This window comes from Paenibacillus sp. FSL K6-1558 (assembly GCF_038002565.1).
Classification (GTDB): Bacteria; Bacillota; Bacilli; order Paenibacillales; family Paenibacillaceae; genus Paenibacillus; species Paenibacillus polysaccharolyticus.
Genome location: NZ_JBBOCV010000001.1, coordinates 2,364,533 through 2,479,875, shown reverse-complemented (window position 1 = coordinate 2,479,875; position 115,343 = coordinate 2,364,533). Strand labels below are relative to the sequence as shown.

107 protein-coding genes (2 of these 107 running past the window's edge) are annotated in these 115,343 nt (G+C 47.8%); 87 read left to right on the top strand and 20 right to left on the bottom strand.

The genetic code is table 11. The features are described 5' to 3' along the window. From sdhA to MHI38_RS10645, 6 genes are all read left to right on the top strand, one after another. Nucleotides 1-1,467, top strand: the 3' portion of a protein-coding gene (gene sdhA / locus MHI38_RS10670) for a succinate dehydrogenase flavoprotein subunit (RefSeq protein WP_154891050.1). Its footprint begins 276 nt before the window's first position; the window shows 1,467 of its 1,743 coding nt (coding positions 277-1,743); its start codon lies beyond the left edge, outside the window; its stop codon occupies nt 1,465-1,467. Between the two features lie 206 nt (nt 1,468-1,673). Then, nucleotides 1,674-2,438, top strand: coding sequence for a succinate dehydrogenase iron-sulfur subunit (gene sdhB / locus MHI38_RS10665; RefSeq protein WP_090919432.1), 765 nt, complete (start codon nt 1,674-1,676; stop codon nt 2,436-2,438). A 190-nt stretch (nt 2,439-2,628) separates the two neighbouring features. Next, a complete protein-coding gene (locus tag MHI38_RS10660; RefSeq protein WP_341181248.1) occupies nt 2,629-3,216 on the top strand; it encodes a metallophosphoesterase in 588 nt (195 codons plus the stop codon). Nucleotides 3,217-3,251: 35 nt separating this feature from the next. Further along, complete coding sequence (locus tag MHI38_RS10655; protein ID WP_341181247.1) at nt 3,252-3,584, top strand: metallophosphoesterase; 333 nt, start codon at nt 3,252-3,254, stop codon at nt 3,582-3,584. Nucleotides 3,585-3,615: 31 nt separating this feature from the next. Continuing rightward, complete coding sequence (locus tag MHI38_RS10650; RefSeq protein ID WP_154985051.1) at nt 3,616-4,347, top strand: metallophosphoesterase family protein; 732 nt, start codon at nt 3,616-3,618, stop codon at nt 4,345-4,347. 144 nt (nt 4,348-4,491) lie between these two features. After that, complete coding sequence (locus MHI38_RS10645; protein ID WP_154891047.1) at nt 4,492-5,130, top strand: GNAT family N-acetyltransferase; 639 nt, start codon at nt 4,492-4,494, stop codon at nt 5,128-5,130. 264 nt (nt 5,131-5,394) lie between these two features. Here MHI38_RS10645 and MHI38_RS10640 read toward each other — a convergent pair whose 3' ends face one another. Both MHI38_RS10640 and MHI38_RS10635 read right to left on the bottom strand, forming a co-directional pair. Further along, entirely contained in the window at nt 5,395-6,204 is an 810-nt protein-coding gene (locus MHI38_RS10640; protein WP_090919423.1) for a histidinol-phosphatase, read from the bottom strand. Nucleotides 6,205-6,236: 32 nt separating this feature from the next. Continuing rightward, complete coding sequence (locus MHI38_RS10635) at nt 6,237-7,139, bottom strand: LysR family transcriptional regulator (protein ID WP_090919420.1); 903 nt, start codon at nt 7,137-7,139, stop codon at nt 6,237-6,239. A gap of 450 nt (nt 7,140-7,589) precedes the next feature. Here MHI38_RS10635 and MHI38_RS10630 point away from each other — a divergent pair, with 450 nt between their 5' ends. From MHI38_RS10630 to MHI38_RS10610, 5 genes are all read left to right on the top strand, one after another. Next, complete coding sequence (locus MHI38_RS10630) at nt 7,590-8,048, top strand: chemotaxis protein CheX (RefSeq protein ID WP_090919417.1); 459 nt, start codon at nt 7,590-7,592, stop codon at nt 8,046-8,048. Nucleotides 8,049-8,106: 58 nt separating this feature from the next. After that, a complete protein-coding gene (locus tag MHI38_RS10625) occupies nt 8,107-8,880 on the top strand; it encodes an SDR family NAD(P)-dependent oxidoreductase (protein ID WP_090919414.1) in 774 nt (257 codons plus the stop codon). A gap of 181 nt (nt 8,881-9,061) precedes the next feature. Further along, a complete protein-coding gene (locus MHI38_RS10620; protein WP_221789941.1) occupies nt 9,062-10,441 on the top strand; it encodes a DEAD/DEAH box helicase in 1,380 nt (459 codons plus the stop codon). 25 nt (nt 10,442-10,466) lie between these two features. Further along, nucleotides 10,467-11,219 carry an ABC transporter ATP-binding protein gene (locus MHI38_RS10615; protein WP_090919407.1) on the top strand — a complete coding sequence of 251 codons (753 nt, stop codon included), beginning with the start codon at nt 10,467-10,469 and terminating at the stop codon, nt 11,217-11,219. A gap of 1 nt (nt 11,220) precedes the next feature. Further along, nucleotides 11,221-12,438: an ABC transporter permease gene (locus tag MHI38_RS10610; RefSeq protein WP_221789940.1), complete on the top strand. Its 1,218-nt coding sequence runs from the start codon at nt 11,221-11,223 to the stop codon at nt 12,436-12,438. A 172-nt stretch (nt 12,439-12,610) separates the two neighbouring features. Here the strand turns inward: MHI38_RS10610 and MHI38_RS10605 are convergent, their stop codons facing one another. The 3 genes from MHI38_RS10605 to MHI38_RS10595 all read right to left on the bottom strand — a co-directional run bounded on the left by MHI38_RS10605 (nt 12,611) and on the right by MHI38_RS10595 (nt 15,041). After that, nucleotides 12,611-12,736 (bottom strand): YjcZ family sporulation protein, encoded by a 126-nt coding sequence (locus tag MHI38_RS10605; protein WP_208606778.1) that lies wholly within the window; start codon nt 12,734-12,736, stop codon nt 12,611-12,613. Nucleotides 12,737-12,959: 223 nt separating this feature from the next. Then, nucleotides 12,960-14,258: an aminotransferase class I/II-fold pyridoxal phosphate-dependent enzyme gene (locus MHI38_RS10600; protein ID WP_090919398.1), complete on the bottom strand. Its 1,299-nt coding sequence runs from the start codon at nt 14,256-14,258 to the stop codon at nt 12,960-12,962. A gap of 165 nt (nt 14,259-14,423) precedes the next feature. Then, nucleotides 14,424-15,041, bottom strand: a complete 618-nt coding sequence (locus MHI38_RS10595) for a pyridoxamine 5'-phosphate oxidase family protein (RefSeq protein ID WP_090919393.1) — start codon at nt 15,039-15,041, stop codon at nt 14,424-14,426. Nucleotides 15,042-15,277: 236 nt separating this feature from the next. Between MHI38_RS10595 and pdxR the strand changes: the two genes are divergently transcribed. Continuing rightward, a complete protein-coding gene (pdxR, locus tag MHI38_RS10590; protein WP_221789939.1) occupies nt 15,278-16,735 on the top strand; it encodes a MocR-like pyridoxine biosynthesis transcription factor PdxR in 1,458 nt (485 codons plus the stop codon). A gap of 60 nt (nt 16,736-16,795) precedes the next feature. After that, a complete protein-coding gene (locus tag MHI38_RS10585; RefSeq protein ID WP_090919385.1) occupies nt 16,796-17,581 on the top strand; it encodes an AraC family transcriptional regulator in 786 nt (261 codons plus the stop codon). A gap of 437 nt (nt 17,582-18,018) precedes the next feature. On the opposite strand, the gene asd is transcribed toward MHI38_RS10585, so the two are convergent. Further along, nucleotides 18,019-18,813 (bottom strand): archaetidylserine decarboxylase, encoded by a 795-nt coding sequence (gene asd, locus MHI38_RS10580; protein WP_221789938.1) that lies wholly within the window; start codon nt 18,811-18,813, stop codon nt 18,019-18,021. An 84-nt stretch (nt 18,814-18,897) separates the two neighbouring features. Then, on the bottom strand, nt 18,898-20,028 hold the full coding sequence (locus MHI38_RS10575) for a YheC/YheD family endospore coat-associated protein (protein WP_221789937.1): 1,131 nt from the start codon (nt 20,026-20,028) through the stop codon (nt 18,898-18,900). Nucleotides 20,029-20,376: 348 nt separating this feature from the next. On the opposite strand from MHI38_RS10575, the gene MHI38_RS10570 reads away from it, so the two are divergent. After that, nucleotides 20,377-24,495: a WIAG-tail domain gene (locus tag MHI38_RS10570; RefSeq protein ID WP_341181246.1), complete on the top strand. Its 4,119-nt coding sequence runs from the start codon at nt 20,377-20,379 to the stop codon at nt 24,493-24,495. A 183-nt stretch (nt 24,496-24,678) separates the two neighbouring features. On the opposite strand, the gene MHI38_RS10565 is transcribed toward MHI38_RS10570, so the two are convergent. Next, on the bottom strand, nt 24,679-26,241 hold the full coding sequence (locus MHI38_RS10565) for a M4 family metallopeptidase (RefSeq protein WP_221790831.1): 1,563 nt from the start codon (nt 26,239-26,241) through the stop codon (nt 24,679-24,681). 812 nt (nt 26,242-27,053) lie between these two features. On the opposite strand from MHI38_RS10565, the gene MHI38_RS10560 reads away from it, so the two are divergent. From MHI38_RS10560 to MHI38_RS10420, 29 genes are all read left to right on the top strand, one after another. After that, nucleotides 27,054-27,827: a glycosyltransferase family 2 protein gene (locus MHI38_RS10560; protein WP_341181245.1), complete on the top strand. Its 774-nt coding sequence runs from the start codon at nt 27,054-27,056 to the stop codon at nt 27,825-27,827. Between the two features lie 25 nt (nt 27,828-27,852). Further along, nucleotides 27,853-27,975, top strand: coding sequence for a hypothetical protein (locus MHI38_RS10555; protein ID WP_261769390.1), 123 nt, complete (start codon nt 27,853-27,855; stop codon nt 27,973-27,975). Nucleotides 27,976-28,036: 61 nt separating this feature from the next. Continuing rightward, a complete protein-coding gene (locus MHI38_RS10550; protein ID WP_154891109.1) occupies nt 28,037-29,008 on the top strand; it encodes a glycosyltransferase in 972 nt (323 codons plus the stop codon). Then, nucleotides 29,005-29,778: a glycosyltransferase family 2 protein gene (locus MHI38_RS10545; protein WP_154959667.1), complete on the top strand. Its 774-nt coding sequence runs from the start codon at nt 29,005-29,007 to the stop codon at nt 29,776-29,778. Before MHI38_RS10550 ends, MHI38_RS10545 begins: the two co-directional genes overlap by 4 nt. Continuing rightward, complete coding sequence (locus tag MHI38_RS10540; protein ID WP_154891038.1) at nt 29,775-30,506, top strand: sugar phosphate nucleotidyltransferase; 732 nt, start codon at nt 29,775-29,777, stop codon at nt 30,504-30,506. Before MHI38_RS10545 ends, MHI38_RS10540 begins: the two co-directional genes overlap by 4 nt. A gap of 1,080 nt (nt 30,507-31,586) precedes the next feature. Continuing rightward, nucleotides 31,587-32,351, top strand: coding sequence for a GT-D fold domain-containing protein (locus MHI38_RS10535; RefSeq protein ID WP_341181244.1), 765 nt, complete (start codon nt 31,587-31,589; stop codon nt 32,349-32,351). 64 nt (nt 32,352-32,415) lie between these two features. After that, complete coding sequence (locus MHI38_RS10530; protein WP_341181243.1) at nt 32,416-34,062, top strand: glycosyltransferase family 2 protein; 1,647 nt, start codon at nt 32,416-32,418, stop codon at nt 34,060-34,062. A 485-nt stretch (nt 34,063-34,547) separates the two neighbouring features. Next, nucleotides 34,548-35,411 (top strand): hypothetical protein, encoded by an 864-nt coding sequence (locus tag MHI38_RS10525; RefSeq protein ID WP_154891036.1) that lies wholly within the window; start codon nt 34,548-34,550, stop codon nt 35,409-35,411. 53 nt (nt 35,412-35,464) lie between these two features. After that, nucleotides 35,465-35,914, top strand: coding sequence for a hypothetical protein (locus tag MHI38_RS10520; protein ID WP_154891035.1), 450 nt, complete (start codon nt 35,465-35,467; stop codon nt 35,912-35,914). A 537-nt stretch (nt 35,915-36,451) separates the two neighbouring features. Next, a complete protein-coding gene (locus tag MHI38_RS10515) occupies nt 36,452-37,795 on the top strand; it encodes an LLM class flavin-dependent oxidoreductase (RefSeq protein ID WP_341181242.1) in 1,344 nt (447 codons plus the stop codon). Between the two features lie 287 nt (nt 37,796-38,082). Then, the gene (locus tag MHI38_RS10510; protein ID WP_308723089.1) at nt 38,083-39,732 is read left to right on the top strand and encodes an ABC transporter substrate-binding protein; all 1,650 of its coding nucleotides are present in this window, start codon (nt 38,083-38,085) and stop codon (nt 39,730-39,732) included. Nucleotides 39,733-39,810: 78 nt separating this feature from the next. Further along, complete coding sequence (locus tag MHI38_RS10505) at nt 39,811-40,743, top strand: ABC transporter permease (protein WP_154985039.1); 933 nt, start codon at nt 39,811-39,813, stop codon at nt 40,741-40,743. A gap of 70 nt (nt 40,744-40,813) precedes the next feature. Further along, the gene (locus MHI38_RS10500; protein ID WP_308723090.1) at nt 40,814-41,764 is read left to right on the top strand and encodes an ABC transporter permease; all 951 of its coding nucleotides are present in this window, start codon (nt 40,814-40,816) and stop codon (nt 41,762-41,764) included. 25 nt (nt 41,765-41,789) lie between these two features. Next, nucleotides 41,790-42,338 carry an NADPH-dependent FMN reductase gene (gene ssuE, locus MHI38_RS10495; protein WP_090919343.1) on the top strand — a complete coding sequence of 183 codons (549 nt, stop codon included), beginning with the start codon at nt 41,790-41,792 and terminating at the stop codon, nt 42,336-42,338. Between the two features lie 45 nt (nt 42,339-42,383). Beyond that, a complete protein-coding gene (locus MHI38_RS10490; RefSeq protein ID WP_123064643.1) occupies nt 42,384-43,256 on the top strand; it encodes a LysR family transcriptional regulator in 873 nt (290 codons plus the stop codon). A gap of 71 nt (nt 43,257-43,327) precedes the next feature. Beyond that, entirely contained in the window at nt 43,328-44,545 is a 1,218-nt protein-coding gene (locus tag MHI38_RS10485; RefSeq protein WP_154985037.1) for an amidohydrolase, read from the top strand. 343 nt (nt 44,546-44,888) lie between these two features. Next, entirely contained in the window at nt 44,889-45,755 is an 867-nt protein-coding gene (locus tag MHI38_RS10480) for a diaminopimelate epimerase (RefSeq protein ID WP_253491593.1), read from the top strand. Nucleotides 45,756-45,815: 60 nt separating this feature from the next. Beyond that, entirely contained in the window at nt 45,816-46,610 is a 795-nt protein-coding gene (locus MHI38_RS10475) for a methyltransferase domain-containing protein (protein WP_253491595.1), read from the top strand. Nucleotides 46,611-46,661: 51 nt separating this feature from the next. Continuing rightward, the gene (locus MHI38_RS10470; RefSeq protein ID WP_341181241.1) at nt 46,662-47,963 is read left to right on the top strand and encodes an opine metallophore biosynthesis dehydrogenase; all 1,302 of its coding nucleotides are present in this window, start codon (nt 46,662-46,664) and stop codon (nt 47,961-47,963) included. A gap of 133 nt (nt 47,964-48,096) precedes the next feature. Next, nucleotides 48,097-49,749: a staphylopine-dependent metal ABC transporter substrate-binding lipoprotein gene (gene cntA / locus MHI38_RS10465; protein WP_445667208.1), complete on the top strand. Its 1,653-nt coding sequence runs from the start codon at nt 48,097-48,099 to the stop codon at nt 49,747-49,749. 12 nt (nt 49,750-49,761) lie between these two features. Further along, nucleotides 49,762-50,694: a nickel/cobalt ABC transporter permease gene (gene opp1B, locus MHI38_RS10460; protein ID WP_154891025.1), complete on the top strand. Its 933-nt coding sequence runs from the start codon at nt 49,762-49,764 to the stop codon at nt 50,692-50,694. Beyond that, nucleotides 50,694-51,590 carry a staphylopine uptake ABC transporter permease subunit CntC gene (gene cntC / locus MHI38_RS10455; RefSeq protein WP_154891024.1) on the top strand — a complete coding sequence of 299 codons (897 nt, stop codon included), beginning with the start codon at nt 50,694-50,696 and terminating at the stop codon, nt 51,588-51,590. The genes opp1B and cntC overlap by 1 nt, the downstream gene beginning before the upstream one ends. Then, on the top strand, nt 51,571-52,380 hold the full coding sequence (cntD, locus tag MHI38_RS10450; RefSeq protein WP_154891023.1) for a staphylopine uptake ABC transporter ATP-binding protein CntD: 810 nt from the start codon (nt 51,571-51,573) through the stop codon (nt 52,378-52,380). Before cntC ends, cntD begins: the two co-directional genes overlap by 20 nt. Beyond that, on the top strand, nt 52,381-53,133 hold the full coding sequence (locus tag MHI38_RS10445; RefSeq protein WP_154891022.1) for an ABC transporter ATP-binding protein: 753 nt from the start codon (nt 52,381-52,383) through the stop codon (nt 53,131-53,133). A gap of 50 nt (nt 53,134-53,183) precedes the next feature. Next, nucleotides 53,184-54,377, top strand: a complete 1,194-nt coding sequence (gene cntE / locus MHI38_RS10440) for a staphylopine family metallophore export MFS transporter CntE (protein ID WP_341181240.1) — start codon at nt 53,184-53,186, stop codon at nt 54,375-54,377. Nucleotides 54,378-54,428: 51 nt separating this feature from the next. Further along, nucleotides 54,429-55,661 (top strand): staphylopine family metallophore export MFS transporter CntE, encoded by a 1,233-nt coding sequence (cntE, locus tag MHI38_RS10435; RefSeq protein WP_253491628.1) that lies wholly within the window; start codon nt 54,429-54,431, stop codon nt 55,659-55,661. A 285-nt stretch (nt 55,662-55,946) separates the two neighbouring features. After that, nucleotides 55,947-57,143 (top strand): GTP-binding protein, encoded by a 1,197-nt coding sequence (locus MHI38_RS10430; RefSeq protein ID WP_341181239.1) that lies wholly within the window; start codon nt 55,947-55,949, stop codon nt 57,141-57,143. A 48-nt stretch (nt 57,144-57,191) separates the two neighbouring features. After that, complete coding sequence (rpsN, locus tag MHI38_RS10425; RefSeq protein ID WP_090919307.1) at nt 57,192-57,461, top strand: 30S ribosomal protein S14; 270 nt, start codon at nt 57,192-57,194, stop codon at nt 57,459-57,461. Nucleotides 57,462-57,499: 38 nt separating this feature from the next. After that, complete coding sequence (locus tag MHI38_RS10420; RefSeq protein ID WP_186809760.1) at nt 57,500-57,841, top strand: DUF3024 domain-containing protein; 342 nt, start codon at nt 57,500-57,502, stop codon at nt 57,839-57,841. A 647-nt stretch (nt 57,842-58,488) separates the two neighbouring features. Here the strand turns inward: MHI38_RS10420 and MHI38_RS10415 are convergent. After that, on the bottom strand, nt 58,489-59,607 hold the full coding sequence (locus MHI38_RS10415) for a substrate-binding domain-containing protein (RefSeq protein ID WP_154891017.1): 1,119 nt from the start codon (nt 59,605-59,607) through the stop codon (nt 58,489-58,491). A 304-nt stretch (nt 59,608-59,911) separates the two neighbouring features. Here MHI38_RS10415 and modA point away from each other — a divergent pair, with 304 nt between their 5' ends. From modA to MHI38_RS10330, 17 genes are all read left to right on the top strand, one after another. Beyond that, nucleotides 59,912-60,793, top strand: a complete 882-nt coding sequence (gene modA, locus MHI38_RS10410) for a molybdate ABC transporter substrate-binding protein (RefSeq protein WP_154891016.1) — start codon at nt 59,912-59,914, stop codon at nt 60,791-60,793. Continuing rightward, complete coding sequence (gene modB / locus MHI38_RS10405; RefSeq protein WP_186809759.1) at nt 60,790-61,479, top strand: molybdate ABC transporter permease subunit; 690 nt, start codon at nt 60,790-60,792, stop codon at nt 61,477-61,479. The genes modA and modB overlap by 4 nt, the downstream gene beginning before the upstream one ends. A 289-nt stretch (nt 61,480-61,768) precedes the next feature. After that, entirely contained in the window at nt 61,769-62,101 is a 333-nt protein-coding gene (locus MHI38_RS10400) for a hypothetical protein (protein WP_090919294.1), read from the top strand. A gap of 345 nt (nt 62,102-62,446) precedes the next feature. After that, nucleotides 62,447-62,734, top strand: a complete 288-nt coding sequence (locus MHI38_RS10395; RefSeq protein WP_090919291.1) for a nucleoside-diphosphate sugar epimerase — start codon at nt 62,447-62,449, stop codon at nt 62,732-62,734. A gap of 23 nt (nt 62,735-62,757) precedes the next feature. Next, the gene (locus tag MHI38_RS10390) at nt 62,758-63,099 is read left to right on the top strand and encodes a restriction endonuclease subunit S (RefSeq protein WP_145335438.1); all 342 of its coding nucleotides are present in this window, start codon (nt 62,758-62,760) and stop codon (nt 63,097-63,099) included. Then, the gene (locus tag MHI38_RS10385; RefSeq protein ID WP_154891015.1) at nt 63,096-63,395 is read left to right on the top strand and encodes a hypothetical protein; all 300 of its coding nucleotides are present in this window, start codon (nt 63,096-63,098) and stop codon (nt 63,393-63,395) included. The genes MHI38_RS10390 and MHI38_RS10385 overlap by 4 nt, the downstream gene beginning before the upstream one ends. A gap of 1 nt (nt 63,396) precedes the next feature. Continuing rightward, nucleotides 63,397-63,735, top strand: coding sequence for a hypothetical protein (locus MHI38_RS10380; protein WP_154891014.1), 339 nt, complete (start codon nt 63,397-63,399; stop codon nt 63,733-63,735). Between the two features lie 344 nt (nt 63,736-64,079). After that, the gene (locus tag MHI38_RS10375; RefSeq protein ID WP_154891013.1) at nt 64,080-65,174 is read left to right on the top strand and encodes a CgeB family protein; all 1,095 of its coding nucleotides are present in this window, start codon (nt 64,080-64,082) and stop codon (nt 65,172-65,174) included. Nucleotides 65,175-65,238: 64 nt separating this feature from the next. After that, a complete protein-coding gene (locus MHI38_RS10370; RefSeq protein ID WP_244159292.1) occupies nt 65,239-66,381 on the top strand; it encodes a CgeB family protein in 1,143 nt (380 codons plus the stop codon). A 159-nt stretch (nt 66,382-66,540) separates the two neighbouring features. Continuing rightward, nucleotides 66,541-68,082, top strand: coding sequence for a glycosyltransferase family 4 protein (locus tag MHI38_RS10365; RefSeq protein WP_341181238.1), 1,542 nt, complete (start codon nt 66,541-66,543; stop codon nt 68,080-68,082). 88 nt (nt 68,083-68,170) lie between these two features. Further along, nucleotides 68,171-69,262: a non-hydrolyzing UDP-N-acetylglucosamine 2-epimerase gene (gene wecB / locus MHI38_RS10360; RefSeq protein ID WP_090919756.1), complete on the top strand. Its 1,092-nt coding sequence runs from the start codon at nt 68,171-68,173 to the stop codon at nt 69,260-69,262. Continuing rightward, a complete protein-coding gene (locus tag MHI38_RS10355; protein WP_090919276.1) occupies nt 69,255-70,241 on the top strand; it encodes a polysaccharide biosynthesis protein in 987 nt (328 codons plus the stop codon). Before wecB ends, MHI38_RS10355 begins: the two co-directional genes overlap by 8 nt. After that, on the top strand, nt 70,238-71,065 hold the full coding sequence (locus tag MHI38_RS10350) for a dTDP-4-dehydrorhamnose reductase family protein (protein WP_154891011.1): 828 nt from the start codon (nt 70,238-70,240) through the stop codon (nt 71,063-71,065). Before MHI38_RS10355 ends, MHI38_RS10350 begins: the two co-directional genes overlap by 4 nt. Then, a complete protein-coding gene (locus tag MHI38_RS10345; protein ID WP_154891010.1) occupies nt 71,047-71,988 on the top strand; it encodes an NAD-dependent epimerase/dehydratase family protein in 942 nt (313 codons plus the stop codon). Before MHI38_RS10350 ends, MHI38_RS10345 begins: the two co-directional genes overlap by 19 nt. After that, complete coding sequence (locus tag MHI38_RS10340) at nt 71,985-72,701, top strand: glycosyltransferase (RefSeq protein ID WP_154891009.1); 717 nt, start codon at nt 71,985-71,987, stop codon at nt 72,699-72,701. The genes MHI38_RS10345 and MHI38_RS10340 overlap by 4 nt, the downstream gene beginning before the upstream one ends. Before the next feature lie 273 nt (nt 72,702-72,974). Next, nucleotides 72,975-73,691 (top strand): glycosyltransferase, encoded by a 717-nt coding sequence (locus MHI38_RS10335; protein ID WP_154891008.1) that lies wholly within the window; start codon nt 72,975-72,977, stop codon nt 73,689-73,691. A gap of 260 nt (nt 73,692-73,951) precedes the next feature. Further along, a complete protein-coding gene (locus MHI38_RS10330; RefSeq protein ID WP_154891007.1) occupies nt 73,952-74,506 on the top strand; it encodes a GNAT family N-acetyltransferase in 555 nt (184 codons plus the stop codon). 120 nt (nt 74,507-74,626) lie between these two features. On the opposite strand, the gene MHI38_RS10325 is transcribed toward MHI38_RS10330, so the two are convergent. After that, on the bottom strand, nt 74,627-74,797 hold the full coding sequence (locus MHI38_RS10325; RefSeq protein ID WP_167375712.1) for a hypothetical protein: 171 nt from the start codon (nt 74,795-74,797) through the stop codon (nt 74,627-74,629). Next, the gene (locus tag MHI38_RS10320) at nt 74,794-76,032 is read right to left on the bottom strand and encodes a glycosyltransferase family 4 protein (RefSeq protein WP_308723097.1); all 1,239 of its coding nucleotides are present in this window, start codon (nt 76,030-76,032) and stop codon (nt 74,794-74,796) included. The genes MHI38_RS10325 and MHI38_RS10320 overlap by 4 nt, the downstream gene beginning before the upstream one ends. A 193-nt stretch (nt 76,033-76,225) precedes the next feature. Here MHI38_RS10320 and MHI38_RS10315 point away from each other — a divergent pair, with 193 nt between their 5' ends. Together MHI38_RS10315 and MHI38_RS10310 are read left to right on the top strand one after the other, a co-directional pair. Continuing rightward, nucleotides 76,226-76,585 (top strand): hypothetical protein, encoded by a 360-nt coding sequence (locus tag MHI38_RS10315; RefSeq protein ID WP_253491655.1) that lies wholly within the window; start codon nt 76,226-76,228, stop codon nt 76,583-76,585. Between the two features lie 241 nt (nt 76,586-76,826). Beyond that, on the top strand, nt 76,827-78,317 hold the full coding sequence (locus tag MHI38_RS10310; protein ID WP_308723098.1) for a DHA2 family efflux MFS transporter permease subunit: 1,491 nt from the start codon (nt 76,827-76,829) through the stop codon (nt 78,315-78,317). 316 nt (nt 78,318-78,633) lie between these two features. On the opposite strand, the gene MHI38_RS10305 is transcribed toward MHI38_RS10310, so the two are convergent. Beyond that, on the bottom strand, nt 78,634-79,707 hold the full coding sequence (locus tag MHI38_RS10305) for a glycosyltransferase family 4 protein (protein ID WP_186811753.1): 1,074 nt from the start codon (nt 79,705-79,707) through the stop codon (nt 78,634-78,636). A 238-nt stretch (nt 79,708-79,945) separates the two neighbouring features. On the opposite strand from MHI38_RS10305, the gene MHI38_RS10300 reads away from it, so the two are divergent. The 6 genes from MHI38_RS10300 to MHI38_RS10275 all read left to right on the top strand — a co-directional run bounded on the left by MHI38_RS10300 (nt 79,946) and on the right by MHI38_RS10275 (nt 85,863). Then, nucleotides 79,946-81,094, top strand: a complete 1,149-nt coding sequence (locus tag MHI38_RS10300; protein ID WP_341181237.1) for an ABC transporter ATP-binding protein — start codon at nt 79,946-79,948, stop codon at nt 81,092-81,094. Then, nucleotides 81,091-81,807: an ABC transporter permease subunit gene (locus MHI38_RS10295; protein ID WP_341181236.1), complete on the top strand. Its 717-nt coding sequence runs from the start codon at nt 81,091-81,093 to the stop codon at nt 81,805-81,807. Before MHI38_RS10300 ends, MHI38_RS10295 begins: the two co-directional genes overlap by 4 nt. Before the next feature lie 4 nt (nt 81,808-81,811). Then, nucleotides 81,812-83,206, top strand: a complete 1,395-nt coding sequence (locus tag MHI38_RS10290) for a GldG family protein (RefSeq protein ID WP_341181235.1) — start codon at nt 81,812-81,814, stop codon at nt 83,204-83,206. Further along, entirely contained in the window at nt 83,203-84,210 is a 1,008-nt protein-coding gene (locus MHI38_RS10285) for a DUF4340 domain-containing protein (protein WP_341181234.1), read from the top strand. Before MHI38_RS10290 ends, MHI38_RS10285 begins: the two co-directional genes overlap by 4 nt. A 209-nt stretch (nt 84,211-84,419) precedes the next feature. Next, nucleotides 84,420-85,412: a YhcN/YlaJ family sporulation lipoprotein gene (locus MHI38_RS10280; RefSeq protein WP_341181233.1), complete on the top strand. Its 993-nt coding sequence runs from the start codon at nt 84,420-84,422 to the stop codon at nt 85,410-85,412. Between the two features lie 223 nt (nt 85,413-85,635). Beyond that, nucleotides 85,636-85,863: a helix-turn-helix domain-containing protein gene (locus tag MHI38_RS10275; protein WP_090919235.1), complete on the top strand. Its 228-nt coding sequence runs from the start codon at nt 85,636-85,638 to the stop codon at nt 85,861-85,863. Nucleotides 85,864-86,089: 226 nt separating this feature from the next. Here the strand turns inward: MHI38_RS10275 and MHI38_RS10270 are convergent, their stop codons facing one another. Together MHI38_RS10270 and MHI38_RS10265 are read right to left on the bottom strand one after the other, a co-directional pair. Continuing rightward, the gene (locus MHI38_RS10270) at nt 86,090-86,437 is read right to left on the bottom strand and encodes a hypothetical protein (protein WP_154890997.1); all 348 of its coding nucleotides are present in this window, start codon (nt 86,435-86,437) and stop codon (nt 86,090-86,092) included. A gap of 159 nt (nt 86,438-86,596) precedes the next feature. After that, nucleotides 86,597-87,001, bottom strand: a complete 405-nt coding sequence (locus MHI38_RS10265) for a hypothetical protein (RefSeq protein ID WP_154890996.1) — start codon at nt 86,999-87,001, stop codon at nt 86,597-86,599. 286 nt (nt 87,002-87,287) lie between these two features. Between MHI38_RS10265 and MHI38_RS10260 the strand changes: the two genes are divergently transcribed. The 4 genes from MHI38_RS10260 (at nt 87,288) to MHI38_RS10245 (ending at nt 90,542) form a co-directional block, all read left to right on the top strand. After that, entirely contained in the window at nt 87,288-88,151 is an 864-nt protein-coding gene (locus MHI38_RS10260; protein WP_154959632.1) for a MurR/RpiR family transcriptional regulator, read from the top strand. Nucleotides 88,152-88,154: 3 nt separating this feature from the next. Beyond that, entirely contained in the window at nt 88,155-88,883 is a 729-nt protein-coding gene (gene nagB, locus MHI38_RS10255; RefSeq protein WP_090919223.1) for a glucosamine-6-phosphate deaminase, read from the top strand. Next, nucleotides 88,880-90,094 carry an N-acetylglucosamine-6-phosphate deacetylase gene (nagA, locus tag MHI38_RS10250; RefSeq protein ID WP_154890994.1) on the top strand — a complete coding sequence of 405 codons (1,215 nt, stop codon included), beginning with the start codon at nt 88,880-88,882 and terminating at the stop codon, nt 90,092-90,094. The genes nagB and nagA overlap by 4 nt, the downstream gene beginning before the upstream one ends. A 76-nt stretch (nt 90,095-90,170) precedes the next feature. Then, the gene (locus MHI38_RS10245; protein ID WP_090919216.1) at nt 90,171-90,542 is read left to right on the top strand and encodes a hypothetical protein; all 372 of its coding nucleotides are present in this window, start codon (nt 90,171-90,173) and stop codon (nt 90,540-90,542) included. Between the two features lie 786 nt (nt 90,543-91,328). Here the strand turns inward: MHI38_RS10245 and MHI38_RS10240 are convergent. The 3 genes from MHI38_RS10240 to MHI38_RS10230 all read right to left on the bottom strand — a co-directional run bounded on the left by MHI38_RS10240 (nt 91,329) and on the right by MHI38_RS10230 (nt 96,009). Then, a complete protein-coding gene (locus tag MHI38_RS10240; RefSeq protein ID WP_341181232.1) occupies nt 91,329-92,909 on the bottom strand; it encodes an oleate hydratase in 1,581 nt (526 codons plus the stop codon). Nucleotides 92,910-93,163: 254 nt separating this feature from the next. Beyond that, nucleotides 93,164-93,736, bottom strand: coding sequence for a TetR-like C-terminal domain-containing protein (locus MHI38_RS10235; protein ID WP_090919210.1), 573 nt, complete (start codon nt 93,734-93,736; stop codon nt 93,164-93,166). Nucleotides 93,737-94,650: 914 nt separating this feature from the next. Then, nucleotides 94,651-96,009: a dipeptidase gene (locus MHI38_RS10230; protein ID WP_154890992.1), complete on the bottom strand. Its 1,359-nt coding sequence runs from the start codon at nt 96,007-96,009 to the stop codon at nt 94,651-94,653. A gap of 172 nt (nt 96,010-96,181) precedes the next feature. Here MHI38_RS10230 and MHI38_RS10225 point away from each other — a divergent pair, with 172 nt between their 5' ends. Then, the gene (locus MHI38_RS10225; RefSeq protein WP_186809757.1) at nt 96,182-97,807 is read left to right on the top strand and encodes a WG repeat-containing protein; all 1,626 of its coding nucleotides are present in this window, start codon (nt 96,182-96,184) and stop codon (nt 97,805-97,807) included. A gap of 210 nt (nt 97,808-98,017) precedes the next feature. On the opposite strand, the gene MHI38_RS10220 is transcribed toward MHI38_RS10225, so the two are convergent. Further along, nucleotides 98,018-98,893: a DUF72 domain-containing protein gene (locus MHI38_RS10220; protein WP_341181231.1), complete on the bottom strand. Its 876-nt coding sequence runs from the start codon at nt 98,891-98,893 to the stop codon at nt 98,018-98,020. 256 nt (nt 98,894-99,149) lie between these two features. Between MHI38_RS10220 and MHI38_RS10215 the strand changes: the two genes are divergently transcribed. From MHI38_RS10215 to MHI38_RS10195, 5 genes are all read left to right on the top strand, one after another. Continuing rightward, complete coding sequence (locus MHI38_RS10215; RefSeq protein ID WP_154890989.1) at nt 99,150-99,893, top strand: class I SAM-dependent methyltransferase; 744 nt, start codon at nt 99,150-99,152, stop codon at nt 99,891-99,893. A 24-nt stretch (nt 99,894-99,917) separates the two neighbouring features. Then, on the top strand, nt 99,918-100,916 hold the full coding sequence (locus MHI38_RS10210; protein WP_154890988.1) for an MBL fold metallo-hydrolase: 999 nt from the start codon (nt 99,918-99,920) through the stop codon (nt 100,914-100,916). A 220-nt stretch (nt 100,917-101,136) separates the two neighbouring features. Then, nucleotides 101,137-101,469: a hypothetical protein gene (locus MHI38_RS10205; RefSeq protein ID WP_154890987.1), complete on the top strand. Its 333-nt coding sequence runs from the start codon at nt 101,137-101,139 to the stop codon at nt 101,467-101,469. 47 nt (nt 101,470-101,516) lie between these two features. Continuing rightward, nucleotides 101,517-102,512 carry an FAD:protein FMN transferase gene (locus MHI38_RS10200; RefSeq protein ID WP_308723106.1) on the top strand — a complete coding sequence of 332 codons (996 nt, stop codon included), beginning with the start codon at nt 101,517-101,519 and terminating at the stop codon, nt 102,510-102,512. A gap of 38 nt (nt 102,513-102,550) precedes the next feature. Next, entirely contained in the window at nt 102,551-103,204 is a 654-nt protein-coding gene (locus MHI38_RS10195) for a ferric reductase-like transmembrane domain-containing protein (RefSeq protein WP_154890985.1), read from the top strand. 91 nt (nt 103,205-103,295) lie between these two features. On the opposite strand, the gene MHI38_RS10190 is transcribed toward MHI38_RS10195, so the two are convergent. Continuing rightward, on the bottom strand, nt 103,296-103,862 hold the full coding sequence (locus MHI38_RS10190) for a phosphatidylglycerophosphatase A family protein (protein WP_090919184.1): 567 nt from the start codon (nt 103,860-103,862) through the stop codon (nt 103,296-103,298). 395 nt (nt 103,863-104,257) lie between these two features. On the opposite strand from MHI38_RS10190, the gene MHI38_RS10185 reads away from it, so the two are divergent. The 9 genes from MHI38_RS10185 (at nt 104,258) to MHI38_RS10145 (ending at nt 114,412) form a co-directional block, all read left to right on the top strand. Next, nucleotides 104,258-105,313: a GerMN domain-containing protein gene (locus MHI38_RS10185; protein ID WP_154890984.1), complete on the top strand. Its 1,056-nt coding sequence runs from the start codon at nt 104,258-104,260 to the stop codon at nt 105,311-105,313. A 118-nt stretch (nt 105,314-105,431) separates the two neighbouring features. Continuing rightward, nucleotides 105,432-106,187, top strand: coding sequence for a ribonuclease PH (gene rph, locus MHI38_RS10180; RefSeq protein ID WP_090919178.1), 756 nt, complete (start codon nt 105,432-105,434; stop codon nt 106,185-106,187). A 1-nt stretch (nt 106,188) separates the two neighbouring features. Beyond that, nucleotides 106,189-106,812, top strand: coding sequence for an XTP/dITP diphosphatase (locus MHI38_RS10175; RefSeq protein WP_154890983.1), 624 nt, complete (start codon nt 106,189-106,191; stop codon nt 106,810-106,812). Between the two features lie 398 nt (nt 106,813-107,210). Beyond that, the gene (locus tag MHI38_RS10170; RefSeq protein ID WP_154890982.1) at nt 107,211-108,053 is read left to right on the top strand and encodes an STM4015 family protein; all 843 of its coding nucleotides are present in this window, start codon (nt 107,211-107,213) and stop codon (nt 108,051-108,053) included. Then, complete coding sequence (locus MHI38_RS10165; protein ID WP_341181230.1) at nt 108,054-109,340, top strand: STM4014 family protein; 1,287 nt, start codon at nt 108,054-108,056, stop codon at nt 109,338-109,340. Further along, the gene (locus MHI38_RS10160) at nt 109,333-110,118 is read left to right on the top strand and encodes an STM4013/SEN3800 family hydrolase (RefSeq protein ID WP_341181229.1); all 786 of its coding nucleotides are present in this window, start codon (nt 109,333-109,335) and stop codon (nt 110,116-110,118) included. Before MHI38_RS10165 ends, MHI38_RS10160 begins: the two co-directional genes overlap by 8 nt. Nucleotides 110,119-110,131: 13 nt before the next feature. Then, on the top strand, nt 110,132-111,517 hold the full coding sequence (locus tag MHI38_RS10155) for an STM4012 family radical SAM protein (protein WP_253491720.1): 1,386 nt from the start codon (nt 110,132-110,134) through the stop codon (nt 111,515-111,517). Further along, nucleotides 111,514-112,377: an STM4011 family radical SAM protein gene (locus tag MHI38_RS10150; protein WP_090919162.1), complete on the top strand. Its 864-nt coding sequence runs from the start codon at nt 111,514-111,516 to the stop codon at nt 112,375-112,377. Before MHI38_RS10155 ends, MHI38_RS10150 begins: the two co-directional genes overlap by 4 nt. Before the next feature lie 337 nt (nt 112,378-112,714). Beyond that, on the top strand, nt 112,715-114,412 hold the full coding sequence (locus tag MHI38_RS10145; protein WP_341181228.1) for a methyl-accepting chemotaxis protein: 1,698 nt from the start codon (nt 112,715-112,717) through the stop codon (nt 114,410-114,412). Nucleotides 114,413-114,566: 154 nt separating this feature from the next. Here the strand turns inward: MHI38_RS10145 and asnB are convergent, their stop codons facing one another. Then, nucleotides 114,567-115,343, bottom strand: partial view of an asparagine synthase (glutamine-hydrolyzing) gene (gene asnB / locus MHI38_RS10140; RefSeq protein WP_308723108.1) — the final stretch only. 1,068 nt of this gene lie beyond the right edge of the window; the window shows 777 of its 1,845 coding nt (coding positions 1,069-1,845); its start codon lies off the right edge, out of view — the gene reads right to left on this strand; its stop codon occupies nt 114,567-114,569.

Here is a 115,343-nt window from a genome sequence, read left to right as displayed (position 1 = left end):
ATCCACCTGATGGACCGGATGGGCGTTATGTTCAACCGTACACCGGAAGGCTTGCTTGATTTCCGCCGTTTCGGAGGAACGAAGCATCACCGTACGGCATTTGCCGGCGCAACAACGGGTCAACAGCTGTTGTACGCACTCGATGAGCAAGTACGCCGCTGGGAAGCAGCGGGTCTCGTAACCAAGTATGAGAACTGGGAGTTCCTGCAAGCCGTTGTGGACGATGAAGGGGTATGCCGCGGTATCGTAGCCCAGGATCTGAAAACGATGAAGGTCCAAACGTTCCCGGCCGAAGCCGTTATTCTGGCAAGCGGTGGTCCGGGTATCATTTTCGGTAAAACAACAAACTCCGTAATCAATACAGGTACGGCTGCAAGCGCGGTATATCAGCAAGGTGTGAATTATGCCAACGGTGAGTTCATTCAGATTCACCCGACTGCGATTCCAGGAGACGACAAGCTGCGTCTGATGTCCGAATCTGCGCGTGGTGAAGGTGGACGAATCTGGACGTACAAAGACGGCAAACCTTGGTACTTCCTTGAGGAGAAATATCCATCCTACGGTAACCTTGTTCCGCGTGATATCGCAACACGTGAAATCTTCAGCGTTTGCGTAGACATGGGACTTGGTGTTAACGGCGAGAACATGGTATATCTCGATCTCTCTCACAAGGATCCGAAGGAACTGGATGTCAAACTGGGCGGAATCATTGAAATCTATGAGAAATTCATGGGTGACGATCCGCGTAAAATCCCGATGAAAATTTTCCCGGCCGTTCACTATTCCATGGGTGGCATGTGGGTAGATTATAATCAAATGACAAACATTCCAGGGCTGTTTGCAGCTGGCGAATGTGAATATCAATATCATGGTGCAAACCGTTTGGGTGCAAACTCACTCGTATCCGCAATCTATGGCGGTATGGTGGCAGGACCTAAGGCAGCTGAATATATCAAAGGTCTTAAGAAATCATCCGCTGATATCTCTTCTTCTGTATTCGATGGTTATACCAAGCGCCAAACCGACAAATACGAAGGCATCATGAAAATGCAAGGTACGGAAAATGCCTATGTGATTCATAAAGAGCTGGGCGAGTGGATGACAGCCAACATGACGGTGGTTCGCTACAATGACAAACTTGAAGCAACCATTGGCAAAATCAAGGAACTGAAAGAACGTTATAGCAAAATCAACATGTACGACAACTCCGGCTGGAACAATCCGGGTGCGGCATTTACTCGCCAGTTGTGGAACATGCTTGAGCTTTCTGAAGCGATGACACTTGGCGCATTGCTGCGTAACGAGAGCCGCGGAGCGCACTACAAACCGGAATTCACAGAGCGTAACGATGAAGAGTTCCTGAAAACGACTATCGCGAGCTGGTCGAAAGAAGGCCCGCAAATCTCGTACGAGCCAGTCGACGTATCCCTGATTCCACCACGTATCCGGGACTACTCAAAAGACTAATAGCGAAGAGAGCGGAAATGCCCGAAAGAAGCGAAGCGTTCGCCTTTATCACCGAATTTCAACCCTGTGAAGGGTTGGTCAAAGAAATTCGGGGATAACAGCGATCCAAAGGGCATTCCGCGACCGGAGCGTCTACCCGAGCACCCAAACATCCAGCTTTGCGCACCAGCAATACAATCATCGTCACCAGAGGAGGGGACAAAGATATGGCGGAACAAGCAACAGTGAGTAAAACCGTCAAGTTTATTATCACCCGTCAAGACAGCCCGGAGTCATCTTCCTATACCGAGGAGTTTGAACTTCCGTACCGTCCAAATATGAACGTCATCAGCGCCCTGATGGAAATTCAGCGGAACCCGGTAAATAAGGATGGTAAATCCATTGCGCCGGTTTGTTGGGAATCCAACTGTCTTGAAGAAGTGTGTGGCGCCTGCTCCATGGTTATTAACGGCAAACCGCGTCAAGCGTGTGCAGCTTTGATCGACAAGCTTGAACAACCCGTTCGCATTGAACCCATGAAAACTTTCCCGGTGGTACGTGACCTTGTCATTGACCGTACGCGGATGTTTAACGCTCTGAAGCGCGTTAAAGCATGGATTCCAATCGATGGTACCTATGACCTTGGTCCAGGGCCTCGGATGCCTGAGAAGAAACGTCAGTGGGCTTATGAGTTATCCAAGTGTATGACTTGTGGCGTATGTCTCGAAGCTTGTCCGAACGTTAACGAAAAAACTGATTTTATTGGTCCAGCTGCGCTGTCCCAGGTACGTCTGTTTAACGCTCACCCTACAGGTGAGATGAACGCAGAAGAACGTCTGGAAGCGTTGATGGACGATGGCGGTATTGAAGGTTGCGGAAACTCGCAGAACTGTGTGCGTTCATGTCCAAAAGGCATCCCGCTCACAACGTCCATCGCTGAGATGAATAAACAAACCACCAAGCATATGTTCAAACGTTGGCTGGGTGTATAATGCTGTAAACGAGAGGCAGAGGTTACGTCTGCTTCTCCGAGAAGTCGTGATCCCGCGCAGAATTTGGCGGGTCACGGCTTCTTTTGTCATCAACCGAAGGAAGCGGGCATCCTAGGCAGAATATGGTATACTACAGGGATGGATATTACCTATAACAACTTTTAAGAAAACTGACCCGAGGAGGGGAATGATGGGAAAGACACCACGGTTGAACAGCGGAAACTCGCCGTCCCGACACTCGAACGGGCCAAACGGTTCGAATGCACCTCTTTTTCCTGGAAAAGAAAAGGATCATGACCCTTCTCGTCGAATGTTCCAACTACGAAAACACGTGATGACTGTGGTAGCTAGTGTGCTGACACTGGGATACGCGCTTTGGGAGCCTCGGCGTCTACAAGTCAATCATATTGATCTTAAGTTCCCTTCATTTCCTGAAGCGTTTAATGGACTGCGTGTCGTTCATTTCAGTGATGTACACCTTGGTTTCCATACAGGACGAAAAGAGTTGAGCAAGCTGGCAGAACAGATCAAGGATCAGCAACCGGACCTCATTTGTTTTACCGGAGATATCGTTGAGAGACAATCCGAGCCGATGCGTGAGTGTGTACCGATTCTAGCCTCTATGACAGCAAGGTATGGGAAGTTTGCGGTACTCGGGAATCATGATTATCGAGGACGGCAACAGCAGGACGTCATAGATATGTTCCGTGAAGCGGGCTTACCCTTTTACTCAACCAGCATATCGTTATCGAACGTGGAAATGAAAAGTTTGCAGTAGTAGGTCTGGATGATGCGTTAACAGGAGAGCCCGACTTGGACGAGGCCGTTACAGGGTTAAGTGAGAGTGTATGGAAACTGCTACTTATGCATGAACCGGATTATGCCGATTATGCTGCTCCGCATGGATTTGGTTTGCAACTCTCCGGTCACAGTCATGGTGGTCAAGTTCGATTTCCCTGGTTCGGTGCAATGACAACTCCGCGGGGTTCACGTAAATATGTTCAGGGATTGCATTATACATCTAAACCCCAGATGCCCGTTTACGTGAATCGGGGATTTGGTATGACGCAGCTTCCCATTCGTTTTCTATGCAGACCTGAATTAACCGTGCTTCATTTAAGCCGGGATGATGTAAGTGAAAGATGAGGCTTAACAAACATGAATGGGGGGTAACCAGATGGAACGTATAGCAATTGTATCCGACATTCATGGCAACATGACTGCCTGGGAAGCTGTGATGAAAGATATTCAGCATCGTGGTTTGAACAGGATATTTTGTCTGGGTGATCTTGTGGGCAAAGGACCGCAACCAGCTGAAGTGGTGGATCAGGTCAGAGCGGCATGTGAAGTGGTCATTCGTGGCAACTGGGATGAACTGATCGCAGTCAATCAGGATGTCCGTGATTTCACATGGCAAGCTGAGCGACTGGGAGCAGACAGAGTATCTTATTTGGCGAGCCTTCCCTTCAGTTATGAATTCAAATTAAGCGGACGCACTGTTCGATTAGTTCATGCTTCACCGCAAAGTGTATATCACCGTGTACAGCCATGGGATGAGATGGAGAAGCGACTGGCGATGTTTGATCCTCCGACGGACGAATCAGAGGCTGGAGCGGCTGACGTGGTGGGTTATGGTGACGTGCATAATGCGTTTCTGCAATATTTGGATGGAAAAATGCTATTTAATACAGGCAGCGTAGGAAATCCACTCGATTTTCCGCAGGCTTCATATTGCATTCTTGAAGGGGAATACGGCGATGATAGTCAAAAACCGTTTAATCTTCAGTTTGTTCGGGTTCCTTACGACATTGAACATGAAGTACGTATCGCACAAAAAGCAGAAATACCGGCGCTTGAGGCATATATTCGTGAAATACGCTCAGGCATTTATCGTGGATTACAAGAGTAAATGGAGTGTCATGACCGAATAAAGCTGAACAATGACAGGACATACTACAATTTATGTCATTCAATCAGTAGTATCATGCCGGATCATCCTTAGAGCTTGCTTGTCTTACCGGACTAAAGCCCGTTAGGCAAAGGAGTGATTGTCATGCTTAATCGAAATATGCTAATCCAAGGGCTACCAGCCTTATGGACAGAGCGTCTTGTACTTCGGTCATTACGTCAAAGTGATTACATCACTTTATCGGAACTCTTATCTGATCCTCAAGTGATTCGGTACGTCAATCGTGGGAGCCAGCCTCCACCCATTCGGGCGAGAAAATTGTTAAACCAGATTCGGAGCAGCAGTGCCAAGCTGGATTCACTGCATTATGGCATCTGTTGGAAAGGCAGAGAGCAAGTGATCGGTATTACCTCTTTTCAGCATTGGAATGATCAAAAAGGGACTGCACAGATCGGTTACATCGTGGACAAGACGTGCTGGGGGAAAGGCGTGGCAACAGAAGCGGTGCATCGCCTGCTGACATTCGGATTTGATGAGCTTCATCTGTGGAGAGTTGAAGCACGCTGTTATGAGGCCAACGCTTCTTCTGAACGGGTACTGCTTAAGATGGGCATGACTTATGAGCGGATTCTTCCGTCATATGGACTGAACGATGGAGAAGACAACGCATTCGAAAGTTCAATGGATGTTAAGGTGTATGGTATGTACCGGGAACAGTTCCAGCATGATCTGTACCTCGAACAGCTTCATAAGTTGGCATCGAACAAGCCGGGAATATCATAACGTAATAGAGGATAAGGTAACTGAAACGAACTTCAATCATTTGTTACACAATTGAAATATAGTTGCAATTGAACTCTAACAGACAAGGGGTAAACTTATCTCATGACCCCCTTTTTGATAATAGATAATGCTGTTGGAACCCGCGATGAGCGGGTTCATTTTTTTTTGTTCAGAATGAATGGACAGATTATTAGATAAAACAAGAAAAGAAAAGATCCTCACGCGTATTCTTGCTGCGTGGGGATCTTTGTGTTTCGCCATCTTTTATAGAGGAACAACTTGCATTTGCTTTTGTTTGAAATACACCCAATCGGTGAAACCGATCTCCCGCAGACGTGTGCGCACAAGGTCAAGCTCGTCTGCTACCCGGCCCGGGATATGAGCGTCTGAACCAAATGTCACTTTTACACCGTAATGATTGGCACGTTCCAGAATAGCATCGGAAGGGTACCAACCGCCACTAAGCTTGGTTTTGCCCGAGGTGTTGATCTCAATCGCAACGTTGGCACCGGCTATCACCTGGAGAGCTTCGTCAATCGCATGGTCTGCAATAATTTCGGAGAACGGTGGATAATTGCCTTTCATCGCATCGATATGCCCAAGAATCTGGAACATGCCGCTACGGGCCGATTCTGCGATTAAAGCATAGTAGCCTTCTTTCACTTCAATTTTGCGAGCATTGCTTAGTCCGTTCCAGCGAGTTTTGTTGAAAATACTGATATCCTCCGTGTGATGCACGGAACCGATAATATAGTCGAACGGGTACTGTCCCAGCGTTGTCCGGTACAATTCAGCATGTGTTGGAAAGTAGTCGGATTCGATTCCAAGCAAAACGTCAATTTTTCCGGCATATTCTTCTTTTAACGCGAGCACTTCAGCTACATAATGTTGTAATTCGGATTTACCCATCGCAATTCGTGGATGCGCCTGCTCCAGTTCACTGCCAAAGTAAGGGGTGTGATCCGAGATTCCAATAGCCTGAAGTCCTGCCTCAATGCCTGCTTCAATGTAATCTCTGATGTTGCCGTCCGCATGACCGCAGCGGAAATGGTGTGTATGAAGATCAAATTTCATATGGAATCCCTACCCTTTCTTTGCCTATGTTTTTATTCCGAGCTAATAAATTGAGTCTCCGGCATGCCTTTGAGATCACTCAGAAACTGATGCATCGCCGAATTCAGATAACGACTGGATTTATAGATGACACCTACAGGATGGCTGACCTCAAGCTCACTTAAAGGAATCATTCGGAGCGTACCTTGCCGCAGCTCCTGTGCAACGGATTGTTTGGAGATAATGGCTGCACCGAGATCAATCTCCACCATTCGTTTCACTTCTTCACTACTCGACAACTCCATGACAACATTGGGTTCGATGTTATATTTTTTGAAAACGGCTTCCGTAAACCGACGCCCAACCGTATCCGGGGACAGGAGAATCAGAGGTGTGCTCCGCAGTACATCAACCGCGGCATGTTTTTTCTTCGCCAGCGGGTGGGAAGGGGATACAACAAGTTCAAATGTATCGTAGTATAGCACGGATGTACTAAGGTTAGGGTTCCGTTCTGTCAGATATCCAATTCCGATGTCCACCAGACCATTCTCGACCTGTGTATAAATCTGCGCGGAAGGCAGAGATTGTATGCTTGTTTTAATGAGTGGAAATTGATCCTGAAAGTAAGAGAGCACCCTGGGCAATATTTGAATCGCAATGGACGTTGTTGTTCCGAGTACAATACGTCCTTGTGGTGTTTCATCAAGATCGGACAGCTTTTGTTTCAACTCGTCTACAATATCGAGCATCCGTTCAGCATGTTCCAGAAAAACCTGTCCGCGATCTGTGAGGGTTACTGGCTGGTTCCGATCGACAAGCACGGTGTTGAATTCATCTTCCAGACTTTTGATCTGAGCGGAGACAGCCGGCTGTGTCAAGTTAAGAAGTTCTCCCGCTTTACGGAAACTCATCGTTTTGGAAATAGTAATCAGCGTTTCGAGTTGGCTGATGTTCATATACGGCCTCCTTGCAACAAAATATCCTCTGTATGTCATGTGTCATGCAGTGAATTCCGTGACGGGTTATGTTTCTTTTATCTTAAATTATAGGGGATTACGGAGATCAGAGCAATGAAGGGCAGATGCCTATTTGAAAGTAGACTAATGGACTAAATATATGGAATAAATGTGAAGCAAGCCAAAATTTAAAATTTTAACTATATACATAACCGGTATAAAAGTCCTAGTGTCTTTTTACAGAGTCAATGAGGGAATAATATTTCCTTCCAAAAGTGTAAAGCGACAAAAACAGCTATAAACATTTGCTATTCTAATGACGATAAATTATAGTACACAAGGTTTCCTGAATTCTTAATGAATTCTCGTACGTGATAAAGTATAATAAATTTAATGAATATGGGACTTTTGGTGTGTGACCAATAACCCAGTGTGAGGAGGACATATACAGTGAAAGCGGAAGTAATTAACCCATTCCTGGAATCTGCACGCAACGTTTTTGAACAGCTCATCCAGGTTTCGCCTTCCACCGGGAATCTTGGCGTCAAGAATGTAGAGTACATTGCTGACCATGTCTGGATCGTGATTGGAATGACGGGGCAGTTGAGCGGAAATATTGTTTTTGGTATACAAGAAACGGTGGCTTTGAAAATTGTTTCAGCTATGATGGGTGGTTTTGTCATCACCGAGATGGACGATATGAGTAAAAGTGCGATCTCGGAGCTCGGTAACATGATCAGTGGTAATGCAAGTACAATCCTGTCCAACCAAGGCGTTGTCGTGGATATTACGCCTCCTCAGGTTATGCAATCTGAAATTTTAGCCACATTTACTGCAACGAAGGCGCTTAGTATTCCTTTGTTGATGGATGGGATTGGACAGATGGATATTCAGGTGATGATCTCGTAAAATAGAAGCATAGGCCTTCATGAGGCCCAATGTGTTTTATTACGGGAGGACATCAACCATGCTGAAAGATCAGGTTGTTTTTATAACAGGAGCATCGAGTGGAATCGGTGCGCTCTGCGCGCAAATGCTGATCGAGGAAGGAGCCATCCCGATTTTGGCTGCCCGTTCGCGGGACAAGCTGGATCAGATTGGTGCTTCACTACAGGGGCGGCATGAACTGCTTACGCTGGATGTTACAGACAGTGAGCAGGTTCAGACGGCTGTAGATGCGATGTTACATAAATACGGACGAATCGATATTTTGCTGAATAACGCCGGATACGGAAAATTTGCTGCCATGACAGACATGTCTGTACAAGAATTCGATGAGATGATGGACGTGAATTATATGGGCATTGTCCGCTGTACCAAAGCAGTGCTTCCACATATGTTGGAACGGGGCAAAGGTCAGATTGTAAACGTTGCTTCGATGGCTGGCAAAATTGGTACTGCCAAATCAGCCTCTTATACAGCTACAAAGCATGCTGTACTTGGATTCAGTAATGCCTTACGTCAGGAACTGCGCAAGACGGGCATCACTGTGACGACGATTAATCCAGGTCCCATTGATACACCGTTTTTTGATCGTGCCGATCCTTCAGGGAATTACGTAAACAATGTGCGCTGGCTGATGCTGACACCACAGAATGTAGCAGGTCACATGATTCGCGCCATGAAGAAACGTAAGGAAGAAGTGAATCTGCCACGGCTGGCATCAGCTGGCATTTGGTTGTATCAGTTGTTTCCTAGACTGGCCGACCGCTTGTCACACGGTGTAATGAATCAGAAGTAGAATGTAACGAGTGCACTATATATCGGATGAAGAAGGGCTCCGCCGAGGGGCTTTTCTTTTTTTTGCGCAGACTTGAACATTTCGGCAATAAGATTTGGTAAGCGGGCTTTTTTCGCATATAATGAAAGGTAATGTGATGACAGGCTTTGTTTTTTACGAATAAATTTAAAGGATGGAATACATGACGAATCAAACTTTTGCATCAATTGGCGTAGCAGAGGATCTGGGAGCATTGCTAGCTGAGCACGGCATTAACGAACCTTCCCCGGTACAGGCACAGACCATTCCAGTTATATTGGAAGGCAAGGATGTCGTATCCAAGTCGCAGACGGGAACAGGCAAAACGCTGGCATACCTGCTACCACTACTACAATCCATTAAAAGTGATATTAAAGGAACCCAAAAACTGATTATTGCACCAACGCAGGAACTTGCAATGCAAATCGTACGTGAGGCTCAGCGTTACGGTACGGGTCGTGGCATCGGTGTGCAAGGTCTGATTGGCGGCGCTGCCGTGAAACGTCAGATTGAGAAATTGCGTGAACATCCAGAATTGGTTGTTGGTACACCTGGACGGTTGAAGGAACTGATCACACTTAAAAAGCTAAAAATGCACAATGTATCGACGATTGTTATCGATGAAGCGGATCAGGTGTTCCAGCTCGGCGGTGTAAGTGACGTGGAATTTGTGCTGAAAAGCGCGCTGCGCGACCGTCAATTAATCTTCCTGTCAGCTACAATTGACGAACATACGGCTACACTTGCTAAGCGCGAGATGAAAGAGCCTGTTCATATCGGTATTGAACCGGATCGTGCGACGGCTGCCGGACTTGAACATTATTATTTTGTGGAAGAGAGCCGCAACAAGATCGATATGTTGCGTCGTCTTGTTAGACAGTATAACCCGGATCGCGCTATCGTCTTTGTGAATGCAACGGAGGACATCGGTGAGGTTGAGGCAAAAATGAATCACCTCGGGTTGTCCGCAGCTGCGCTGTACGGAGATGCCGACAAAGTGACTCGCAGCAACGTACTCGCCGCCTTCCGTAACGGCAAAATTCAATTGCTGATCGCCTCCGAGGTGGCGGCAAGAGGACTGGACATTGAAGGTTTGCCAATGGTCATCAACTATGACCCTGCTTTTGACTCAGAGCACTATGTTCATCGTGCAGGCCGGACAGGCCGAATGGGACGTTCAGGAATTGTATTGTCCATCGTCGATGAAACGCAAATTTTCATCATGCGTAAATTCGCTCGTGAACTCGGCATTGAATTGCAGGAGCGTACGTTGTTCGGCGGTAAAGTGTTGGTGGCTGATCCGCGGCCAGATACGCGTCCTGAAGGACATTCGTTCTCGCGGAAACCAGGACAGTCCCGTGATCGTAAGCCAGCTCAGGGGAACCGGAAGCCAGGGACGAGAGCAACCATTTCGAATTCGGGTCAGCGTCCCGCAAGCGGCAAGCCTAGTGCTAATGGAGGCCGCACAGATAGCGACCAGAACCGCAAAAACAAGGGAGCACCCAAGTGGAGCAAAGACAGAGCGCCGCGCTCTGAGGAATAATCGGATGAAAGGGGTGCAGGGATAGATGGAAAATGTTCAATCGCCTGTGCTGCAAATCAGCGGGCTTAGTGGTGGTTACAGTGCCAAACGGCCAGTGCTTCATGACGTGAATCTGGAAGTAGGCCGCGGAGAAATGGTCGGATTGATTGGATTAAACGGTGCTGGCAAGAGTACAACGATGAAACATATTCTCGGTCTGATGACTCCGCAACAGGGAGAAGTTCGGGTAATGGGCAAAAAACGGGATGAGGATGCACAGATCTACCAATCTGCGATGGCCTTTGTACCGGAATCTCCCGAATTGTATGATGAAATGACCGTCATGGAGCATCTGGAATTTACGGCGAGGGCGTACAATGTGTCCGAGGCGGATTTCAAACAACGGACAGAGAAACTGCTGAACTTGTTCCGCATGAATGAGAAAAGCACAAGTCTATCCACACATCTGTCCAAAGGGATGCGCCAAAAGGTCATGATTATGTGTGCTTTTGTGGCAGGACCGCCACTCTACATTATTGATGAACCGTTTCTGGGGCTCGACCCGCTGGGGATTCGTTCACTGCTTGATTTTATGCTGGAGATGAAAGCAGCCGGGTCTTCTATTCTGCTGAGTTCACACATTTTGTCCACGATTGAAAATTATTGTGATCGCTTCATTGTATTGCATCGTGGACATGTCATTGCTCAAGGAACACTGAACGAATTGCGTACGGAGTTCGGAGAGCCTGACACACCGCTGGAGCACATGTTCTATTCCCTCGTGCAAGGCAGGGATTAGTATGGATCTCAAGCTGTTATGGAAGCAACGTCGGACAGGTTTTTGGAATGGAATTTTACCTTATGTGGGCTATGTCATCCAGAGCGGTGTAGCGATGGTATTTCTGTTTCTCGTCATCGCTTTCTCCGCTTGGTATACATCCTTTGTACAGAATATTCCTGCGGGATTTCCGATTCGCTGGATTGCTTTATTGTTGCTGGCTCCGCTTGCACTGTTTAGCAGTTATCGTACATATCTGCTTCCGGCAGATATTGTCTTCTTGCGGCCGCAGGAGTACCGGATGCAGGATTATTTGAAAAACAGCTTTGTGCGTGGCGTAATTTATAAAATGCTGTTGTTACTTTTTGTATTTCTTACCTTGTGGCCACTCTATGTAAGGTCAGATGTAGATGCCAAACCACTGGGCTGGTCCATGTTGTTTCTCGTGTTATGGAAAGTGTTGTCCAGTTACGGTGCATGGCAAGAACTGAGGATGGTTCAAGCTGGGGCGTCCAAAGGATATCGGATACTCCGCTGGGCCATAGCTATCCTTGCCGTTGCAGCCTGGTTATGGCAACCGCCGCTACGCAGCCTTTGGTTTCTGTTACTACTGGCCGCTGTTTATATCGTTGCACTGCGTGTACCTGTCAAACACCGAGTCGCTTGGGAACGTCTGATTCAGGTGGAGCAGACACAAGCAGGCAGAGTGATGCGTACATTAGGCTGGTTTGTCGATGTGCCATCGTCCGGGCAAAAGGTGAACTCTCGCCGATGGCTCAGTAAATGGGGCAATGGTCTTCCATGGAATGCGGGACAGGCTTATCGATATCTCATGACCAAAACATTTATTCGAACGGAAGTATTCACCATTGTTCTGCGTCTGATCATCCTGGGTATGTTGCTTTCCTGGTGGACGGCAGGCAGTTACTTCGGAATCGGGGTATATCTGTTCTTCCTGCTACTTACAGGCATTCAACTGGGGGTACTGCGCCGCAGTCACGGTGAATCCTTCTGGATCATGATTTATCCGATCTCAGGAGAGAGCCGCCGTTCACAGGTGCTCGGTTTCATCTTCCAACTGCATGCCATAGCCGCATTGCTCATGTGGTTGCCGATGCTGGCAGCAGGAATGGAAGGACTGAGTATCACAGGCATTGCACTCATACTTGGTGTACTTGTCATCGTGCTGATGCGTCGTTCGCAGGGTAGCAAATGGCTCAAAGAGGAAGAGGACGAGTAGAAGAACCAAGTTAGCTTAAACCTTCGTTGAGCTATTTGATTTATCCAACACAAGTGAATTATGCGAAGGAGTAAGAAAAGAAGGGTATTTCGGGCTGTATCCCGAAATACCCTTCTTTTTGATGTGTGATGTAAACTCATGATGTCTTGCGCGTATACATAGCGAAGGCGTATTAGTACAGGAAGGATTTTGTGATGATGACGAGCAGGATGAACAGTACGAGAATGGCACCAATGTTTGTGAATCCTCCAACGCCACAGTATCCGTATCCGCCTCTTGTATCTTCAACTTGGGACATGGGTCATACCCCTTTCGAGTGATGGTTTGGCACGCCCTTGCGTACATCGTATATTATGTGCCATAGCGTTAGGCTGATTGGGCCTCTGCCCGTGTATATGTGTTTTGGGCTTCTGTCCAGAAAACAAAAGAACCCTTCGCGATGACATTAGCTTTCGCAATGTGCCGCAAAGGATTCTATTTTTGAAACCGTCTAAAGTTAGAAGGTTATATTTACTTATATGCTAAGTCGTCTGTAGATCCTGCACGCCGCGGTAGATCGTATCGAACAGTTCTTGCAGACCTGCTTCCTCGATACAAGAGAAGGCAATCCGCAGATCGGATTCACCGAGTGCAATCGTGCCTACACCATATTGGTGCAACAGATGGCTACGGAGTGCTTCAGCACCGACTTGTTTCAGCTTCAGACACATGAAGTAACCGGAGTTGAATGGATAATAATCCCATACGTCTCCATACTTACCGCTGTCCAGGATTGCTTTAACTTTGTTGGCGCGGCCTTTCATAATCTCGAACTTTTCTTGTTTCTGTGCTTCAAACTCCGGTGCTTTCAGCGCATCCAGAACAAAAGTCTGTGAGGGATGTGGCCCGCTGGAAATCGTTGCACGGATGATGCCAAGTGTTTTTTGCTCCAATGCATGCAAAACAGCAGCATCTTCATGAGCAAATGTAATGAATCCTACACGGAAGCCCCATACGAATTCTTCTTTCGTTGCTCCGTCGATCTTCACCGTTAATACACGTGGATGAATATTGGCCAGTTTACCAAAAAGAGACTCATGAATGGAATCTTCAAAAAACAGACCGAAGTATGCATCATCTGTAACCACAACAACATTTACACCGGCTTCTGCAGCTTGACGAATGGCATCTACGATGGCATCTGCTTCTGCGCCGCCTGGCGTGTAACCTGTCGGATTGTTCGGGAAGTTCAGTAGAACAATGGCTTTTCCTTTGTCCTTCTGTGCAAGCAACGCCTGAAGCAGTCCGTTGCTGTTAAAGTTCAATTGATCATCAAACAATGGATAATGAATCAACTGGCCGTGTCGACGAATTCCGAAAGTCAGCTCGTAATTCTCCCAGTTTTTATCCGGATATATAACAGCGTCCCCTTCTTCAGTGAACAGGTCGGCTACGATGCTGAGTCCATGAGTCAGTGCGTTCGTTACAATCGGGTTTCCGAAAGATTTGCCTTCCAGTGAAGGGGTTTCTCTCAGCATCTTTTCTCTCCAAACGGTTCTTAATTCAGGTTTGCCTGCAGGCGGTGCGTAAGGATACAGATCCTTCGGCTGGAATGCGGACAACTTTTCCTGAATCACCGGAAGATGCATAGGCACTCCACCCTCCAGAGCGATACCGATCGTTGCATTATAGGTCTTGGCCAAGCTTGCTGCTTCCGCAGATTGACTTAAGATACCTTCTTTTGGAAAATAAATTTCTTTGCCGAGTTGTGACAGCATGGAGTAGACGTGACTGCTGCCGGCCTGAATACTTTCGTTCAACTGTTCAGCCAGTGGATTCATTTTTTTCATCCTTCCAAGTCTTTGTGATTCACTGCCTAACATTATAACACCTTGACATGGCCCCGTCACGGAAATTACGCAATATGACAGTTATATCACTTCACCGCGTTGTTGCGCGGGGTCAGAATGCAATATTAGCATAAATTTAAGGCTGGATCTGGCGTGTTACTCCTGATGGTACGGACAATATTTTCGCATCATTTCAGCCGTTTCATGATCCCGGCCTTCGTTTCGTTTATGCAATTCACCGCTGATATGATCAAATCGTTCAGGCGTCAGATTCTGCCCGAATTTAAACTTGGCGCTGAGTCGATCCGGTACGATTCGAACTACAGCAACAGCTTTGAGTCGCCCGGTGTAGCGGGAGTCTTGTGCATCAATCGGTACATAACCGCCTTGCGGCTGGAGTTTCTCCATAAACCGCTGCAGTACCTTGCCTTTAATATCAAGATCTTCTACACGCTCTGCCAGACCGGAGGCCATGACACTTTTGAAAAACGAGGTTGCAGGACAAGCCAGTTCAGGATCACTGAAAAAAGAAGGAATCAGCGAGAATTCCTCCGCCACGGTAAAGCTGACGGACGAGTGCTGTTTGATCTGTTTCATTTTTTCCCCGGCTAAACTTCCATGAAAATAAAAGCAACCATCCATATATACAAAATTCAGCGGTGTAACTCTCGGTTCTCCATCCGGGCTGACGGTACCCAGAAACCCAAAAGAGCACTGGTCCAAAAATGTAATGATTTCCTGTTCCTCTTCTACCGAAAATTCTTTGCGTCTCATGTGATTTCCCCCATTATTTTAGTAAGTATTAGAACATGTCAGAAATAGGATTGCAGTATTGTTTTTCATGAAGATAACCATAAAACGAATATTGACAGTAAAATAGATCCAATTTACATTGATTTTTATAGGCCAATTGGGATGGAAGATGATCTTAAGCAGGAAGTAAGACTAGGAAAAGATAGAAGTGAACATAGAAGTAAAGATCAAGAAGACATGTTAAGGGGGAGAACCACATGGAATTATGGCTGCCACTTGATTCATACGAACTCCAATATCGATATAAATATCAAGCGTTATATCACGCACTGCGGGATGCGATCCATTCAGGTACACTGGAAGCAGGAGCACGGTTGCCTTCTACGCGTTTACTGGCGAAACAGTACGACATGTCACGCGGGTCGGTAGCCCAGGTATACGATATGTTGCTTGCGGATGGATATGTCCATGCTTATCCGGGAAAAGGAACCTATGTTACGGAATCCTTGTCCGTGCATCACAACGATCATAGCGAAGCGGTGTTGTCTTTATCTCCATGGGGAGAGCGTCTTCGCGAATTAACCGCAGAACACAAACGTTCACGTGAAGAGATTCAACTGGAACAGGAATCCGTCATCAATTTTCGGATGCAGCGATTGCTTCCAGAACATTTTCCAAAAGCCGAGTGGAAAAGTGCGCTCGCTGCGGTTCATCGCAGTGGCTGGCGAGATGTAGGTGGTGCAGCGGGTGATCCAGAGCTACGAGAAGCGATTGCCGCACATCTTCGCTGGACACGTGGTATTCAAACGGATGCCTCCCAGATCGTACTGTTCAGTGGATCGATACAAGGCATTACGCTGTTGTCCCAATTACTCATTCACGAGGGAAGCCCGGTGGTGCTGGAAAGTCCGGGTTATCAAGGCGTTCTGCATGCGGTCAGATCCTGCGGTGGTGAGGTGATACCAGCTGAGGTTGATGAAGGAGGTATTATCCCGCAAGATTGGCAGGCACAAACGTTATTTGTCACTCCGACTCGCCAGTTCCCGACCGGAGCGGTACTAGGGCTGGAACGAAGGCGAGCCTTACTGAACTGGGCATCAAAACAAAACGCCGTTATTGTTGAAGATGATTATGACAGTGAATTCCGCTGGGGCGGACGACCGATTGAACCACTTAAGGTGCTTGATCGTGAGCAACGCGTGATATACATCGGTTCCTTCTCCCAAACGATGCCTGCTTCGTTCCGGCTCGGTTATGCGGTATTGCCAAGCAGTCTGGTCGAGCCACTTCTGGCTGCCAAAGCTCTGTATGAACCGGTGTCACCCGCGCTGCTGGAACAGCGTGCACTAGCCAGATTTATGACACGAGGTGGATATATGCGGCATTTACGTCGATTAACCCGGCTATATGGAGATCGGCATGACTTTTTTGTGGAGGAAATGAATCGGTGGTTGCCACAAGCCTTCACCATGCAACCAGGTGATGCCGGTTTGACCATTTATGCGATCTGGAACGGGGACAAAGCAAGTTATGAACGGTTTACCAGAGAGGTTCATAAAGAGGGCGTTTTGTTCCGGGATGTGGAGCAGTACCGCTTAACTCCGGGGCATGCTGCAATATGTTTCGGGTTTGCTCATCTGGAAAAAGCGGAGATTCGCGAAGGGATACGGCGGATGCAAGCCGCGTGGGAGAAGTGTACATTTTCGTTTCAGTGAATTCCGCTGTATAATGGGATAAGTGTTTAAAGAGATTAACTGTCAAGGGGGAGTGGCGACATGCTGCAGGCATCGCCGTCATCATTTGTAATTTTGCCCGCTGTCGCCAAAATAGTCTGTGAACCGGGCTGGAAGTGGCAGAAGCGAGAAAAACCGATGCAAAATTATGATTTATTTTACGTGTGGAGCGGTGAAGGCACGGTTATTCTGAATGATCAGCCTTACGAGGTTGGCAAAGGAAGCTGTTTCCTGTTTCGTCCGGGAGACCATACAAGCGCAACGCATAACAGGCAGAAACCACTGGTGCTTACATATATTCATTTCGATGTGGACGAGCCTGTTGTGGATGTGCCTCAGTCTTACCGTGAAGTGCAGGAGACTGTGGAGTTTGAGCATTTACTTGCACGTTACGTAAGGCTGTTTTTGTCCGATGTGTATGGACGTGATGAAGAGAGCAGGCTGATTCTGAAGCAGTTGATGATCCATTTACTGCGTGCGGATACGGAAGAACCTGTGGAGAAAAAGGTAAGTAATCAGTTGTCCGATGTGATTCAGGAGGTAGCGAATTATGTTCGCCAGCATCCCGGAATTACACATCGTGTAGAGGATCTGGCCGCGCGAGCCGGTCTGTCGCCGCGTTATTTCTCAATCAAGTTCAAGGAACTTGTCGGATCATCGGTACAGTCCTATATTATTCGTATGCGTATTGAACGGGCAGAACATCTTCTGGTGCATACCGGTATGAACGTGACCGAAGTTGCGGATGCACTGGGTTATCGGGATATCTTTTTCTTCAGTCGTCAGTTCAAGCAATATACGGGCAAAAGCCCGTCAGAGATTCGTTAAAACCATGTCAGCGTCTCGTATGCAAACATCACAACGTTTCAATGCTGGATGGCTAGGGTAAGTAACTAGCATTCCAGATGACCTTACAAGGAGGAACACGTGATGATGAACGGAAAAAGACGGGTTCGTAGCCGTAGAAATTCCATTAAGGGATGCAGTATTTTTCGGAAACGCCTGCGCCGGCTGAAACCCGTTGAAGAACTGCAGGACGTATGGTTTTAACGTTTGGAGAGATGGCTACACCTTATAATGAACTGGCGTTCCAACCGGAGAGAGGCAGCGCCATGCATGTATACATGAAATGATATTTAGTTAGGCAATTTAGAATGGTAACATTTCATATCATGAATTATAGGCAAATGAAGGATAGAGAATAAAGAGGATGGCATAACACCTGATTGCAGGTGCTGAGCCATCCTCTTTATTTACGTATGAAATTAGGGTTGTTTGGGTTTCAGACGACCAAGTAAAGCTCCCATTTTAACGGAATCTCCAGGTTTCAAATCAGGGAGCGGTTCGAAGGTATCGGTCTGCATAAGCAGTACAACGGTAGAACCGAACTCGAAATAGGCCAGATCATCTCCCTGAGCCCAAGTCTGGGTGTCAATATCGGCATATTGAATACTGCTGACATTCATTGCACCCACTTTGACGACAGCTACTTCACCATAATCATGCTGAATATACGTAATAAGCCGTTCATTGCGGCTGAGCACGGATTTCATATGGGTGAGTCCGAAATCATTCACAGGATAAACTTTGCCTTTGATATGTTCGCTCTCCATCTTACGACCGCTGACAGGTGCATGAATGCGGTGGTAGTCGCGCGGACTGAGATAGAGCACAAATACATAACCATGCTTGTACTTCTCCAGATGTGGAGAGTGGTTTAACAATTCAGCAAGTGTATAATCTTGTCCCTTTACATTCAGAATGGTTCCTGCAGAAATCGGGCCTGCTGCCGTAATTTTAGCGTCGACAGGGCTGATCAATGCATGTTCCGAAAGGTCTAGCGGGCGCATCCCGGGTTTTAATTTGCGAGTGAAGAAATCATTCAGGGAACGATATTCTTTCCAATCCTTCTCGGCTTCCTGTACAGGGATGTTGTAGGTCCGGACAAAATAAGGGATAAATGCTTTGCTTCCCCGGCTTTTGGAGAAAGCTCCCACGGTCCGGGAGATCCATTTGCGCGAAGAAAGCTCAGTCATTAATCGCAACAGCGTTTTTGCCATGAATATCCCCCTTAGGGTTAATACAAACTTCAAGGCCGCAAAAGCGGCCATTCTGCATAATATTGACACAAATCACGAATGAAATCAATACAATCCACGATCATAGGTTTGTGGCTGTCTTGGAATGCTGGAGTTGTGATTGACGAGCAGACGTCCGTACGCCATTGGTTTGTTATATGTCATCTGCCAATGTTCCTGCATGCCAGCCTTACGAAACCCATATCGCTGATCCCTGCCATTGCATTCAATAAAGTAAATGCCTCCATTTTGGGTTACGCCGAGGTCGAGGCCCAGATCAGCCAGATGAGGCAAGTTGGAAGCCAGCGTGTGAGCAATACGAAGGGCGACTATAGTTATTCGGGCTTGCAGCTGGAATAGCTCCGTACTCGGTTCAGCCAGACCAAGTGCTCCAGCCACAGTCATGACTTTGCCGCCTTGCGCAATGTTGGTGACAAACGTATGCGCCGGAGCTGCCTTGGCAAACATGCCAGTGACACTCCATACCCCATCTCCCCCGCGTTGCACGGATACTCTCAGATCAACGGGCCTTCCCTCATACCGGATAAGCGGAATCCGTTCTTCAATCAGATAAGCATGACGGAATATCCGCCTTAGTGTAGCGGAAGGCAACTGTCCCCGGTTCAGCTTGAAGGTGGCCCAGCCTTTACGCGATGCCCTCGTTTCACAGGTTAGTCTCCAATGTCCCTCCTGCTGGAAGAGACGCATAATGCCATGACCAATGCTGCCGCTACACGGTTTAATGACGAGATCCTTATGATGTTCCATCATGTAAGTGAGCGATTCGGGCGTTGCTTTGACTGCGTGTGGCAGATGATCTTTTAAAAAAAAGTCTTGCCGCAGCATATCATGCACATGGTCCTTCCGATAACGATTACGCACGTTATACACCTGGATGCCTTGCAGGAGCAAACGTGTAATCAGTCGCTGTTCCGCACGGCGAAGCTGGAGCGCACGGTTATGGATTACGGAAGGAAACGGTATACGCTCACGGACGTAACGACCTTCTTTTTTCACATAAGCCAGACATGTTTTACGATCCAGATCGATATCCTCCAGCCTTAAAAAGCAAGGCGTTAATCCGTAACAGGCTGCAGCCTGTTCATAATTGGCGAGTGATTCCTGACCGGTCCTTCCGGCCGGTATCCCCCGGTACATGCGTGAATCGAACATAATGCCGATCGTTTCTTGGAGCATGACCGTTCCTCCTTCATTGTTATCGCGCAACCATGAATTTTTTCAGTATGCCGGCCTGTCAATGCATGGTTTTAACATCGCGATAACGCAGACCGGTGTGCAGAGGCACTTTTATACATCCGTTGATGTCCAGACATCTTATCTTATGAAACGAGCGGATGCGGGGCGTGGACAGCCGCCTTCTCTCTTCACTTCGTACAGCCTAATTACGCCAGGGTAGATGTAACGTTAACCTGAGTAGACAGGAATCTGATCACGGATGTGCAAAAGTAGGGCCAGAAAAGTGGCAGATGCCCAGCTCAAAGCATATGATGCCGGAGATGAACGTTAGGGGAAGGAGCTGGCCTCATGAGTAAAAAAGGCAAAAAAAAGGTTGTGACGCCTAAACTGCGTCATATCAGTCCCAAATTCAGGGAGCTGGATCTGATGGATCGGCGACTGGAATTCAGCAAGCCGGAAAAAACAGTGAAAAAAGAGGAGGTTTCGACTTCGGATAGAGTTGCCTCCAAGGAAGTTATTGCTGATACCGTAACGACATCTGATCAGACGACGCCAGATGCATCGGTCAATAAATCTGAAGTTGTGGTGGAAGCGCAAGACATAGTGCAGGAGCAACAGCCCCGGCAGCCGCAACAAATTGCCCCATTAAATGCAGAAAAAAATAATGTGGAAAAGGAAAGCGCAGAAAAGGAACTTCAGATCAGAAGCATTGCGCACCTTCCATTGAAAGAACAGGATAACCCAAGCCGTTCAACAGGCAAGCAGCGTCTTGAACAATTAAACCAGAACCAGATGCCAGGCTATGAAGGACAGTATATTTATACAGATGACCTCAGTGAGTTTGCCGTCACGGAAAGTAAGCTGGCTCCTTTTTCGGTGGACGCCTCCAAGCTGAAATCAGGAGCTGTAGGAAGCGAGGCGCTTCAGGATTATGCAGTAACAAGTATTCATATTGCGGATGGTGCGATTGTTTCTGCTAAGCTGGCTGAGGCTTCGATTGCGGAGGAACATCTAATTGATGGCTCTGTATCAGGTCACAAAATCAGAAATGCATCCATCGCTGGAGACAAAATCCGGGATGGGAGCATTACCTCACAGAAGCTGGGCAATCAGGTCATTGATGCAGCCAAAATAGCGGATGGCTCCATCGGCACAAGGCATCTGAGTCGCCTGCTCGTCACAGAGGAATTAATCCAGAATCAAGCTGTTACTGGTGAAAAAATCGCGATTAGCGGGATCGAGACCCGTCATTTAGCTGGTGGGGCTGTCCATACCTCGAAACTGGCGGATGATGCGGTCACCAGTGCCAAGATTCGTGATGGAGCGGTGACAGGTAGCAAAATTGAAGAGCAATCTATTGATACACGCCACATTCAGGCCGGTTCGGTGAAACAGTCTCATTTGGCTGAAGGTTCTGTTGGACGTAATCAATTGCTGGCAAGCAGCATCGGCAGCGAACAGATTGAGGATGGCTCGATTCATACACGGCATATTGCCGAACATGCCTTGAATGGACGACATCTGGTGGATGGTTCGATCGGATCAGTACAGATTCGAGCTGCTGCTGTAGGGAGCGAACAGATCGGCAATGCCGAAATCGGTAGTGAGCATCTGGTCGATGGAGCGATCATTAGCAGCAAGCTGGCAGATCAATCGGTGGGAACAGCGAAATTGCTGGAGCAGGCAGTGACGGCTTCGAAACTGGCAGATCAAAGCGTTGTCGCTTCCAAAATATCCGATGAAGCTGTGCTCGGGAAACATCTGGCTAAAGGCTCGATTCGCGGGGAACATATTGCCAATCGAGGCATTACACCGGTTCATGTTGATAATGGTGCCATTCATTCCATACATTTGGCGAGTGGAAGCATCGAGACGACACATCTATCCGAGGGAAGTGTGTCTGCGGATGCACTGGCTTCAGGTGTTGTGCTGGAAAAACATCTGGCAGAATCTTCTGTAGGATCATTCCAATTGCAGGATGAAGCAGTCACAACCGCAAAGCTGGCATCAGAGAGTGTCACGGCTGATAAACTCGCTCCAAGTGCGGTTACAAGCAAAGCTATAGCCTCAGGTACGGTCAATTCGTCCCACTTGGCCAAAGCAGCCGTATCAACGGCTCATCTGGCTCCCGGCAGTGTGGATTCCGAAGCACTGAGGCCGTATGCAGTGAGAGCCGAGCACCTGACAGAGCATGCCGTAGGTGCCCCTCACCTGCAGCCGGGCAGCGTTCAGACCGATGCCATATCACGTGCGGCAATTACGACGGACAAAATAGCTCCGGGCAGCGTGACTTCAGCACAGATGGCAGGCGGTTCCATCTTTCCACCACATCTTACAGATCATGCTGTGACATCACCTAAACTCTCACCGGAAAGTGTCTCTACAGATAAGCTGGCTGATCTATCGGTCACCTCGGCCAAACTGGCTGACGGCAGTATCACTTCCGCCAAGATTATGGCTGAAAGCATCGTTGCCAAACATATCCCTGCTGAAACGATTCGTGGATATCACCTGAAGCAGCATACGATCTCGCTGGAGCATCTGTCCGATGAGGTGCGTACGCCAGAATTATTTGCAAACGGCAGCATCCCCGGTAGCAAGCTTCGTCAAAGAACAGTGACAACAGAACATCTGGCCACCGACTCGGTATCTGGCGAGGAATTACAGTACGGGGCAGTGGGAAGCGAACATCTGCAACGAGCATCCGTTGATTCCATGCATCTCGCTGAAGGCAGTATAAAATCAGATCATTTGACTGCTCAGTCTGTCCATAGCGCTCATCTGAGAGAAGAGGTCATTCGCAGTGAGCATATTACCGAGCAGGCGATATCTTCCAATCATTTGATGGCCGGAGCGGTGCATACAGAACATTTGGCTCCGCTCTCTGTAACAGAAGCACATTTACAGCCAGGGCTGATCAGTGGTTTGCATCTGCAGTTGGAATCTCTGGGTGCTACACACCTGCAGCAAGGTGCAGTTCAATCTCGTCATATCCAGGATGGGGCTGTTTACTCCCACCACATTCAGGAGCGGAGTATTGGAACTGAACATCTGGAAGAAGAGTCTGTCCGCTCCGTCATCTTACAAGATGGTGCAGTTACTACATCTAAATTGGCGGATGGCAGTGTAGACGGCAGTAAACTGACAGAGGGCACGGTATCCAGCATTCATTTGACCGATGAGAGTGTGCAGTCTGCACATATCGCAGAAGGTGCAATCCGTGCGGATCATATCGAGGATGGAAGCATCACGGCAAGCCATTTGACCGAAGAAGCTGTAAGCAAAGCTCACCTGCAAGATGGTGCAGTTACTAAGTCTAAACTGGCGGATAGCAGTGTAGACGGCAGCAAACTGACAGAGGGTGCGGTATCCAGCATTCATTTGACCAATGAGAGTGTGCAGTCTGCACATATCGCAGAAGGTGCAATCCGTGCGGATCATATCGAGGATGGAAGCATCACGGCAAGCCATTTGAACGAAGAAGCTGTAAACACATCTCACCTGCAAGATGGTGCAGTCACGGCATCTAAACTGGCGGATGGCAGTGTGGACGGCAGTAAACTGACAGAGGGCACGATATCGTCTGTGCATCTCGCTGATCGTGCTATTGATGGCAGCAAGTTAAGTGAGCAAAGTATCACGTCCAGTCACTTAAATGATGGAATCGTGGGCACATCACATCTAAGTGAAGAGATCTGGAATGCGATCCGTCAGGTCAGTGCAGAAACGCTGGAACAGCTTGCCGAGTTCAAAAGGCAAGAAGCCATGCAGGAAGTACAACAGTTTATACAGTCGGTTGGCCTGCCTAACGAAGGTCTGTTTACCTGGGGAGATGATGCGGGGTCGTCGCCGGATGCGCCTGCTGAGTTCCAAGCCGGAAATTTGAATCTTCAAGAGCTGCTTGGGCTACACAATGATTCGGAAGTAGATGCCGTATTAACGGAAGGCGAGTCTGCTACGGGAATCACTGAAGCTGAAGATGCATCGGATGGAGAAAATGCATTATCGCCGGATGTAGCTGACACAGACTTATCCAACTCTATCACCCCTCAAGGGGCTGATACAGAGGTGCCAGTCTCCTATACCCTTAAGCCTCAGTCGGTAACACAAGAGCATTTGTGTGATGGTTCTGTAGGCAGTGAACAGTTGCAGACTGGTGCTGTTCAAGCCGAACATCTGGCATTCCAGCCGGTACGTAGCGTGAGTAAACAGCCTGCTGTGCAGCAGTTTGGCATGGAAGCTTTTGTTCTGCCGGAGAATGAAACGTGTACCGAAGTGACGATCGTTTTCGAAGAGGCGTTTGATTCGGAGCATTATGTCATTGTAGCCATGAGCAATGACCGTGGATTTCAGGTGTCGCTGTTATCCCAGAGTGAGGATGAAGCTGTGCTGGAAGTAACGCGGACAGCGGATTGCAAGCATACGTATGGTTTGTTGTCCTGGATCGCAGCGGGGCCATCGGCATAAAAATATACAAAAGCGGTGTCCAGAGTATGTCCCGGACACCGCTTTTATTTGATAAGCCTGACCGTTCGGACATGAGGGGTGCCGGAACGAGGCTACTTTTTAACACAAGAATAGAAGGGGAAATAATAAGTTCGGTATCGCTTTTTGTGAAGGTCGCAGATGCTACACACGATCAGTTAACGATTATAGTCCTACAGCCTGATAGGCTTTGGTGATGGCAGTTGCCTCGGCGGAATTCGCACCGTAGAGGTCTTTGGCGGCCTGAATCGTTGCTGTTTTGGCAGCTGCAAATTTCGATGTTGGTGTCAGGTAATTCACCAGCGTGCTATAGAAAACACGTACGGCCTTATCCCGGCCGATGCCGCTAACCGTTACACCGTTATGTGTACCGCCTTGGGCTGCAAGGTAGAACGCTTTGTTGATAATACCGCTGTTGGTGTGCACACCGCCGTTATCTGCACTGCCCGTGTAACGGTCACTATATTTGTCAGGCTGGTTGTACAGGGTAGGGTCGGCCAAAGAGCGCAATGCATCTCCTGGAATGTTAGGAGTATAGATGCCGTCACCCAGCAGCCAGTTTTTACTCTCAATGGTGTTACCCATAATATCAGCAAACGCTTCGTTTAATGCTCCTGATTCATTGCGGTATTCCAGATTGGCGGTGTACTCGATCACTCCATGTGTCAACTCATGACCCACAACATCGAGATCCCCGGAGAAGATACCGAACAGTGAGCCGTCCCCGTCACCAAATACAATCTGTGCCCCGTTCCAGAAGGCATTGTTATACTTGGAGCCATAATGTACGGTAGAGCGGATCAAAAGACCGTTGCCATCGAGGCTGTTGCGGTTAAATTTATTTTTGTAAAAATCATAAGTGGCAGCAGCATAAGCATGTGCATCAACAGCTGCACGGTCCGTCCACACGTTGTTAGAGCTGGTAGACAATGTTCCTGGTAACGAGGAGCGATTGTTTGCTGTATACGTTTGAATGCCTTTTCCACGAGTGGTATCTTTCAGCTGGTAGGTGCTGCCCGATTGCGTTGTGGTCAGCGTTTTGGTGTCACCAAACACCCCGGTACCTGTTCCTGTAGCAAAATTGATAATATCAAACTGGGATACGATGCTTCCGTCCACGGCGTTAATAAAATATTTGGTTCGCAGCGGGGCAGGTTCAAGCACGTTCACTTCGGTAATATAAACCAGATAGGTCTGACCGTCATCTTCATGATGATAAATTTGGAGTTCAGCCTTTGGCTCAAGCTCCGGTGCACCTAACTCGCCGATCCGGGATGTCGCTTCTTCCGAGGCCACTTTAATCGCGTCCTCTGCACTGATACCAGGGATTCCGTCATTAGGAATCGCTTGTTCTTCAACAGGCGGAAGTTCACCAAGAGCAGAAGTCACAGCTCCCGTTTTGTCCAGATGGAGGGTCTGCTCGGCACCGTAGACCGGAATACCTTTGATGTACTGTTGCAGACGGAAGTGCCTTACACCGGAAGTATCCGTGTTACGTTTAATGATTTTGAGCTGGCCTTTGACGTCAGAGTTCAGGAACTGTTCCTGTTGACCAAGATAATTATAGATCGTTTCGTCAGGATTGTTGTTCAAAAGGATACTCTCCTCGGAGGCATAAGGAGCCTCAAGCGGAATGGATAGATCAGATGGCGCTGCAGCAGCAGAGGATACGGAAGCGAGCAAAAGAGCTCCTCCAAGAATTGTTGGCATAACTTTGGCAAATTTCATTGTTAACTCTCCCATTCTCATCATATTTTTTGGAAAAAAAGGGTTTATGCCTAACTCGGATGGATTTCCGTCTGCATCTGGCAGGGCGGAGTGAGGGGCTCAAACAGAAGTATGTTTAAGAAGCAGGGGTTGTCCCCCTAGTGATCGTGGCAAACCGAAGGTTCTACGGAGAACCGGGATGTTCAATCCGTGTGTGGAATGCGGGAAGAAGAAGCCGGGTTGGGAACGGCATCACTCCTTTCAAGTTCAAGGTCTGTTTGTGTACAAAACGGAGGAGATCAAACGTCTGAACTAACCGAAGGTCAATAAAAGGACAGAAAGAGGTTTTGGGAACGTGAGTTCTCGACAAGGTTAAAAATGTAAATTGTGTGGCTTGAATCGTATAGTATCACAGTGTAAAAGATTGGAAAAGATACAATTTTAAATTTTTTCGAAAATTGTGTCTAAGGACAGGGAAGAGATGTCATTTTTAAAAATATTGACGAATCTTGTCGGTTCACAGGATGGGTGTACTTACACTCCTGCCCAGAACCTAAGTAAGATAAGGACATACGCCGTTTCCACTGCTCCACGAATACATAGAATAACGTGTACTCCCTTGGCATGATCAGGATGGATTGTGGGAGGTGAATTTGTTGCGGAAACAACGTAATAGAGCCAGTTTTGCAACAAAAACAAGAAAAAAGCGTACCAGACGGGTATCTGAAAAAAGACGAATCCAATCGAGAAGGAAAAAGGGTACAAAGACCTATGTTTTCTCCTTACCACCTAACCACTCATTTCATGCGAACAATCGAAGAGAAGCACATGAGATGATTGGAGAAGTTACTGAGCAAGACAGAGAAGTTCTCCGACAACCTATGCTATCGGTGATTATTCCAGCGATGAACGAGGAACGCACCATTGCTGCTGTAGTCCGTGAAGCGACACGTATATGCCGTGATGCGGAAGTACTGGTTATCGTAAACGGGTCAACCGATGGCACAGCCAATGAAGCTGAACGGGCTGGGGCACGGGTACTCCACTATACTGAAGCGCTGGGACATGATGCAGGACGAAGAGTAGGGGCAGCATCAGCCCGAGGGCAGATTTTGCTGTTCACGGATGCAGACATTCTGATCCCGGCCGAACACCTGGCACCTTTCGTTCAGGCTGTGCTAAATGGAGTCGATGTTGCACTGAACAATTACAACGGTCCGGTGACACGTAGCCCTGTTCATCCGGTCGTTGAAGCAAAACATATGTTGAACAGTCTACTCTCCAGATCCGATCTTGGTGGTGCTTCTATGACAGCCATTCCTCATGCGCTTAGTAGGCAGGCACTTGAGATCATTGGCATATCTTCACTGGAAATTCCGCCACTTGCTCATGCCAAAGCGATATTTGGCGGCCTTCGGGTGCAAGCTGTTCATCATGTGCCTGTAGGAAAATGGAATGCTGTTCGTTCGACGAAACGAGGCGGTGCTGATCTACTTAGCCAAGTCGTACTGAACGATCATCTGGAGGCGATCCGCTGGATGACAGATACACGGGGGCCACGGGGGGGTTACCCTGATCTGCAGCGTGTTCGCAGTCTGGCTCAATAAGAAGTTTTAAGAAATGAGGGATTATGTGATAGAAACGGCAACATGCGGAGGTGACAGCGATAAAAACACGATCAGGAGTAAGGGCAAAGAGACGGACGCGAGCCAAGCGAATGGCGGCGGGCAGACCCCGGAGCAGAAAGCAAGCTGAGGGGAAACGCGCGCCACGTACCCAGCATCTTGGGTGGAGCCGGCGGAATGTCCGGAAGGTGATGCCGGATCTACGTCCATTTTGGAGAGCAGGCCAGCTTGCAGGCAAACAATTCAGGGCAGACTCCGACAACCTGAATAAACATGCTTCTGATACGTGGCAAGTACACGCGGCGAATCTGCCGGAACAGACTAGCTACGAAGCTGCATTGCAGGCAGGCAGGGTGTTTATTCAAGGCTATGCGAATTCCTCAGGCCATGTACCAGAGATTGTACCGCTTCCCCTCCGACATGTTGCTGCTGCCGTAGTCTGTGCCTGTAATGAGGAACGCACACTTGGGCAAGTGCTGGTACAACTAAGACGTCTACCCCTCCGCGATATTGTAGTTGTATTAAACGGTACGACGGATAACAGTCTGGAACACGTGCTTCAACATTCAGGCATTACACTTGTGTATGAACCGGAACGAGCCGGGCATGATGTGGGTCGGGCGCTTGGAGCCAAAATGACAGATGCGGAGACCGTTTTGTTTGTGGATGGAGACATGGTTATACCTGCGGAGCAGCTGGCGCCGTTCCTGTATGCGATTGACCGGGGGCAGGATGTAGCGTTAAACGATTTGACTTCTTTACTTCCTCCTTTTTCCAAGCAGGACGAAGTCAGCCGAATCAAAGCTTATTTGAACCATACATTAGGTCGGCGGGACCTTGGTTCGAATTCGATGACCGCTGTGCCCCATGCCCTATCTAGGCGAATGATTCAGGCTGTAAAATCTGCTTCGCTGGCCGTTCCGCCGAAGGCACAGATGCTTGCAATCCAGCAGGGATTTAAGGTATCCGCTCCATGCCAAGTGGATGTCATTCGCTCAAACCGACTGCGTGCCGGGAACACGGGTAGTGGTAATGGTGTTGCCAGATTGATTCTTGGGGATCACCTGGAAGCACTGGCAACATGGATGGGTACGAGTGAATATGCCCTTCGGACCAACCTTCCTTCCCGTGCAGAGGTAGCGTACAGGAGGAATGTGAGATGACGCTGACCAGCATCATTATACCCACTTATAACGGACTCTCGTTGCTGAGGCCATGTGTCGAGGCTATCCGAACATACACAGGAGAAGCAACATCGTATGAGATCATCGTTGTAGATAATGGGTCGACGGATGGTACTGCCGAATATTGTGCCAAGGAACGCATCCGGTTTGTTCGTTTACCCGAAAATCGGGGATTTCCTGCCGCTTGTAATGCTGGACTTCGGGCTGCGTGCGGGGATGAATTACTCTTGCTGAACAACGATGTTACCGTTACATCATGCTGGCTCGAAAATATGCGCACAGCACTGTACAGTGAAGATGATGTTGGCATCATCGGGCCAGTCACGAACTATGCCAGTGGTATTCAGCAGGTGCATATGACGTTTCGGGATGTGCCACATTTTCAGGAGCTAGCGGCTGCCAATAATGTTTCGGATGTGTCCAGGTGGAAGGAAGTACGCCGAATCGTAGGGCTGTGTATGCTGATGAAACGAAGCGTACTGGAGGCCGTAGGCTGGCTTGACGAAGCGTATTCCCCTGGCCACTATGAAGATGACGACTATTGTTATCGAGCTAGGTTGCAGGGCTTCCGTTTGTTAGTATGCGGTGATGTCCTTGTACATCATCAAGGCAGTGCGAGTTTTCAAAAGACAGATCATACGGAATGGAAACAGTTGCTGGAGCGTAACCGTTCCATTTTCATCAATAAATGGCAAGTCGATCCGCGTGAATTTATGGACATATCCGATGAAGGAGGGAACAAGGAATGAAAGGTGTAATTCTTGCTGGTGGCACAGGAACCAGGCTGTACCCTCTGACCCGGCTTATCAATAAACATCTGCTTCCCGTCGGTAAACATCCGATGATTATGTATGGTATCGACAGGCTTCGTCAGGCAGGGATTGAGGATATTCTGATTGTTATGAACAAACATTCCGCTGGTTTGTATACGGAGTATCTTGGTGGCGGAGCGGATCATGGGGTCAGGCTGACGTATCGTATTCAGGAAAAGGCTGGCGGTATTGCCGAAGCGCTTGATCTGGCCTCATCGTTTGTTCTTCCGGGCGAAAAATTTGTGGTGCTTCTTGGTGATAATCTGTTCAGCGATGATTTGAAACCGTATGTAGAGCGATATATGCAGCAACCTGCGGGTACGGCGCGAGTGTTGCTTAAAGGAGTGGACGATGCGCGTCGCTACGGGGTGCCTGTCTTTGATGAACACCATCCGGAACGTATCGCGTACATTGAAGAAAAGCCAAGTCAGCCGAAGACCTCTTACTGTGTAACGGGCATATACATGTATGATGACCATGTGTTTAGCCTGATTCATAACATTGTACCATCCGCACGTGGAGAGCTGGAGATCACCGATGTAAACAACCATTATGCCTCCGGCGGCGGATTGGAGTATGACATTTTGCAAAAATATTGGAGCGATGCCGGCACATTTGAATCGCTTCAGGAGGCAGCTGTACGCATGAAAGGGCAGCTACCTTAACCGGAAATAACATGATACAGCCGCGGTGCGTTGCGTGGATCGAAACCGATGATTGAATCAGATGATGGAAACAGAATCCTCGCCGGAGCCTAGAAGTAAGCTCCGGCATTTTGTGCAACGACCGCGGTCTTTCTCTAATATGCTCAGGGGAAATCGTGTGAGAGCAGTGGTATTGCCGGGGCGAAGTAAGACTACGCAGGCAGGAGAATAACGTGTGAGGTGTTTTAGGGCGCACAGGCAAAAAGGGGCAGATTACAGGGAAGTGATGTCGGATGTGTAAGGTAGGGGGAGAGTAGAGAATAGAAGAGGTCTGGGTCATGCGAGTGGTGTGAAGAGTGGAGGCAGAGCGGTGCAAGTGAATAATGCAGGGAAGTGGGGCATGTGAAAGGTACTGTAAGAGCAGGGAGCAGCAAGGGCGGAAGCAGTACGGATGGTGTGATCAGGAGAAGTAAGGCAGGCCGGACTGGAGTTGTGTTGAGTAGGGGCAAGGCAAGTACGGCTGAAAAAGTTGGGAAAGCGAGTACGGCTGGAAGTGTGATAGTCGCTGGCAAAGCAGATCGGATTGGAAATGTGGGCAATGTGGGCAAAGCAAGTCGGCCTGGAGGCGGCATTAGGGTGGGCAAAGCAGCGAGGGCCCGGGGAGTGGGAAAGACGGACAAAGCGCGAAGAAGCAGCAGAGCCGCAGGTGAGAGAGCGAGCAGGGCAGGCGGGGCAGCGCTTGCCCCGCCTGCACAGAGCCGCCTGCGTCAAGGCCCCGTCCAGCGCAGGCGTTCTTCTGCGCTGGGCCGGCGCGCCGCGGCCCGCGCCAAGCAGCGCACGGCGATGCGCCGTGCGCCCAAGCCAGCACCACACGCAAGCTCGCCACAGGCGATGCCTGCCAGCGGTGCTGGCCCCGCCCCGCGCCAGACGACACACCCGCAGGGTGTCGTCGTGCCCGCGGGGCGGGAAGGCGCTGCCGCGAGTGCGGGCAGCGCAAACGGCGTGCCGCCGCCGGCCGCGGAGCATGCCGTGCAGGCGGCAGGGCCCGGCGGTTACGCCGCGGGTTACCGCGACGGCGTATTCGCCGGGGGCGAGGCGCTGGTGGCGCAGCACATCCCGCCGGATCATATTCTACCCGCTGTCGCGGCGGCAGATTTGATCGCGGCGGGCTTCCGCCAGTATGCGTCCAGCCTGACCCGGCTGACCAGCCCTCATGAAATGGCTGGTCACATCATGGCGGCGCTGGATGCGCAGCGCCCCCTGTCTGTCGTTCGCCTCGGGGATGGCGAACTGCTTACGCTGGCAGCAGACACCGTGCTGCCAGCTGCAGAAGTGCAGGAGCTGGCACCGTTTCTGCCTTATGCAGGGGTACCATGCTCCACTCCTGACATCCGCGCGATGCTTGCGGAAGCGATTCGGGGTGCAGACTGGGTGGGTGTGCCCATCTCACGTGCTCCGACGTTTCAGGGACTATTATTCCCGGTGTTGCGCCATTTCGGAATCGATTGGTCTAGTCTGAAATTGACCAGTTCCACCATCAATTACAGTCTGCATCAGTCTCGTCTGTTGCTGCCGATCTTGCAAGGACGGCGTGTGCTGCTGATCGGCAGCCAGGCGGCAGAGCTGGGAGCCTTGTTACAACTGCATGGGGTGCAGGTTACAGGCATCATCCCTGCGGTAGCAGGCATGGCAGATATTCCGAGGGTAATGCAGCTGACGTCTGAGCACACCTTTGATATCGCTCTGGTCGCAGCGGGCATTCCAGCGGTGGTGCTATGCAGGCGTATCGCTGGAGAACTGGGCAGCGTTGCCTTCGATTTCGGACATTTGGCAGACAAATTAGTGACAGGGGAGCTTCAACTCTAGTGAGTTGTCTGGGGCAGGATCACCGGGACCCTGCCTCTGGCACGAGTGGAATGGAGGAAGCAACATGAAGAAATCGGAAATACAGCCTCATCGTGTACGAAAAAATAATCAGAGCAACTTACAGCAGAGAAGTCCGCTTAGAGAAGGTACAAAATCGTCGGGCACCTATCCTCATCTTACGGGGACATCTGCTAAGATTCTTCTTCATGCAGCCGGTGGCCGTAATCGGCGTAATGCTTCACGGAAAGGCAAAAGGAGTCATCGTATTCTTCGAAACACCAAGTTATACAAGCAAGGATATAACCGAGGTTACGAAGATGGTGTTCTTCAGGGACAGAATTCATTCGGAATTGTGTTTGAAGGTGTCAGCATCATCATTCCCACCTACAATCAGCGGGATTATGTACTGCAATGTGTGTCAAGCATTGAGAAACATACCCCCGCTCCTTACGAAATCATCGTTGTAGACAATGCTTCTCAAGATGGTACGGCCGATGCACTGCTTCGCAAAGGCGGTATGGTGAGGGTTGCTGCACTGGAGAAGAATCGGGGATTTGCCGGAGGCGTTAATCAGGGTCTGATGATGGCAAAGGGACGGCATATCGTTGTGCTGAACAATGATACCCTGGTTACCCCGGGCTGGCTGGAGAATATGATGACGTGCCTTAACAGCGATCCGCAGATTGGTGTCGTAGGACCTGTAACGAACTACATTGGCGGAGATCAGCAGATTGAAGTGCCTTATCGTGAAGTAGAGGACATGTGGTCTTTCGCTGCGAACCGGAATCGTCCCGACCCGGAGAAACATCGAGTGACGGATCGGCTCGTCGGATTCTGCTGGCTGTTTTCCAGAGATTTGTTTGAGCGTGTAGGGTATCTGGATGAGGGTTACGCCGTAGGTAACTTTGAGGATGACGATTGGATTGTACGGGTGCGGATGTTGGGATACCGGCTTGCTGTAGCAGGTGACGCCTTTATTCATCATTTTGGAAGTGTCAGCATGAAAGCGCTCGGAGAGCAGGACTTTAACACAGTGAACAAGGGAAATGAACAATTTTACAGTCAAAAATGGGGAGATCCCCAAGCGCTCATCGCGGAAACCTCCAGGCTGGCACAGACTCCGCACTCAGACCCTCAAACTCGATCTCAAGCGAACGTATCTTCGTTAGCGGCAAAAGGTGATTTACGCCAGAGGGCCGCAGGTTCCTCTTCTGTAAACAGTCCTGCAACATCACCGCTCAGACGAAGCAGTGATTTCTATCCCGAAGGTGCATTTCTTGTTGATCTAAAGGGTGATGTCTATGTACTAAGAAGCGGTCAGCGCCGAAAGCTGAACATTCCTGTTCCGCGCGGCATCTCGCCGGTGCTGGTCGCCAAACCTGATCTGCTGGGCATACCTGCGGGTGAACCGCTGGTGTCCGCTGGAGATTTTCGGAACGGATCGTTTGAACCGGACTTTCCTCTTGCCGTAATCCCTCCCGATCCTGGCGTGGCACCTACTGACTTGAGTATTGTATCTGTTGCTGATACACCGGAAGTTTGGTATCTGGTCACCGAAGGTAAACGCAGGAAGTTTGTATCCACCTATGCAGCGGAACGTTGGGGAATAAGCTCCAGACATGTGCATCAAATATCAACCGAACAACTCCATTCAATCCCGGAAGGATGGCCGATTATTGCTCCGCCCCAGTTGCTGAACAAGGATTTGTGATGGCCACCGCTCGTGGTTTGAAGCAACATGTAAACATGCGGAATGAACAACATAGCACGCTACGCAGCTTTTAGACTGAACGTTCACACAAATCTGTTTATTCCGCATGAGGTTTCCCGTACAAGGGCTACATAATTAAGCTGATGACATTTGAGGCAAGTCAATAGAAATGAAGAAGTATATGTTACAGAAGCATGAGGGGAACTCTGGAAAGATTATAAAGACAGGAGTACCTTACGACTTTAGTAAGGCATTGAGCGGATGAAAAGCCTGAATTATTTCCTTTTTTTGTTAAGTTACATTGTATCTGTCATGATTTAATGATTGTATAGGAACTATGGGGAGGGTTACTGTGAGAATTAGAAGATTTATTACTAAGAAATAGATAGTACACTTCAATAAAATGGATTAATACCCAAAAATATTGATGATAAATCTTTTTCATGATAAGGTAAATAAAGGAATAAAGAGAGGAAGGTGTAAATTTGAAAATAAAAAAAAGACTAATTGGTTCATTATTGTCTCTTATACTTGTATTACAAGTGTCACCTGTAAGCGCTGAGGATTCCACATATGATCCATTAACTGAGTCCTTTACTGTAACCAAAGAATTTCTAAAGGAAAAGGCAATACAGGAAGGGAAGCAATTAAACGTTGCTGAATATGAAAGTAAACTTGACAATGCTAAGACTCAGTCTGAAATAGAAGATATAATGGAACTTATGAGCGATTATTCAGTATACACAGAAATTGAGTATCAAAATAAGTTGTACAGTATATCTAATATAGATAATTTAGACCATAATGTAGCTATAATGGCGTCTCCTGGAGATACTAGGTTGCGTACAGAATACTCTTATGGTGCACAAACCTTGTATGGGAATGAGCAAGGCGATTTAAATAAAATGGGAAACAAACTTATTCAAATTGGAGCAGGTATGACTCATCCTTATGTAGGTGCATTTATGACAGTTATAGATCTATTCATTAAAGAGAATGAGTACGACAGTTATAAAAATACTATTGTTAGATCACTGCACGACTATGTAATAATATATAAATATGTAGATGTGTATCAGTGGAATGGTTTTCAATATGTATGGACTCCAATGGCAACATCAACTAAGAAAAATACTTCTGCACAACTTAATGTTGTTTATTACAAAAATTCGACACGATATACACCAAGGAATTTTGATTTAGGACAAATCTCAGGACAAGCTGGTAATTACTTTTATGACGAAGCAAGATTATCTTCACTTGCAAAAAATACATTGTCCCCCTTGTATTATGGTTACCAGAGTGGGGCTGTTATACCTGTAAATATATATTGGAAATTTAAATACTAACATAATTATAGGGTGCTATTTTTACCCCGTGTTAATAAGCTTGGAGGCCGAAAATGAAAAGAGTACTTTTTATTACTTTCTTATTCATATTCATTCTATCCGGGTGTAATCATCATGAAAAAATAGACATTAAATCGCCATCCTACATGTTTAGCGAAAACTCTGAGATTGCTAGTGAAGTAAAAGTAAGTTTAAATGGAATCTTTAACAAAAATGAAAATACTTTTGAGGGATCTTTATCTATCAATGATTGTACTTTCGAAAAGGTAATCTTCATGCATAAATCTTTGTTAATATCTTATGAAGGCGCAAAGAGAACCGTGTTAGGAGATATTTATTTAGATAAACAGGCTAATCAATTCGCAATTATTATTACAGAACCTGAACTATACACGAAATTAACGAATGAAAAATATCAGAATGAAACGTTAGTTATAAGTGCTCCCGCATCAAATCTAGAAGAAGCAAAGATGATTGAGGAGAAGTTAAAAGCATTGGAGTGAGTCTAAACTCACTCCTTTTTTTTGAATCAAAATTGATACTGAATGGATAACTCAAAATTTAAATTTATTTTTTTCTATTCTGTTATAGGATTGTTCTATTAGCAGAACCATTGACGATGCAAAGGGACGGGAGTACATTTATAGCCATAATTCTTATTTAACAGATTGGAATTAAGGGTATAGGTCTTTCCGGTCTGTCTGATGATCTGGAACTATATTGTGGAAATCGGAGGTATGTCGATGTCATCATCCCAACAATGCGGCAGGATGAAGCAATGCTGTCTGAACGGAATGGATTAAGTCTAACAAGGCTAATGCAACAGGAGCATAGCGATTATTTTACATGGGTGCCATATAGAAAAAATCTATTAGAAGCACCGTTGACCGGTTCGCCGGGGCAGTGATAAGCTGTGTGAAATTAAAACAAACCAAACTCATAGGAATAATAATTTTTAATTTTAATGCTCAATCATTGGTTCAGATATGCCACATTTTGGTACCATCAAATTACCTTATTTCAGGGAAGGCGGAGTGTACATGACAGCAAAACGAAGTTTGAAATTTGGAGCGATCATTCATGGTGTTGGGGGAAGCAACACAACCTGGAGACACCCGGAGGTTCTATCCGATGCCAGTGTCAACTTTGGATTTTACAAACGCCAGGCGCTGAAGGCTGAAGAGGGCAAGTTTGATCTGGTATTCATTGCAGACGGCCTGTATATTACGGAAAAATCCATTCCTCACTTCCTGAATCGCTTTGAACCGATCAGCATTCTTTCCGCTCTTGCTGCGGTAACTTCACGCATTGGACTTGTGGGCACACTCTCCACATCCTATAGTGACCCCTTTACAGTCGCCAGACAGTTCGGTTCGCTTGATCTGATCAGTGATGGTCGTGCAGGCTGGAACGTGGTGACATCTCCCTTGGAAGGTACCGCAAAAAATTACAGCAAAAGCAATCATCCAACACATCCGGAACGTTACCGTATTGCTAAGGAATATTTACAAGTGACCAAAGGCTTGTGGGATTCATGGGAAGATGATGCATTTGTAAGAGACAAGGACAGTGGTGTGTTCTTCGATCCTTCGAAACTACACACGCTGAACCATGAAGGGGAGTTCTTCTCTGTGCAGGGACCATTGAACATCGCTCGTTCACGGCAGGGACAGCCGGTTATTTTTCAAGCAGGTTCCTCAGAGGATGGCAAAACACTGGCGGCACAAGAAGCCGATGCCGTATTCACTGGACACGATAACATTGAAGATGCACAGGCATTTTATAAGGACGTCAAAACACGGGCAGCTTCCTATGGACGTTCAGCACAAGATATTGTTATTTTGCCAGGCATTAACCCGATTGTGGGACGGACGGCAGAGGAAGCGGAACAGAAATATCAGGAGATCGCAAGCCTGGTAACCATTGATAAAGCGTTGGACTACTTGGGACGTTTCTTCGAGCATCATGATTTCTCCCAATATCCGCTGGATGAACCATTCCCTGAACTGGATGGCATAGGCAGCAACAGCTTCCGCAGTGGAACAGACAAGATTAAAAAAGATGCCAAAGAGCAGGGGTTAACGCTGCGCGAAGTCGCTTTGCGGGCTGCAACACCACGAAGTCAATTCCTGGGCACGCCGGAGCAGGTCGCAGACAAGGTTCAGGAATGGTTCGAGGCAGAAGTGGCAGACGGATTCATTATTGCTTCGGAGTTGCCTAGCGGATTGTCCGACTTTGTCGAGTTGGTGGTACCTATTCTGCAGGAACGCGGCCTCTATCGCACGGAGTATGAGCATGATACGCTGCGTGGCAATTTGGGTGTCCAGGTGCCTGTAAACCGTTATACAGTAGCAAGAACACAGGAAGAGTCAAACGTCATCTAATCGAATGTCAAATGTCATTTAAATCGAACATCATCTAATTGTTGTAATTCATGTTAACTTAAACGCGGTGACTCTAACCTGTACTCACAATCCAATACATTCGGATCAAATACAAGAACAGTTCATCGTTAAAATGAAGCACAAATGCATCTGGATCATAGCGTTAATAAAGTTAATGAATCCTTTTTTCCTTAAAACCTACTTTTCTCATAGGGAATATAAAATATATACAAATTTGCTTGGCGTAACACATTAATGACACCTGTATACACAGAGGGGGAAGCGATATGAACAGGTCTATCTCATGGACAAAAGTGGTGGCGTTGGCAGTAGCATTGGTGATGGTTTTGTCCGGATGCGGAGCAACATCAGGAGGCAAAACCAGCGGTGCGGCACAGGCTTCCGCCGGCGGGGGTCAGGCTGGTAAAGCGGAAGGGGGTAACCTCACCTTTGCACTGGCGACTTCACCGGATACACTCGATCCGCATCGTAGCGGTCTTGCTGTAGCCGTACGAGCGATTCGCACGATCTACGACAATCTGGTGGTGCAGCTGCCAGATGGGTCTATCAAACCTTGGCTTGCCAAGGAATGGAGTGTATCGAAGGATGGCAAAAGTTATACCTTCAAGCTGCGTGAAGACGTGAAATTCCATGATGGAACTCCGTTTAACGCCGAAGCGGTGAAGTACAATCTGGATCGGGTCATTGATCCTGCCACCAAAGCTGCCAATTCCCTTGCCCTGATTAGACCTTATAGCTCCTCCGAGGTCATTGATGAGTATACGATCAAAGTTAATCTGAATGCACCTTCGCAAGCGTTTCTCGGCAACTTGAGTCAGGCATTACTGGGAATCGTGTCTCCAACGGCTGCGAAGAAATATGGGGACCAACTGGGCAAAAATCCGGTGGGCACAGGCCCGTATACCTTTGTGAAATGGGATGAAAACGCGGATATCGTAGTGGCCAAAAACAAGGATTACAACTGGGGCCCGGAAACGGTCGAAAACAAAGGTGTTCCGCATATCGATACGATCACGTTTAAGATTGTACCGGAAGAAGCAACACGTATCGGAAGTGTGCAGAGTAAGCAGGTGCTTGCCGCAGAGACCGTACCGCCGCAAAATATCGCTGCGCTGAAAAGTGATCCGAACCAGCAATTGTTGCAGGCCAACACGGTTGGACTGCCATACACCCTCTTTTTCAATCTGCGCAAGGCACCTTGGGATGATGTAAAAGTAAGGCAAGCGGTACAATCCGCTGTTGACGTCGAGTCCATTGTGAAAACCTTGTATCTGGGTAACTACGAGCGCGCATGGTCTGCATTGTCTCCAGGCATTCTCGGCTATGACAAGTCGCTTGAAGGAAGCATCACACCAGATATCAACCGAGCTAACCAACTACTGGATGAGCAGGGCTGGGTTAAGGGGGCTGACGGGATTCGTGTCAAAGACGGGAAGAAGCTGACTTTGCGTTATGTAGATGGCTCCCCTAACCGGGAGAAACGCAATGACATTGCTGCCATCATCCAGCAACAGCTGAAACCGCTGGGCATTGCGGTAGAAGTGGTGATTACCAAAGACATTGCTACTGTGATCTATCAGAACTGGGATTATGATCTGTATGGTAACAGCCAGGTCAACTCCGATCCGAATGCCTTGTACGCCTTCTATCACACCAGTGCGGAAGGGGAACGTCCGACATTATCCGGTTTATCTGAGCCAAAGATTGATCAACTTCTGGAGCAGGGAGCGGTAGAGACGGATTCGGCGAAAAGGGTAGACATCTACAGTCAGATTCAGAAATATCTCATTGAACAAGCGGTTATTTTGCCAATCTACGTATTTCCGTATACTGTGGCTGCATCCAAAAACGTGGAAGGCATCAAGTTCGATACACTCGGTTATCCACTCTTTAATGATGTACGTATCCAGCCATAATGCAAATTGCATTATCCAGTCTCAACATTCCAACATGGCGTACAGCCTGTTCCGGTTTCAGAAAGGAGCCATTCCGGTATGATTCAACTGATCTTGTCACGGTTAGCAACGTCGCTTCTCGTTATATTTGGAGCTTCGGTGCTGGTGTACTGCATCATGTATCTTCTGCCGGGTGATCCGGTGCTGTTAATGCTGGACCCGTCCTCGGCTACCCCGGAGATGATTGCTAATCTCCGGGCACAGCTTGGGCTGGATCAACCTTTTTATATCCAGTTTGCGAACTATTTTGGCGATATGCTGCGCGGGGATTTTGGTCAATCCATGGTCAACTCCGATCCGGTACTGCCCAAAATTCTGGAACATTTCCCGGCAACGCTGGCATTGACGGCACTCAGCTCGCTGATCGCCATCACCATCGGAATTACACTTGGCGTTCTGTCGGCCATTCACCGGAATGGTGTGATTGATGTTGTGGCTAGGCTCGTTGGATTGTTCGGCATCTCGATGCCAACGTTCTGGACCGGCATTCTGCTTATTCTGTTGTTTTCCGTACAGCTCGGCTGGTTCCCTGCGATGGGGTCGGACGGATTCAGTTCCTTGGTGCTTCCGGCAGCTACACTCGGACTTGTCGGTGCAGGATTTATTGTGCGCATGGTGCGTAACAGCATGCTTGAAGTGATAAATGAGCCGTTTATCGTTGCTTTACGGGCCAAAGGATTGTCTGAACGGGCTATCATGTATGGTCATGCTCTGCGTAATGCACTGATCCCTGCCGTAACCGTCATCGGTATGTTAATCGGGGATTTGTTGGCAGGAACCGTGGTCGTAGAGACGGTATTCTCCAGACAAGGAATTGGTCGTATTATTGCCGATGCGCTAATGGCTAAGGATCTGCCGGTGGTGCAAGGCGTTGTGTTTTTTACATCCATCATCTATGTCGTGTTGAATTTGCTTGTTGACATCTCGTATTCGTACATTGATCCTCGGGTTCGGCGAGCTGTTCGTACATGATCCAGATCAGGAACACCGCATCAGGAACTTGCAAAATGTGAAGAGGCAGGAGAAGGAGGCGTTAATTTTTATGAGCATGAAACCTTTGACGGGACACAAAAAGACATGGGCAGGAAATGCCAGAAGTACCGGAAGTACCGGAATTGTCGGGAAAGCTCGCCTGTGGAGATGGAACCGCCTGCCTTGGCAGCGCCGTGTTTCATCCGCAGTATCGCAATTGTTTTTGTATACCGCCCTGCTCATCGTCATCTTCACTGTGGCCTGTGCCATCGTACCTGGCTGGATTGCGCCTTATGATCCAACACAGATGATGACGGATGCCATTCTGCAGTCTCCTTCTGCTTCTCACCTGTTCGGTACAGACTATTTCGGCCGAGATATCTTCAGTGTGGTTGTGCATGGGAGCCGGGATTCCTTGCTGATCGGTTTTGCTTCCGTGCTTGTTGGTGGTCTCGTCGGCAGTGCTATTGGCATCCTTGCGGGATATGCAGGAGGACTGGTTGATACGGTAACGATGCGGGCGGTGGATATTCTTATGGCCGTACCAGGCGTATTGCTCGCCTTATCTGTTGCTGCGGCGCTTGGGCCAGGACTGCTAAATATTGCACTGGCTGTTGCAGTAGCTTCGATACCAGGTTATGCAAGGGTGATGCGCGGTCAGGTGATGTCTGTCAAAAATCTGCCTTTCATTACAGCCACGCGTTCCCTGGGTAGTTCCAATGCCCGCATTTTCTGGAAACATGTCCTGCCACATTCCTTGTCTCCGCTACTCGTAATGGCAACGCTGGGTGTAGGTACATCCATCCTGACTGGGTCTGGACTCAGTTTCCTTGGGCTCGGGGTACTGAAAGAAATTCCGGATTGGGGTGCATTGCTGTCTCAAGGGAGAGGTTATCTGACAGTAGCTTGGTGGATTTGCACATTCCCGGGTCTGGCCATTACGCTGTTTGTTCTGGCTGTCAATCTGATTGGAGACGATATTCGCGACAGGCTTGATCCCAAAGTAAAAGGAGCGGCTTGACCGCTATTCCAAGGAGGAAAATAATATGTCACATGTTGTCATTATCGCCGGAACCCCGTCCAAGCGTTCACGATTGACAGGACTAACGGATTATAGCAGCCATACGTTAAGCAAAGCTGGTATTTCCGTTGAAGTGATTCAGGTGACCGATTTGCCCGCTGAAGATCTGGTACAGGCAAAGTTCGACAGCCAGGCCATTCAGGATGCACTTGCCATTGTGGATGGAGCGGATGCCGTTATTGTGGCTACTCCGGTATATAAGGCAGCTTATTCGGGCGTGCTCAAGCTGTTTCTCGACCTGATACCACAAGAAGGACTTCGGGATAAGGTGACTCTGCCTCTTGTCATTGGCGGTTCAATTGCGCATTTGCTTGCTATTGATTATGCTTTGAAGCCTGTGCTTACCGCACTCGGCGGACGATATATCCTTGGCGGTGTATACGCAGTGGATCAGGGAATTGAACGCAATGAGGATGGAACATTTACACTTGCAGCAGATATTACCGCACGGTTAGATCGCTCTCTGGAAGAATTACGATTGACACTGGAAAAGGATGGGATTACGATATCCTAAAACCAAGTTTTTATATAGGAAAAATAAGTAGATGCGGAGGCGCCCATGAATATAGAGAACATTGAAGCGTTTGTATATATCAATCACTACGGAAGCTTCAATAAGGCGGCTGAAGTACTCTTCTTGTCCCAGCCTTCGGTTACGGCACGTATTCAATCATTGGAAAGGGAGCTGGGATGCAAGCTGTTTGACCGACTAGGTAAGCAGATCGTGCTGACGGATGAAGGCCGCAAATTTTTACCGTATGCGCAGCAGGTGTTACAAGTGATCCAGAAGGGGAAACAGAAAATTCAGCAGCGTAGAACGACACCTGAGGCACTGCGCCTCGGAAGCACAGTATCGGTGTCCAATTATGTCATCCCCGATTTTCTGCCCAGAATCAAGGAGTCGTACCCCGAAGTCAACATTAAACTGACAACAGCAACAACGGATCAACTGATTGCCAAACTGCTCGGTCAGGAGATTGATCTGGCGTTTGTACGCAAGGTCATGCACCCTGCGATCCGTACCGTTGCTTTTTACGAAGATCCGATACAGCTATACGTGTACAGAGGACATCCTTTCATTGAAAGCGGACATGTCAGCATGGAGGCGATCCGGAATGAACAGCTGGTCTTTTTCGAGTGTGGTTCACTGGACTGGCTTCGCATTCACCGGGCCTTCGACTCCCTGGAGTACCCGCCGGATATTACATATCATGTCGATAATTCGGAAACAGCCAAAAAACTGGTTATGCAAGGTGCGGGCATCGCTTTTCTACCAGGGTTAACGGTGAAGAAAGAGGTACAGCGTCAAGAACTGTTTCCGATTCAAGTCCATGAGGTGGCAGGAGTGTCGCTACAGATCAGTGTGGTGACCTTAAAAGAAGAATATTCGCCATTTGCAGAGCCTTTTGGAGAACTGTTACGGCAATTATAGATGGACTGACAAGGCGAATCAGATTTCACCGTTATAGATTGGATAAATTAAGCATGAAAGGAGGACTCAAGATGAAAAGTGATCTGGAGCAGACGAGAGAACAGCTTTTGCAGCCGGAGGAAGAGCAACAGCAAGTTGAGCAGAGCGAGCAAAAGCAGGAGTTCGCGGCACATCTGACCGCAATTCGACGGCATCTTCATCGCAACCCGGAGCTTTCTGGTGAGGAAAAGGAAACAACAGCAGCCATTCGCAGCTGGCTGGAGGAGGAAGGCGTTCGCCTTGCCGATGAGTATAAACTGCGAACAGGGCTTGTTGCTGAGGTAGGGCAGGGAAGTGGCCCTGTCGTAGCGCTACGAGCGGACATTGATGCCTTGCCTATTCAGGAGGAAACCAAGCTGGAGTTTGCTTCGCAGATTGCGGGCCGAATGCATGCATGCGGGCACGATGCGCACACCGCTATTTTGATTGGAGCTGCACGGTTGCTGAGACAGCGTGAATCCAGTTTGCCCGGGAAGGTGCGATTGATTTTTCAACCGTCAGAAGAGAAGGCAACAGGTGCCCGCCAAGTTATCCAGAGCGGCGCACTCGCCGATGTTCAGGCTATATTTGGTTTACACAATAAACCGGATCTGCGAGTAGGCACAGTGGGTATTCGCGAAGGTGCATTGATGGCGGCAGCGGATGGATTTGTCGTTAAAGTGCAAGGGGTGGGCACCCATGCGGCTGTACCTGAAGCAGGCATCGATCCGATTGTGGTTGCTGCACATATCGTTACCGCATTGCAAGCCATTGTCAGTCGGAATGTAGGTGCTCAGGAGAGTGCTGTACTCAGCGTTACGAAAATAAACAGCGGTACAGCCTGGAACGTTATTCCGGAGGAAGCGATACTTGACGGCACAGTGCGCACATTTGACGAGAAGGTGCGCGCCCGTATCCGGGAACGTTTCAACCAGGTCGTAGCTGGTGTGGCTGCAGCCTACGGCACAACGGCGACGGTACGCTGGATTCAAGGGCCACCTGCTGTGGTCAATGATGCATCGCTGGCATTGGACGCAGAACAAGTCGTGAGTGAACTTGGGTTGAATCGTGTCAGACCACTGCCTTCGCCGGCAGGAGAGGATTTTTCCTTTTATCAAAAAGAAGTGCCGGGCCTGTTCCTCTTTCTCGGGACATCGGGCCCGCACGAGTGGCATCATCCGGGCTTTGATGTAGATGAGCAGGCTTTGCCAATTGGTGCACATCTGCTGGCAGAGCTGGCTGAACAGGCTTTGAAACGTCTGCAAGCCTAAATGGCAGTGATGTTGAAAAAAGTTGGACTTTTAATTTTGAATTCAAAATATATTCCTATTCTCGATCTGTAACATTTGTTTCAGAGCTGGCGCTAGTCGTCAGCTCTATTTTGTTTTATGTTCAAAAAATCGGGCAATCCGCAGGAACTTTTCGGTTATTCTAACACCGGAGTGTACGCATAAAATCCGGTTGTACAACAGGTATAGATGGAAATATTTGTTGACGACCCCCAATGAGTGTGCTATATTTTTCTCGTCCTTTAATCGTAATTATTACTATTAATGTCGAAATATGCAACGGAGAACTTCAATTCGAATCCAAAGAACAGGAGCCGCCGCCGCGATGAAACAAGAGATTGATTTTATCAAATGTAGTCCGACACAGAACATGACCCTTCTGGTGAGAACGGATCACGCATCCGAACATTACAGTGATATCGCTTCCAGCCTGATGTCTTATGATCATGTTCACGCTGAACAAGTCGGGTTCATCAAGCAGACACGAAGACCAGAAGCCGTTGCCCGCCTGGAGATGGCAGGAGGAGAGTTTTGTGGCAATGCTTGTATGGCGCTGGCAGCTCATATTGCAGCAGAAGCAGGGCTGGAGAAGCAAGCGTCCATGAATATCAAGCTGGATGTTTCAGGCACAGAGCGCTTGATCAGCTGTCAGGTGAAGCGGCGAGAGCATCGGTATGATTGCCGGGTTACGATGCCTGTTCCCGATCAGATCGAGCGGCGGAAGATTACGTTTGAAGGTATGGAGCTGGAGATAATCATTGTCCGGTATGCCGAATTCATTCACATCGTGATTGAAGTGCAACACGTTGATGACCTGATGAAGCGAAAGGCAGAACACCTTGCACGGTTACTTGGACTCACGATGGGAGACAAAATGATCGGTGTGTTGTTATATCACCCTGCTACGCAAGAGATGGCGCCCCTCATTTATGTCCCGCAGCTGGATAGTCTGATCTGGGAGAGAGGGTGCGGATCAGGTACGGCCTCTTTAGGAGCTTATCAGGCCTGGCTTAGGCAGAGCGAAGTCACCCAGTTGGTCAAGCAACCTGGAGGTGCAATTAAGGTGACCGCTCAGTGGGGGAGCCAAGGGGTGAAGGCCATAACGATTGAGGGAACTGTTGGCATTGTTGCCTATGGCACGGCTTTTATTGATACCTTACAGGAGCAGAGCAGGAGCGTTGTAGAGGTCTGAGCAGGTACCTGAGACTGAGATGTATGATGGTTGACCATGACAAGGTGAGGAGGAGAGGGAATGATCACGTTGATCCACTTGGAAACGAGACTACGTGTTTTTGCCGAACAATTTGGCAAGCTTGCGGTTAGATATGATCAGACGCTTGAGCACAGCGCGGAACTGGAAGCGGTGATTAACGGGTATTCACGGTTTGTGACCGACCCTGATCACAAGATCGCTTGGGGGATGTTGAGGCAAGCAGAACTGAAGGAGCTTGATCCGTTAGTTCAAGCGCTAAGACAAAAGTCCGCTCAGTGTGTCGCGATTATGGAGAAATATCGGGCATTGAAGCTGCAGGATGGAGAAGTGCAGATTGCGGATTATTTTAAAAATATCGAAGAGTGCATCGACAAAGAGTTTGGCAGCTTTCAGGTGACACCTGAATCCAAAGTGCTGCTGGTGGGTTCCGGTTCGTTTCCGATGACCCCTTTACTGATCGCTAAACGTACCGGAGCGGAGGTCGTTGGCATTGATATTGACGCAGAGGCGATTACGCTGGGGAGAAAAGTTATAGAGAAGCTCGGTGCTGGCTTGAACATTCGTTTAGAGCAGCAACTGCTGGAGGATCTGGCGTATACAAGGCAGGCGACACATGTTATTTTCAGCTCCACGGTGGCTAACAAGTATGACTTGCTCGATCAATTATATGCATTGACCAATGAACAAGTCGTTGTAGCTATGCGGTACGGCAATGAGTTGAAATCACTGTTTAATTATCCTATGAAAGAGACGGACGGTAGTAAATGGAGGCTCGCAGACAACATTTTGCGCCCGCATGATGTGTTCGATATCGCGTTGTACCAGAAGGCGTAAGAAGTCGAGTGAAGTGTAATCTGGTCTATGATTTTTTACAGGGAGGTATATATGAGCGGCGTTGAAAGAGTTCTGTTATGCGGCACGGGTCCTGTGTCCATTCAGCTTGCGGTAACTTTGAAAATACATCTGGGCTGTCACGTGGGTATGGCGGGTAGGGAATCGGTGCGGTCAGCATCGTTCTTTGCATCACTGGAACAGAGCAAGCAACACGTTCAGGTGACGATTCAAAATGAGAACCATCGACCCTTGGCAGGGGAATGTACGGTGGATCAGGTGTTTAAGGGATACAACACCCTTGAAGGGGAGTGGGATACGCTGATATTGGCAGTCACCACCGATGCTTATATCGATGTACTCCAAGAAATCAATGATGAATTCGTTAAACAACTGAAATTCGTTGTTTTGGTTTCCCCAACCTTCGGTTCCAGTCTTCTGGTGAGCCAGTATTTGCTTGAGCGGAATGTATCCCCGGAAATCATCAGCTTCTCCACCTATCTGGGCGATACCCGCTGGGTGCATGAACAACCGTCCAATGAAGTGATCACCACGGGAGTCAAAAGGAAGGTTTACATCGGCTCCACGGTTCCCTCTTCAACCTATGTACAGCAATTAAGCGAGTTATTTGAGCGGTTGCATATTTCACTCGCCGTCATGTCTTCCCCACTGGAAGCCGAAACAAGAAATATTTCGCTCTACGTTCATCCACCGCTTTTTATGAATGATTTTTCGCTAGAAGTGATTTTTGGTGAGCAACGTGTTCAAAAGTATGTTTACAAGCTTTATCCCGAAGGGCCGATTACACCCGCGCTCATTCGCAGTATGCGGTCACAGTGGCAGGAGATCCGGCAGATTACAGACAGACTTCATATTCAGGGATTAAACCTGCTGCAGTTTATGACGGATGACAATTATCCGGTTCGATCAGAGAGTTTATCACGTCAGGATATCGAGCAATTTGATCAATTCGAGGCTATCCATCAGGAGTTTTTATTATACATACGGTACGCCTCATTATTGATTGATCCGTTCTCGGAACCGGATGCTAACGGCACATATTTTGACTTCTCCGCAGTTCCGTTCCGCCGAATATTTATAAACCGCGAGGGTGAACTCGACGTTCCGAGAATGCCCAAGGAAGACTATTACCGCATCAAAATGATTCAGGGCATCGCGAGACATGTGAATGTCGCCTGTCCAACGATAGATCATTTCATTGCCACATATGAAGCAAAGCTTCAGGAAGTGACGCGTACACATCCAGATCAGCGTTTGTCGACCGCGTTTGTGATCCAGTCGTTTGGGCAGGATGTTCGCATGATCTGTAACGGACTTACGGGCGGTAAGGTCTAGTTATATCTGAAGAAGCAGAGTTCAAAGTTTTCTGAAAGAAAGCCGTATTGCGAGATGGTACTGCAATCGAAGTGGCATGGAGTAACAAGCAATGATCTGCTTGAATCTTATTTGTTTATCAGGGGGAACTATGGTGAGAAAAAGGCGTACTTTTACACGCATTATAACACTGGTTGCTGTCATTGCGATGATATCGGGCTGTGCTCAGCGTGCCACAAAGGAAAATACCGAAGCCGCATCATCAGTCGGTAGGATCAATAATGAAATTATCTATGCTTCCGCGAAAGATATTAACGATATGAACCCGCATCTGTACACAGGCTCGATGCCTGCGCAAGGCATGGTGTACGAATCTCTGGTCGAGAACACGGCTGAGGGAATCAAACCATTGCTCGCTGAATCATGGGACATCTCCAAGGATGGCAAAACGTACACCTTTCATCTGCGCAAAGGGGTGAAGTTCCATGACGGCGAGCCATTTAACGCCGAAGCGGTCAGACAGAATATCGAAGCGGTTCAGGCCAATGCCGAGAAACATGCCTGGATCAAGCTCTCCACGAAGCTGAAGGATGTCAAAGTGAAGGATGAATACACCGTGGAGTTGGATCTTTCCGATGCCTATTATCCGACGCTCGTAGAGTTGTCCATGACCAGGCCGTATGTCTTCATCTCACCAAAGGATTTCAAAAAGGGTGGAACCAAGGACGGGGTGAACGGTTTCCATGGGACTGGGCCGTACAAGTTGACGGGGCACAAGGTCGAAGAAAACGCCACCTTTGAAGCCAATACGGAATACTGGGGTGGTATACCTGCCATTCAGAAAATTACGGCCAAAGTGCTCCCCGCTGGAGAAACAACCTATTTGGCACTGCAAAAAGGGGAGATCAACTTTGTCTTCACGGATGACCGCGGGGCAGACAGCATTGATGTAGAAGCGATGGATCAACTCGCTACATCCGGTGAGTATCAGATGGTGCGAAGTGATGCGATGAACACGGCGATGATTGTGGCGAATAGCAGCAAGCAGAACAGCCCGGTTCATGAAAAAGCGGTGCGGGAAGCGTTATGGATCGGTATCGATCGGGAGACGATCAGCAAGGATATTTTTAATGGCACGCAGACGGTAGCAAGTACGTTGTTTTCATCGAATGTGAACTACGCCAATGTCGATCTAAAGGTTCGAACGTATGATCCGGAAGCAGCTAAACGTCTGCTGGATCAGGCAGGCTGGACTTTGGCAGAGGGCAAGACGGTGCGTACAAAGAACGGCAAACCTTTAGCGATGAAGCTGTATTACGACAGCAATTCATCCTCACAGAAAATGCAGGCGGAGTTCATCCAATATGCGATGAAAGAGATCGGTATGGAGCTTGATCTGACAGGTGAGGAGTCCTCTTCCATTGCGAACCGAAGAGCGACCGGGGAATATGACCTGTTGTTCAACCAGACCTGGGGACTAGCGTATGACCCGCAGAGCACCATCACCGCGTTTACATCGGATTCGGCGTACAAACATACAACAAGTGGCATTGCCGAAGCGCATGAACTGTATCGGAAAATCGATCAGGTGATGAGCTCGACCGACGATGACTCAACAACCGCATTTCAACATGGAGAATCGAGAAAAGCACTTTATGCGGATATTTTAAACATAGTACATGATGAAGCGGTGTTCATCCCGCTTACGAACGGGCGTGTCACCATTGTTGCTCCGAAACGTCTGCAAGGCATTACCTTTAAACAGACACAGTATGAATTGCCGTTTGAAAAGATGAAATTCGAGTAGAGGGGGAGGGATATGGGAAGTTATATTGCCAAACGACTGCTGCTGACCATCCCTTTGCTGGTCGTCATTTCGTTGATTACTTTTCTGTTGATCAATCTCTCTCCACTCGACCCGGCAGTCGTTGTCCTACAGGCTCAGGATGTACCGCAGATCACCGATGAACTGATCGCTCAAACGAATGAAGCGCTGGGTTTTAACCAGCCTTTCTTCGTTCGTTATATGGACTGGATGGCGGCCGTTGTACAGTTTGACTTCGGATATTCTTACGTGTCCAGTGAGTCGGTGTGGTCTTTAATCGGGCCGGCTTTACTGAACACGTTAAAGCTTACGCTGGTGTCATCCGTGTTCATCATCCTGTTATCCATATTACTTGGCGTACTATGTGCTTTGAAAGAAGGGAAGTTGCTTGATCAATCGGTCAGAGGCGTCTCCTTTTTCCTGACAGCGATGCCGTCTTATTGGCTTGCGGCCATCCTGATCTGGTACTTTTCGGTGAAACTAGACCTGCTGCCGACCAGCGGCATGGATTCTTATCGTAGTTACATTCTGCCTGTGCTGGTGATCACGGTCAGTTATACGGGCATTTATTTTCGGGCGGTACGCAGTGCGATGCTGAGCAACATGAATGAGGATTATGTGTTATATGCGCGCGCGAGCGGCCTTAGCGAGCGGAAGGTCATGCTGCACATCCTGCGTAACTCCCTGCAAGTCGCGGTGTCCATCTTCTGCATGGCGATTCCGATTGTACTGGGCAGTACCGTTGTTATTGAAAATGTATTTGCGTGGCCGGGGCTTGGCCGGCTAAGTGTAAAGTCGATTCTGAGCCGGGATTTTCCGATCATTCAGGCCTATGTGCTTATTTTGGCGGTAACGTTTGTGGTATTTAACATGCTTTCGGACCTGATCAATGCCGCGCTTAATCCTCGTTTAAGAAAGGAAATCTGATGCGACTATTCAAAAATCTGAGCCGTGACAAACTCGCCGTGACCTCTCTTGCCGTTATTGTCGTGACCCTTGTTCTGGGAATCTGTGCACCTCTCGTTGCACCTCATGACCCTGGAGCTGTCAACATGAAACTACGCTATGCCTCACCTTCCTGGCCTTATCTGTTAGGCAATGACCACCTTGGCCGATGCGTCTTATCCAGACTGATCTACGGTATCCGTCCGAGTGTGTTATGGGTGCTGGCGGCACTCGGTTTCTCGGTACTGATCGGTGCGGCGGCGGGATTTGCCGCAGGGTATTTCAAAGGTAAAGTGGATGCGTGGTTGATGCGGATCTGTGACATTATGCTGTCTTTTCCCGGGTATGTGATGACGCTGGCGGTGGTTGGCATTTTGGGGGCGGGACTGGAAAATATTCTGATCGCCTTTGTCTGCATGAAATGGGCCTGGTTTGCGCGTGTCATTCGTACTTCCGTTATGCAGTTTTCGGACATGGATTATGTGAAATTCGCCAAAGCTTCCGGCATACCCAGTTGCACGATTATTACACGTCACATCATTCCGGTAACCTTTGCCGATATCGCGGTAATCTCCAGTGGTGCAATGTGTTCCATGATGCTTCAGGTATCGGGGCTATCTTTCCTTGGTCTGGGCATTCAGGCACCCCATGCAGAGTGGGGCATGATGCTGAATGAGGCGAGAGAAGTCATGTTTTCCAGACCTGAATTGATGCTTGCACCGGGGCTTGCGATCGTTGTTGTGGTATCGGCTTTTAACTTTTTATCGGATGCACTTCAGGTGGCACTAGACCCGAAATTGATGACCTCTCCAGGCAAGCCGGATAAATCTCGTGAAAGAGAGGTGAGAAAGGCAACCTATGAATATAGTCGAGGTTGAGCATCTGAAAGTGTGGGATACGCGTACAGATCAGGCCATTATTCATGACAGTTCATTTTCGGTGCGGCAGGGAAGTTGCATGGCGATTGTTGGGGAGAGCGGCAGCGGCAAATCCGTCACATGCAGAGCGCTGATGCGGCTGAATAAGCCCAATATGCGCCAATCGGGAAAGATGCTGTTTCAGGGCACAGATCTGAATCAGCTCTCCGAAAAGGAGATGCGGCGTCGACGAGGCAAGCAGCTGTGTATGATTTTGCAGCAGGGCATGAGTGCATTTGATCCTTCCTGTATGATCGGTGTACATATCCGGGAGACGTTGCAGACGCATTACCATTGGAATACCCGTGAGCTAGAGCGGAGAATGCGGCTCGCAATGGAAAGTGTCATGCTCCGAAATCCGATGGACATTCTGAACAAATATCCACATCAGCTGTCTGGCGGCATGTTGCAACGAATTATGATTGCACTCGCACTTGTGCTCGAACCGGATCTAATTATTGCGGATGAGCCAACCACGGCGCTGGATACGATCTCCCAGTACGAAGTGCTGGAGCAACTGATTCAGCTGCGAGAACGTATGGGATGCTCCATGATTTTTATCTCCCATGATCTCGGCGTTGTGCGGAAGATTGCAGATGATGTGATGGTTATGAAAGACGGGAAAATTGTTGAGCAGGGTAACATGCAGTCTGTTTTGCAGGAGCCTACCCATGCCTATACCCGTTATCTCGTATCTACCCGGCTGGAACTGAGCAATCATTTCAAAGCATTGATGCAGGAGGGATCATAGATGCTAACGGTAGAGCAGGTTGAAAAATCATATGCACAAGGCGGATTATTCTCGAAGCATCGACAGCAGGTGTTGAAAAAGGTGACCTTGGAATGCCGGCATGGTGAATGCCTCGGCATTATTGGCGAGAGTGGCAGCGGCAAATCTACACTGGGTCGGTTGATGCTGGGACTGGAAAGCCCGGATCGCGGGGCCATCCGGCTGGAGGGAAAAGATGTGAAAGACCGGCGCGTGCGGATGGGCCGCATCAGCGCAGTTTTTCAAAACTATACCTCATCCATCAACCCGTTCCTTACGGTGCAGGATGCAATTATGGAGCCGATGAAGGCACTCCAAAAGTCAGCACAAGGACAACAGATTCATGCAAAAGTAGATATATTGCTTGCCCAAGTTGGACTGGACTCATCGTACCGACCCAAGTATCCACATGAGCTGTCCGGCGGGGAAGCACAACGAGTCTGCATCGCGAGAGCAGTGTCGACAGAGCCGCAGTACCTTGTACTGGACGAAGCCGTCAGCTCGCTGGATGTGTCGGTCCAGATTCAGGTTTTGCAGTTGCTGAAATCATTGAAAAGCCTGTACAAGATGAGTTATGTCTTCATTACGCACGACATTCAGGCGGCAGCCTATATCTGCGACAGGTTTGTTTTTTTCAGAGAAGGCCAGATTGAAGAAACGGTTTCGGTTGATCAGTTAAAACATGTAAAGTCTGACTATGCTCAACAATTGTTAAGCCATCTCATTTCACTATAGCGTGGAGAAGTGGGGGAGAAGGTTGTGATTGAAAGGAGGGAATATCCGTTGTGAGTGGGGCAATGTCATGGCCTTTTTTGCGTTTGTACATTTTGGTGCTGCTCTATTTCAGTGCCAATGCCATTCTGAATGTGATTATTCCGTTGCAGGGGGCATTCCTGGGTGCGAGCAGTACGACGATCGGGCTGATTATGGGTGCGTATATGTTTACCACGATGTTTTTCAGACCGTGGGCAGGTAAAATGATTCAAAAGCACGGGCCGATCAAAATCCTGCGGATCATTCTGATAATCAATGGATTTGCACTGATCCTCTACACGTTTACAGGGCTTGGCGGTTATCTGCTTGCCCGTATTTTGCAAGGGGTATCGACAGCCTTTTTTTCCATGGCGCTACAGATGGGCATCATTGATGCACTACCGGAGAAAGACCGTTCTCAGGGCATTTCTTATTATTCGCTGTTCAGCTACATTCCGGGCATTGTTGGCCCGGTGCTGGCTTTAGCCGTTTGGCAGACCGGAGGCATGGATTATTTTACAGTGGTGCTGATCGGGATTGCAGTTTGTACGGGGGGATTTGGATATACCGCCAAGATGGAACAAAATAAGGAGAGGACACAGACGGCTGCAGATGTATCCGGGCAGAACGTGAGTATGTGGGAGTCCTTCGGACAGCTGGTGAGAAATCCATTGTTGTTCCGTTGCTGTGTGCTGATGCTGAGTGCATCGGTGGTATTTGGCGCGGTCACTACATTTATTCCGCTGTATGCAAGTCAGGTTCCTGGCGGCAATGCTGGCGTATACTTGATGTTGCAGGCGGGTACAGTGGTGCTGGCTCGAATCGCACTCCGCAAACGCATTCCTTCGGACGGGAAGTGGCATTCACCGTTTATGATGACCACGATGCTGTTGCTGGCAGTTGCGGCGCAGTGTGTGAGTTTTTCGGTTACGGGAGGCATGCCCTTCTTTTATTTGGGTGCTGTTCTGATGGGAATCGCTCAAGCCATTTTGTATCCAACACTCACGACGTATCTGTCCTTTGTTTTGCCTCAGCTGAACCGCAATGTACTCATGGGTTTGTTTATTGCGACGGCTGATTTGGGCATTTCGCTCGGGGGTGTGGTCATGGGACCGATTGCTGATCTGTCGTCCTATTCATTTATGTACACGATCTGTGCTATTCTAGGAGCGGTAATGATCGTTTTTGCCTATGAACGGCGTAAAGCGACTACCAGAACCTCATGAGCTGACGGCCAGAGAATGTGGGTACGTGTTAGAGAAAGCAGGTATGATCTATTGAAAGATTCTAGAACGAAAACATCCAGTGGAAAATTAAACCCGGTATCGTTTTCCTTTATCGGGTTTTACATACTGGCTTTTTTATTTTTTGCGGCGAATGCGGCGTTAACGATTATTTTGCCTTTGCGTAGTGAAGCCGCCGGGTTAAATCAGGCTGAAATTGGTCTGATGATGGGCAGTTACATGTTCACCTGTATGCTATTGCGACCATTTGCTGCACAGATGCTGGGCAAATATGGACCGCTCCGGGTTATGCGATGGCTGCTGATGTTACATGCCGGGACGTTGCTACTGTTTATCGTGTCCGGGGTGGAAACGTACCTGTGGCTACGGGCATTGCAGGGCGTGGCGACCGCATTTTTCTCAATGACGATGCAGGCAGGCATTGTAGAAAGACTGGAGGATAAGGATCGTGCGCAAGGCCTGGCGATGTACACCCTGTTTACGATGGTGCCTTCGCTAGTCATCCCGATTCTGGCCGTGCAAATCTGGCAAAACGCCAGTGAGCTGGCGTTCACGCTGTTGATGATTGGACTGGCGGCACTCCCCTTGTTGCTCGGATACAAGGTGGATTTACCACAGAGTACGGTGCAGAACAAAACGTATACGCTGGGGGATATGCTTCGCTCGTTCAGTGGCATCTGGCGCAGTACACCCCTGCTCGTCAGCAGTGTGGTGATGCTGTTTGCATCCTGTGTATTTGGTGCGACAGCGACCTTTCTTCCGCTATATATGGTATCGACTGGTATGGCGAGCGCGGGTATCTTTTTGACGATTCAGGGTCTCGTGGTGATCCTGTGCCGATTCATTTTGCGCAAAAAAATACCGTCAGACGGCAGCTGGAATACGTGGCTTATGGCAGGTCTGATGTTATCTGCGGCACTGGGGACACAGCTGCTTAGCCTGATGGATATGCTGGGGCCATTTGTGTATATCTCTGCGGTGTTTAGCGGTTTTGCCCTAGCTTTATTGTATCCAACGCTGACCACGTATTTGTCCTTTGTATTGCCTGCGGATTCGAGGTATGTGCTTATGGGCATATTTATGTCCTCGTATGATCTCGGTTTTTCACTGGGCGGGCTGGCGATGGGCGTTGTGGTACAGATTAGCTCTTATTCCGTGATGTTTACCGTTTGTACGATGCTCTCTGTTGCCGCATTGATTGTCGTGGTGCTTTTCAGACAGCGGATGGAAGCCGGGAATAAGGTTATTTCTACATCAGTGAATTGAGTTGGAAGGCTGAAGGAAAGGCAGAGGTACGATGTAGATTTAGGTGTAGAGCTATAAATGAGACGGTACAGTTAAAGCTTATGGTTCTTCTGCGAAGCGCATCATGGATGCGAATGTGCAGGGGATTCATAAGCTTTTTTCATTGTTTTTTTGCACGAGATACGAAAAAAGATTTGACAACGAAGCCAAGCAGGATTATAGTCATTGTTGTTAATCGTAATTATTACTATTAAATTTGGAAATCCATCGATCAAGGTGAACTGTACCTATAAGGAGTAGATCTATATGACACAAAAGCAAATACCGGTGACCGTTCTCAGCGGTTACCTTGGGTCAGGCAAAACGACGGTTCTGAATCATGTGTTGCACAATCGGCAAGGGCTGAAAGTCGCTGTGATCGTGAACGACATGAGTGAGGTCAACATTGATGCGGCGATGGTGAAAGGGGAGGCTACACTCTCTCGTACCGAAGAGAAACTGGTGGAAATGTCTAACGGCTGCATTTGCTGCACTCTCCGTGATGATCTAATGCAGGAGATCGAGAAGCTCGTAAACGAAGGCAAGTATGACTACATCCTGATCGAGTCGACGGGCATTAGTGAACCTGTTCCGGTGGCACAGACATTTACATATGCCGATGAAGAGACAGGTATTGATCTGACACGATTGGCGAAGCTGGATTGTCTGGTTACTGTCGTTGATGCTAACCGTTTCTGGCATGACTATGCTTCGGGACAAAGCTTGCTGGATCGGAATCAGGCAACCGGGGAAGACGATACCCGTGATGTAGTGGATTTGCTCATCGATCAGATCGAAACCTGTGATGTGTTGCTGCTGAACAAGTGTGATCTCGTGGAAGAAACGGAACTTCACAAACTGGAGGGTATTATCCGCAAGTTGCAGCCGAGTGCCAAAATCATTCGTACGGTGAACGGACAGGTGAATCCGGTAGAGATTCTGAATACGGGACGGTTTGATTTTGAGAAAGTGAGCATGTCGGCCGGGTGGATTCAGGAGTTGGAAAAAGAGTCCCACACGCCTGAGACCGAAGAATACGGTATCGGATCATTTGTGTACCGCCGCAGGAAGCCGTTCCATCCTTCCCGTCTCGCTGAATTCATGAGCTACTGGCCGGAAGAGGTTGTACGTGCCAAAGGGCTGGTATGGCTTGCCGCTGAAGGAGATGTGGCTGCCAGTCTGAGTCAGGCGGGGCCATCCATTCAGTTTGGGCCTGCCGGACATTGGGTTGCCGCGCTGCCGGAAGCGGACAAGCAAGAGATTTTGCGGACAGAGCCGGATGTGGTTGCAAAATGGGATGCCGAGTGGGGCGATCGCCAAACGGAACTGGTCATGATCGGCATTGATATGGAGCGTTCTATCATTGAAGATGAACTGGATCAATGTCTGCTCAGCGATGAAGAGATGCTGGCGGATTGGGGACATTTTGAAAATCCGTTACCGTGGCCTGTAGAGACTATGTGAATTAATCAAATATTATACAAGACTTAAGAGGATAAGGAGCTGTAAAAGATGGCTAAAAAATCAAAGGTTGTGCGTGAGAAACAACGTCAGGCAATCGTAGCGAAGTATGCGGATCTACGCCGGGAACTGAAGGAAAAAGGTGATTATGAGGCGCTGCAAAAGTTGCCCCGTAACGCATCACCAACGCGATTAAAAAGTCGTTGCGAGATCACTGGTCGTCCGCGTGGATATCTGCGCAAATTCAAAGTTTCCCGGATCAAATTCCGTGAACTGGCTCATCAAGGTCAGATTCCGGGTGTTACCAAGTCCAGCTGGTAAGCATGATAAGCGGAGTACTCGATAAGGAGGTCTCTCCCATGTTGGATATGTTTACGCAGCGGCGTATTGTATCCTTGATGAACGGTTATGTCCATGAGAAAGTACCGGCAGAGCTACGGACGATGGTGAAGTTAACCTATGAAATGAAGGATAATGAGTTGATTCTCAATGAAGAACGTCCTGCTGGACAACGACATCAGTGGGAGCGAATGCCGATCGCTCGCTTTTACTGGGAGGGAAACCGGTGGAAGGTGTACGCTAGCGATGATCAGCACAGCTGGAGTCCGGCGGACATTGTTGTGCCATGTTTCGATTTCGAGGATGCGTTGGAGCAAGTGGAACGTGATGAATCCGGGATGTTTTGGCGCGAACGTGATTAAACAAATAATGATGCGCTTGGTAATAGAACTGAAATAACTGAACTAACTAAAATAACTGGAGAAGCTCGCATTGGCTATACGGGGATCGAAATCGTGAACAACGATTGGGGTCCTTTTTTTGTTTTATCGTGGAAGACTGCACATACGGAGATGTAACACCATAATGTTAGACACTGGAACAGGCTGGTAGAAAGAAGAGAAGTGAGAGAGTAGGTGGAACAGCTGATGGTGCGAACAAGTGGAGTATGTGAATGAAACTGCTGCAGTAGGCCCGACTCGTGCATCTGAAATTTTCTAGTCCAAAATTCTAACGATCCCCAGAAACGCTATTCATCTCAAAAAAGCGGGTTTGAAATTCTAACGATCCGTAGAAGCGTTATTTTGCTAGAATTAGCGATTTTGGTGGGGAAATCGGTAATTTTCAGCCGAATAAGCTCTCTGGTGATCGTTAGCGTTAGGAAGTGCAGGTGGAGTAGCAGTCATTTGTTGAAGAGAAGACATTGAACGTACTAGAGTACACGGGTTTCCTGCCACCGTAGACCGTACAACCATGCTACTATCTACACACTGCCATCCTTCCCCCTCTATCCCCGTTCACAACTCCTCCTTCATTCGTACACACTCCAAGCTACTCACCTCTCCCACAGCTATGCCTCGAATAACACTTCGCCCGTACGCGATACGTCATATCCTTCAAATGCTCGCAGTTCTTGTCTGAACTCTGGAGATCGGAGGATGTGCAGAACGGATTCAATCCAGGCCTCGTTCCCCTGTTTTCTCAGCATGACCAAGTCGTAGCGCTCCTGCACGAGAGGAATGAAATCGACTTGCCCGACAAGGCGAGCGGCCTTCTCTATGCCGACACCTACATCGGCTTCGCCGGAGCTGACTTTGGCTGCGACGCCCATATGACTTGTTTCCTCCACATCATATCCGAGTAGTCCAGCAGCAGAAATCCCGTGTAGCCGTAACTGCTCGTCCAGCAGCACTCTGGCGCCAGAACCTTTTTCCCGATTCGCGAGGCGCAGGTTAGATTGGTTTAGATCGGTCCAGTCGTTCAATTGACGGGGATTACCGCGTGGAACATATAGACCGGCAGGGCGAGACAGCAGATTGACAACGACATAGGACCAGCCTGTTAAAATTTTGCGGATATAGGGAAGATTATACTCCCCCGTGTCTCCGTCCAGCAGATGAGTGCTGACCAGGTCGGACTCCCCCCGATACATCGAGATTAGCCCATCCAGACTACCCATGAAGGAGCGAAGAGGACGAATGTCTCGGGATTGCTTCTCCATATGACGCATCAGAATATCCAGACTGACATCCTGACCCGTTATAACGAGATGTCGCGCCGCACCCGCGATGTTCTGACTGTAGCTAGCCGAAGAACTAGCGAATGAAGGTGCAGCAATCATTGGAGAAGGGGACGCTATCCTATGATTAGATGTCATCGCATGCTGAGACTCGCTTTGATCCGTGACTGTGGATAAGCCAGCAACTGGGCTATGCTTCTGGACAGCCTCGGTCGATAGTTGCTCGGTTGTTGTCGTCCCAGGCAAGACATTTGGCCTCGCCTGTGCCGGGGACTGGAGTTGCTTGGAACGGCGTTTGTAAGCATCCAGATCGGCAGCATCGATGCGCATCTGTTTGCCCACTCGGTAGGCGACAAGGTCTCCCTTTTTGATCAAATCATAGACAGTTAGTTTGGATATTTTAAGCAGCTTGGCTATTTCTTCGGTTGTGTAGGATTGCTCCTCCGTCATTAGTGAAGAACCTCCCTCTATATTATAAAGGCGTTAAAATTTTATATTAAAACCCTATATGTGTAGTCCACTCATATTCTAATTCTTATTCCCATCGATACAATGGCGTTTCTTGTACTATACCATTATTTGAAGACACGCATAAACCTTAGAACGCACAATAAAAAGCTGACATATTGTCTCGGATGTAGAATGTGATTAATGTCACCTTCCTATTTCGCATGTTCTGTGTATAATTAGTTATAATCAATTATATCTAGTTATAACTAAACATGATATTAAACATAAATATGGGGGAGAACAAATGAACAAACGAATTACATATGTACTTGGAACTATGTCACTGGGGCTGGCGCTTGTACTGGCTGGTTGCGGAGCCAACACAGACACAAACAAGCAAGATGCGGCTTCTTCCGCAACTCAACCAGCAGCTTCTGCACCAGCGGCATCCGGTGAAAAGACAACACCGGCAGCGACTGAGCCACTGGAAAAAGTCGAGCTGACGATATCCGCTGCAGCAAGTCTGACCGATGCAATGAAGGAGATCCAGACGAATTTTGAACAAGCCAATCCCAATATCAGCCTGAGCTTTAACTTCGGAGCGTCCGGTGCATTTCAGCAGCAGATTGAGCAGGGAGCACCGGCAGATATTTTTGTATCCGCGTCTGCGAAAAATATGAAAGCCTTGGTTGATGAGAACCTGATTGCCTCAAGCGACCAGAAGAACCTGCTTCAAAATTCATTGGTAGCTATTGTACCGGCGGATGGGACAAGCGCAGTAGCCAGTGAAAAGGATTTAACGAATGATGGCATCAAAACGGTAGCCATTGGCATTCCAGAGAGCGTACCTGCAGGTACTTATGCGAAGGAAGCTTTGACCAATGCGAAGCTTTGGGATCAGCTTGAGAAGAAGCTTGTTCAAGGCAAAGACGTAAGACAGGTTCTTCAATATGTAGAAACAGGTAATGCGGATGCAGGTTTTGTGTATAAAACCGATGCGCTGACTTCCAAGCAGGTAAAGATTGCGTTTGAAGTAGATAAAAACAGTTACACACCTGCCAATTATCCGCTAGGCATCATTGAAGGTACGAAACATCGCACGGAAGCTGAACAGTTCTATGCTTATCTGCAAACACCTGAAGTGCTGGATATCTTTGCGAAATACGGATTTTCGATTCCGAAATGAATATGAACGCGATCGATTGGTCCGTGTTCTGGCCCCCGGTGCGTCTGTCCCTTCAGGTGGCGCTGTTATCCAGCGTTATAGCGGTTGTGGTGGGGGTAGCTGTCGCTTGGAAAATGTCACGTACTACATTTCGCGGCAAAATTTTTCTGGAAACGATTCTGATGCTTCCGCTTGTGCTTCCTCCAACGGTGGTTGGATTCTTGCTACTGGTTATTTTGGGTCGCAGAAGTCTGCTTGGACGCTGGATCGAGGCGATCTTTTCGGCCCCTGTCATTTTTTCGTGGTGGGCTGCGGTCATTGCTTCTGTCGTTGTGGCCTTCCCACTGGTGTATCAGACGATGAAATCCGGTTTTAACGGGGTGGATCGAGACCTGGAGGATGCAGGCAGATCGATTGGAGCTAATGAATGGCAGGTCTTCCGCTACATTACGTTGCCACTGGCAGGCAGAGCGTTGATGACAGCTTTTATTTTGGGTTTTGCCCGTGCACTGGGGGAGTTTGGCGCAACATTGATGATCGCTGGCAACATTCCAGGCAAAACACAGACGGTGCCAACGGCCATTTATGTCGCTGTGGATTCAGGAAATCAGACGATGGCCTGGGCTTGGACGATATCGATTGTTATCATCTCTTTTCTAATGTTACTTATGACGAGACAGCAGCGCGATAGCAAAGCATCCTTTTAGTTTAAATAACTTGCGAATCATTGGTAATAATCTGCTGTAATAGGCAAAATGATATAAAACCCGCTAAGAGAATTTATTCTCGGATTGCGGGTTTTTATTATGAATCTGATGACATATGTCCTCAAAAGGGATGAAAATCATCATTATGGAAAAGTAAAGCCCTTTTGAGCGAAAAAAAACAAATATTTTCCCGAAATTTTACCTTTCAGCACTCGCTTTCCATGGGCTTGTTCCTGTAAAATAGGAGGTAACTGATTCCAGCCAAGCATTGAAATAAGGAGAGACGACGATGAAGACTAAACCTGATTGCGACATATCGTTGCAAATCGATGATTATCTGGATCTTTTGCATTTTGCCATCCAAATTCAAGATCAGGAATGGCGCCAGTCCCTTATCCAGCAACTCAAAATATTTCAAACGGCACCGGAGCAGCAACATACTCCTGAAGAAGAATTATGGATGAGATTCGATTATATCAACAGCAAACTAACAGGTCTGTGTCATCAGATCCACGCCGCTCATTCTGTGGATGAACGCAAGAAGTTTGAAGAACGTGTTGGTGTTTTGCAACTACAGCGAGTGGAAGTGGCACGTAAAATCAAATGGGCAAGTCGCAGATAGCACGAAGTAAACAACATTGAAATACTACTTTGAAGTACAACGATGAATTACCCAATTCAAGAACAAAGCCATTCTCCTGTTCAGTCCAGGAGAGTGGCTTTTTTGCTTATGAATAAAAGTTTGCCCTAGTCATTTCCTCAGCTGTTATTTTCCTGGCAGAAGTATGTAATTTGAGGACATCGAAGCCAAGTAATTCATAGGATATGGGGATTATGCAATTTAACGATATAGGCGCAAGCTGGAGTAACTGACGCTCCCGGCCCGGCATATGCTGTAGCAGGCAAATGCTGATAGGCCGTTTTTTTTCTATGGGTGAAGCAGGCCTTAACCGAAAGGAGGAGCACCATGCAGAGCAAAATCGATGAAATTATTAACCATATCGCGCATTCCCACCAGCAGATTGCACGGGTATTGGACGCCAAACGTCAGGTTGCTGTGCGCATGTCGGAGATCATCCACCATTTGCCGGATAACGAGCCGGAACTGGATGGGGTTGAAGGTTTGCTGGACAGCTCGGGACAGATTAACAAAAGCATTATCTCCTACCTGGGAGGGCTTGCGGATCTGGAAGAAGCTGTGGCTGAGACGCTGACCCAGGTTATGCGGGAGATCGCGGTACAAGAGGAAGAATAGGCCCGGAAGGCGGGTGATGAAACATGAGCAGAGAACAAAGTCTCATTCTAATGCTGGATGCTGCAGCCAAAATGCAGTGGAACATTGCGTTAATTCTGGAAGCCAAAGCCATTGAGGCGGAAAAAGTACGGAATTGGACGCTGAATCATCTGAACGGGGACAGCTTTTTAACTCATGGCGATCAGGTTGGTGAACCCCTTAAAATGCATGAGCAACTGGTGGAATTGCTGGAAGGATTAACGCGCATGGAAACGGGACTGTGCAACAACCTTAAAGCCGTGATGGTCCAGAATGACAGCGAAGATGGCGGCGGAATGGACGGGGGCATGTTTGGCGGCATGGATCTCGGGGATCTGGGAAAATGAGTCTGTTGCAGCGTGAGCAGGAGGCCAAACTGGCACTCATCGAATCGATTGCACATAGCCAGCAGGCGCTCGCCCGCATTCTGGACAGTGTAGCCAGTGTGTCTTCTCATTCGGAAGTATCCGCCCGCAGTCTCGCGGAGAATATACGTCTGCTTAGTCGTTATCAGGAAGAGATGTCTCGTATGATCACGGGGATCAGGCTGGCCCGAATTCGCCATGGGGAGCCGGGTCTGCCTTGGCTCAAAGACCCCGGATGTGTCGTTCGTACCGCCGGGGACCTACAGGAGGAATGCTGATATGTTAAAAAAGAAGTCCAGATTAAAATCCAAACGTGCTTTATTAGCGCGTGGTGCCCGCTTGCGTAAGATCCGCAAGTTGCGTGCGCTGAAATCTAAACGTGTCGTTCACAAGCGCACTGGCAAAGGACGTAGCGCGTGGCTGAAAAAAAAGAAACGTACGGTGCAGAGGTACCGGAACAAAAAACTTGTTCGACCTGTCGCCCCGGTTACCCCTACCGATCCAAACCCGGACAGTGCGTACAGTCAGGGATACAACGAGGCGTACAACGAGGGATTCAACGCGGGTTTCGCCAAGGGATTCGAGGACGGACATCAACTGGCATACAAAGCGCAGTAATCGATGGAGTTGTTCAAGACATAGCTAATACCGACAATGCTATAAAAGATACAGATGATCCGGATAGTTCGGCTAAAGAAAAAAGCGAATGACAACCATATCTCGATGATTGCTTATGGAGAATATACAGGTTAAGGCTACAGCCCGGAGGGACAGATCCCTCCGGGCTATTTGCATGACCGCAGTAGCGGACATGCCCGTGCAGGCGAACATGGAGGGCAGACGCCAATTTTGAGCCTTGCAGGACACCCGTCCATGATGCATCTGACCCCGAGGCATATCCTTTAGAGGGAAGACCAATCTCGTGGAGAGTCAGGAATGAGATCTCCTTGAAGGAAGACAGGGTGAAGAATGTGGCAAAACGAAGACACCGCCCGCTGACTGAAGCGGAGGCGGCCTACCGCGGCGGATATGCAGAAGGCCGCAGGTTTGGCGGCTGTCAGGCCATCATGGAGCGGGTGCAACCGTTCGAACCGACCCTGCGGGACATGAAGGTACTGTATATCCCGCAGGGATTCGATGCCATTGATCAGGGTGTCATTCTGGCACTGCAACAGTCGGTTCGAGAATGCGTTGTTGGATCGCCAGCAGCGATGTTGCAAGAAGCCAGCCAACACCGGCCTGATGTTGTTCTTGTGATGAACGGTCTGCACGTATTTCCCGAGAATCACCTGGAGCAGGTGAAGGGAATACGTGAACTGGGGATTAGGACGGCGGTATGGTTTGTCGATGATCCCTATTTCACGGAGGATACCGCGACCATCTGTCAGCATTACGACATCGTGTTTACTCATGAAGAGGCAGCTGTGCCCTTCTACACAAACCAGGGAGCAAGGCGGGTCATTTACATGCCACTGGCAGTAAATCCAGGCATGTATCATCCGCGCCGCACCGAGCCGCAATATCAGTACGATGTTTGCTTTATTGGCACTGGATTTTGGAACCGGATTGATCTGTTTAATCAGCTTGCACCTTACCTTGCGGATAAAAAAGTGTTCATTGCCGGAAGTCAGTGGAATCGGTTGGCACGGCTGGATGTACTGGGGCAGTTCATTCACGAAGGATGGATTGACCCGGAGGCAACGGTTGATTATTACAATGGCGCCAAAATCGTGATTAACGTACACCGAACTTGCGAGAATGGTGAGGATAATCGAAACACCCATCATTTACAGGGGAGATCGATCAATCCGCGCACCTATGAGATCGGTGCCTGTGGCACGATGCAGATTACTGACACTCGCGGAGATTTGCCCCGTTATTATCAGCCAGGGTATGACATTGAAACGTTCTCCTCAGCGGCAGAATTGCAGCGCAAGATCCACTATTACTTGCATCATGAAGAAGAACGCCAGACTCTCGCTTGGCGAGGTCTGCTCACTACCATGAATCGTCATACGTTTAACCGCCGCATTACCGAGTTGTTAGGACATCTGTAGTGTCTCTTCAGTGGAAGGGCAACCTCAGGAAGCAACGTTATCCCAAATAAAAAGGAGTGGCGGTATGTCTATCAAACACCGTAAAACGAGAAAGGTTCATCAACCACCTATACTCAGCCTGGCAGATCAGGCTCGTAAAAATGGAAGGCAGGCCGGATTTGACGCAGGCAAAGAAGAAGGGTATCTGCGGGGCCGCGCCAACTATATTGTAAATTGTGCTCAGGAGCCGCTACCTTTCCGGCAACTTCATGTGCTCTATGTTTCTTCGGGTAAAGGCTTCCCTTACTCTCCGCTCGATGAAGCCATTATGTCTACGCTACAGGGGATGGTTGCTCAGGTGACGCTGTCTGATCCTCGCCAGCCGGTCTCTCAAGTGGCACTGGAAACCCGTCCAAACCTGGTGCTTGTGCTGGACGGGATGGATATCCCTATCGAGCAGATCGATGCCATACGCCAAGCGGGTATTCAGACGGCGATCTGGCTCACAGACGATCCGTATTATACGGATATGACTCTGGAGATCGTGAAGCATTATGATCATGTATTCACACTGGAACTGAATTGTGTAGAACTGTATCGCCAGCATGGCTGCGCATCCGTGCATTATATGCCTTTTGCCGCTTTTACGAACCACTACTTCCCAATCACAACCCCTTCCCCACTGAAAAGAGATGTCAGCTTTATCGGCTCGGCATACTGGAACCGCGTATATTTCTTCAACCCGATTATGCCGCAACTCATGTCACATAATACGGTCTTTAACGGCATCTGGTGGGATCGACTGCCTGACTATACGGCTTATGGCGAGAAAATTGAGCTGGGTCGCTGGATGAGTCCTCAAGAAACAAATGATGTGTACAACGGCACCAAAATCGTTATCAATCTGCATCGCTCCCATGAGGATGACTCAGTCAACAATAATCAGATCAAAATTCCGCCAGCCTCACCAAACCCGAGAACGTTCGAGATTGCCGCCAGCACAACATTGCAGTTAACCGATGCACGCGACGATCTGGCGCGTTTCTATAAACCAGGGGTAGAGATCGAAACGTATTCTTCACCGCAAGAAATGCTTGAGAAAGTCGATTATTACCTCGCACATGAGAAAGAGCGGCGTGAGATTGCCCTGCGTGGGCTTGAACGGACATTAAAAGATCACACGTATGATCGAAGAATCAATGAGTTGCTAAGCATTATATTCCCTTAATCTCGGCCAGGAGGAGGTGTGCACAGTGCCCCGTATCAGCTTGTCTGTTGTATACGGGGTCCGTGTGCGGCCATGGCAATGAAACCAAAACTAATGCTGTTTTCCCATGTGTGTAATACCCGCAGTATTACAGGAGCGGAGAAGCTTTTGCTTCATTTTATGAGAGAGATTGGCACGATCTTTGAATGTGTGCTTGTTGCGCCGCAGGAAGGGAAACTTACCGGGCTCGCACGAAGGTTTGGCATTCAGGTTCATATATGTAATTTGCCGATGCTTCATGGTGTGTACACACCGTATCAGGGGATTGCACAAGATGCGGAACATCTGCGGCACACTCCGGCATTTCAGGATGCGCTCTGGCTGATCCGAAGTCACGAGCCGGATATGGTTTTGACTAATACCTGCGTGAATGTCATGCCTGCTGTAGCGGCAAAATCGCTCGGGATTCCAGTCATCTGGAAAATTACCGAGATTATTCAAACGAATGAGCACACACCTGAAGCGATCCAGATGATTGGCCGGTATGCAGACTGGATTATCGGAATTTCCGAGACGGCAGCGTTACCGTTCAAACAAGCAGGTATGAGTGACAGGGTGACGATTATTCCTCCGACATGGGAGCCTGCTCTGCCTGCACCGGACCGCTGGCTTCATCTGCGTGAGCGAAAACGTAAGGAGCTTAGATACAAGTCTTCGCACACCTGTATCGGTTATATTTCTTCCTTTATATATGATGCCAAAGGTTTAAAGCCCTTTGTTGATATGGCACTGAAGCTGTGTGAGACCCATTCACGCTGTCGCTTCTGGATCATAGGCGCACCGTCAGACAAAAAGTATTACGACGAATGTGTTTATCAGGTGAAACGCTCCGGGTATGCAAGGCGCTTTACGTTTACCACGTTTGAGGAAAATGTATCGTTGGCCTACTCCGCAATGGATATCGTGGTCATTCCCAGCATGGTAAAAGAAGGCTTCGGTATGACTGCGCTAGAGGGGCTTTATTTTGCCAAACCAGTCATCGCTTTTGCCCAGGGTGGCCTCAGTGAATTGATGGAATCCGTAGGCAGCGGTGCATTTCTGGCTCCGCCCGGGGATAGTGATGCACTCGTTACGCTGGCTACGACATTGCTGAATGATTCCGAGCTTGCTTCCGATACCGGATGGCGTAACCGGACAGAAGCGGAAAAGCTGTACGGAATCGAAACCTACCGGGTGAAGTTGCATACGATGGTCACACAGTGGTTATTGCGTTTTCCCGGATGGTTCACATATATCCAGCCACCGAGTGGTCCTGTGCTGGCGTGGGGAGAAGGCGGACTGCGTACAGTGATGAATCCCGATCCGGCCCTTATTCGAACGTTGTTGCTTCCAGAGAGTATTGTACAGCTTCTTCCTCGTTCTTCGTTGCCTCCGATAACCGTAACACAGCAGGGAGAGGGGGCAGGGAAACCCCGCGAAGAAGATCAACGGACTGAGCCAGAAATTCTTGTAGGTAAACGCCGTAAAAGAAAGATTCCCGCTTCTCGCCGCAAGCTCAAAGAGTTGAAACGAACGATTCAAACCGGGAAGAAGAGCCGTTCGGCTCGTACTCGTAAAGTCAAAAGGCGGCACACATCTGCCTCGAATTTGTCCACTCGCAGACGCTCTTCCAGGAACAAACGACGTAGCCGGACGGCACGCAAAGGTTCCAAGTCACGGTAATAGACAAGGTTCATAATACACGTTAAAAGAGAGGGACTTTAATACAAGAAAAGGGGTTTCTAACACACGACAGAAGGCAGGGATGACGATGAAGATCATGACGGTGCTGGGTACGAGACCTGAGATTATTCGACTCAGCCTGATCATTTCCAAGCTGGACCAGTATGCGTCCAAACATATTCTGGTGCACACGGGACAGAACTTCACAGAAAGTCTCAGCGGTCTTTTTTTCAAGGAAATGGGTCTGCGTGCCCCGGATTACGTTCTTCAGGATGAAGCCGCCTCATTGGGGCGACAGCTCTCCTCCATGTTTACTCAAATGGAAGATTTAATTCAGCAGGAGAAGCCTGACAAATTGCTCCTGCTTGGAGACACCAACAGCGCTTTGTGTGCGGTACTTGCTGAACGTATGGGCATTCCGGTAATTCATATGGAGGCTGGCAATCGCTGCTTCGATCTGGATGTACCAGAGGAGAAAAACCGCCGCGTGATTGATGCGATCTCGACCATTAACATGCCTTACACCGAACAAAGTAAGAAACATCTTGTCAGTGAAGGTGTGCCTAGCCGCCGCATTGTGCTTACGGGCAATCCGATTTACGAGGTAATGGAACATTACGGTCCACAGGTCAATGCCAGCAAAATTTTGAAAAAACTCAAGCTGAAGCCCGGACAATATTTTCTCGTTACCGCTCACCGAGCTGAAAATGTCGATCACCCTCCTCATCTGCTGGAGATTATGAAAGGGCTAAATCAAGTCGCGGAGGAACATGGGCAACGCGTGATATGCAGCATTCATCCGCGAACAGCGATTCGCATTGCCGAACATCTGCAGCTGGAGATGCATCCGCTGGTGGAATTCCATGAGCCGTTTGGATTTTTCGACTTTGTCATGCTGGAGCGACATGCACGCTGTGCGCTCACAGACAGCGGAACGGTTCAGGAGGAATGTTGCATCATGGGGGTGCCTACCGTAACGATGCGTCGCACGACAGAACGTCCGGAAACGGTAGACTGTGGCAGCAATGTGGTCTCCGGCCTGGATGCCGCGCGCATTGCGGATTGTGTGAACGTGATGACCAAACTGCCAAATGACTGGGATTGTCCGCAAGGTTACAAGGCAACAGATGTGTCCAGTAAAGTGGTCAAATTTCTGCTTGGAGGGAAAATGCATGTTTGAAAATAAGCGTATACTCGTGACTGGCGGTACGGGATCATGGGGGTATGAGCTTGTCGCTCAACTGTTGCCCCAGCAGCCAAAAGAAATTATTGTGTACTCTCGCAACGAGTCCAGTCAGGTAGCGATGAGTCGTGATTTTGAAGACCCGCGCCTTCATTTCCGCATTGGTGATATTCGTGACAAGGATGCCTTGACGGCGGCCTGCCAGCATGTGGACTATGTTTTCCATCTGGCTGCACTCAAGCATGTACCGGTATGTGAAGACCAGCCGTATGAAGCACTCAAAACAAATGTGATCGGCACACAGAATGTCATTGAAGCGGCGATTGAAAATAAAGTGAAAAAAGTCATCTATATTTCGACCGACAAAGCGGCCAATCCTTCGAACTTCTATGGAATGACCAAGGCGATCGGTGAGAAATTGATTGTTTATGCGAACCTGCTTCATAGTGATACGAAGTTTGTCACGGTACGGGGCGGCAATGTGCTCGGCACCAACGGCAGTGTAGTGCATCTGTTCAAAAACCAGATTCGCCAAAAAGGCCAGGTATCCATTACGGATATGGGCATGACCCGGTTCTTCCTTACACTTAAGGACGCGATCAAACTTCTGTTCAAAGCCTCGGTAGAAAGTGTTGGCGGCGAAATCTTTGTTATGACGATGCCAACATGCAAGATTGTCGATCTTGCCGAGGTTCTCATTGAAGATTCCGGTGTGGAAAACGTAGCGATTGTAGAACGCGGCGTTCGTCCAGGTGAGAAAATCCATGAAATTCTGATGAGTGAATTCGAGAGCATGACGACGGTTGTCTACGACGAACAGTATCTGGTGATTTTGCCTACGCTCGGCATCCCAGGATTACGTGAACATTACACCAACTGCCCACCGGTGCCATACAGCAGCTTTAGTTCCGAGCACCAACTTATGACCAAAGAAGAGATTCGTGAAATTTTGAAGCGCGGAGGGTTTCTATCATGAAGCTGCTGATTCTTGGGGGAAACGGAATGGCCGGCCATATTCTGGTCGACTATTTCCGCCGTCAAGGTGTGCACAGCGTCTTCTACACCACGCGGGACGTGACTGACCCGAATGGGTTGATCCTGGATGTGAATGACAGCTTCATGGTCGACAGGCTTGTAGAAGCGGTGCACCCGGACGTCATCATTAACGCGGTTGGTGTGCTGAACACCTTCGCGGATGAAGATAAAATTGGTGCCTATCATATCAACGGTTTTCTGCCGCATCGTCTGCGGCGGATGGCCGATTCCATTGGTGCACGTCTAATCCATATCAGCACAGACTGTGTATTCAGCGGTGATCGCGGAGCATATCGGGAGGATGATGTGACGGACGGTACGTCCTCCTATGCGATTACGAAAGCACTCGGTGAGGTGCAGGATGAAGGGCATCTGACGATACGGACGTCCATTATTGGACCTGAAATCCGGCAGGGTGGTATCGGTCTGATGCAGTGGTTTATGTCCAGCACGGGTGAAGTTGGCGGGTACACACGTGTCTTCTGGAATGGCGTAACCACACTTGAACTTGCCAAATGGGTAGACCATTATCTGGATTCTCCAGTCAGTGGCCTGATCCATCTTGCTCATCCTTCACCACTCAGCAAACATGATCTGCTTGTGTTGTTCCAGCAGGTCTGGAACAAACAGGATGTGAAGATTATACCGGATGATAGCATGGTTCAGGATCGCACGCTGGTATCCACCCGTGAGGATGTGAAGACAAACCTGCCGGACTATTCAACTATGCTGAAGGAGCTGGCATTATGGATGGAGCAGAGCTGACGGGCAAAAAAGTACTAATTACAGGCGCCTCCGGTTTTACAGGACGACATGCTGTAACCTATTTTCAAGGTGCCGGTGCGGATGTTGTGGCCGTTGTAAGGCGGCCGGATGTATATTCGTTTGGTAAAAACGTGGACGTATATGTCTGTGATCTCAATAATAAGGAACAAGTTCGTGAACTGATTCAGGAGATCGAGCCGGATTATGTGCTTCATCTCGCTGGCAAAAACTCGGTACCGGATTCCTGGGCTGATCCACTGTTAGTGCTCGAAACGAACGTAATGGCGGTGCTATACCTGCTGGATGCTCTACGCATCTGTCCGAAGGCGAGAACGGTAATTGTAGGGTCCAGACTCAAGTACACACCGGAACCTGGGCGCATACCCCAGCCACCACATCCATACAGCTTGAGCAAGGCGCTGGAAGAGATGGTATCACTGTCTTGGAAGTCCCTGTTCGGTCAGCAGATCATGCTGGCAGAACCGGGTAATCTGATTGGTGCCGGGCCCTCTACGGGCATCTGCTCTCTGCTTGCCCGCCATGTGGTTGCTTGTGAGCAGACGGGCAAAACAGAAGCGTTTCGTCTATCCGGGCGAGATAATACACGTGATTTTCTGGATGTGCGGGATGCGGTTCGCGCGTATGCTACCTTACTGGTGCATGGCACCAGCGGAACCGTATATCCGGTGGTGTCCGGGGTGGAACGGAGCCTTGGCGAGATCGCTGATCTGTTGATATCGATGACAGAAGCCAAAGTACCGATCCGCTGGGATGGTACTTCATCTGGGCCGGATGGAGCAGGGAAACAAGAGGAAATGTCGGAACTGCGCAAATTGGGCTGGCAACCGCAGATCTCATTTGAGGCATCACTACGCGATATTTTGAGTGATGTTCGTACCCAGCAAGGGAGGACAACAGGATGAATCCGCGTGTATCGATTGTGATTCCGTTCTACAATTGTCCTTATGTGCCAATGGCAATTCAGAGTGCACTGGATCAAACCTATCCAGAGGTCGAGATTATCGTTGTTAACGACGGCTCCACAAGACATGCGGAGCTGCTCCAGCCCTATCTCCCATGGATTAATGTACTTGGCAAAAGCAACGGCGGCACCGCCTCTGCACTGAATCACGGCATTCGGCATGCTTCGGGGGATTATGTGGCTTGGCTGAGCTCAGATGATTTCTTTTATCCTGATAAAATTCGTTACCAGCTTGAATTCATGCAACGTGAAAATGTTCTGGTCTCCCATACGAATTTTCACTATATCAATGAACATTCGGCGGTGACCAAAATGCATGGCGGGCCTGAGCCGATGTCTGAACTGGATTGTCTACGCCGTTTTAATGGCGGTAATCCGGTCAACGGATGCACGGTCATGATTCGTAAGGATCTATTCAGCGGCGTAGGGCTGTTTGATGAACTGTTGCCTTATACGCATGATCTGGATCTATGGCTGCGAATGCTGCTTAATGGTCATCGCTTCCCGTACCTGAATGAGCCGCTAACGGCGTATCGTTGGCATGGGGGGATGGGATCGGTGCGTCATGCGGACGTGATCGGCAGAGAAGCGTCCATGGTCTGGTCGAGGTATCGCGAACCGTTGTTGCAGCGTATTGCTGCACTCGGCGGGTAGCGTAAGGGGCCGTTATGAAGCCGCGTAGCGTGCTGATTAGCGGCTTCTTTGGCGCAGCCTTTTGGTAAGAGAGAGGTTAGGATATGGGACGTACGCATAATCATGAGCTCTATATGCATGAGGATGCCGAAGGCTGTGACGGTTCTGCAATACGCTGCAAAATGTACGTTCACCCTGCTGTGAATGCCCGATACTGCGGGTTGAAACCTTCATATACTGGAGGAGACGCAAGAGTTTGCTTTGCACAGATTTGAGGAGGAAGGGGATGCCCGGATGGAGCCGAAGGTTTCGATCGTGATTCCTTTTTATAATTGTCCGTATATCGAGCAGGCCGTTCACAGTGCCCTTCACCAGACGTATCCGCATATTGAGGTGATCGTGGTGGATGATGGGTCGACCAAACATGTGGAGCGGCTACAGCCGTTTATGGAAGAGATTCATTATATTCGCAAAGAGAATGGCGGCACAGCGACCGCACTTAACGAAGGCATCAAACATGCAACAGGAGACTATTTTGTTTGGCTCAGCTCGGATGATGTGATGCTGCTGAATCGGGTGGAAAAACAGTTGAGGTTTATGCTTGATGTCCAAGCATCGTTCTGTCATGGGGCGTATCATTACATCAATGAACATGGCGAATGGCTGGATACGGTGCAGCCTGAGGTGGGAAGCCGTCTGGAAATGTTGCAGGTGCTGATGGAAGGCTGCCCGATTAATGGATGTACGGTAATGGTGGAGATGGAGGCGTTTGAGCGCTTTGGGGTGTTCGACACGGATTTTCGGTATACGCATGATTATGAGATGTGGCTGAGATTATTCCCGATGTATGAGCTGTTTTACTTTAATGAACCACTGATGTGTTACCGGCTGCACGAGTCGATGGGTACGAAACGTCATTTCAAGGAACTGGTCGCGGAGATGGAACGTGTTCAGGAGAAACACCGTCCAATCTTGCTTAATTTGTTGCATGTTGGCGGGTATTGGAAATGATGGACGATTGCAATTGTAGGTCTATCTAGCAGAGCAACATGGATCAGCAGGATGATTAGCTAAAATACGGAGTATGAGGAGCGAACACCTGAGCAGCAGTGGAAGATGCTACTCAGGTATTCGCTCTTTTTTTGAAAAGGATGAGATAGCGAAATTCCTGTATAATGAACGGTGACTTGTACATAGAAGGGACTGAATGATGCGCAGATATCAATATTGGATAACCGGACTATTAAATAATAATAATGGAGGTTAACGTATTGATTACCGAATTACACACGACAAGACTACAATTAAGTCAAATGAAAGCTTCCGACTCGACTGAGCTCTTTCAGGTATGGTCTGACCCAGAGGTCGCCATGTTTATGAATATTTCCCCGTTCTCGGATGAAAAACAAGCGCTGGAGATGATTCAGTTGCTCGCTGATCTGGCTAAGGAAAAAAAGGCTATCCGCTTCTCCATTATTGAAAAGGAATCGGGTGTGATCATGGGCTCCTGCGGTTATAACTATCTTGATAATGAACAAGCTAGAGCCGAGATCGGGTACGATCTGGCCAAAGCTTACTGGGGTAGAGGGTATGCAATGGAGGCTGTATCTGCTCTATTAACTCACGGCTTCTCTTCTTTGAAACTCAATCGGATTGAGGCAAAAGTTGATCCCCGTAACGTGAGCTCTATTAAACTGCTGGAGAAGCTAGATTTCACGCGGGAAGGAACGTTGAGAGGTTACGAGAGAGCAGGAAGTGGAGCAGAACCAGGTTCGAGGGATACGTTTAATGATCTGTATATGTATTCGAAGTTGGCATCCGATTAATTAGAAAAAAGTTGAGGTATGAGTAGATTATGAAAAAAAGAAGCTACAGATTTAGATCTGTGGCTTCTTTTTGTAATGCTTGCACATTAGCCTTGAAGAGGCTACTCGGAGAGTAATTTTTTAGTCCTTTTCATTCAAAATAACCATGGATACCGGATCGGGAAACACATATCCTTTCGGAAGCTTTTGCATAAGTGCGTTCATCGTCTCGTAATCCACCTCAATGTGGGGCGTGGAGACGGGAACGGAAAACCAGCGATTATACAGATCACTTGGAACAAGCAAGGTCATGCCCGGAGTCCTCCTCTATAGATCGCTTCTTGATATACATCCAGTGTACGTAATCCCATTTCTTCCAAGGAGCGATGCTGTTCAGCCCATGATTTGGCGGCGGCTCCTACCTTTTTGCGAGTTGCATCATCCTCAAGCAGCGCATGCAGCAGCTCGCTGAGTGAATCGGCATCTTGCGTGGGAACGACCCACCCGGTGTGCCCCGGTTCAACCATTTCGGGCATGCCCGCTGTGCCGCTGACGATGACGGGAACGCCTGCAAGCTGTGCTTCGGTAACAGAAAAAGGCTGTGTGTCCTGAAGGCTTGGCTGCACATAAATGTCCGCATGTTTGAGAAAAGAAGGGATGTTGTCCAGCTTGCCCCAGAATATAATATCTTCGGCAATACCAGCGTTAGAAGCCTGACCACGTAACTCATCCAGCAGATTGCCTTCTCCTGCAATCCAGCACACCCAATCCGAACGTTTGGTCTTCAGGCTGGCGAGCGCCTTGATCAGCACATGAACCCCTTTGATATATTCAAGTCTTCCGGTAAAAGCAATAACCTTCTTGCCCGCAGGTGCGCGATGAGGGAACCTGGCAGCGGCAGCTTTACGATAATTCGGCAGATCGACAGCATACGGAATTTGTCTGAATTTGGACTCCGGCACGCCGAGTTCAGTCACCGTGCTTTTAATCCAGTGACTCGACACCAGAATCAATTCAGATTGCGCCGCGCTGCGTTGCTCCAGTGAGAGGAAATAACGTCCGCGTTTGGATTGCAAATAGGCAGATAGTGTTAACTGTGGATTGGAATTTTGCTCATCGTAGAACGCTTCGCGAGCAAGAGCTCCATGGTAACTTGTAACGAGCGGTATGTTTCGCTTCATAATCCGTTTGATCGCTACAGCTGCAACAGGGTCTTGAGCATGAATAACGTCATACTGTTCCACGCCAAGATAGGAAGCAGCCATCTCAAAAGCATATCTGTTCAATTCGTAATAAGCCAGCAGTGAGTCAGCTGTGAATTGTGGAAGGTCGTTTGGGTTAAGCTTGGCTTGCAACATGGGCCATACCAGATCTTTCGAGAAAGAACGATTGAGATTACGAACATATACTTCATTTTTGGCGCTGTTTGTGCCCATGATATCCACTTCAACACCGAGGGCACCGAGTCTGTCGGCGAGTTGTTTAATATATGTCCAGATGCCTCCCATATGTGTAAGTTCCCAATACGTAACGAGCAGAACTCTCATAATGACCTCCTTGTCGCGGCCTGCACAGGCCGAACTCCTATCCTGTTATTCTATGAAATAAACGGGAGTTCAGGTCGGGCATCCGTTGCAATCCTTAAAATTAGGTGACTGTACATGCCAATGGACGAGAAGAAACATATTCTGTCTACAGGGAGAATTGCGAAGAATTCAGGCTCCGCAGGAGGGATACAAGATGGCCGTATATATCATCCAGATGCATGAGAATTTGCTTCAGACGTTTATTCCTGTGAAATATATGGATGTGGAAGTTGCTTATGTTGGAGATGGGGAAGGAACAGATATATACGTTGGAGTAGGCGGAATTTACGGAGAAATGTACCGAAACTTATTTCATGTAAACCCAGGCTCCGGGACGGCAGCAAATAGTTATGTCATTCATAATCTGAATGTGTCTGGCAAAATCTGTGAGTTGAAAATCATAAGTAATAGTTCAGTACCAAACCATCTGTTGATTCGAATCTACTGTCGCAGCGGGGATGGACAGCTCATCGGCGTATTGTCGGAGCATCAGATGATCAAACTTGCTGATTAATGTGTACACAACGATACGGAGCAGGCGAGAGGCCTGCTTCTTTTTTTGTCGTTTTTTTATATAAAACGATGCCTTGAAAAATAGCTTGACAGCAAAGGTATTTTCATTAAAATTAAACCAGTATAAAACGAAAGTTTAAAACAATGATTTAAAACGATGGTTTGAAACAACCGTCATTATAGGCAGTACGCAGGCCGGGTCACCCTGATGCCATTGCGACGCCGGAAAAGAGAGTGAGTGCGTGAAACAACAAACATCAGTACCACAGGAGACAGAAGAATTTTCAATCAGGACGATTATTCTGCCGCTTCTATCGATTATCGTCGGCATGATTATGGTCATTCTGGACAGCACGGTCGTTAACGTAGCTATTCCAAATCTGGTACAGTACTTCGAGACAGACCTGAAAACCATTCAATGGACAGTTACAGGGTATACACTCGCCTTGTCCGCTGTAATTCCACTAGCAGGATGGCTGACCGACCGTTTCGGGGCCAAAAGAGTATTTTTATTTACGATTGCCATGTTTACCCTTGGCTCTGTATTGTGTTCGATTGCTCAATCACCAGAGCAGTTGATTCTATTTCGTGTCATTCAAGGACTTGGCGGAGGTATGGTTGCTCCAATCGGGATGGCCATGGTGTTTCGTCTGGCTCCGCCAGAACGCAGAGGTTCCATTATGGGGATGCTCGGTATTCCGATGCTGCTTGCTCCTGCGCTCGGTCCGGTATTGTCCGGCTGGTTTATTGAATCGGTCAGCTGGCACTGGATTTTCCTGATTAACCTGCCGATTGGTATTGCGGCTTTCATTCTCTGTGTTCGATTCTTACCGGATACCGACCGTGGCCTTACACCTGCTCTGGATTTGCTGGGAATGATTCTTGCACCAATTGCTTTCTCCATGCTGGCGTATGGTGTAAGTGAAGGCGGCACGAGCTGGACGTCTGCGACAACACTTACGGGCGTTATTGTTGGCGGAGTAGCGCTTATCCTGTTTATTATCGTAGAGCTTCGTCAAAAAAATCCGTTGCTTGAGCTTCGGGTGTTTACCTCTTCCGACTTCTCCAGAGGTATTGTCCTAGCTTGGGTAGCCCAAGTGGCTTTGTTCGGCTCGATGATTCTGATCCCGCTCTACTTGCAGCAGATCAAAGGATACACGGCACTCGAGACAGGACTAATCCTGCTGCCTCAAGCGCTGGCTTCCGGGATTTCCATGCCACTGGGCGGTCGACTGTTTGACAAAATTGGAGCAAGACCACTGGCCTTTGTAGGTCTGGGGATTATTTCAGGAGCGTTGTTTATTTTGTCCTCGATTACAGCTACGACAGGGCTAGGTCTTATTATTACCGTCTTGCTTATGATGGGATTTGGTATGGGCTTGTCCATGATGCCACTGAACACACACGTATTGAATGCGGCACCGCGTAAACTGGTGGCCCGTGTGACACCATTAACTGCTGCTGCGCAGCAGGTTGTTGTTTCCTTTGCGGTAGCGGGTCTTACGGGATTCCTTACTTCTCGTGTGACAAGCAACACAATGGGCACGGAAAAAGCAGATATCGTTAACGGACTGGTGAGCGGATTCAATGATACGTTTCTCCTCGCGGCGTGTATTGCGCTGTTCGGTTGTGTGCTTAGTCTGATTCTGCGTAAACCGAAGCGTACGGCTGAACCGGAACCGGAATTGCAGACAGGAGATAGCCCTGACCCAGCGATGATGATGGGACATTAATAGATTTCCAATATATAACAAATTTAAGGCAGTTCAGAAGCGTATGCTCTGGACTGCCTTTTGATTACCCAATTCTCGATATAACTTGCACTAATTTATTTACACAGAAACGGAGAGGACAGAAAAAACCTGGAAAAGCGGAGCTAAAAGCTTTCTGGAAGAAAGCTGCTTCGGAAGGATTTGCTTCGCCTTTATCACCGGATTTTTCCCTTTGGAAAAGGGAATCCAAAAAATCTGGGGATAACAGCGATTGGATGGTTATTCTGTCATCGGAGTGGTCCGTGTAAATCATACATAGTTCAAGTTAATCAGTCGTTCAATGAAAAATTCTCAAAGCCGTCATCATTTCGCGGAAAGAGGCTGCGTATCGGTCGGGTGAAAAGGATATACTCAGATGCTGTCTTCCCTGGATACGAATATATTCCCGAAGTTTCTTGTTGTTCATTAGATCCATTGCCTCGTTTACTGCGGCATGCACATCGCCAATCGGATAGAATTTACCCGTTTTGTTGTGAGTAATAAATGAACGAACGCCATCCGAATCTGTACTGAGTACAGGGCAACCACAGCTAATGGCTTCGGCTACGGCATAACCGAAACCTTCGAGTAAAGAAGTGGATAACATAATCCCTCCTGAAGCAGCAACCATGGAATAGAAGGTTGGCATTTCCGAGTGGGGAACGTTCACAAAGATCCCGATGCGATCTTCTAATCCATACTCGGCGAGCAGATGCCGAAACATGACCTCATCTTCCGGATTAGCCAAGGTGGGATCGTGGAAGAGCCACAGCCTGGCTTTTGGTTTCTTTTTAATAATCGCATGGGAAATTTCCAGGAACTCACGCCAGTTTTTGTTGTGCTCCAGACGTCCGACCCACGCAAGAACCGGGTAAGGCGGAGTGTCCACAGCGATCGGGGCAAAAGCATCCGTATCCAGCATGTTGGGGATGACAAAACGATGAAGCCAAGGGCAAATATGGATGAACATATCCAGTAGATGATCGGTTGGGGGTATTACAGCAGCATCGCAATGAGCTTGAAGGTAGGGGACGGCCATTTCAATGGTTTCCAGTGCTTGTTCTCGCGTGCCTAGACCTTGTGCTTCAAAAATTATCCGGCCTTTGTAACCCAGACCTCTCAAACGACCAGGCATGGCAATATCCGAAGTGGTAATAATGGCATCATAGTGCTGACTGTGGATTAGATGATGAATATCCTGGTCACTGGATGCGGTGAAAATACGAGTGTCGCTGTTATTCTGCAAGCCTGAACCTGTATTCAAATACAATAGATGTGCCTCTATGCCATGACGTTTCAATACAGCGGTTCGCAGTCGGTTAAGCGTATCCACACCGCCGCTGGGAACATAAAACGTGAACAATACTTTCACACGATTCACCCTCTGACTTTTGGTCAGGAGCTCATTCTCCTGTACTGTATGTTACGTATGACCCAAGGGCGGGGTGTGGGTACAATGTTGAAAGTTCACAATTTAGACAAAAAAAATTAAGCTTTATTTTAAGTGATCTTAAGCTGAGGCTAGCGTACATCCCATATCATACAAATAACTTCCCGTGTTGTGTTTAATCGCGCTACATGGGTATTTTTAACGGGAAAGGATGAAGGACGTGCTCGAAGTGAGACAGGTGAGCAAAGTGTACGAGGGCCAGCGCGGTGTGCACCAATTGGACTTCACCATGGAGCGAGGCGAGATCGTTGGATTTCTGGGACCCAATGGTGCTGGAAAAACGACGACGATGCGAATGATTACAGGGTATTTGCATCCCAGTGAAGGCTCGGTGCTGGTCGATGGTGTATCAGTGCATGATCAGGGGCGTAGTGTTCGCTCGAAGATTGGGTATCTTCCAGAAACGCCGCCGCTCTATCCGGATATGACGGTGCAGTCATATCTTAAATTTGTGGCTAATCTGAGGGATGTTCCGGCGCGTGAGGTCAAACTTCGGATTAGTGAGATGGTCAGCAGGCTGGGATTGCAGGGCAGGGAAAAACAACTGGTGCGCGGATTATCCAAAGGTTATAAACAGCGGCTGGGATTAGCAGGAGCGATCATACATAAGCCAGACCTGCTGGTGCTGGATGAACCTACCTCTGGACTTGATCCGAACCAAATTATCGAGATTAGAGATTTGATTCGGGAACTGGGTGAAAATCATACCGTATTACTTAGCACGCATATTTTGCCTGAGGTAAGCACACTATGTAACCGAATGCTGATTATTAATCAAGGGAGGCTTGTGCTCGATGGATCTCCGCAGGAACTTGGGTCTGCAGTGGGAGAGCGTTTCAAAGTGTCCCTTGAAGTCAAAGCAACGGAGCAACAACTGCTACAGGTGCTGAATCCTTGGGAGAAGGCAAAAAGTGAAGTTATTCCATTATCATCAACCTCTTCGTTGTCTTCATCCTCTGATAGTAATCTGGAAGCAACTGCAAGTGAACTAGCAGGGGAAGATGATATAGCAGTTTCAGTAGCAGAGACAACCGATACACCAGATGCAGGCGATACAACATCTCATGTAGCTTCTACTGTTCACGTAAGGCTCACCGGGGAAACGTCCGAGGATTTCCGGGAAGAGCTGTTTTATCTGTTATCGGGTGCAGGTTTGCCAATTCTGGAGATGAAACGTGAAAACCTGAGCTTGGAGCAAATATTCCTGAAGTTAACAACGTCCGAACCAGAAAACTATGATGCTGCAGACGCGCAGGACGTATCTGATCCCAAGGTCTCGAATCCGGGTTCAGAGGAGGGAAGCCAATGAGAAGAATGCTGGCAATCTGTAACAAGGAGCTACAGGCGTATTTCCTGTCACCAACCTCTTATTTTGTTTTTGCCGTATACGTGCTGATGACGAGTCTGTTGTTTTACTCCAGCTTTGTATATGTTCAGCCGAGCATTGTAGACTATCGCCTGGTCTTGGGTGATACATTGTTCATGCTACTTTTTGTCGTGCCATTGTTAACGATGCGACTCGTTGCAGAGGAGTTCAGGCAGGGAACAGACGAGTTACTGTTGACTTCACCGACACGAGTGACCGAGATTATTTTCGGAAAATATTTGGCTTCACTGGCCATTTTGCTCGTGCTCATTCTGTGCAGTCTAGTGTATCCATTCATCATGTCTTTCTACGGGAAGCTGGATCTGACATCTGTCTGGTTGTCTGCACTTGGATTGTTCTTCCTCGGCGCCAGTATGATGGCGATTGGAGTGTTTGCTTCTACGTTGTCTCAGCATCAGATGGTGTCTGCGGTGGCGGGTTTTATTATGTTGCTCGTTTTGTGGATGCTTGATTCATTCGCAGGTAATACGGGGTCCACTTTACAGAAATGGCTTGATCCGTTTGCGCTGACAAAGCACTTTGACAACTTTACCAAAGGTGTGCTGAGCGGACCGGATGTTCTATATTATGTCACACTTACGGGTGTGTTTTTATTGTTAAGTATTCAAATTGTGGAACGGAAGCGGTGGAGGTGAGAAGATGAAAAAATGGTTAAGTCATACCAACAGTACCGTCTTGTCCGTCGCGGTGATTGGCATCTTTATTTTGCTAACCCTGTTCCTGAATTCGCTTGGCGGCTTCCAGCTCGACCTGACCTCGAATAAACAATATACACTATCCGACCAGTCCCTAACGGCGATCAAAAATGTCAAAGATGATGTCAACATTCTCGTGTTAACGGTTGAAAATGCAAACAATACCGTCCTGAACCGCGAAGTGGCGGATATGGTTGAAGAATATACTAAACGCAGCAGTAAGCTGAAAATGAAACAGTACAACTTGACGCAGGAACCTGCGCTTGCCTCCAAATACGGGATCACAGGTAGCTCGATTGTGCTGGAGCAAGGAGACCGGCATAAGGTCATTGATATTGCCAGCTTGTTCACTGCGAACGGGGACGGTAGCGACGGGTCTTACCAGTTTACGGGTGAGGAGAAATTAACACAGGCACTGATGAACCTTTCCTCTACAGAGACGAAAAAAATGGTATTCCTGACCGGACATGAAGAACTAAGTCTGGATCAGATGGGCACTTTGCGATCTTCACTGGAACAGAATAATGTCACAACAGAGGAGTTGCAACTGAATCAGGCTGGTAAAGTACCTGAGGATGCCGATGTACTCGCTATTATTGGGCCACAGCGTGATCTGAGTGATGCTGAGCTTACGGCCGTACGGACATATATGAGCAATGGAGGTAAGCTGTTATTATCCCTCGGTTTTGCAGAAGATATGAAGTCCAGTTGGAAAAATATCGACGCATTGATCGCTGACTACGGTGTAGTTGATGAGCATGCAGTTATGGTGGATAACAATCAAGCCAGTACAATGGGCCCGCTGTGGGTGTCCCCTGAGTACGGAAGTCATGCGATCACAGACAAGCTTGCTCAGAACAAACTGTACCCGATGCTGTCTCTGTCGATTGCACTAACCAGCAAGGAGCAGGACAAATACAAGCTGTCTCCGTTAATGCATTCCTCCAATGAAAGTTACGGAGAGACCAATATTAGCGGTTTGCTGCAAAATGAAACGAACAATGACAAGGAGGTGGACATCCAGGGCCCTGTCGAACTCGGTTATGCCGCGGATACGTTGGATGGCAAGCCCAAAGCCGTCATTCTGGGGTCGTCCATTTTCATGCAGGATTCGGAAATTGCGAGTGGCGGCAATCGGGATTTCATTTTGAATACCGTGAATTATTTGAGTGAAAAACAAGACGGTCTGACGATTCGTCCACGTGTACAGGCTGGTTATGAGATCGCGTATCTGAATGGTCAGCAGGCCAGAACGATCTTTTTTGTAGCGATTGTGGCATTCCCGCTTATCTTTGTGATCATCGGTGTACTCTTATGGTGGAGGCGCAAACGGGTATGAAAAAAATAATACCAACATTGGTGGTCGTTGTTATATTGATTGCAGGCTGGGTGTATGCGGCCAATCAGAATTATTTTCGAGAAGAAGAGGCCGTGCAGGCCAAACTTCTTGGTATATCATCAGCAGATATTCAGGCGATTACACTGCATGAGGGGACTGAAGATAAGTCCGGAACAGGTACAGATTCAGATGCTGTGTCAACGTTAGAACTAAAGGACGGCATCTGGCATATGACTGAGCCGAAGAACTATCCTCTTAATGAGTACAGTGTTGGTAGTTGGCTCGATGCGATGAGTAGTGCTGACCAGGAGATGGTTGTCGAAGAGTCGCCAAAGGATGTTGAGAAGTACGGCTTGGGCACTGCGGCTACACGTCTGGATATTAAAGTGAAAGATGGGCGTGAATTCAAGATTGCTATTGGTAACCAGTTACCTGCGGGAGATGCACATTACGTTCGGGTGAATTCAGGAGCGGTGGTTGCTGTGAAAAATGATGCGGTGACCAACATTGCTCTCACACGCCGCCAACTGCTGGATACAACTCCATTTAATATGGATGAATCTAATGTGCGTACGCTGGAATGGGAAGGCGAAGCATCGAGCTGGATGCTGAAGGCATCGGCAGAAGGGGATACGGCGTCTGAACATACGTGGACCATCAATGGAAAATCCATTAAGTCAGAGGATGCGATATCGCTGATCGGTCAAATTAAAAATTTGACTACCGCCGATGACGTTCGTAAGGCGTCCGAATTAAAAGATGCGATTCCTCGATCCACTTTGTCAGCCCAGCAACAGGTAAACGGGAAAGAGACGACTACGGTATATCGGTTGCTGACGACCTCTTCCGAGCCAGATACCATCTGGGTGGTCACTCCGGATGAAGGGTGGGCCTATACGATGGATGCGGCTAGTTTGAAAGAAGTGGAGAAGGATGCGGAAAAACTCAAAACCTCCGCTGCGTCTTCGGAGCCTAATACGTCCGAGACATCTTCCGAGAAGTGAGAAAATTAGAACAGAGCAGTGTTGCTGTACATGCAACACTGCTGTTTTTTATTTTGCATGCGGAAAAGTACAGAGTTAAATTACATAAACCTATAAAAATGAGTCAGCTTGGCAGGTTAGAGTGCCATATCCTTTCAGCATATCGGTAACTCCATACGTGCATCCTATCTATGTGAACCAAACCAACCACATTGGAGGATGAACATTACATGCCAACAGTCAACAAGGCAACAGCGATTACGTTATCATTATCTACTGCAATTTTTGTAATGGCCGGCTTGACGGGTTGTGGGAATCGCGATAACAACATGCATACCCAAAGTGTTCGTGAGCAAGCCCATGGTATCAATCGTTACGGCGTCGAAACCAACGGTATGGATGGTATTCGCGCAAAAAGCTACCGGATGCACAATGTCACAGACCTGAGATCCAGTGATGAACTGGCAAAGCGCATTACTGAAATGAAGGAAGTCGAGTCTGCTCATGTCATGTTAACCGACCGTAATGCTTATGTTGCTGTGCGTCTGGCGAATGGGCATGCAGGTAAGCTAGGCAGCAAATCAACAGGTCATACAGGCAGCCGTTTAAATGGCACCATGCGTAATCATGCCAGTGATACGATGCGTGGTGGCTTGATGAATGAGGATATGGGTGGGATGCGTGTTCATGGCGGATCAGGCACGATGTCGCCATATAGCACAAGCGGAATTGCTCCGGGGCTCAATACGGGTACAGCAACAGACCGTAGCCATATGGGCAATGATCGCGGCATCTATGGCACGATGGGCACGGGTACAATCGGTATGATGCGCGGTTTGACGGATAGTGGCAAAGCTCGCCCAATGAACGAAAGTCAGTATGGCACAAGAAGCGAGCGTCCACGTATGATGGACAGTTCGGATGACAACACACCTGAGGAAATCAAAGGTAAAATTTCAGCCAAAATCAAGCAGTTTGCACCAAACGTGGAGAACGTATATGTGTCTGCTAACCCGGATTTCGTAGGCCAGGTGGAGAACTATGCAACTGATCTGCGCAATGGTAAGCCAGTCAGCGGTATGATTGATACGTTCCAGTCGATGGTGGAGCGCATTTTCCCAACGAACGCAGGTGATACCCATAACCGCGACGGTATTCTGGGTGATGGCGTCATGAACCGTAACCACAATGACGGCGGCATGATGAACCGCATGAATCGGTAGGACGGTGGAATGAACAATTGTGCCTTTGCGGAGGGGATACCCAATGCAAGGGCATATTTTGTGATAAGTAAATGAATGCAGACAATATAGACAAACCATAATCGAAATACAGCCCATTTTTCTTCTAAAACTGAACCAACGCCCTTGACCTTACATAAGATGAGTTGACTGTATCCCCTTAACCTTGTTACACCAACACAACCCGAGCAAGGAGGGGTGAACATTGAAGGGTATCGATCATCATAAAAGCAAATTTTTGTTAACCCACCGTGAACGCGAAGTATTCGAATTGCTGGTTCAGGACAAAACAACGCGTGACATCGCAGGGCAGTTATTCATCAGCGAGAAAACGGTGCGTAACCATATCTCCAATGTGATGCAGAAACTCAATGTTAAGGGTCGTTCGCAGGCAGTTGTAGAGCTAATCAAGCTCGGAGAACTTAAGATTTAGCCTGCGAATTACAGTTAAAAATGAGGGTAACACAAAAGCCTTTCTCTATCCTTCAGTATGAAGCATGGGGAAAGGCTTTTATGTTAGTATTGATGTTTTGATGTTTTGTATAAGGAATTGTTATATTAAGATTAGTTTAACACCTCCAAGATTTGCCCGCATACTTACGACATGGCTGCATTCTCTTGAAGGTGTTTTGATTTTTTCAATCTATGAGGTTAGTCTCTTAGTTCATTAAAAATATTGAAAGTATTGTACCTATTATTAAGAAAAGCATTAGAGCCAGTGGAATTGAGCTTATAGTAATTGCCGCAATAGCCAAGCCTCTTCCCGATGTTGAGCGTCTTGCGCTTATACCAAGAAAAAAACTTGTTCCGCTAATCAATAAAACTATTGCCATTGTGATCATTATTCCGTTCCCATTTGTATTATACTTATTTGCTTCCATTGCCCTATGAAATAAAGCGAGGGAGGCTAGTCCAATAAAACTAAATATAAAGGATACTACTGCTCTGCCAAGTCTGTCTACTTTCTTGATTTCCTTTTTCGCTTTCTGTTGTGATAGGGTTCCCATAACAACCTCCTGAGTCTTATGTACTATTTTCTAGTAAAAAAGTAATGCTTCATTATGTTAACACGTTTAAACCCTTAATGGAATAAATTCCTTTTTAGTGGTACACTTTAACGTTTTTCTCCATCCTTTCATTAACAAATGTCATGTCTACCAAGTACACTATAAAGCGTTCAGCGCGTCACCCTCCATCTCTTGACACTTCAATTGAACCTTGTCTTTACGCGTATGTTCCTTCATAAAATCATTCCATCTTTTTCTCGAAAAAGGCTGATAAAATAACTGCTCCAATTCAGCATACTGTGCCTCATTTAAATGCAAAAACAATGCCTTTTTGGCGATTTTAGCGGCAGGTTGTGATGAGTTGGCGCTTCCTTCAACTTTTCGTTTGACCGGCACACGAAATTGCAAAAAATCTTCGTAACGTGTCCAACCTTCCCAGCTCAAGCGGGCTCCTCGTTTCCAGTCAATGGCGTAGATGGCAAAATAATTGTGGTCGGTGTCACTACGCTTGGCGGCAATGATCCAAATGTTTGGGACGATTTTATTACGCTGTCTACGATTCATGAGCAGTTCCCCTTTTTATATCCTTGAAAGTATCATCACATATAGACTCATCCATTTGTTCTGTTGTTGTTAAATTACATACGATTAACTTTAGCAGACTGTGTGAAAACTTCAAATGAACTGAAGGTGTGACTAAGCCTGATTGATTAACATAATGGACTTATATCAACTCCAGCGAAAATCCTCTTGCTTTGCCAGAGCGCCTTGCTTAAAATAAGAATATAAAAATGATTTTCTTTTTAAAATATAAAATAATAAAAATAATTTTCATATTAAAGAGGTGTTTATGGCAGCCATCTTACATGCATTGAAGCAAGAATTGCACAATTTGCCCTCTCAGGAGAGACGAATCGCCGAGGTGATTATTCAATCGCCATCGGACGTACCGGGCATGACCATCAACCAGTTGGCTGAACAGAGCGGGACAAGCGCGGCGACCGTGACTCGTTTTTGCAAATCATTTCATTTCAAAGGTTTCCCCGATCTCAAAATGAAACTCGCCGCCGAACTGTCGCACGCACCGAATGAAACGGCCTATCAGGATATTGTTGCAGGCAACCCGTTATCCAAAATCGTCGAGGCGATTGAAGCGAATCATCTCGCATCTATTGCGGATACCACACGGTTGCTGGATTTGGGCAGGCTGGAACAAGTGGTGCAGCTGTTGTGCCAGGCCCGGCGTATTGACTTGTACGGCGTGGCGACTTCGTCCATTGTTACACAGGATTTTTATCAGAAGCTGGTGCGGATCGGCAAAAGCTGTACTGCCTTTTCCGATTCCCATATGCAGATTACATCCGCTTCCTCGCTTGGGCAAGGAGATGTGGCGCTGGCCGTATCGTATTCAGGTGAAACACCAGAGACGATCGATGCCTTGACCTGTGCCAAAGAGGCTGGAGCTTCCACCATCTCGCTGACGTCATATGGCAGTAATTCACTCGCTACCGTATCGGATATCCCGCTTTTCACATCTTCTCTCGAAGAAGGGATGCGGCGCGGGGACATGGCTTCACGCATTGCGTTGCTACATGTGATTGATATTTTGTTCACAGGCATGGTCAGTGCAGATTTTGATCAATTTATACCTAAACTTGAGCAGTCGTATCACAATGTGCAGTCCTATCGTTTCCATCACACCGGAGGTGCTTGACAGATGAATATTCGTATCTTTGAAAATGAAGAAGATTTGAACGCGACAGGTGCAGGCTTGATCGCCAGCTTGCTACAGACGAAACCTCGTGCCGTACTCGGACTTGCAACAGGTAGTTCACCTGTAGGTATTTATAAACAGTTAATTACGCTGTATCAAAAAGGATTAGTGAGCTTTGCCCAGGCCTCTTCTTTTAACTTGGATGAATATGTAGGTTTACCTACAGAGCATCGTGAAAGTTACCGCAGTTTTATGAATGAGCAGCTGTTTAATCATATCGACATCGATCTATCCCGCACGAATGTGCCGAATGGCGAGGCAGTAGATTTGGAGGAAGAATGTGTGAATTACGAGCTACGTTTGGAGGATCGTGGGCCTGTGGATCTGCAACTGCTCGGGATCGGACATAACGGCCATATTGGTTTTAATGAACCTGGAACGGAATTGACGGGGCGCACCCATGTGGTGGGTCTGAAGGAAGAGACCAGAAAGGCGAACGCCCGCTTTTTTGACAGCATCGAGGAAGTTCCGGCGCAAGCGATTACGATGGGGGTCGGTTCTATTTTAAAAGCAAAACAGATCCTGCTCATTGCCCGTGGAGAAGAGAAAGCGGAGATTATTCGCGAAGCGTTCATGGGTCCGATTACCACATCCTGCCCGGCATCTCTGCTGCAATGTCATCCGAACGTGGTTGTATTGCTGGATCGAGCGGCAGGGAGGCTGGTTAGATGACCGAAACTAATCCTAAAGTCAGTGAGGCTGAAGGTGAGAAAAAGATAACTTTGCTCCGCGGCAGACTATTGCTTGCCGATGAGCTGCTGGAAGACGGTCTGATTGCCTGGCGCGCTGGGAAAATCGTATATGCCGGCATACCGGAAGGTCTGCCTGAATCCCTTCGGCAAGAAGCGGGAGCGATTCCTGCCAAAGGGAAAGGCTTAATCGTGCCTGGTTTTATCGATATCCATGTCCATGGTGGTAACGGGGAAGATTTCATGGATGCCAGTCCTGACGTATTGGACAAGATCACTTCATTTCATAGTTCACAGGGGACGACCGCGATGCTGGCGACATCGATGACGGCTCCGAAGGAACGTCTGGATCATGTTTTGGCTGAAGTAAATCGCTACCGTTCGGATGAAATGCCGTACGCTCAGCTGGAAGGCGTGCATTTGGAGGGACCTTTTTTTAGTCCAAAGTGGCCTGGGGCACAAAATCCGGATCATATCGTGCTTCCTGACGTTAGCTGGCTACAAGGGTGGGAAAAGCAATATCCCGGTCTCATCCGTCAGGTGACGTTGGCACCAGAACGTGAAGGTGCACTGGAGGTTATCTCCTGGCTACGGGAACAGCGGATAACGGCTGCGCTCGGTCACACAGATGCAACTTACGATGACGTACAGCGCGCAGTGGAGGCCGGATTGCATCATGCCGTGCATACGTTTAACGCGATGACACCGCTACACCACCGTGAGCCGGGAACAGCAGGAGCCGTGCTGAGTGACCCGCGTATTAGCGCCGAAGTCATTGCCGATGGTATTCATGTGCATCCTGCCGCGATTTCGATCCTTGCTCAACTGAAACAAGGCAACGATCAGCTGGTGCTGATTACCGATGCGATGTCAGCGGCAGGGCTGGAAGATGGCGAATACAAGATCGGTGATCTGCCCGTTATTGTGAAGAACGGCGAAGCTCGTTTGAAAGAAGGCGGCGCTCTGGCAGGAAGCACGTTGACTATGGTTCGTGGGTTCCGTTATCTTGTGCAGGAAGTAGAGCTTAGTCTGATCGCTGCTTCTAGAGCAGCCAGCTTGACGCCAGCTCGTTTGCTGGGTATCGACCACCGAACGGGTTCCCTGACGAAGGGGAAACAGGCAGATATCGTTTTGCTGAATGAGGATTTGGAGATTGATACGGTGTGGGTAAAGGGCAGAAGGATCAGCTGTTGAGAGGAAATACGCTGAACAATATGTTAAAATAGATCTCAAAAATGAGATCTGCGGATCATCAACGGAGGCATGAATCATGGAACGTAACGCCATGCTGGAACATGATCCGTTTATCCCCGTGCTGGCGGAGAAGCTGCACATTCACGGATATTATGCTTTTTATGGTGAGCATTACAATGAGACGGATATGGAACAGTACCGCAAACATCTGTTCACAACCTTTAATAACATCGTATGGATTGAACTGGATGAGCGTAAAAAATACATGATTGTGGATCATCGTGGACGCAATACGGTCATGAAACTCATCGAAGGTATGTTAAATACGCGCAGAACGCTACGAGCTAATCAGGCAATGGCGGGAACTGATACGAGAGGGGTAGATCAGGAGATCGCTCATTTCTCCAAGCAGGTGCACATGCTGAAATTTACTACGTTTCGCCCGTAAAGTTAAAGTAAAGACAGAGTTGGTCAAGAATGGATAGATGGATGGAGGCCTGCCTGTAACTTTATCCTGACGAACAGTAGGGTGGGGAACGAAGTAATAACCCAAATATGTCGAAGAAGTATCGAATTATGCTTATTTTTGGCTGACCACCTCGTCATGAAGCAGGGCACTCGTGCTGGGAGCTGAACGCAATGCGCAGAGTTCACACTTTAAACCGTTGCGGCAAGTAGCGAGTAGCGAGTCAGACTGTGACAATTATGCTTGAAGCTCTAACGATCCTGAGGGAGCTTATTTTCCATATTTTGCAGTGTTCTCCATTCTAACGATCACCAGAAACGCTATTTCATGTAAATGAGCAGTTTTGGGATGCAAAAGAGGCGTTTCATCTCAAATAAGCTCCCTGGTGATCGTTAGTTTTTTAGAAGTCTCTAAAAGTGTGAAATAAGGTTTCTGGTGATCGTTAGAGCATCAAGTAGCTATTTTTTGTCTATGTTTTTTGGTTTGCTCTTTGTTTTTTTGTTTGGTGCTCTCGCGAAGGGGTTATGCCTAGCATTGACACTTCTATTTATGGGTTTTGTTCTTACATACTTTATAGTTTTACAAAAGATACATCCGCAAAAAAGAGTCCTGTCCAAGAATTAAAATGTCTTTTATCAAGGGTACATTTTAGATCTCACAGGGCTCTTTTAATAGTTTCATTTGATTTTTTCTATATTAACATTCATAGATATGACTCAAATCACATTACATCAAATCTGGGCTTCAAGTTAGTTAACTATTCAATTACTATCTAAACGAAGTCACGAAACTGCTGAACAGCGTCCGCACGTCGTATTGATATTGATGGATCGGCTCAACCGGACGGTTGATGCCAAGTAAGGTGTAGACCGCGATGCGTGCGGCGCGTACCGAATATTCCTCCGTGAACACGACATCATCAGGAATCTCGCAGAATTGACTGATAAATGCCAGATTCGTTGAACCTTCCGGCACGACTTGAGGGCGGTCACTGTTCAGCCTTGGCATGAATTGTGCGGTGATATACGGCATCATACAAGGGATACAGTTGGCTGTAGCCATGATCTCCTCTTGGTGCTCCTGAAAATGAAGATGGCCGATCAATTCTTGCATAATCTCTTCACCGGTACAATCACACATTCTTTTTTTCACAAAATCCCCTACGTTGTCAGGGTATAACCCATAGCCCCAGAAGACTTTGACATGTTCAGGCTGATTCCGGAAATGCGGCTGGAAGGCCAACACCACTGACATGAACCAGCTCGAATCTTTGAATGTAACAAGGGCACCAGTACCCGCGCGATTGCGTGTGAATTTTTCCATCAGATCAAAGAAAACGGAATCCTGGAAAGTGACGGTGAATGATTCCCATTTGGATTCATCGATATGATCATCGAACGAAGAAGGGTTGCCCAGCATCGGTTTTTTCGCCGCAATGTTCTCCCACAGCTTCCAAGAGCTACCTTTGCCATTCAGTGTGGGAGCGGAAGTCATCGAACCAAGGTCAGCACCTTCCGTCATCGAGCCGTTCGTAACAATGACCAGATCACCCTCATGAATGTCGATCACTTCCTGGGCACCGTTCCGCCGCACATGCATACCTGTGACCGTAATTCCGTCGCCCTCTTTGAAGTCCAAATCCGTAACGGTGCATTTCAACGTGAAATCTACGCCGTACGGCTCCAAATATCGATGCAACGGCAGAATAATGGAATCATATTGGTTGTAGGGGGTACGTGTAACCCCTTCGAGCGTTTGAATTCGTGGAAATTCATGAAAAAAGCGAAGCATATATCGTTTGAACTCCACCGCACTGTGCCAAGGCTGAAAGGCAAACGTCGTTGCCCACATGTACCAGAAGTTCGTTTGGAAAAAGTGGGGTGCAAACCAGTCGTTGATTCGCAATTTACCCAGCGTGTCTTCAGGAGTAATGATGAGTTTGCCCATCGCCAGCCGATCGGCCATATCGAACCCCATGGACAACACGTCTTCGACCTGACCATCACGGTTAATTAACCGTGCATTGGAATGTGTGGGGTTAGCGTTGTCAAAGGCCGTAATTTCTTCTCTGACCGATATACCCGGCTGTTCAATAGAAGGGATGGTCTCCAGCAGCTCCCATAGATTTTCATATGCCTCATCATTGAGCATCCGTCCACCGCGAATGACGTAACCTTGTTCCGGATTACCTGCACCGTCATTGCTGCCCCCGAGAATCGGCATCTCCTCAATGATGTGAATATTCTCTCCAGGGAAATCACAGTCTCTGACCAAATAAGTTGCTCCCGCGAGAGAAGCAATACCGCCGCCGACAAAATAAACCTGTTTAGAGCCATGTTCTTTTTTCACGATCAATCGCCTCCAAAAGATGGTGTATTCTTCACATTTCCAATGTAAACCTGCACCGGGAAAGAAGGTATGAGCAAAAGAAGATAGCTGTCTTTTTTTTAGTCACTTTTGGAAAAATGTCTAGTTTTAGGTCAGTAGATCGAGCGATGACTTGATGCTATCTGCGATCATAGAAAAACAAGCCGCACATCCTTAACGGGATGGCCGCTTGTTATGAGCCTTATCTACATTCCTATTAGTTCTTTATCCTTTAATCAGTGCTGATACTTATGCTCATACTTATGCAGTGCTCTGACTACATTTCCTTCAATCAGTTCACTCAACTTGTCGATGATGTGTTTGGGTGGTTCTTTCATGTCATTCCGCATCCATTGGATAATGAGACCCGTGAAAGCCAGTGTATAGAAATTAGCAATAAATTCTTTATCCTCTCCGCGAACCTTGACTCCGCAAGCAAGCTCATCAATGACACCCATAATCAGATCATGCGTCACTTGATAGAGATAACCATCCAGATGAGAACGTCCAAGGGATTCAAGGGTATTGCAGCAAAAAGCCTTATTATTTTCGATGTAACAGAAAATTTTGTAGAACCCTTCTGTCCACGTATCATAACTGCGGTATTCATGGATGCTTTCCACCGCTTCCGTTTCGTAAATCCAACCAAGCAGGGCGTAGATATCCTGAAAATGATAATAAAACGTTTGCCGGTTTACACCGCAGCCATCCACCAGATGCTTCACTGTAATTTTATTGAGCGGCGTGTGTTCCATCAGGCATTTAAGCGAATGAGCCAGCGCGGTTTTGGTCAAATGGGAAGCAGACATTACCGTTCACCTCATCATTCAGATTGTGGTCATCATACGACTTGAGTTTACTACTGAAAACGTACATAAGAAGGCTACCACATTTTACCTAAATATGGTATTGCAATGATCACTGCAAAATACAGAAAATAAAAAAACGATGACCGTTTAGGCCATCGTTTTTACGTTATTACATTATTGAAACGAGAATAACAGCGATCAAAAGAACGGTTCGCCACCGGAGCGCCTCCACAAGCGCGCCCTGTGTTATTGTGCTCATCCCCGAAAAAGCTAGATTACGTTTTTAAAACGACTTATAGGAACGCGAATAACGTAGTGGAGGGGCGAAATCGATTCTGAAGAAGCGAAGCGCTCGCCTTTATTCCCGGATTTCTCCCTTCGAAAAGGGAAACAAAGAAATCTGGCAATAACAGCGATCGAAAGAACGATTCGCCACCGGAGCGCCTCCACAAGCGCGCCCTGTGTTATTGTGCTCATCCCCGAAAAAGCTAGATTACGTTTTTAAAACGACTTATAGGAACGCGCATAACGTAGTGGGGGGGCGAAATCGATTCTGAAGAAGCGAAGCGCTCGCCTTTATTCCCGGATTTCTCCCTTCGGAAAAGGGATCAAAGAAATCTGGGAATAACAGCGATCGAAAGAACGATTCGCCACTGGAACGTCTCCACAAGCGCGCCCTGTGTTATTGTGCTCATCCCCGAAAAAGCTAGATTACGTTTTTAAAACGACTTATAGGAACGCGCATAACGTAGTGGAGGGGGCGAAATCGATTCTGAAGAAGCGAAGCGCTCGCCTTTATTCCCGGATTTCTCCCTTCGGAAAGGGAAACAAAGAAATCTGGGAATAACAGCGATCGAAAGAACGATTCGCCACCGGAACGTCTCCACAAGCGCGCCCCATATTCGTTTTAACCTTTAAGCCAAGCTTTTCATAAATTCCACGACCGTCAGCAACCCTTTATCAAAGTTCTCCAGATTAAAGTGCTCGTTTGGTGCATGCAGATTTTCATCTGGCAGACCAAAGCCCATCATCACGGCAGGCACGCCAAGCACGCGGGAAAGCTTCTCAACGATTGGAATGGAGCCGCCATCTTTGGTGAAGAGAGCACGCACGCCATATACTTTTTCGTAAGCGTCTGCGGCTTTTTGCAGGATCGGATCGGTCGGATCGGTATTGAACGCAAAAGCCTTCTCAATCTGTTTGATCTGCAATGTCGCCCCTGGTTGTACATGAGCACGCAGGTGAGCTTCAATCGAATCAAGCACATGTTGCGGATCTTGGTCAGCGACAAGACGGCAAGTGATTTTAGCGTGAGCTTCTTTTGGAATAACGGTTTTACTGCCTTCGCCCTGGAAACCGCCCCATACGCCGTTCAATTCGAGGGTTGGGCGCGCCCCGACACGTTCCACAAAGGAATACCCTTCTTCGCCATACAATTGCTCCAGTCCAAGATCTTGACGAAGCTGTTCTTCATTGAAGCCTTGCTTCACGAATTCTTCTCTCATCTCAGGAGACAACGGTAGAACGCCGTCATAGAATCCATCCACGCTCACGCGGCCTTGCTCATCGTGCAAAGATGCCAGCAGGGAGACGAGGGCATGAAGCGCATTCGGTACACCGCCACCGAAGGAACCGGAGTGCAGGTCGGTATTGGCGGTGAACAGATCCACATGCATCGAGCACAGGCCGCGCAGGCCCGTGGAGATGGCAGGTTTTCCTTTTTCCAAAAGAGATGTATCCGAGATTAACACCATGTCTGCTCTCAGTTTGTCCGTATTATCGTTGAGATAGATTGGCAGGTTCGGGCTGGAGATTTCCTCTTCGCCTTCGATGCAGAATTTGATGTTGATCGGCAACTCTTTATTTTCCGCAATCAGTGCTTCAACGGCTTTGATATGTATAAAAATTTGTCCTTTATCATCCGTTGCACCCCGAGCATACAGCTTCCCGTCACGAATCGTGGGTTCGAAAGGTGGTGTCTCCCACAGATTTAGCGGATCAACAGGTTGTACATCATAGTGTCCATAGATCAGGGCTGTTGGTTTGCCCGGTGCGTGCAGGTGGTCTGCATAAACAATGGGATGACCAGCTGTTTGGATAATCTCGACATTTTCCATACCCGCACGTGTAAGTGCATCCGCTGCCCATTGTGCCGCACGTTGAATGTCTTCTTTATGCTCAGAAATGGCGGAAATACTCGGAATGGATAACCACTCGTTCAGTTCTGCCAAATGTTTGTCCCGGTTTTGCTCAAAATATGCTTGTTCGTTCATTGAAAAAGGCCTCCTTCAAATCTGCTTTCAATCTATTGTAATCCATTTTGCCATGTTAATAAAACATTGGTTAAAAAAATGCTTCCTAATGCTGGATTCCCATATTGATAGTTCTTTTTACTTATGTATTAATAAAAGAGTAAGAACATTACTTTTATATGGAGGAATAGTGTTGAAGAAAAGACCAGCATATCAGAGATTCACTACAATTCTGGGCATTTCATTCTTGGTACTCATTGCGTCAGTACTTATGATACCGAGGGTTGCGCTAGCAGCAAACGAGCCAGTTTATCATGAGTGGGACAAGGCGCAGGAACATGTGGGATTGAGCCATCTGTGGTTCACTGACCGAGCAGATAATGGACTCATCCCGGTTCGTCAAAACTGGCAGTGGGGATTCATCAATTACGAAGGGAAATTTGTTATTAAGCCACAGTTTCAATTAGCAAGAGATGCGTTCAACCAGGGTGTAGCAGTCGTAAATAGAAATCAGTTAATAAATAATAAAGGTAAAGTGATATTTCAGGACAAAAGCATTGAATATATTGGTTGGTTTGATTATGGGCTCGCCATCGCTAAGAAAAATGGGAAGATTGGTTACATGAATACGAAAGGCAAATTTGTTATTTCTCCTACATATGAAGAGGGAACAAGCTTTTACAATCAAGTCGCAATGGTGAAAAAGAATGGTAAGTGGGCATTAATCAATACCAAAGGGAAATTACTAACGACATTTAACATCGAAGAGATGGATTATAGAATAGATTATCGTAAATCCGGGGTATTTCCTGTAAAGATCGATGGGTTGTGGGGAAGTATGAATTATAAGGGGCAGCTCGTGGTACCTGCAGAGTTCAAAAACAAACTTGAATTTACAGGTAATACGTTAGATTGGGGGCTCCGCCGCGATAACCATAGCGCTATTGTTAGGCAAGATGGCTTAATTGTTTCGTTCAATGAATATTATTCCAAGTTAGGCGAGCCACAGAGTGGACTTTGGAAAATAAAGCAAAATGGCGAAGGCATCGTGGATGTATCCGGGCGTATGATTGTAGAACCTCAAAGTGAACAAAAGGTTATTCTTTCAGAAGATGGAAGTTACGCGGTAAGAGATATGAAAGATGAAAGTTCCGGATGGGCTTTTTATAAAAAGGATCAAACCCTACTATTTAAGTCCAGTTATACAGATATGCAGGCTTTTTCAGAAGATCTGGCGGCTGTGAAAGTTAATCAAAAATGGGGATATGTTTCAAAGAATGGAGACATTAAAATACCCGCTCAGTACGAAGAGGCCAATCTGTTTCAAGCGGGAAGTGCTGTCATTCGTAAGAATGGTAAGTATGGATTGATCGGAACTCGTGGTGAATCCATACTAGCTGCGAAATACGATGAAATGATTCCACTTATTGAGCGAACGAATTACATGAATAACCAGATTGAGAAATTGACAACAAAAAATCCACTATACCGAGTAAAGTTAAATAAAAGCTATGGGATTGTGGATAGTCGAGGGAACATCGTGATGGATGTGAAATACGAAATGATTGATCTTGATCGCACCGACTATTATCACGACATTGATCCGATCGCAACAGTTCAATATGCATTAAAAGCTAAGGATGGTTCAATCTCGGCATCAATCAATATTAAAACGGGCAAACGGATATTTCCAGCCTATTCCATGGTAAACTACCTTGGTGACGGAATGTACAGCGGGGTTCCGGTAGGAAAGAAGAGTCATTATGTTATTTTCAATGCAAAAGGAAAAGAAGTATTCCGCTCAGGTTTTGAAGGTTAGATCCTTTCGGTACATCAGTGTTTGGGATAATGAGCCTTTGTATAGTTAACAGGTCATTGGCGTTCATACGTTTCGTTGTATGGGAGCCAGGGAAAGGTGTCTCAACAGAGGCACCTTTTTAGGTTGTTTATTTTAAATATTTGAGTTCTGATATGAACACTAACTGATTTAACTATAGGTGAGTCCCAATGTACTGTCTTTCTTTTCTGTTTAAAACAACTCCAGTTGCTCAGGGCCTTCTTCCTTCTCCGGCTCGGTGCGGTCGGGAAATGGTTTGATAGGCTGACCTAGCAGTTCCATCATCATCTGGGCGTTGGTTGCTGCATCTCCGGCAGAGTTATTGTTAAAAATAACAAACACATCTTCACTCTGCTCCTGCAGCTGTTCCAGATAAACTTTCCATTCCGACAACTCCTGTTCGTTGTAGCGATACAGATAACGTGTCTCACGCCAATTTGGTGCGCCGTTTTGCTGCCAGCCGGATACGTTGCGTCCATGCATGCGAACGAGTGTCATCCGGGAATCCGTTGCGACGGGCACAATGGGAATAGAACCTGGCCCTGCCTGTGGTTCATCACAGACGCTGTGAATCCATCCTTGCTCTTTAAGAAAATGAAGCGTGCGCTCACGCATGTTGTCCGCATACCAGCTTTGGTGACGAAATTCAATTACACATGGAATGCCCTCCATACGGAGCTTTACTTCCCGTAGTTCATTGACGTTGTCCCGGTTGCACTCAAACCAAGGCGGATATTGAAACAAGGCAGCCTGCATCTTGCCTGCTTCGATCACAGGTTCAAGCGATTCACGAAAAGCTTTGTACATCTCGGACGTGCTGGTAAAATACGGCTTGCCACGTAGATGTCCCGTCATTCCCTGATAGGCTTTCACGATAAATGAAAATGATTCAGGAGTCTCCGAAGCCCAGCGGGCCATCCGGTCGCGAGGTTGCACGGCGTAGAAGGAACTGTCTACCTCCACCGTGGAAAAATATTGTCCGTACAGACGAAGCTTGTCCTTCGCTTGGGTACGGTTTGGATAGAGGTCTTCCTGATCGCCCCATCCCGTAAGTCCGATACGAATCATAAGAACACCTCCTGTTGTATGTATTTAACCGATTCGTAGGAGCATGATATGTCTAACATTATATCTTGCGTTGTAGAGGCGTTCAATGAGGGTGGCAGACGATCATTTTGAGTTTGGGTACTAAAGCGTTACAATAATTTGAAATGATTCAAAACAGACACTAGTTTTAGCTTAGCGCGGAGTGTTCTAGCCAGCAAAATCTGCTCAATGCGGATAAGGATAAGGATAACTTATGATACGGAGGGCGAAGATTGACATGACGGCATGGTACGAAAAGAGTTTTGGCGAAGATTATCTGCTCGTATACAAACACCGGGATGTGCATGGTGCTTATGAGGAAGTACATAAGATGATTAACTGGTTGAAGCTTCGCCCTCGTGCAGAAGTGCTCGATCTCTGCTGCGGGATGGGCAGGCATTCTCTTGCGCTTGCGGACGCTGGCTTCCAGGTGACGGGAGTAGACTTGTCCGATGTGCTTCTGCGTGAAGCCAGAGAACTGGATGCCGATCATCGGGTTAGATGGTGTCATGCCGACATGCGCAAAATCCCTCTTGGCGGTGGATTCGATGCTGTAGTTAACCTGTTCACTTCGTTTGGATACTTCCCCGAGGATATTGAACAATTGAAGGTTCTGCGTGCCATTCATCGAATGTTGAAACCGGAAGGCAGTTTCATTCTTGATTTTATCAATACAGCCTACGTGCAAAAACATCTGGTACAGCACTCTGTTCGTGGAGATGAAGGGCAACGGATTGAGGAATATCGCAGGATACGAGACGGGTTTGTGCAAAAGGAAATACATATTACGGACATCTCTGCCGGGACTGAACCGCGAATCTATAAGGAAAGTGTCAAGCTTTACTCGCGTGAGCAACTGAGTGGAATGCTGGAGGATGCAGATCTTCAGGTTGATCAGGTTCACGGGGGATACGATGAAGAGAAGTATGACGAGCAGACTTCGCCGCGCATGATCTTTGTAGGACATCGTCCTACTGACTAATTGACTCGAGAGAGGGGAAAGACCATGAAACGTACAAGAACCGAATCGTTATCTATGCCAGAGGGAATGCACCGTATTCAGATCACGATGTCTTTTCCACTTCGATGGGTAAACAGTTATATTTTAACCGAACAGGATGGCGAGGTCAGCATTATTGATCCAGGACCGCGTACCGCGGAGACGGAGCAGGAGTGGCATGAAGCGTTGGCCGGACTCGGCTTGACCTTTCAACATATTCATCAGATTTTACTGACCCATCATCATCCTGATCATCTGGGATTGTCCGGCTGGATGCAGCAGATGTCGGGTGCACCCGTGTTAATGTCAGCACGCTCCCGCCAGGAGACAGATTTTATGTGGGGAACCGGGGCGAGCATTGAAGAGAGACTGCCGGAGTATTACCTGCTTCATGGTATGCCGCAACAAAAAACGGTTGAGATTAAGGAACATATGAAAACATTTATCTCACAAATTACACCGCTTCCGGAGGTAACCATCGTTGCAGATGGTGAAACCGTGCATATGGGTGGAAAAGCATGGACCGCTGTGGAAACGGGCGGACATGCCCCGGGTCATCTCTCATTTTATGCTCCTGAATCAAGAGAGATTTTGTGCGGAGATGCTGTTTTACCCCAAATTTCGCCCAATATCAGTTTGCAACCGGGCAGTGATACAGAACCTCTACTGTCATACATGGACGGATTGCGGCGTCTAAGCACTTTTACAGTGGAACGTGCATATCCGGGTCATCGAAATCCGTTTACCCGTTTTACGGAACGCACCGCCGAATTGCTTGCTCACCATGAAGAGCGTCTGGGCAAACTGACGGAACGTATGCAGGAAGGCCCTGCTCATGCATATGATATCTGCTTGCATTTGTTTGGTGATCGGCTTGGAATACATCAATTACGTTTTGCCATGAGCGAAACACTGGCGCATCTGCAGGAATTAACTCGGCGTGGTTTGGCGGGACAGGTACAACAGGCTGACGGAATCATTTATTTTCAACATTTAACTAGCTAGTAGTCATAGGTTGCATATAAACACAGTTGGCACAGATATTAATAGCTTTTTTTCAATAGTGATCTTATCCCTATCCCTGAGCAGGATTTACCTGTTCGGGGCTTTTTTTGTGAGAAAAAACAAAAAGCTTTAGGCGCGGTTAACCGTTTATTCAGCTTCTTTTAAGCCAGGGAGCCTATCATACAACTATGAACTTCGCTATGGAAAGCAGGGATAAGCGATGACAAGACGTAAACGGAACCAATGGCGGAAATGGCAAGCTTCGGCTGCGGCTACATTAACTGTGGCTGCACTCTTTCAATATGTAAGAACCTCGGATGCATTTGACGTCGCTTATGCGGCGGCGAATGGGACAGACACTGGAATAACAGCTTCCACACGGGTGGATTCACGTGACGATGTGATGGATGAATGGTCTCCAGACGGTACGGGTCAGTACAATTGGGGTACAGACGGATACTCGGTTGGGTCAAATCAGAATCAGGCCAATTCGCTGCGCTCGGGCTCTGAAAGCAATCATGGCAATTATCAGTCACGCACAGGTGCATCATGAGCCGCACAGAGCAGGCTGTACGTCCCCTCCGATTTTATTTTCACGCGATGAACACGAAGGTAGAAGTGCAGTTTCTGGCAGATAGAGAACAGGCGGAACACGCCGCCTCCCTCGTCAAAAACTGGTTCGAAACACAGGAGCAGCGTTTTAGCCGTTTCGTGGTTGACAGTGAATTAACTCGTCTGAATGAGAGTCAAGGATGGATCTCTGTCTCGGCTGCGATGGATGAGGTGCTCAGCTTAGCATATGGATATATCGGACAAACGGAAGGCATCTTCCAACCCGGCATCATGAAAGCTCTTCGTTCATCGGGATATGATACAAGCTTTGAAAAGATACATCAGCGAGCATCCCAGCGGCCTTTGCTGGAGCGTCTATTACCTATATTAAAGTCGGAAGCCGCTGGCATGAGGGAAGATCCATATGACTACAGTCGTCCAAGCTGGATACAGCGGGAAGGGAGCCGGATGGTGCATCTCGACCCGGGAACGGAGCTGGATCTTGGCGGTATTGTAAAAGGCTGGGCTGTAGAACGTATCGCGGACTGGCTACAGAAGAGAATGAACATTCCTGCGGGAATGATTAATGCAGGCGGTGACATTCAGGTATGGGGTACAACAGACCATCCTCATTGGACGCTGGAGGTAACCAGTCCGTTTCCACAGATGCAAGATGTGTCGGGGGCGGTACGCCTACAACAAGGGGCTGTCGCCACATCAGGGATTACACGTAGACAGTGGCAAGATGACAAGGGTTACACAGCACATCATCTTATCGATCCCCGGACGATGAAACCGGCGGACACAGACATTTTACAATGTACCGTCGTTGGTCAGCATGCTTCGCAGTGCGAAATTATAGCCAAGACTGTATCAATCTTGGGAAGTGCGGAAGCAGTGAACTGGCTTAATCGACATTATGACCGACATGATGTTCTTTGGATCACTCGAGAGGCAAACGTTTATTTTAGAGGAAATTCATCAACACTTGCTGAGCGCTGGCCTGGCTTCGACCCGGATCATCGTTTTAGCTTGATCGAATAGGAACGGGAACAAGTCTTATAGATTTGGGGGAACCGGTTATGGCACAGTGGATTGTAGATTACCTGCCAACGTGGAATATCATTCGTATAAGTGGGATAGCTGCATATGTACTGCTTTTTGCTGGTGTATTTCTAGGCATTGCTCAAGGGATGCCTATCGCCAAGGGGAGACCCAAAGCTGTCATGTTTGAGTGGCATACACGAACAACTTGGCTTGCTTTTGGACTTGGCATCACACATGCACTCACATTGGTTATTGATCGCTACAGCCCGTTTACCTGGAGAGAACTGTTGATTCCTTTTACAGCGTCAGTGCACCCGATTGGCACGGGGCTGGGCACGCTAGCTTTCTACGGCTTGCTGATCGTGTTATTGTCCAGTGATCTACGCACCAAGCTGGGGCGCAAATGGTGGTTTATGATCCACATGTTATCCTATCCGGTATTTGCCGGGTTAATGATCCATGGCATGGTAACGGGAAGTGATTCGGGTCACGTGATCATGCGTCTGATGTATGTATTTACCGGAATCAGCATTGTTGGTATCACGGTATTGCGTGGTCTGATGCGAGAGCGAAAAGGACCGGAGATCACGATTGGACCCAAACGGACTGAATCAGAATCGATGAAAGATAGAAAATGGGCAGAAACCTACGGATTGGCTGTGCCTTTGGGGCAAGAGCAACTCAAATAGGTGTTGCAACATGAATTAGCCATATGAAATAGAGAAGCGGCCTGCACTGGCCGCTTTTTTGACTCGTTTTTCTTCGACTACCCATCTAAAACTAAATCTTGTCGTCGCTGACTGGCTTTTCTCCGAGTGCCTCTTCCATCTCGGATTGTTTGCGGTGAGCAATCCGGCTACTCGCGGCTGAAGCGATGGCCCCGACAATATCGTCGAAGAACGTATGCACAGGTCCCAGGCTTTTGTCATTGAGACGTTCCAATACCCCAGGTTTCAGCTTGTCCACATAACCGTAATTGGTAAATCCGATACTGCCATATACATTCACAATCGAGAAGGCGAGAATTTCATCTACGCCATACAGTCCTTCATCGTTCTCAATCATCTCTTGCAAAGGAGAGATCAGTTGTCCTTGTTCTGCCAGCAGATCAAGCTGGATACCTGTCAGGACAGCATTCTGAACCTCACGTTTTTTCAAAACCATCTCCACGTTCTCGATGCATTCTTCCATCGTCAGTCCAGGATAGTACTTTTTCTGAAGCAACATGACCAGTTCTGCGATCTCAGGGATCGTGACGCCCCGTTTGTGTAACCATTCCCTTGTTGCTTCAGCAACTTTGCGGCTATTCAGACTGTAAGGGATTTTTTCCTGCTCCGGATGTTCCATGGGCGAATCCTCCTCTGGTGTAAATATAAATTGAACGAAGAGGTTTACACGGGAACACTCCGATGACAGCAGAACCTTCCGATCGCTGTTATCCGCAGATTTTTTAATTACCTTTTATCAAGGTGAAAATCCGCTGATAAAGGCGAACGCTTCGCTTCTTCAGGTTTTTTCTGTCCTCTCCGTTAACGTGTAAAAGAATCGTTCAACTTATATATTGATGATTGCATACATCTTACTTACATACGTTATTAACCGTATCGCGTTGCTTTTATGTTGGTATCACATGAAGATTGCCAGATTGAGCAGGAGCTTGTGCAAAAAGTAGTTATTTTTTGAACGAAGGCTCGTATACATGGTAGTACAAACTGTAAAAATGATAAGGGGGAACGTGAATCATGAGAAAAATCCCATCTTTACGTAAGGCTTCGGCAGCGGCTTTGCTTGGCATTCCTGTCGTATTATCTGGTTGTGGAATGTTCGGTGCCCAATCTTCAGAAGCGATTGATCCGCCGCCACGTATTCAGGAAGCCGCTATGATTCAGGCTGCTGAAAGTAATGGAAAGCTCGCAACGCTTCCGCTCACGACGGTGTATTTACAGGACCAGCAAGGGATGCTCGCTCCAGTCTCGTTAACCCTTCCATCCGGAACCGATGTAAGTAGCCCGAAGACAGCTCTGGATACTTTGGTTACAGGCGGAGCATATGCTGGAATGTTACCTGAAGGCTTCAAGGGTGTATTGCCACAGGGAACGGTAGTGCAGAATGTAACCATTCACTCGGATGACAAGCTGGCTGTTGTCGAGTTCTCGGGTAACTTTGCCAAATATGATGCCAAAGATGAGCGTAAAATGCTGGAAGCCGTAACGTGGACGCTCACAGGAACGCCTGAGGTAAACCATGTACAGATTTGGGTGGATGGCAAAAAGCTGAGTCAAATGCCTGTCAATAGTACACCCCTTCCGGAGCCGTTGAATCGCGCGGTAGGCATTAATCTGGATTTAGGTGAGTCCTTCACCACGAACAGCAGTCCTGTGACGGTTTATTTTTCAGCCGCTTCTCCTGCTGGTGTGCAATATTATGTTCCAGTTACACGGCTAGTGGCTCCAAGTGGAGACCGCGTTCAGGCCGCTTTAAACGAGTTGATCAAGGGACCAGCCAAGGATGGAGAACTGGAAGAAGTGATGACAGGTGGAACGGAATTACAGTCCGTTAAGACGTCTGAGGATGGCACGGTAACGGTTGCGCTGAAGGATGATATGTTTACAGAAGGGGATATGGTACCTAGTGAGTTGTTACAGTCCGTTGTCCTGACAACCGCGGAGAATACAGCCAGCAAAGACGCCAAAGTGCAGATTGAATGGAACGGGCAGAAAACGGTCAAAGGTGATGATAACCGGGATTACAGTGCGCCGGTGTCCAAGCCAGAATACATTAACGAAATTCCGATTTAACAGATAAGAGAGCCCCGAGGGTGCTTTTAACTGAACTCTTTGGTAAAATATAAAGGATGGCTGTAAGAGAGAAGAAGTTCAACATTACAGGATGCTTAAGTCGTAGGAGGCAGAAAATATGAGATCTAACGGACGAACTAGCGAACAGCTACGCCCGATGAATTTAACAATTAACACGAATAAATACGCCGAGGGCTCTGTATTGATTGAAGTCGGTGATACAAAGGTAATCTGTACGGCAACGGTGGAGGAACGTGTTCCGCCTTTTATGAAAGGACAGGGCAAAGGCTGGGTTACAGCGGAATACTCTATGCTTCCGCGTGCTACTCATACTCGAAACCAGCGTGAAGCGAATCGCGGCAAGCTGACAGGACGCACGATGGAGATTCAACGACTGATCGGCCGAGCTCTTCGTTCGGTAGTGAACTTGCAGGCACTTGGGGAGCGTACCATTACGCTGGATTGTGATGTCATTCAGGCAGATGGAGGCACACGCACAACATCCATTACCGGTTCATTTGTGGCACTGGCGCTCGCTGTGAACAAAATTGCGCAGCAACATAAACTGCAGGTGTTCCCGATCACGGATTTCCTTGCTTCCGTGAGCGTAGGTGTTGTCGGAGAACAGCCGGTACTGGATCTGAATTATGATGAGGATTCCAAAGCCAAAGTGGACATGAATCTGGTGATGACGGGCAGCGGGAAATACGTGGAGCTTCAGGGAACAGGTGAGGAAGCACCCTTTGACCGCCGTGAATTGAACGCGATGCTGGAACTTGGCGAACAGGGAATTTTGGAAATGATCGAGCGGCAAAAAGAAGCTCTTGGACCGATTGCGCTGAAGATTGGTTCACGTGGATTGGGTGAGGCTTAAGATGAGTCTGGACAGCCCGGTTATCATTGTTGCCACCCGCAATGCAGGAAAAGTGCGTGAATTCGCGCATGCTTTTGCTCCGCTGGGCAAAGAGGTCAAAAGCATGTTTGACTATCCGGAGCTGCCGGATGTCGTGGAAGATGGTGTTACCTTTGCCGAGAATGCGTGGAAAAAAGCAAAGGCCGTTGGTGATGCGCTCGGGCTTCCTGTTCTGGCAGACGATTCAGGACTTTGTGTAGATTTGCTGAACGGAGAACCGGGTGTTTATTCCGCAAGATATGCTGGTGAAGGTGCGACTGACGCCCAGAACAATGCCAAGCTACTGGATGCTCTTGCTGCGTTAAAATCAGGTGAGGATTCCCAGCAACCGTTGTTAAGTCCTGCTCAATTTGTGTGCGCACTGGTGCTTTACGATCCAGCAAGTGGAGATAAGTATGAAGCTGAGGGTTCGGCTGATGGCTGGATTACAGCTGATGCTGCAGGCGAGGGTGGCTTCGGATATGATCCCCTCTTCTATGTGCCGGAGTATGAGAAAACGATGGCAGAACTTACGTTGGAACAAAAACAAGCGATCAGTCATCGGGGTCATGCACTGCGAGCACTGGTTTCCCGCTTGCAAGCATAAAAGAAGAGGTAGGCTACATGCTTCGCTAGTGCGCTGAATCGATTGACTTTCTTGATTGCATGAAGCAAGCAAGTGGAGCATTGAATTCATCAAGGCGTTAATGGAAACAACTTTCATTCCTATGGGATAGGATAAGGTTGTTACTCTGTTAACGTCTTTTTGATATGCGTTGTTAAGCTAATCAAAGTGTGGTCCTTCCATGTACCTAGATATCATGACTGATTAAGGAATTTAGATATGGGGAACGTATGTTCTTTTTCCTATACCGAACAGGAGGTGGTTTGCACGATTGGGAATGGCATTGGGACTGGGGTTGGAAGAAGTTGCAAGTCATGCCGGGTATGGGTTAACATTCAGATTAGTGAAAGATGATACACCTTATACGGGAGGGATTTGGCATGCAAGAAGTGAAGCTGGTTGTAAATTACGATGACTATGAAGAAGGTATTCGAATGGAGACACTTCTTCAAGATTTGGCAGCAAAACCGGAAGCGGCTACGCTGGAAAGTCTGATCATTGGAGATTGGGGACAAGCTTATGAAAATTCTCCTCAGGAATTCAAAGATACGTTAATTCAGCTTGCACCAAGTTTTCCGGCTCTAAAACAATTGTTTATCGGAGATATGGAGTCCGAAGAGTGCGAAGTTTCCTGGATTGTTCAGACGAATCTTGCGCCAATTCTGCAAGCTTTTCCGAATTTGACCTCGTTTGTGATCAAAGGCAGTAGCGGACTTGAACTTGAGCCTCTTCAGCACAGCAAGCTGGAAGAGTTAGTGATTATCTGTGGTGGTCTTCCGAAAAAAGTGTTACATTCCATTGCCTCCGCTGAACTTCCCGAATTGCGCAAGCTTGAACTGTATTTGGGTGTGGAAGACTACGGATTTGACGGTTCATTAGAGGACGTACTGCCATTGCTTGAAAAAGGACGTTTCCCTAAACTGGAGTACCTTGGTTTGAAGGACAGCGAAATACAGGATGAGATTGCCAAGGCTACTGCAGATGCATCGATCTTGGAACAGATTCAGATACTTGATTTCTCCGAAGGCACATTATCCGATGAAGGTGCAGAGGCACTGCTTGCCAGCGAACAAATCAAACAATTAAAACATTTGAACCTAAGCTATCACTTCATGACGGACGAAATGATGGAGCGCTTTAAGCAATCAGGCATGTCGGTAGATGTCAGTGACCAACAGGAAAGTGATGAGGATGACTGGCGTTTCCCGATGCTGACAGAATAAATGATGTGGCATGAAAAAGATCTGTTATTAATTAGCAATCCAGATAATCGACGAACGGCAGGGATACAAGAAGCCAGAAGACAAATGGGGATGAAACCTGCGACGGTGTTGTCTTATGAGAATCTTCTTCGAACCTGGAGACGGGGAGGCGGTCTTGCCGAACTTGTGGAATTCATCTCACCTAGTCCGCTGATTCGACTGGATGCTCCCGGGGAAGATTGGGAGGTAGAACGCGGGCTGTTACATCTCGGGGCAACCGACTACGAAGGCTTTGACGGTACAGTATTGAGCACTCCATCGCCGAGTTTTGAGGGCTGGAAGTTTAGCTCGCCAAATGAAGCGATATCTTCGGTGAAACGGTCACCAGGTGAATCTTTCTCTGCCGAAGCAGCGCTCACATTAGAGCAACAATGGGGCAGAATTTACGCGCCTGCCCAATGGTTCAGAGGCTGGAAGGTTTGTCTTGACCGAATCGCCCAAGAAGCGCGTGAAGTATGGCCTGGTGTGCAATTCTGGAATGATCCTGATGAGATTGGCATGATGTTTGATAAAAGAGAATGCCAGCTTCACCTCATGCGTCAAGGAATTTCGGTGCCACCGATATTACCTTCTTCCGAGCCAATTCAGTGCTGGGAACAGTTGCGAGCAGCGATGGATGCATCACGGATGCATCGCGTTTTTATTAAGCTAGCCTGTGGCTCGGCTGCTTCTGGAGTAGTTGCATATCAAGTGAATCCGCGAACAGGTGCAGAGATTGCTGTGACAACCGTAGGTATGGAGACCAGCCAGGGTCAAACGCTCTTTTACAATGAAGGTAAACTGCAAAAGTATACACATCCTGAAGAAATTCGTACGCTGCTGGACTGGCTTTGTGCTGAAGGAGCTCAGATAGAACGGTGGATGCCCAAAGCTATGCTGGATCAACGTGTTTATGACATTCGCCAACTTGTGATGGCAGGACAGGCCGGTCATGCAGTCATGCGTCTTAGTCACACACCGATTACGAATCTCCATCTACGGAATGAGCGGATGCTGCCAGCAGAAGCTGGTCTGAACGAGTCGCATCTTGCCATGATTCAGAAGGCGGCTCTGGATACGATGCTGGCTTTTCCCAATTCATGGTCGGCAGGCATTGATGTGATGCTTACCAGTGGCATGGAATCACGAGCGTACGTGCTGGACGTGAACCCGTTCGGAGACTTGTTATACCGAGTCAGACATCAAGAGTTGACCCCATATGAATGGGAGATGAAGCTTTTGCGAAAGGAGCCTGTTAGACATGCCTGATATGAACACCATTGTAGGCTCCCATGATATATTGATGATTACACTGGATACGCTACGATATGATGTTGCCAAGCTGGAAGAACAGCATTGCCTCAATCTGTGTGGCTCCGGTTCGTGGGAGAAACGGCATACCCCGGGGAGCTTTACGTATGCTGCTCACCATGCTTTTTTTGGCGGTTTTATGCCCACACCTGCAAATACAGACAAAGCATCGCATATCCGGTTGTTCCATTCTCGAAATACCGGACTTCAAACCCATCCTCATACTTGGTTGTTTGATACACCGGATATCGTGTCCGGCTTTGCCGCTGAAGGGTATCGAACGATCTGTATCGGTGGCGTCATATTTTTTACGAAAAAGAATCCTCTCGCCAAAGTGTTGCCTGGTTATTTTCAGCAAAGTTATTGGCGCATGAATTTTGGGGTTACCAATCCAAGGTCAACAGAGAATCAAGTCAACCATGCCTTAAAGTTACTTGATCAGACTGGGCCAGACGAGAAGCTTTTTCTTTTCATGAACGTTTCTGCCATTCACGGCCCCAACCGATACTTCGTTGAGGGAGCCCGGGAGGACTCGGTAGATACGCAGCGAGCCGCATTGCGATATGTGGACAAGGCGTTAGGACCTTTGTTTGAAGCGATGAGAGCGCGCGAACGGCCAACGTTCTGCCTTGCTTTTTCTGACCATGGTACCGCCTATGGTGAAGAGGGGTATCACGGACACCGACTGGCGCATGATGTAGTTTGGACGGTGCCGTACCGTGAATTTATTTTATAAGGAGGGAAGCCCGATGAGTGAGTATGCAGAGCGAACTACAGCAGGTGCCACACAGTCTGGCTCCGATCCAGCAGCAAGTCTTCGTGATGTGCTGACATTTCCTTATCGTTCCTATCTGTACTCTTACCCGCATAAGACAGCATATCGTGAACTGAATCCGCCCATTCCGCTGCAATCTCTGTGGGAGAAGGAAGACACGGAGACTTACTTTTTATACATGCACATCCCTTTTTGTGCTGCTCGTTGTGGGTTTTGCAATCTGTTCACACTGCCGGACAAGCGGCAGGACAGCCATGAACAGTATGTGGACGCACTTGAACGTCAAGCAAAGCAGTGGGCGCCAGTGACTTCGCGTAGACCGTATTCGAGGTTTGCAATTGGTGGGGGAACACCCACATTGTTAAATGAGACACAGTTAAGCCGTCTGTTCGACATTGCTGAACATACAATGGGACTAGATACGTCGCAAGCTTCGATATCGGTGGAGACATCCCCGGATACTGTTACGGATGGAAAATTAAGCATCTTGAAGGAACGGCGCGTGGATCGGGTGAGTATGGGGATTCAGAGTTTTATTGAAGCAGAGGCTTCCGCCATCTATCGTCCGCAAAAACCTCAAGAGGTAGAACGCGCGCTGGAGAAGCTGATTCGTTATGATTTTCCGTTATTGAATCTGGATCTGATCTACGGTTTACCGGGGCAAACCGAGGCGACCTGGATCTATTCCCTTGAACGTGTCCTGGCTTATGATCCGGGTGAAGTATTTATTTATCCTCTATATACACGGGAAAACACGATCGTAAAGCCAGAGGATATTCAGCGTCAAGGACCCGATATACGAATGCAACTTTACCAAGCTGCACGTGAACTTTTAAAAAGCAAAGGGTACACCCAATATTCGATGCGCAGATTTGCCAAGGAGCAGTCTTCTGCCAAAGCACTTTTACCGTACAGTTGTCAGGAAGAGGGCATGGTCGGTCTGGGATGTGGTGCCCGTTCCTATACGAGCGAGGTCCATTATGCATCTAAATACGGTGTGACCTATAAGGCAACACAAAGCATTATTGCTGATTATGTAGGCACCGAGCGTTACGATGTGGCTGATTATGGCATTGTGTTAAGCCGCGAAGAGCAGAAACGCCGATTTATATTAAAAGCGCTGCTACATCGGGAAGGACTCATGTTGTCCGCTTACCAGGAGAGGTTCGGAACAGATGTGATGTCTGACTACCCTTGGTTGAACGAATTGTTGGTCGAAGAGATGGCATGCTTCGATGTCGAAGAAAATGAGCGAGTACTGCGTTTGACAGAGAATGGACTTGGATATTCCGATGCCATTGGAGACTGGCTTATTTCTGCGGATATTCGGGAGCAGATGGAAGGATTTGTTTTCTCATGAGAGCGACCTTATATTACCGGGGGAAGTTATCCTCTTGTAACTATGACTGTCCCTATTGTCCGTTCAGCAAAACAGTGGATTCCAAAGAAACGTTAAATGTGGACGAACAGCAGCTACGCCAATTTGTAAACTGGGTCAGAGAACAGGAGATTCATGGGCATCGATTTTCGATATTCTTTAACCCCTACGGAGAAGCTTTGGTGCGGCGCTGGTATCGGGAAGCGATGGTTGAATTGTCACATATGACTCATGTGGATAAGGTAGCGATTCAGACGAACCTTTCTGTGAAACTGGATTGGGCAAGTGAGTTGCATGTAGACAAAGCGGCCTTCTGGGCAACGTATCACCCTCGCGAGACCAAAGAGACTTCCTTTGTGAACCAATGTATGACATTACGGCAGATGGGGCTGTCTTTCAGCGTCGGCACGGTTGGACTACGCAGTGCATTTCCAGCCATAGAATCCATGAGGAATGCCCTACCTGACGATGTATATATGTGGATCAATGCGTTCAAAGATCGGCCGAACTACTACACCCCGGACGAAATCAAGTTTCTCAAGGACATTGACCCTTTCTTTGAGGGGAATCTGCAGGACTATGATAGTTTGGGCAAGCGCTGTGCTGCAGGCACGGATGTGTTTTATGTTCAAGGCTCGGGTCATGTAAAAAGATGTTATAAGGATCGACGGATCATCGGTCACCTCTATCGTGATGGCTTGCAGGCTTTGGCTAAAGATCGTCCTTGTGGCATGAAAAAATGCGGCTGTTACATCGGTTATATTCATATGCAGGATTCCCCGTTCAGAGAAACATTTGGCACAGGGCTACTGGAACGGAATCCGACCTTTATTCATCAATAAATTCATCTTACAGTAGTGCTTGCCTCAAACCTTAAGGTTTGTTTGCAAGTGTACTGGAAGGTGTTTTTTTTTATTTTCTGTAATAAAGAAATAATTCGAAAACCCTTGATAAATAGGTCTTGACTTATTTTATTGCAAATTCAAAATAATTTCTGATTCAAGTTTTGGTGGTTTTGGGTTAGTATTAATTAGGAATAAAGACCCGTTTATTAAATGATATATATAATTATTATATTGTTTTATATCATATTGTAGGTCTTTAGTCTAGTTTAGGGGGTGAATATGAAAAAAATATATCATCTTACATACTTGTATTGAAATTCGGGAGGAACTCAACGTGAAAAGGATATCCATCAGTCAAAAGTTACTTATCGGTTTTTCATCCGTTCTATTGTTGTTGATAGCGGTTACAGCTATTTCATACTTTCAATTTGTGAGTTTGGAGAAAACATTCACCGATTTAATTAATGATAGAACAAGCAAATTGCTTAAAATTAAAAATATGACGATTGACCTGAAATCACAACAAGTGGCTTTGAGAAATTACATCATGAAACCTGACCAGGGGAATGAGGACGCATTTCAGCAAGCGTATGAAGATTACATAAAATTGAGCGAAGATCTAAAAGCGACAGTTACGAGTTCCAATATGAAACAATATCTGGCAGACTCGAGCGAATTGATGATCAAATATTATGACATTGCCAAAAATATAATGTCTTTGACTAAGCAAGGGAATGTGGAGGAAATATCCGGGTTAATGGAGAATACCGTCCCGCCGCTTATAACTGAATTTGAAAACATTGTCGAGTCGATGGAAAATCATCAGCAAAAAGCAATGGATGAAGGAATCGCCGCGGCCAATGTCCAGACAGCTACGGTTCTTCGATTGATCATTATCCTAGGTGTCGTTTCTATTCTTATTGGCTTAGCAATCGCAATTATCATCGGCCGAATGATCTCCAAACCGGTGCAGGCTGTTGCACAAGCCGCTAGCCGTATTGCGGAAGGTGACTTAACAGGGGCAACATTGAAGGTTCGTAACAAAGACGAGATCGGGGAGATGGCTGAAGCATTTAATGTGATGTCCGTCAATTTGCGTTCTCTGATTCATCAAGTGAATGATGGTGCAGAACGTGTAGCAGCTTCGTCGGAAGAATTAACGGCAAGTACCGAACAGACGGCTATAGCTAATGAACAAGTAGCCACTACGATGGGTGAGATCGCAACAGGGATGGATGCCCAGGTTCGTATGGTCAGTGAAGGATTCCAGACGATGAATGAACTGGCTACCGGTTTCCGGCAAGTGGCTGAAAATACAACTGTTGTTTCCGAGCAGGCTGCTGAAGCTTCTGCCCAAACGATATCGGGTAGTGAATCCATTCGCACAGCGGTTGGTCAGATGAATTCCATTCAGAATACAGTTTCGAGCCTTGCAGGAGTTATTGAAGAACTCAGTAAGCACTCGACAGATATTGTGAAAATGGTAGACGCGATCTCGGAAATATCTGCCCAGACGAATCTGTTATCTCTTAACGCAGCCATTGAAGCTGCGAGAGCTGGAGAGCACGGAAGAGGATTCCAGGTCGTGGCTACCGAGGTTCGAAAATTGTCAGAGCAATCTGCACAGTCTGCAGGAGAGATTGTCGGACTTGTTTCTTCCATTGAGACAGGCATGAGAAATGCTGCGCATTCGATGAGTGTGGTATCTTCTGAGGTGCAAGAGGGAATTCAATTAGTGAACCAGGCAGGATCTACTTTTGACCACATTCGAACTTCAGTTAGTGGTGTTGCGGGACAAGCGCAGGAGGTGTCTGCTTCCATTGAACAGATGAATGCTGGTGTAGAGCAGATTAATGCGTCTATGAAATCAATCATGGACGTAACGGAGAACGGCGCAGCGGGCACAGAAGAAGTAAGTGCAACAACCGAAGAACAATTGTCTGCAATGCAAGAGATTGCATCGGCTGCGAATGATCTTTCATCTATGGCGGAGATGTTACAGCAGTCTGTTGCTCGTTTTAAAGTTTCTTAATTTAAGAAAAGGTAAATATGAGAAATGCCCCTGCACCATGTTAATGGTACGGGGCATTTTTTATTGTGGTTTTGTGGATGAACGCTCTAATTATCAGGATAGCTTACAGGGAATTGCAGTGCTTAAAGTTGTACGTGAAAGAGGGCGAATTGAATTATCGGATCGCAACGTTATATGTTTTCAGCCAGCTATTGATTTGAGTCAGATAAGCGAACAACTGGGGCCCTGACATTAATTGTCCAAACCACGGCAGATTGGATGAAGCATCTGGTGAAGAGGCGAGATTTCGAATCTGTACTTTGTCGATAAGAGGCAGTATTGGTGATGTTGGATCATCCAGTATTTCAAGGACCTGCTGCTTGACTGCTGCAAGATACTGAGGATTATGTGTTTTGGGATAGGGGCTCTTCTTACGATACAGCACATCGTCAGGCAGGACACCTTCAAGCGCTTTTCGTAAAATTCCTTTCTCTCTTCCGCCGGTAATTTTCATTTCCCAGGGAATGTTAAACACGTATTGGATCAGCCGATGATCGCAATAAGGAACGCGGACTTCCAGACCAGCACCCATACTCATCCGGTCTTTGCGATCCAGCAGGGTAGGCATGAAGCGGGTAATATTCAAGTAAGACATAACACGCATCTGAGCTGTTTTCCCCGTTTCTCCTTCTAGTAGCGGAACCTCTGCTACGGCATCCGAGTATCGGTCTGCAAGGTAGTCGAGCGGTCTGATCCACTCCCGAATGTCTGGGGATAACAGCCCTGCTCGCATGTCGGGTGCAACGGACCAAGGGAATGTACCTGAATTCAGCATTTCATCTCGGTGGAACCACGGGTATCCGCCGAATACCTCGTCAGCAGCTTCGCCGGAGATGGCGACAGTTGCTCCTTTTTTGATCTCTTTACAGAATAGATACAAGGATGAATCGAC

Bases quoted from the DNA above. Each gene is read 5' to 3' on its own strand.
- sdhB (WP_090919432.1), top strand. From the start codon at position 1,674: ATGGCGGAACAAGCAACAGTGAGTAAAACCGTCAAGTTTATTATCACC.
- MHI38_RS10660 (WP_341181248.1), top strand. From the start codon at position 2,629: ATGGGAAAGACACCACGGTTGAACAGCGGAAACTCGCCGTCCCGACAC.
- MHI38_RS10650 (WP_154985051.1), top strand. From the start codon at position 3,616: ATGGAACGTATAGCAATTGTATCCGACATTCATGGCAACATGACTGCC.
- MHI38_RS10645 (WP_154891047.1), top strand. From the start codon at position 4,492: ATGCTTAATCGAAATATGCTAATCCAAGGGCTACCAGCCTTATGGACA.
- MHI38_RS10640 (WP_090919423.1), bottom strand. From the start codon at position 6,204: ATGAAATTTGATCTTCATACACACCATTTCCGCTGCGGTCATGCGGAC.
- MHI38_RS10635 (WP_090919420.1), bottom strand. From the start codon at position 7,139: ATGAACATCAGCCAACTCGAAACGCTGATTACTATTTCCAAAACGATG.
- MHI38_RS10625 (WP_090919414.1), top strand. From the start codon at position 8,107: ATGCTGAAAGATCAGGTTGTTTTTATAACAGGAGCATCGAGTGGAATC.
- MHI38_RS10620 (WP_221789941.1), top strand. From the start codon at position 9,062: ATGACGAATCAAACTTTTGCATCAATTGGCGTAGCAGAGGATCTGGGA.
- MHI38_RS10615 (WP_090919407.1), top strand. From the start codon at position 10,467: ATGGAAAATGTTCAATCGCCTGTGCTGCAAATCAGCGGGCTTAGTGGT.
- MHI38_RS10610 (WP_221789940.1), top strand. From the start codon at position 11,221: ATGGATCTCAAGCTGTTATGGAAGCAACGTCGGACAGGTTTTTGGAAT.
- MHI38_RS10605 (WP_208606778.1), bottom strand. From the start codon at position 12,736: ATGTCCCAAGTTGAAGATACAAGAGGCGGATACGGATACTGTGGCGTT.
- MHI38_RS10600 (WP_090919398.1), bottom strand. From the start codon at position 14,258: ATGAATCCACTGGCTGAACAGTTGAACGAAAGTATTCAGGCCGGCAGC.
- MHI38_RS10595 (WP_090919393.1), bottom strand. From the start codon at position 15,041: ATGAGACGCAAAGAATTTTCGGTAGAAGAGGAACAGGAAATCATTACA.
- pdxR (WP_221789939.1), top strand. From the start codon at position 15,278: ATGGAATTATGGCTGCCACTTGATTCATACGAACTCCAATATCGATAT.
- MHI38_RS10585 (WP_090919385.1), top strand. From the start codon at position 16,796: ATGCTGCAGGCATCGCCGTCATCATTTGTAATTTTGCCCGCTGTCGCC.
- asd (WP_221789938.1), bottom strand. From the start codon at position 18,813: ATGGCAAAAACGCTGTTGCGATTAATGACTGAGCTTTCTTCGCGCAAA.
- MHI38_RS10575 (WP_221789937.1), bottom strand. From the start codon at position 20,028: ATGCTCCAAGAAACGATCGGCATTATGTTCGATTCACGCATGTACCGG.
- MHI38_RS10570 (WP_341181246.1), top strand. From the start codon at position 20,377: ATGAGTAAAAAAGGCAAAAAAAAGGTTGTGACGCCTAAACTGCGTCAT.
- MHI38_RS10565 (WP_221790831.1), bottom strand. From the start codon at position 26,241: ATGAAATTTGCCAAAGTTATGCCAACAATTCTTGGAGGAGCTCTTTTG.
- MHI38_RS10560 (WP_341181245.1), top strand. From the start codon at position 27,054: ATGATTGGAGAAGTTACTGAGCAAGACAGAGAAGTTCTCCGACAACCT.
- MHI38_RS10550 (WP_154891109.1), top strand. From the start codon at position 28,037: ATGCCGGATCTACGTCCATTTTGGAGAGCAGGCCAGCTTGCAGGCAAA.
- MHI38_RS10545 (WP_154959667.1), top strand. From the start codon at position 29,005: ATGACGCTGACCAGCATCATTATACCCACTTATAACGGACTCTCGTTG.
- MHI38_RS10540 (WP_154891038.1), top strand. From the start codon at position 29,775: ATGAAAGGTGTAATTCTTGCTGGTGGCACAGGAACCAGGCTGTACCCT.
- MHI38_RS10530 (WP_341181243.1), top strand. From the start codon at position 32,416: ATGAAGAAATCGGAAATACAGCCTCATCGTGTACGAAAAAATAATCAG.
- MHI38_RS10520 (WP_154891035.1), top strand. From the start codon at position 35,465: ATGAAAAGAGTACTTTTTATTACTTTCTTATTCATATTCATTCTATCC.
- MHI38_RS10515 (WP_341181242.1), top strand. From the start codon at position 36,452: ATGACAGCAAAACGAAGTTTGAAATTTGGAGCGATCATTCATGGTGTT.
- MHI38_RS10510 (WP_308723089.1), top strand. From the start codon at position 38,083: ATGAACAGGTCTATCTCATGGACAAAAGTGGTGGCGTTGGCAGTAGCA.
- MHI38_RS10505 (WP_154985039.1), top strand. From the start codon at position 39,811: ATGATTCAACTGATCTTGTCACGGTTAGCAACGTCGCTTCTCGTTATA.
- MHI38_RS10500 (WP_308723090.1), top strand. From the start codon at position 40,814: ATGAGCATGAAACCTTTGACGGGACACAAAAAGACATGGGCAGGAAAT.
- ssuE (WP_090919343.1), top strand. From the start codon at position 41,790: ATGTCACATGTTGTCATTATCGCCGGAACCCCGTCCAAGCGTTCACGA.
- MHI38_RS10490 (WP_123064643.1), top strand. From the start codon at position 42,384: ATGAATATAGAGAACATTGAAGCGTTTGTATATATCAATCACTACGGA.
- MHI38_RS10485 (WP_154985037.1), top strand. From the start codon at position 43,328: ATGAAAAGTGATCTGGAGCAGACGAGAGAACAGCTTTTGCAGCCGGAG.
- MHI38_RS10480 (WP_253491593.1), top strand. From the start codon at position 44,889: ATGAAACAAGAGATTGATTTTATCAAATGTAGTCCGACACAGAACATG.
- MHI38_RS10475 (WP_253491595.1), top strand. From the start codon at position 45,816: ATGATCACGTTGATCCACTTGGAAACGAGACTACGTGTTTTTGCCGAA.
- MHI38_RS10470 (WP_341181241.1), top strand. From the start codon at position 46,662: ATGAGCGGCGTTGAAAGAGTTCTGTTATGCGGCACGGGTCCTGTGTCC.
- opp1B (WP_154891025.1), top strand. From the start codon at position 49,762: ATGGGAAGTTATATTGCCAAACGACTGCTGCTGACCATCCCTTTGCTG.
- cntC (WP_154891024.1), top strand. From the start codon at position 50,694: ATGCGACTATTCAAAAATCTGAGCCGTGACAAACTCGCCGTGACCTCT.
- cntD (WP_154891023.1), top strand. From the start codon at position 51,571: ATGAATATAGTCGAGGTTGAGCATCTGAAAGTGTGGGATACGCGTACA.
- MHI38_RS10445 (WP_154891022.1), top strand. From the start codon at position 52,381: ATGCTAACGGTAGAGCAGGTTGAAAAATCATATGCACAAGGCGGATTA.
- MHI38_RS10430 (WP_341181239.1), top strand. From the start codon at position 55,947: ATGACACAAAAGCAAATACCGGTGACCGTTCTCAGCGGTTACCTTGGG.
- rpsN (WP_090919307.1), top strand. From the start codon at position 57,192: ATGGCTAAAAAATCAAAGGTTGTGCGTGAGAAACAACGTCAGGCAATC.
- MHI38_RS10420 (WP_186809760.1), top strand. From the start codon at position 57,500: ATGTTGGATATGTTTACGCAGCGGCGTATTGTATCCTTGATGAACGGT.
- MHI38_RS10415 (WP_154891017.1), bottom strand. From the start codon at position 59,607: ATGACGGAGGAGCAATCCTACACAACCGAAGAAATAGCCAAGCTGCTT.
- modA (WP_154891016.1), top strand. From the start codon at position 59,912: ATGAACAAACGAATTACATATGTACTTGGAACTATGTCACTGGGGCTG.
- modB (WP_186809759.1), top strand. From the start codon at position 60,790: ATGAATATGAACGCGATCGATTGGTCCGTGTTCTGGCCCCCGGTGCGT.
- MHI38_RS10400 (WP_090919294.1), top strand. From the start codon at position 61,769: ATGAAGACTAAACCTGATTGCGACATATCGTTGCAAATCGATGATTAT.
- MHI38_RS10395 (WP_090919291.1), top strand. From the start codon at position 62,447: ATGCAGAGCAAAATCGATGAAATTATTAACCATATCGCGCATTCCCAC.
- MHI38_RS10390 (WP_145335438.1), top strand. From the start codon at position 62,758: ATGAGCAGAGAACAAAGTCTCATTCTAATGCTGGATGCTGCAGCCAAA.
- MHI38_RS10385 (WP_154891015.1), top strand. From the start codon at position 63,096: ATGAGTCTGTTGCAGCGTGAGCAGGAGGCCAAACTGGCACTCATCGAA.
- MHI38_RS10380 (WP_154891014.1), top strand. From the start codon at position 63,397: ATGTTAAAAAAGAAGTCCAGATTAAAATCCAAACGTGCTTTATTAGCG.
- MHI38_RS10370 (WP_244159292.1), top strand. From the start codon at position 65,239: ATGTCTATCAAACACCGTAAAACGAGAAAGGTTCATCAACCACCTATA.
- MHI38_RS10365 (WP_341181238.1), top strand. From the start codon at position 66,541: ATGAGAGAGATTGGCACGATCTTTGAATGTGTGCTTGTTGCGCCGCAG.
- wecB (WP_090919756.1), top strand. From the start codon at position 68,171: ATGAAGATCATGACGGTGCTGGGTACGAGACCTGAGATTATTCGACTC.
- MHI38_RS10355 (WP_090919276.1), top strand. From the start codon at position 69,255: ATGTTTGAAAATAAGCGTATACTCGTGACTGGCGGTACGGGATCATGG.
- MHI38_RS10350 (WP_154891011.1), top strand. From the start codon at position 70,238: ATGAAGCTGCTGATTCTTGGGGGAAACGGAATGGCCGGCCATATTCTG.
- MHI38_RS10345 (WP_154891010.1), top strand. From the start codon at position 71,047: ATGGATGGAGCAGAGCTGACGGGCAAAAAAGTACTAATTACAGGCGCC.
- MHI38_RS10340 (WP_154891009.1), top strand. From the start codon at position 71,985: ATGAATCCGCGTGTATCGATTGTGATTCCGTTCTACAATTGTCCTTAT.
- MHI38_RS10335 (WP_154891008.1), top strand. From the start codon at position 72,975: ATGGAGCCGAAGGTTTCGATCGTGATTCCTTTTTATAATTGTCCGTAT.
- MHI38_RS10325 (WP_167375712.1), bottom strand. From the start codon at position 74,797: ATGACCTTGCTTGTTCCAAGTGATCTGTATAATCGCTGGTTTTCCGTT.
- MHI38_RS10320 (WP_308723097.1), bottom strand. From the start codon at position 76,032: ATGAGAGTTCTGCTCGTTACGTATTGGGAACTTACACATATGGGAGGC.
- MHI38_RS10315 (WP_253491655.1), top strand. From the start codon at position 76,226: ATGGCCGTATATATCATCCAGATGCATGAGAATTTGCTTCAGACGTTT.
- MHI38_RS10295 (WP_341181236.1), top strand. From the start codon at position 81,091: ATGAGAAGAATGCTGGCAATCTGTAACAAGGAGCTACAGGCGTATTTC.
- MHI38_RS10290 (WP_341181235.1), top strand. From the start codon at position 81,812: ATGAAAAAATGGTTAAGTCATACCAACAGTACCGTCTTGTCCGTCGCG.
- MHI38_RS10285 (WP_341181234.1), top strand. From the start codon at position 83,203: ATGAAAAAAATAATACCAACATTGGTGGTCGTTGTTATATTGATTGCA.
- MHI38_RS10280 (WP_341181233.1), top strand. From the start codon at position 84,420: ATGCCAACAGTCAACAAGGCAACAGCGATTACGTTATCATTATCTACT.
- MHI38_RS10270 (WP_154890997.1), bottom strand. From the start codon at position 86,437: ATGGGAACCCTATCACAACAGAAAGCGAAAAAGGAAATCAAGAAAGTA.
- MHI38_RS10265 (WP_154890996.1), bottom strand. From the start codon at position 87,001: ATGAATCGTAGACAGCGTAATAAAATCGTCCCAAACATTTGGATCATT.
- MHI38_RS10260 (WP_154959632.1), top strand. From the start codon at position 87,288: ATGGCAGCCATCTTACATGCATTGAAGCAAGAATTGCACAATTTGCCC.
- nagB (WP_090919223.1), top strand. From the start codon at position 88,155: ATGAATATTCGTATCTTTGAAAATGAAGAAGATTTGAACGCGACAGGT.
- nagA (WP_154890994.1), top strand. From the start codon at position 88,880: ATGACCGAAACTAATCCTAAAGTCAGTGAGGCTGAAGGTGAGAAAAAG.
- MHI38_RS10245 (WP_090919216.1), top strand. From the start codon at position 90,171: ATGGAACGTAACGCCATGCTGGAACATGATCCGTTTATCCCCGTGCTG.
- MHI38_RS10235 (WP_090919210.1), bottom strand. From the start codon at position 93,736: ATGTCTGCTTCCCATTTGACCAAAACCGCGCTGGCTCATTCGCTTAAA.
- MHI38_RS10230 (WP_154890992.1), bottom strand. From the start codon at position 96,009: ATGAACGAACAAGCATATTTTGAGCAAAACCGGGACAAACATTTGGCA.
- MHI38_RS10220 (WP_341181231.1), bottom strand. From the start codon at position 98,893: ATGATTCGTATCGGACTTACGGGATGGGGCGATCAGGAAGACCTCTAT.
- MHI38_RS10215 (WP_154890989.1), top strand. From the start codon at position 99,150: ATGACGGCATGGTACGAAAAGAGTTTTGGCGAAGATTATCTGCTCGTA.
- MHI38_RS10210 (WP_154890988.1), top strand. From the start codon at position 99,918: ATGAAACGTACAAGAACCGAATCGTTATCTATGCCAGAGGGAATGCAC.
- MHI38_RS10205 (WP_154890987.1), top strand. From the start codon at position 101,137: ATGACAAGACGTAAACGGAACCAATGGCGGAAATGGCAAGCTTCGGCT.
- MHI38_RS10200 (WP_308723106.1), top strand. From the start codon at position 101,517: ATGAACACGAAGGTAGAAGTGCAGTTTCTGGCAGATAGAGAACAGGCG.
- MHI38_RS10195 (WP_154890985.1), top strand. From the start codon at position 102,551: ATGGCACAGTGGATTGTAGATTACCTGCCAACGTGGAATATCATTCGT.
- MHI38_RS10190 (WP_090919184.1), bottom strand. From the start codon at position 103,862: ATGGAACATCCGGAGCAGGAAAAAATCCCTTACAGTCTGAATAGCCGC.
- MHI38_RS10185 (WP_154890984.1), top strand. From the start codon at position 104,258: ATGAGAAAAATCCCATCTTTACGTAAGGCTTCGGCAGCGGCTTTGCTT.
- rph (WP_090919178.1), top strand. From the start codon at position 105,432: ATGAGATCTAACGGACGAACTAGCGAACAGCTACGCCCGATGAATTTA.
- MHI38_RS10175 (WP_154890983.1), top strand. From the start codon at position 106,189: ATGAGTCTGGACAGCCCGGTTATCATTGTTGCCACCCGCAATGCAGGA.
- MHI38_RS10170 (WP_154890982.1), top strand. From the start codon at position 107,211: ATGCAAGAAGTGAAGCTGGTTGTAAATTACGATGACTATGAAGAAGGT.
- MHI38_RS10165 (WP_341181230.1), top strand. From the start codon at position 108,054: ATGATGTGGCATGAAAAAGATCTGTTATTAATTAGCAATCCAGATAAT.
- MHI38_RS10160 (WP_341181229.1), top strand. From the start codon at position 109,333: ATGCCTGATATGAACACCATTGTAGGCTCCCATGATATATTGATGATT.
- MHI38_RS10155 (WP_253491720.1), top strand. From the start codon at position 110,132: ATGAGTGAGTATGCAGAGCGAACTACAGCAGGTGCCACACAGTCTGGC.
- MHI38_RS10150 (WP_090919162.1), top strand. From the start codon at position 111,514: ATGAGAGCGACCTTATATTACCGGGGGAAGTTATCCTCTTGTAACTAT.